The following is a 115,343-nucleotide window of genomic DNA, read 5'->3' as shown; positions in this document are numbered from 1 at the left end:
TATGTTGACAGAACATATTCGACATATACCCAACAAGAGCACACCTTCATTGCAGGATCATCAATGGGAGGATTGATTTCGATGTATGCCATATGTGAGTACCCTAACATCTTCGCTGGAGCTGCATGTCTTTCAACTCATTGGATTGGCAGCTATGAAGAGAATAAAACCATCTCCAACTCATTCATTGACTATGTTAATAAAAACATACCCTCCTACAAGAATCATAAATTCTATTTCGATCATGGAACAAAGACATTGGATCAATACTATGGAGATTCCCAACTAAAAATAAATGATATTTTTAAGAAACATGGGTATACAAAATCCAACTATATGAGTAAGATATTTGTTGGAGACAAACACGAAGAGAGGTTTTGGTCGGAAAGACTGCATATCCCTTTTACATTTATCTTGAACAATTAACTTTCGCCTAATTTACACTTAAAATTTAAACATAGAATTCAATACTTTAAAGATCTTTTTATATGAAAAACATTTTAATCATTGGCTGTGGACCAGGCCTCGGATTATCATTAGCTAAAACCTTTGGAATGAATGGTAATCACATATCATTAATCAGTAGAAATATTAATAAACTGAACGGTTACAAAGAGTATTTAAAGAAAAATAATATTCCAGTTATTGTTCAAAATGCTGATGTCGAAAACCTCGAAGATCTTAAAAATGCATTAAATAAGATTCGAGAAAAAATATCTCATTTTGATGTAGTGATTTATAATGCAGCCTCATTGAGATTAAAGGATGTATTGGAAGATACTCCGGAACAGATGCTGAAAGATTATAAGATAAATACGCTACATGCACTAGAGGTTGTAAAATATTTATACACAGAACTAAAAGCCAACAAAGGCACTGTTCTTTTAACGGGAGGAGGTTTTGCGTTACATCCGAATCCACGCTTCGGTTCCCTCTCCATGGGGAAAGCAGCATTACGAAATTTATCACACCAACTATACAAAAAGTTACGCCGCGACAAAATATTTGTAGGTACAGTAACCATTACAGACTTTATTAATAAAGAGAGTGATAAATACTCGCCAGATAAAATTGCGGAGCAATTCTACACTCTTTATCTCAATAAAGATCAGAATGAAATTATATACTAAATGATCAAAACCGACACCCAATATATATCTGTTTCATTAAGTATTTCTCTGACATTTCATTATGTGAATTACCGAACTCCAACTTGAGACCAATAGGAATAGTAATACAATCTGAGATCTTCCACCCCAGGCTAAGATCCTGCGAATACACCCAATCCGTAAGGCCATGAAAGACAAATTCATTTTTATCGTAATTATAATAGGCATTCCACTCAGGTTCACTTGAAAAATTCCACAAACTCAAATTACACTGAAAACGAAGATCTATCGTATTCCACTCTCTCCTCACTAGACATAAAATATTTTGTCCAAAAACCCAAAAATTCATTTTTTGAGAAAATGCATCATCCCCTCCGTTAAAAACAGAGGCTCTAACTTTTTGATAGAAACCTGATCCAACATATACTTGTAAACTTGCCTCTTTTTTAGTTAACCTAAATCCCCAGGCCTCATTAGCCTGAAAACGAAGATATTTAAGTTCACTATATGGATTAATTGTATTATTATGAAACGAATGAATCATCCTCCCACCGACATATTCAAGTTCATAGAGTTGATACCATTTATCTGAAAATATATGTCCCCCTATAGTGGTCGAAAATAATTCATCATGAAATGAATAAGACGATATTTTTTGGTCTTTAAGATTTATATGATTCACTCCAAGATTGACATAAAGCTCCACTTTCTTCTTCCCTGAAGAGACATAAGAAACTCCCAAAAATAGAAGTAGTAATATAATTCTAATTCTTATTCGCATGGTTTATGGCTTTAATCAATGCAGGGTCTTCAAAAGAAGACAAACTAACATTCTTCATCTTTATATCTGGTGAAATCCCGACCCCTTCATAACTTATGCCATTTGGTAAACGAACATCACTTACAGGGATTCGCACGTACCATCCATTGACTAATTCTCGATACATCGATGGTGAAAATATACCAAAAGTTCTTGTTCCTATCGTAGTTACCTGAGAAAGTCGCTTCATTGCCACAACAAATATTTCAGCCGCACTTGCGGTCAATCGATTCATGAGTACAGTACAATTGCCATCATAAACAAAATTTGATGAAGTCGATACAACAAAACTATTCTTAATCACCTTTAAATCCATTCTATTATCATTATATCGGACTTTTTCTATCATGTACTCACCAGACGTCAATGTAAAATAACCCGCAAGATATTCAGACCATGGAGAATAACCACCTCTATTATTTCTCACATCAATAATAATAGAAGAAGTACTCCGAAGAAGGTTCATGGCCTTATCCACTTCTGATTTGAATTGTCCAAACGATTGCAACTCATTGTCTGGCATAAAAGCCTTTACCCTTAAATACCCAATTAGACCAGAACCGACAGTGAGCTCAGGTTTAACAAATCCATATTCAATAAATTCCATTTTAGAATCTAAAATATCGACCTCATTTGTATAATATCTTTCTGAAACTAAATACGAATCATCAAAACCAACTCTTTTGGGTTGATACGAAATAAGGTACTCTTTGGTTTGTGCAATGTAAGAATGTCCATCTTTCAACTCTTTTTGCTCAATCTCGGTCAATATTTGATACAGAATCTCGTCATTAGTCTGCTTATCAATTCGACTTCTATACTTTTCGTAAACGGCGTCCCAGTCGAGAGATTTCACAAAGAAATTAGCATAATACAAGTCGTATGATCGCCAAAAATCGTTATAAACTTCAACCGCATTATACACCCGATCATGATCATCTGAGATGGAACTACATGAAGAGAGTAGGATTATATTTAAAACCAAGAAACAATAACCGATTCTATTCATACAGTTCAACATTTGACCATTAATATTTACACTAAAATAATAAAGTTAGGATAAAACATAACACTCAGTTTATCCTAGCTTTATTACAGTTGTTCTTTCAACAAATAAATTACTCCAACATCTTCGTGAAAGTAGGAGAAAGTTCTTTATACCATCCGACGGTTGCCTTATTTAGATCCCAATCGTTCTCCCCCATCTTTTTTACTAATAGATTGAACTGTTTCTCACTAAAAGTATACGATTTAAAAAACTTAAATAATTTAGGGTGCCCTTTTTCCCAAGATCTAGTACAGTATTTTACTAAATCATAATCCGTTTCAAAAGCATGATATGGATCGTCCAACATTTTTAGATATTCCTTATTTAGCATAGGGTGAGGAAACCAACCAGTCAAACAAAAAGGTACTCGATCCATATACCTTTTATCGAATAGTTGGAATAGTTCAGTCTCCGAAACATGTATTAACTCTGCAGTTAAATCATATCTTTTATGTGCCTCATTCAATCCAGAAAATGCTTCTGTTCCTTGCCCCACAGAATAGATCTTATTACCAATCTCTTTTTGCATATCTTTTAACTCCTCAATGGATTGAATATTCATATAATTAGGAACCACAAGACCTAACTTTCCTCCTTGATAGATATCCCCCAATACAGTTAGTTTTTCTGTACCATCAACGTGAATATCTTTCGCCATCCATTTTTCAAGAAAAACATCTGCCTTTCCTGCATTAAGAGCTGATAAACCATTCTTTACAAGGATTGTCTTTACACGATATCCTTTAGACTCTAGTAAATATTTAGCAAATAAAGTAAAAGCTTTATTCTCGCTCCAATCTTCATAAGCAATTACCACATCTGGTTCTCCTGTCGTTTTCGCTTTCTTGGCAGTTTTGTTGCAAGAAAAAAACAATATTGGAACAAACATTAAAAGTAAAAATTTAAACTTCATAGTAAAGATGATAATAAATTAATAATTCATTTAACAACCATTACTATCTAAGAGGTAATCAAATATAACCATTACAGAAAACATTTACTACATCAAAAATACTTTTTTATCCTGTGAGCTATAAAACAATAATATTGTTAACATCTAAATATCTACGACCATACTCACAATATCTAAATGTGTTAAAAACCCAATATATGGACCTAAAACATCCACACCAACGCTATAGCTTCAATTGTAAATAGTCTTTCACCTATCGAATTTATAATTTACCACGAATCTTATCCAACATGACACACAAACACAAACCTCCCAATATATGGAAACAAAACAGTAATACACGATTATTAATTCTTGAAGTATTACTACATCATTGTCAATTTGACAACCATATAATGGATAAAAAAATTGGACGATATCATTAATGATATATTGAGGAAATTAAAAATTATAAGCTTTTTAACACCTAACATAATATACAGCACACCACTTTCAAAATAGGAATACAGACTCTAATATCTAAGAGAATATTTAGTTCTATGACAACACTCATCTTTTAAATTATTAAAATTCTATTACTTGCGCGTCACTTTCTCTCAAAAACCATGAACGAAAGAACTATATAAACTAATAAAATTTAAGACCTATGGACACAATAAACCTAGTAGAATGGGCTGGATATTTAGCTTCAGTGATTGTCGCTATTTCACTTACCATGACATCTATGATTAAACTTAGATGGTTTAATATGGTTGGTTCCCTTATATTCACCATTTATGGATTTATGATTGAAGCATATCCAATCGCTCTAGTAAATGCATTCATTGTTGGAGTAAACATTGTATTCCTTTTTAAAATGTACACAAAAGATGACTATTTCACGACACTTGAAGTAGACAGAAATGATCCCTACTTTAAGGGATGTCTTAAGTTCTATAGAGAACAACTTCTAAAAGAATACCCCGAAATAGACACCCCCTTAAAAGATGAATCTATCGTACTTATTCTAAGAGATATGTCAGTTGCTGGATTCTGTATTGGAAATATTGAAGGAGACACATTAGACTTGAAATTAGATTATGCCACTCCCGCATATAGAGACTTTAAAACAGGTAAATATCTATTTGGAAATAAAGACTCTGTGTACAAAAACAAAGGTATTAAAACGGTAAAAGCAGTACCTCCAGCGGAACATTATCATAAGTATTATAAATCTGTAGGTTTTAAGGAAGAAGAGGTTAACGGCAAAGTGTGTTTTATCAAATCAATTTAGCCGAGTGAAACAAATGAGAGGTTCAAGAAAGAACCTCTCATTTGACTCTATTCAAAATCAAAAGTTACCTCTTTAAAGTTCATGTCCACACCTCCTACAACATACGAAGAGATCTCTGTCTCTTGAGGCAATACCTCAACATGATCATTGCGCAACCAATTTTTCATCCATTTTAACGGATTCTTTGTCTCACCATAGATAGGCTGTAGACCAATTGCATGCAACCTACGATCTGCCATATAATGCATATATTGAACTAAGAGCTCTTTGTTTAAACCAATCACAGTCTTTCCTTTAAAAAGATGTTCAGCCCACTCAATTTCTTGCGCTATTGCACTACGATACATTTCGTATACTTCATGATCAAGAGAATGAACGATATCACTAAAACCTTCCTCTTCTTTCTCCCTTAAGTCCATTATAATTCGTTGCGTTAATGCCAAATGTTCATTTTCATCACGAGCAATAAGCTTTAATATCTTAGCATTCCCTTCCATCTTCTGATGCTCAGCAAAAGAAAAAGAACAAGCAAAAGACACATAGAATCGAATGCCTTCCAATATATTAACCGAAACTAATGCAAGGTATAACTCACGCTTCAATCTCTCATCCGATACCTTCAATCCCCCCTCATCGACACTCTCTGCATGATAAAGAGCCAGTGATTCATAAAACTGGTTATAGTAGTTCGTAACATCCTCAGCTCTTACCTTGATCATCTCATTTATCATGATCTCATCAAACACCTCAGAAGGAGCATCATATAAGTTTTTAATTATATAAGAGTAACTCATCGAATGGATATTCTCGAAAAAGCCCCAAACATTTATCGCCTCCTCTAACTCAGGAATTGTAACGACTTGACCAAAAGTAAGTATAGGGGAACGACCTTGAACGCTATCTAATAATATTTGGTACTTTATATTCTCCGTAAATATAAATGATTCATGTTCTGTGAGTTTCTGAAAATCACTACTATCGCGTAGTAGAGAAACCTCTTCTGGTCGCCAAAAGTAACTCATCATTCGTTGTGTTATTTGGTCATAATAAGGATACTTCTGTACATCATAACGCTGCAGATTACGCCCCTCTCCAAAAAACATCTTCGTTGTAGTAAAATCAATCGATTCGCTATCATAAAGCGAACACTTTATTCTATTCTTCTCCATCTCTTTCATTATTACAATGCAACATTTGATGGAAGTTATACTTCACAAGCTCCACCAGAACAAGAACTCTCTACCTTCTCCATTTCATTACCAGAACCGTCATGAGTATTTAAATAATAGAGTGTTTTTAATCCATACTTATAGGCTGTCAACTCATCTTCTATTAACTCTCTAATCGGCACTCTTTCATTCTCATACAACGATAAATCATAATACATGTTGGTACTAATACTTTGATCAATAAACTTCTGAATTACTGCAATAAGTTTGATATACGAAGCATTCGAGATTCCCCAAGCAAGGGAATAACTAGAGTAATATTTCTCAATATCAGGCAATAGCTGTACCAAAGGACCATGCTTACTTAATTTAGTAGTCATATGCATCCTCGGAGGGTCTACACCTGCGGTGGAATTAGAGACTATCGAGCTAGATGCTGCTGGTGGAATAGCACTTAAAGTCGTATTACGCATCCCATATCTTTTAACCTCTTCCCTCAGTTTACTCCAATCACACTTCAAGCCCTCTTCATGCAGCTGATCCACGGTACGACAGTAACTATCTATTGGAAATACTCCCGAGAAATACATCGTTTCATGAAACCCTTCTGCCATCCCTTTCTCTTTGGCTAATAACATAGAAGATCTAATCAACCCATATTGAAACCTCTCCATATATTCGTGAACAAGATCTCTTGCTTTTTTCTTATCATATTCCACTCCTTGCTTTGCTAAGAAATGGAATAGATCAGAAATCCCAATTCCTAAGCTACGTCTTTTCTGAGTCACCCTAGCCGCTGACAACAATGGATACTCTTGATAATCTATAAGATTATCAAGAAATCTTACCAGTAGTCGTGTTAAGTCATCTAGTTCTTCTATAAAGTCAATCTTGCCCAAATTGATATTACTCAAGATACACATCGCAATCTCACCGTTCGTATCATCAACCGACTGAATGGGGGAGGTTGGAAGGGTTATTTCTTGACAAAGATTACTCATATATATTGGTTTCGAAAAAGAACTATGACTGTTTACATGATCTGCATTCAATATATATATCCGACCTGTCTCAAAACGCTCTTGTATTATCGCAACATACAACTCCCTCGCAGACACCTCTCTTTTACGAATGTCCAACCTAGCTTCAAAAGCTTCATATACATCTCTAAAATGATCCACATCTTTACCATACATCGACTGATAAAGAGGTGCACACTCTTCCATTGAAAATAGAGTTATCATTTGATCTTCTCTAACTCTCTCTCTAAACACTTTGTGTAATGCAATAGAGAAATCCATTCGCCTCACCCTATTCTCCTCATTCCCTTTATTATTCTTTAAGCGAATAAACTGTTCTATTTCCCAATGAAAGAATGGAACGGTGGCTGTAGATCCGCCTCCACGGATAGAGTTTTGAGTAAAGCTTTTGGTCGTAGATTCATATATCTTCATAAATGGAATCAACCCTGTATGAACCACTGATCCATCTCTTATTTTAGCATCTTTTCCTCGAATCCGTCCAAAGTTAAGGCCAATACCAGCACGCTGTGCAGTATAATATCCTACAGCACTATTAGAAGCCAAAATAGAGTCTGTTGTATCTCCAACATCGATCAAACAACATGAACTAAATTGACGTAATGGAGTTCTTACTCCTGAAATAATCGGTGTCGGTAATGAGACTTTAAACTGTGATAAGGCATCATAAAAAGAGAAAATTAGCCCTTTTCTTATTTCTCTCTTTTCTTTCATGAACATGAACATCCCAATAAGCATAAAAGCCTCTTGAGGTGTCTCATAAAGTGTTTTATGAATTCGATCTTGAACCAGATATTTATCTACCATTTGCCGTAGCCCAGCATAGGTAAACGACAGGTTGTTTTCATGATTAATATATGCATTAATCTCCTCCCACGAAGCCTCATCATACATTTCCATCAGTGCATTATCATATACCCCAATCGAAACATTACGTGAGTAGAGCGTTTTCAATGTACAAGGAGTTTCACCACCATGGACTTCTTGCATCACAATTCTCAATAGTAATCTTGAAGCATGATATTGCATCGCCGGTTTATCAATATCAATAGTATCCGCTATGATACGAATCAAAATATCTAGCACTTGATTCTCCGAAATACAATTAAAAAGTTGTTGTTCTAAACGAGATCTTATTTCATATAATGTCTCATCATCTATATAACCATTTGAAAGAATTATATCTTTCCAAACACACCACTCATAGTCAGTAATTTCTCCCGAAAAACGAACGATCTTCACATCCATCATAAACAATAATAATAAGTTCCTTATTCAATTGGCAGCGACAAATCAGTCGAGTAAAATATAGAAGTCATCAATATACATAAACAGAAAGTTCGATGTAATAGAACAACGACTCTGTATTATATTGACTATTACTGTTCACCCGAAAGTATAGCTTGTACTACGATATAAGAGGTCTTCCGGCTTATAACACGAATTGAATACCTTCCCATATTTTACTATAGTGGCCTACACAACAAATCGCTTAAGTTATCTACGGCTGCGGGGACAGCTACTGCATTGGACAGTATTCCGAGATCTTATATTTAGGATATAAAAATACCTCGAACTCTTTTTTATACAATATATCACACTCATTTTTTATCAACAATATAGGTAAAACCGTTCCTTACAAAACGATATCTTTCCCATACTATCGTAAGTAATTATATAAAATCTATGTGAATAACTTTATTCATAAAACAGAATATAAGATAAATAAAAGATCGAGTATCTTTAAATAATAAAAGGTAGTACTGAATAACAATACTACCTTCTATAGACTCTAGCCTTATGAGATCCACGACTGGCACAACGAATGTTTCGCTATCCGGTTTTACTTACTCTTTACGTGTAACCAAGAGAAAAAAGAGTCCACCTAACACTTGTAAAGAATCTGCAACAATAGCTCCATTATACCCAGCTCCTAAAATAGGATCTTGCATATACATCCAAATCCCACCGCCAACTAAATAAGTCTTTTCGATCAGAGAATACCAAATAATATGTTTACGCAACTCTTTGTTTTTCGCACTAAGAAATATCAACACTCCGATACCCACAACCATGATTCCCCAATGACCAACTAAAGGTAGTGCACTTATCTTATCACTAAAATCAATTCCCATCGTTAGAAATGTCCCTCTCAAAGGAGCCAACATGGATGGAAGTGTCCCCAGAATAGTGACTACACCCGAGATCCAGAAGTACCATTTATTAAAACTCTTTTTCCAGCCAATCATACAACCACTTTTTTATTTAACAAACCAAGATCCAAAAGTATTGACAAACCATGAAGTACACTTGCTGCGCCCCATACATGATGGCAATTTAATTCCCAACATTTTTTTCATCATTGATATCTTCTCCTCTGTAAATGGCGGGTAACGTTTCAGGGTATCGAATCCCGTCTGATGATCATATACCGCCTTGGCATTGGACAAATCTAAGAAACCATGCTTACCGTGGTATTTACCCATACCAGCAGGACCAACACCTCCAAAAGGAAGATCAGGGACAGCCAAATGAAATAGGCAGTCATTAACACAAACACCTCCAGCTGTAGTATGATCAAGGATATGCTTAACCACTTCTCTATCCTCTGCAAAAACATATAATGCAAGAGGTTTATCCTTACCATACATAATATCAATCCCTTCTTTCATCGAATCAATTTCTATCACAGGTAAAATCGGTCCAAAGATCTCATCTTGCATTATCAATGCTTCTGGAGAAACATTTTTTAGTACTGTAGGTGCAATATATTTATAAGCCTGATCATATTCACCTCCACACAGAATATCTTGACCTTCTATTAACCCAACCAAGCCACTAAAAGTCTTTTCATTAATAATTCGCCCATAGTCATTACTTTCTTTAGGATTAGCACCAAAAAAACTATGTATAACTTGAGGTACCATCTTATAGAAATCAGCAGCAATCGATTTATCTAACAATACATAATCAGGAGCAACACATGTTTGACCGGCATTCATAAATTTCCCCTGTAATAAACGTCGAACACTCACCTCTAAATCACATGATCTGTCAACAAATGCAGGACTTTTACCCCCCAACTCTAAAGTCACAGAAATCAGTCGTTTAGACGCTGCGTTCATCACCACTTTTCCAACTCTTCCACTACCAGTCACAAAGATCTTGTCCCAGTGTAGATCTAGCAATGCATCATTGGAAGTATCCTCTTCAGTGACCCAAAAGGCCTGTGAATCTAGGTATTGAGGTACAAGATCCCTAATGATTCGAGTAGTAGCAGATGCAGTACGAGGTGGCTTTATAATAGCTCCGTTACCTGCAGCAATAGCAGGTATTAAGGGCCCCAAAGTCAATTGAAGAGGATAGTTCCAGGCTCCCATAATCAAAATAACACCAAGTGGCTCATATCGAATATATGACCGAGCAGGTTGCAACGCAGCAGGAGTATCTACCACTTCATCTTTCATCCAAGACGATAGATGATCCAAAGTATGATCAATCTCCGTAATTAGTATGTTAATCTCGGTAAGGTACGACTCGAAGCTACTCTTTCCTAAATCCTCATAAAGCGCATTATCAATTAATGTCGAAGAGTCCTTAAGTAGACTCTTTAAAGCATTTAGTTGCGTTACACGCCATAAATAACTCTTAGTTCTGCCTTTACGACAGTAATCTCCTATCTCTTCAAACTTAATATTTAGAATGTCTTGCATCACTTCTCTATTTCTATAATTGAATAAACACGATCTAATTTAATACGCAGCTTTCACAATCTGTTCTACCATCTCGGGCGTCACATTCTGTTTTTCACCCAATCCCAACCATTGTCTCTCTTTAAAAGTCTTTGAGATGTTCTCTGCACACTGATCAAAACAATCCACATAATCAGAAAGTTTTGATGTAACTCCTAAACTTAAGAAATACGATTTGATAAACTCAATCGCTTTGACTGCTTTTTCTCGTGGTGTACCTTCTGTCACCCCAGCAATACGCTCAGCAAACTGAGCTAACTTAGCCTCTTTCTGTCCAATCAAATGTTGATAATAACTCGGTGCAACGATAGCCAGAGTAATAGCATGGTCTATATGATACATTGCAGTTATTTCGTGTCCAATCATATGAATCCCCCAATCTTGAGGAACACCATTATGCAACATCCCATTTAATGCATTCGTACAACACCACATATAATCTGATGCCGAACCATAATCAGAGGGTGAAAACTTTACTTTAGGTGCAATATCCACAAGTGTATTCAAGATACTCTCAGCAAACCTATCTTGTAATCTGGCCTCTACGGGGTAAGTGAGATACTGCTCTAATACATGAACAAAAGAGTCAATCAAACCATTAGATAACTGCCTCTCTGGTATTGTCGAAACCACAGTCGGATCTAATACTGAAAACTGAGGAAAGATTCCAACGCCTTGCATCAGTAACTTCTCAGATGTGGCTCTTTTTGTAATCACTGCCGCATAGTTCATCTCAGATCCTGTTGCTGGCATCGTCAATACTGTTCCGAATGGAACTGCTTCCATTATAGGCTCCTGCTTGGTAAGAAGATCCCAAGCATCATCTCCATCATATACTGAAGCAGCCGAAATAAACTTAGTTCCATCAATAACCGATCCCCCACCTACAGCCAATAGGAAATTAACTTCTTGTTCTCTAACAATACTTACGGCATCCATCAACACCTCATACTCAGGATTAGAGGGAATACCTGAAAACTCTACGACATCATACCCATCCAATGACGACATGACTTGATCATAAATCCCTGTCCTTTTAATACTACCACCACCATACAGAACCATTACTTTCGCTTCCTTAGGAATCACCTCATGTATCGTAGTAATCTGACCTCTACCAAACTTTATCATCGTTGGATTAATATAATCGAAATTTTGCATCTTATATATTTTTATAAGTGAACGTTCATTCATCTATTTTATAATAAAAAAGATAGAAGTTATTCCAATTGGATTAATAAATACGCTATTAATCCAATTGATATTATATCCTACCCTATTTTGTGATCATTTATGACTAATTCTAACAGCGAATACTATCCCATGCCATAGAAAAAAGCATATCAATATTTAAATCGTTATTGCTAACTTGTGACCTACCAATATTCTGACTAATAAATGTAAGTGGATAGAAGGCATAAGCATAAAGCTCATAATCTGCAGCATTCTTAATGATATTCTCATCAATACCTCTTCTTAAGAGTTGAGACATAGGAGACAAATAAGAGATCCCCTCCTTCAAAATTTCATCCCCCACAATAGGAGAAGTTTCACACTGCTCTAAAAGTGTCGCTTCACGCTTATGTGTCATCTTAAACTCCAGCACATTACGCCACATTAGCTCAAACCCTCTCTTTACAGACATGTCCGAACTATATCCATCAAAAGCTGCATCAGCCATAGCGCGCTTTGACTTAAGATAAATCGCATTCATCATATCTTGTTTGTTTTCAAAATAGATATAGATAGTTGCAGGAGAAACCCCTGCCAGTTTTGCTATCTTAGACATAGGAGCAGCATGGAACCCATGATTATTAACTAAGGTCAGTGTCGCATCTAGCAACGCCTCTTTCTTATCTCTTCTTTTTGTCATATTGATTACATCCTAAATGGAAAGCTCTAGATTAAACTAATACTGTAATGCTTTGCAAATATATAAACATTCAATTAAAAACTGAACGTTCATTCACTAATTAATATTATTTAATAATGATATGCGATCATAATAATGAACTATACATATCATATTAAGCCTTGAATCCGCACGTGTATTGTATTAATTTTAAGTAAACATCAGTAAGACAATGCATAGTAAGGCTTTTATATATTCAGAAAAATCACCTATTTAGGTGAATGATCAAAGATTTTAATTCAAAGGTGACACCATTTGGTGGGATATATTTAATTCATGATTTGCTAATTTCAAACGGCATTATTCAATTTATTAATGAGCAATTAGTAGACCGAGACCCAAAGTGTATCTATAAGTTCTCTGATTTGTTATTACCACGCGTATACACTACTTTTTGTGGAGGTAGTGCGACGGAAGATATTAACTATCTTCGGGATAATACATTGAATAACTTGAGATCAATTTCTATCCCTTCTGCTGATACCATTCTAAGAGGAGATGTGGAGCTTTCTACTCCATGTGAGATTATCGAAGGAAAGACTACAATTAAAGGCCAAAAGATAAATGTTAACACACTAATGAATAAATTCTTGTTGGCTAGTGCTATTAAGTTTAAACAGTTAGATCCTAATGCTTCTGATCTTATCTATGATTTTGATCACCAGTTTATTCCCACTCAAAAGAGTGATGCAGAATATAGCTATAAGAAGACAGAAGGATACTTCCCAGGAGTCGCAACCATAGGTAACATTCCTGTATATATTGAAGGACGAAATGGAAATTGTCATGTTAAAACGGCTCAATTAGAGACCCATAAACGAGCATTAGAGTTGTTGGCATCCAAAGGTGTAAAATTACGATATGCAAGAATGGACTGTGGTTCATATATCAAAGAGGTTACAGACTACTTTCATCAAGAGGGTATTCTATTTTCGATTAGAGCCTCTCACTCTAACGTATTACTATCAAAAGCATCAAAAACAGATAATTGGTCTTGTTGTGAGATAAATAATCAAGCATATGAAGTCAATAGCTTCAAATATGAATTTGGTCAATATACACATAGAATCATCGCATACCGAAAACCCAATAAGTCCAATCAAATGTCATTGATAACCAATGATGCGAAGAGTTATCAGTTTATAGTAACCAATGATTGGGATATTACAGAAGAACAAGCTATTATATTCTACAATCAACGTGGAGCTAGCGAGAAGGTTTTTGATATTCAGAACAATGATTTTAATTGGAAATCAATGCCTCACAGCAACTTAGAAGAGAACACTGTTTACTTGATAATAATGGCTGTAGCACACATTCTATATCGATACATAATATCAAAGTTTGCTGATTTAGTCGACGGGTTAAAGACAACAAGTAGACTCAAAGCATTTATATTTCGCTTTGTTACGGTGGCAGCTAAGATTACCAAAAGTGGGCGAAGAGTGATTGTTCATTTAGCAACAAACAATAAGAAACTGGCTCTTTCCGAAACTTAGTGGGTATGCTACATGTTTAATTTCTATATAATAACTTCTAAAATAAGACATCATGTACGATTTATTAGCCTCAGCCTTACATATTGAATCTCCCTATTTTATTGATGGTATTAACTTAGACAAGGAATCCCAACGTTTAGATGTTTATATCGATTTTAAGAGAGGTTCTCGTTTTAGTCACAATGGAGAGGATAACCTACAGGTGCATGATACACGAAAGAAAACATGGCAGCATTTAAGCTTCTTTGAGTATAAGTGTTATTTAACTGCACGTGTTCCCCGTGTTATAAAGGGAGATGGTAATGTTGCTATTCTTGATATGCCTTGGGAAGGTGAACTACCTGGTTTTACACTGTTGTTTGAAGCATTATTAATGTCCTTAATTTCTTATATGCCAGTTCATCAGGTTGCACAAATGACAGGTGTTTATGATGATAAGCTATGGAAGTTGGCAACTTTGTATGTCGATACAGCAAAGGCCGAAGAAGACCATTCTGATATTGAGATGATAGGGGTTGATGAGACTTCTTGTAAAAAAGGGCATAATTATGTTACTTTGTTTGTAGACCTAAAAGAACGCAAGACAGTACATGTTACTGAAGGAAAAGGGGCAGAAACTATTGCTTCTTTTTGTAAGGTTATTCCACATTATCACGACCAAAATAAAGTGATCAAATCAAGTAAAATAAGTCATGTCAGTTGTGATATGTCTCCTTCATTCATTAGTGGCATAGCAACACACCTTCCAGATGCTTCCATTACATTTGACAAGTTTCATATTATGAAGATAATCAATGAAGCAGTAGATAAGGTTAGACGATCTGAAGCAAAAGATGAAGAGTGTCTAAAGGGGAACAGGTATTTATTCTTAAAGAACAAGACAAACTTCACCTTAAAGCAACAGCAAGCCTTTAAGGATCTTTCTATATCAAACAGTAAATTAAAGAGTTTCAGAGCACTCCGAATACGTGAAAGCTTTCAGGATATTTACACATACGCTAACACGGCAGAAGAGTTTGTGTGCTTATTAAAACAATGGTATTATTGGGCAACTCACTCTAGGATGGAGCCTATCATCAAGGCTGCCAATACAATTAAAAGACATTGGGATGGCGTTGTGCAATGGATGGAAACAAAGATAAATAATGGAATATTAGAAGGTCTTAATTCTGTGGTTCAAACAGTAAAAAGAAGAGCTAAAGGATTTAGGGACACTAAAAATTTCATCACAATGATATATCTTGTTACGGGTAAATTAGATTTTAGAAAGGTGAATAAGCATTGTTCTTTTTAATATGATTACCCATCAAATCTTGGAAAGAGCCAAGAAACTAATTAAATCTACAAAGACTGGATAGAATGATAAACGGAACTGGTATTGGCTCTCCCTCATTAGCCTTAAGACATAAGTGGGTAAGGGAAGTTGTGTCTATCAAAGGTCTAAATTCATAGATGTAGCACGTAGTATCTCCAAATGCAGGCTTAAAATCAGGATATTACCCCATAATAAAGATTTGAGGTATGCAAGAAAAACATCTGCGTATTTTAGGTAATAAAAGATAATTTAGTGTTTTGTGAAATAATTATGTTATTTGGAACGTAATAGATGTATATGTTTCTCTATGATTTTTAAATAAATATGAAAGATAGTTTAATCGTTGTCAGAATGAGGTGTTTTTTTTGTTTGATGTTATTGATTGTTGTTTTTGTTCCTCGGCGTGCTCAGGCACAAGCACAGTATCAAACGATTTGTGGAATGGTATTAGACCGTGATACACATCAACCAGTTAAATCCGTTTCCGTTTTGGTGAAGAATACAAGTCGAAGATATGAGGTTTTATCTGATACCAAGGGTTTTTTTCAGTTGACAGAGATTCCGATTGGTAGTTATACGATCTTTGTGAGATATATTGGATACAAAACGGTGACCGTAACAGGTATTGATTTAAATGAGAATCATACTCCATTTGTACAAGTCTATATAGAGAAAGAGGTAGAAGAGGTTCGTAAGGTAATTCCGCGTTATGAACAGCTGAATGAGGTTCCTTATAGTGATGTCTTAACGGGAGCTGTTGCATCAAGAGAAGAGATGTATAGTTTGCCTAATAAGGGTCCATTGGATAAAAGTAGTGCTGTGGAGACTGTTGGAGGTGCTTATCGTGTAGATCAATATGGTGCCAATTATTCCATGGGGTCAGTATCTCCTCTGTACAATAGAACAAAGCTTGGTGGGGCACTTAATATATCCACAGCCTTTATGGATGGGTTACAGACGGAGAATCTACTTACGTATGGCGATGAATTTGTTTTTTTTGGACAAAATAACTTCACCTCATTACAGAGTTTACGTTCGGAGTCAACGATTGGTAATAGTGGTGAAATAGTGATGAGTTCAGGTTATTTCAAAGGCAATGAATTTGGAATTTCACTAAATAGTGATGGAGCTTCTGTGGAAGGTCAAGGTGGATTAAGAGCATATGAGCGTTTCGCAAGATCTAGCTATAAGTTTAGTTATAACTATTTTAAAAGTGATTTGATTCCCCAGCAGTTGTTTCGAACAACAAATTTACCTGTAACTCAGGATTTCAATCTCTCAGTATATGTGCCTACACTTAAATATGGGACGTTTGCTTTCTGGACAAAAGCAGTAAATAGTAAAAGAGATGTAAGTGCTAAAGACTCTTTGTATATCCCATGGAATATCACACCTTATAGTGAGATGAGCGATGATAAAACAGCTGTTGCAGCAGGGATGAGGCACCGTATTCACTTTAAAGATGGGAAATTTTCACTTGAGAATGATTTCGGTTGGATGAATCAAAAGGATAAAGGTTCAGAAAGAAATAGTAGACAATTACAATATGCGAGAGAATATGACTTAGCTCAACAACAGTTTGGTTGGAATAGTCGGTTTGTCTATAAACCAACTGGTCATCATCATTTTACTGTGGGTTTAACGTATAACCAATATAATCAGAGTTTATGTGATACTATTTGGAATAAAGGAGAGAAAAAAGCTCTCTATGGAGTCGGTTCACAGAAATTTAGAGAGTGGAGTACTTCAGTTGGATATATGATACGTTTTACGAATAAAATATCTTCATTTATTGGAGGTAAGTATATCTCTAATTCATTGCCAACAGACAATTATTGGTCTGCAAATGCTGCAATAAAATTGGAGATTACCCCATCTATTCATTGGAAAGTTGGAGCAAACTTAGGGAAGATGAACCAACCGTGGTCTCTATATGAAAGAGTTCAAGATGTTACAAAAATAGAAGAAAAAGAGGTTGTTCCTGTTAAATATAGTGCATTGCCATTAGAGTCGTATGTCGGTTTAAATAGTCGCTTTGATATTCACTTTGGATCACAGATTTATTGGATGATAGATGGAGATTACAAGATGTTGTCAAATTTGTGGGTCGACAAATCGCCATCTTCTTTTGCGATGGTAAACTGGGGAAGTAATCCTTTTAATAAGCTTCCAAATGAGATGACTGCAACTGGTGAAGGTTCTGTGTTAAGGTTGTCGACCTCAGTAGAAAAATGCTGGGAACAAAATACATATATTCGTATCACTGGAACTTATTTCAAAACATCATTGACTACATCGGATGGACAATCCAGAGTTATGGCTTGGGATCCAAAATATGTGATTACATCAGCCTTAGGAGGAAGAATTGATATCTCACGTAATTCTCATTTTACAGGAGGGGTTGATCTTCGCTTAATGGGAGCACGTTCTATGTTTGAAGTAGATGTTGAGGGATCAAAAAAAGAGCTAACAACCGTATACAAGAGTAGCGAAGATTATACCGTTGAGTTGAAGACGCCATTGGTTGTAGGTGCCAATGTTAGTTGGTTTTATAATTCACGCCGGTTTGGACATCAAATAAAAGTGCGATTTGAGAATATGACGGATGCCAGTTATGGCGGTTATCAGTATTGGAGTTTTCACAATAATGAAGTGGTTGAACCAAAGTCTATTGGCTTATATGGTCAGGTGTCATATATTATTAGACTTGGATTTGAACGTTCAAAAAAAATAAAGAAAAGTTGGTATTAGGATTTGGAGGTTAAATATAAATCCTTACTTTTGCACCGCACTTGAGAAAACAAGAGGTGCCATAGCTCAGTTGGTAGAGCAAAGGACTGAAAATCCTTGTGTCCCTGGTTCGATTCCAGGTGGCACCACTTCTTTTAAAATGGAATAGTTATTCTTTTAAAAGTGTGGTTTTATCTTAGATCTTAGGGTCAAATAGATATTTTAGAAAAGGTTTTATTTTAGCGAGTTTCTTTTAGTTTTTGGTGTATAAGGAATAGTAAATATTAGGTTGAGATAATGTTACTTTCCTTTGCCGAAATCGGTGCCATAGCTCAGTTGGTAGAGCAAAGGACTGAAAATCCTTGTGTCCCTGGTTCGATTCCAGGTGGCACCACCGTTAGAGTCATCTGACTCTAGTTTGATTGAAGTTACTTGTTTATGTTTTAAGTATGGTGCCATAGCTCAGTTGGTAGAGCAAAGGACTGAAAATCCTTGTGTCCCTGGTTCGATTCCAGGTGGCACCACCATAAGAGAGGTTGTCTTTTAGACGACCTCTTTTTTTATGCATTGATCTCAATGAAAAGTTTTTTTGTGGTGGATGAAACAATTTGTATGGTATAGCTGTTTCTCTATGAAAGAGTGTGTGTGCTTTTGAAGACATGAAAAAGCCCTCTTTGTTGGGGACAAAAAGGGCTAATAAAGTTAGTTGTCGTAAAAAAGTTTGTGTTAACAAAGAGGTGTGAGTTCTTTGTTATCAATAAAAAGTTTAATAAACTTTTTGTTAGTTCTCTTGTGTGTAGAGAAATTTGGTTTAGTTGTTTTACCTTATTAGGTCTAAAAGGATTACGTTTACGAATATGAGGATTTTGTTTGGAATACTGAAATATAACAGGTTTTTTGTTATATGTTTCATAACATTGGTTTAGGATTTTGATATAAACAAACTCATAAGATAACCTTATTTCATGAGGTTTGTTAAGTTATTGTTAATGTTTTTTCTTTTTTGTGGAAGGTGTTCGTTTATAGTGTTTTATGTGTATTTAAGAGTTGATGCTTGTTTTGTGTTAATTATGTTGAGTAAAGTGGCTATAATTTAGGGAATAAATAAGACGTAGATGTCTGTATATATATTTTTTTTGCTTTTGTAATATAAAATGGGTAAAAAAAAGAGGAATTTTGATGTAAAGCAGTTGAAAACCATTAATTTTGGCAAACGATTTTTCCTTAAACAGTTTTACCAAAATTATGGCAGAAAAAAATATAAAATTGTTCGAGGATTTTCCACCCATTAGTACTGAACAATGGACTGAGAAAATCACCGTAGATTTAAAGGGTAGAGATTTTGAAAGAGCCCTAGTATGGCGCACAAATGAAGGATTCAATGTGCAGCCATTTTATCGTGAAGAAAACTTGTCTTCACTAAATCACTTAGATCAACTTCCAGGGGAGTTCCCATTTGTTCGTGGAGCAAAGAAGAACAACAACGATTGGTATGTTCGTCAAAATATTCTTGTAAACAATGTTGAGGAAGCTAATGCAAAAGCATTAGATGTTCTTAATAAGGGAATCACTTCATTAGGTTTCGTTATCGGAAATGATGTAGAGGTTTCTGAGGCAATGATGGCTACTTTGTTGAAAGATATTGATGTAACAGCGATTGAGGTTAACTTTGAAATTTGTTGCAAGAACAAAGCAGTTGTTGATGCATTTGTTGCATATTTAAATGCTTCGGGTGTTGATAAAACTAAAGTAGTTGCATCAGTTGCAAACGATCCTATTGGACGTTATGTAGCAACAGGAAAATTTGCACATGGTGTGGATTCGGCAATGGATAGTTTGAAGAGCAATTTGGAGGCTGCTTCTTCTGTATCTAATTTCCGTACGATTGCTGTTAATGCAAAATTCTTTAATAATTGTGGATCGAGCATTGTTCAAGAACTAGGTTATGGTTTGGCTCAAGGAGCTGAGTATCTATCTGAGTTGGTGAAGCGCGGTTTAACAGTTGATGAAGCAGCAACAGCTATTAAATTCAACTTTGCAACTGGCGGTAACTATTTCATGGAGTTAGCTAAACTTCGTGCAGGAAGAATGTTGTGGTCTCAAATTGTTAAAGCATTTGGAGCGAGCAATGATGATTCTTGTAAGATGTTGATTCATTCAGAAACTTCTCAGTGGAATAAGTCAGCATACGATCCATATGTGAATATGCTTCGTACGCAAACAGAGGCTATGTCTTCTATTTTAGGTGGAACAGACTCTATGACAGTATCTACCTTTGATAAGGTATATGGAGAAAGTACTGTGTTTTCAGAAAGAATCGCTCGTAATCAACAGTTGTTGTTGAAAGAAGAGTCTCATTTTGATAAGATTGTTGACCCAGGTGCTGGATCATACTATATTGAGTCGCTAACGGAATCTATTTCGGAGCAAGCTTGGAAAATTTTCCTCTCAGTTCAAGAGCAAGGTGGTTTCTTGGCAAGCTTAAAAGCTGGTTCTATACAAGAAGCTGTTAAATCGACAGCATCTAAGAGAGATCTTCATATTGCAACTCGTAGAGAGGATATACTTGGTGTAAACCAGTTTCCTAACTTCACTGAGCATATGGATCGTGAGTTGTCTGATGCTATCTTGGCTCCAGTAAGTCAGAGAGCAGCAGATGCAGAGATTGATACATTGTCAACTTATCGTGGTGCTGAGGCTTTCGAGGCATTGAGATACAAGACAGATCTTTATGCAAAAGAGAACAAGCGCCCATTAGCTTATATGTTGACAATCGGTAACCTAACGTTCAGAAAAGCAAGAGCACAATTCTCATGTAATTTCTTTGCTGTATCTGGTATGGATGTACAAGATAACAACGGATTTACAACGATTGAAGAGGGTGTTAAGGCAGCAAAAGAAGCTGGCGCAGATGTTATTGTACTTTGTAGTTCAGACGAAGAGTATGAAACACTGGCTCCTGAGGCATTAGAGATGATCCAAGATGAAGCTATCTTTGTTGTAGCTGGAGCTCCTAAGTGTATGGAAGAACTTAAATCGAAAGGTGTTGAGAACTTCATTCATGTTAAGAGTAATGTGCTAGAAGACCTAAAAGGTTATTCAGCAAAGTTGGGAATTAACTAATTTGAAGTTTAGGTCTCTTCTCAAAAGTGATTTGCTTTTGGGAGTCTAAGAATCTTATTACTATTATGAAGCCAGATTTTAAGAGCATCAATATAAAAACAGCCAATAATAGCACAGATGGCTTTACTTGGCAAAAGAACAACGGGATAGAAAAGAGCTGGATGACTCCAGAGCAAATTCCCGTTAAGTCGGTATATACGAAAGAAGACCTTGAAGGTATGGAGCATTTGAACTATGCTTCGGGGCTTGCACCATTTACTCGTGGACCATACTCAGCAATGTATGCTATGCGTCCATGGACTGTACGTCAGTATGCAGGTTTCTCTACAGCAGAGGAGTCAAATGCATTCTATCGTAGAAACTTGGCAGCAGGGCAGAAAGGTTTATCTATTGCATTTGACTTGGCTACTCACCGTGGATATGATTCAGATCACCCTCGTGTGATTGGTGATGTAGGTAAAGCAGGTGTGGCAGTAGATTCGATCATGGATATGCGTATCTTATTTGATCAAATTCCACTGGACAAGATGTCTGTTTCGATGACCATGAATGGAGCAGTACTTCCAATTATGGCTTTCTATATCGTCGCTGCAAAAGAGCAAGGTGTATCTATGGATAAACTTGCAGGTACGATTCAAAATGATATCCTAAAGGAGTTTATGGTGCGTAATACGTACATTTTCCCTCCTAAGTTTTCGATGAAGTCGATTGCTGATATCTTTGAGTTTACATCTAACTATATGCCTAAGTTTAATTCTATCTCTATCTCAGGTTATCACATGCAAGAAGCAGGTGCAACAGCTGATATTGAGATGGCTTATACTTTAGCTGATGGTTTAGATTATTTGAGAACAGGTATAGATGCAGGATTGACTGTGGATCAGTTTGCACCTCGTTTATCTTTCTTCTGGGCGATTGGAATGAATCACTTTATGGAGGTTGCTAAGATGCGTGCTGCTCGTATGTTATGGGCTAAGATTGTGAAACAATTTAATCCAAAGAATCCTAAGTCTATGGCGTTGCGTACGCACTCTCAGACTTCTGGATGGTCATTGACAGAGCAGGATCCATTTAATAATGTGGGTCGTACGGCTATTGAGGCAATGGCTGCAGCATTAGGACATACTCAGTCACTTCACACCAATGCATTGGATGAAGCGATTGCACTTCCTACTGATTTCTCTGCACGTATTGCTCGTAATACGCAGCTTTATATCCAACAGGAGACAGAAATTTGTCGTTCATTGGATCCATGGGCTGGATCGTACTATGTTGAGTCATTGACTCAAGATTTAGCACATAAAGCTTGGGAACGTATTCAAGAAGTTGAAAAACTTGGAGGTATGTCTAAAGCGATTGAGACAGGAGTTCCTAAGATGCGTATTGAAGAGGCAGCTGCTCGTGCTCAAGGACGTATTGATTCAGGATCTCAAACTATTGTTGGAACGAACAAGTATCGTTTGGAACAAGAGGATCCAATTGATATTCTAGAAATCGACAATACTGCTGTTCGTCAAGCACAGATTGAGCGCTTGAACAAGTTGCGTTCAGAACGTAATGAGGAAGAGTGTCAACAAGCATTACATGCTATCACAAGGTGTGCAGAGACAGGAGAAGGAAACTTATTAGATCTTTCTGTTAAGGCAGCTGAAAAGCAAGCATCTCTTGGTGAGATTTCTGATGCATGTGAGAAAGTTTGTGGACGTTATAAAGCAGTGGTTAGAACTATTGAAGGCGTGTATAAATCAGAAGCATCAAACGATAAAGAATTTACAGAAGCTCAAGGGCTTGTTGCTAAATTTGCAGAAAAAGAAGGGCGTCAGCCTCGTATCATGATCGCTAAAATGGGTCAAGATGGTCATGACCGTGGAGCAAAAGTAGTTGCTACTGGTTATGCTGATTTAGGTTTTGATGTTGATATGGGACCATTGTTCCAAACTCCAGAGGAATCAGCGAAACAAGCTGTTGAGAACGATGTTAATGTACTTGGAGTCTCTTCATTGGCTGCAGGACATAAGACACTTGTTCCTGCTGTGATTGCAGAACTTAAGAAGCTTGGTCGTGAAGATATCATGGTTATTGCAGGTGGAGTTATTCCAGCTCAGGATTATGATTATCTATATGATTCTGGTGTGGTTGCAATTTTTGGACCTGGTACGAGTGTATCTACCGCAGGTAAGAAGATTATGGAAGTGCTACTTGCTTCAATCGAAGAGTAGTATTATCATAAACAATATATTAATGAGGCTATCTCCTTTGGGGATAGCCTTTTTTTATGTTGTTAGAATTGAATGCTTGATAACGGTCTGCTTTTTTATATGGTTGTAATATTTTGATATTTAGTGTGTTGATTGTTGCTGTTGGCGTTTGTTGTATTGAGATGCGTTGTTAGGTGATAAATAGCATATGTGGAAAGTTAAACTTTTATTCAAATGAATTGTATTATTTGTATATAATAATAGTGACAAAGCATATGAAATTAATTGAGCCCCTTAATGATATTTTAGAGTCATCTTTATCTTTTGCTGTAAAAATACAGCAGGAGATATTCTCATTTCATGAATTTTCTAAAGATGACTTTCATTTTTTAGTAAACTATCAACCTCATCTTCTTTTTATAGTTACCTACTCGGCTAATGCAAATGAGTCTATTGTAACATTTCAGTATAAAGATTTTCCTTCATTATTTCTTAAGAGTTTTGTTTATAGTAGGGATAATAGGTGGATGGAATATATTCATAAGAATCATGATAGAGCTGGGTGTCAGCTCACGGATATTGAGATGACTGATTTGATTCGTAATGTTTTTTTATATCTATATTCTATGGGAATTGTCGAAGAGAAGCCTAAATTTATGGAAAGTAAGCTGTTTTTTAGTTTACCTTATAAGGCTTTGGCTTCATATTCGGAGGATTCTAGCTTAATTGATAACTTGTCTCGTTTAGATGAATTATCAACAAATATACCATATTCAGAACATCGTAATATACGTTTTTGTAGCTACATCTTATATATGATTAAAGGAAGGAATAATGTTAAATATGAGGTGTTGTCATATCTTCTTTTTGATCAGAACTATCGTATCTTAAATGATCAATGTAGATTGTTGATTACAGAACAAGATAGTGGTGAGATATTATGTTTTCTGTCACTGAATGTTGTCAATGATAAATGTGTTGATACACTGCTTGTAAAGTCTTTATTTGATAATATACCATATAGAGTTTTAGATTTATCTATGATGTCTCTATTCTATCTTGTTAAAGATTGTGGAATGGAAGATATTGTTCTTATTGAAGAGCCAAAGATTTCAAATTATAACTCTTTTGTCTATACACGTGTTATGAGCAAACATGATGAGTATGGATATATTCTCTCTTTTATAGAGGAGGATGAGTCAAATTATTATTTCTTCAAGTTGTCGGAAGGTGACCAAAGAGATGATACAAGGTTTGATGTGTTGTTACAGGATATTGATCAGTTGGAAAAACACTCATTTATGAAATATGATCATGGTAGAGGTGAGATTTCATTGTCTCAATTTCATGATGATTGGATGGATGGATATCAGAAATTTATTGTTGATTATTTACTTGGTCGACTTCATTTGGAACGAAATATTAACCGATCATTTAAATTAATTGATCTAGAAGTTAAGGAATCAAATGCGCAGAGTAGTTTTGTGTGATTTTTTTCTGTATTACTATTGAATTGATTTTTTGCTAGTTGCATGAGCATCCCAATAAATGGGTGGTATTTATTTGAAGTAGTATTTTGTAATTAAATATTTTTGTTCTACATTCGCAGTGTCTTTAAGAAAAAGGTGCCATAGCTCAGTTGGTAGAGCAAAGGACTGAAAATCCTTGTGTCCCTGGTTCGATTCCAGGTGGCACCACTTTTTTTGAGAGTTTTTAGGAGTAAATCTCCTATATTATTGGTAGGGTGCCATAGCTCAGTTGGTAGAGCAAAGGACTGAAAATCCTTGTGTCCCTGGTTCGATTCCAGGTGGCACCACTATTAAATGAAAGCTTCACAATGTTTGTGAAGCTTTTTTCATTTTTCATCATTACCCACATATTTATATTTATTGTTGTGATTGAAGTTGATAATACTATAGTGAGCTTTGATGTGTTTCATAAAAGATTTTTATGTGACTTGCTAAAGTGTAAAGGAGAATGTTGTGTTTCTGGAGATTCAGGGGCACCGTTGACTGAAGAGGAAGCAGTGGTTATTGAGAAGATATACCCATTGATTGAGCCAGAATTGTGTAATACGAATAAGCGAGAAGTAGAGATTCAAGGTTATTCTATTGTCGATTCTGATGGGGACTTAGTTACACCAATTGTAGGTGATGGAGAGTGTGTATATACTTATCTTGATCAAGATGGTAGTACTAAATGTGCGATTGAGAAATTATGGCTTGAAAATAAGATTGATTTTAGAAAGCCAATAAGTTGCCACCTTTTCCCCATCCGAATAACAGAGTATAAAGAGTTTGATGCGATAAATTATCAAGAGCTTGATATTTGTAGTTGTGCGGTGAAACTCGGTAAAGAGAAAAATGTAGCCGTCTGGCAACTACTTAAAGAACCATTAGTTCGTAAATATGGTGAAGCTTGGTATGAAGAATTATCAGAAGCTGCAAGGTATATAGAAGAGAATAATATTAAATAAAATTAGGTGGATAAAGGTATAGATACAATGGCTTCTGTACCTTTTCCTTTTATAGAGTTGATCACAATTTTACCTCCTAAGATTCGTGCGATTCGATAAGAAATACTCAAACCAATTCCAGTGCCTTCAACACTTTTTGTATAGGTGTCTTCTTCTTGTAGGAACTCCTTTCCAATATGCTCTAATAGCTCCTTCTTGATCCCAATTCCCGTGTCTGTAACTCTAAATATAAATTGATTATATTCTGTTTTAATATCAATATGTACATGCCCTTTTTCTGTGAACTTGATTGCATTACTCGTTAAATTTGTAATACATCTACTTAGAAGTTTCTCATCAGTATAGATATTAGATGCCACCTGATAATTAGAGTGTTTGAATAGAAGCTCTAGTCCATCTTTCTGGTGTTTGCTTATTTGACTCAATACAACGACTTGTAGGTTCTGAATGAATTGAGTTATTGGAACATTTCTTTTATTTGGGATTAATGTGTTATTAATAAGCGTTGATAGTTCAATAATATTTTCAATGTAGTCTATTAGTTTAATGCCGTTGTCAAGTACAATTCTAGCATACTCTTTCTTTTCATTTTCATTACAGATATTTTCTGATATCAGTTCGCTAAATCCAATTATAGCATTTAAAGGAGTTCGTATATCATGAGACATGTTTGAAAAAAAAGAGACAATCTGCTTTTCGTTTAATTTACTTTGTATTAGTGCACGAGATAAGTTGTCATTATTTTGGTAGAAATGTAATTGCTGGGCATTGTATTCATTAAATAGTTGGTTTAGTTTATTGCTTAGAACAACTAGTTCATGTGGACCATCATGATGTGATATTGGGTCAAGTGTATCCATGTCTGTCATTTCATCAATTTGTTTTACTAAATTGCTTAGGGGTTTATTTATTTGATTTTCGAATGTTTTTATGATTATATGCGAAAAGAAAGTTAGTAGTATTATTAAAATCAATAGTTCAATAATAGTATGGGTTCGTGCTTTGTCTATAATTAATGGTTCATACTGTATTTTCCAATATATAGGCTTCTCTGAAAACTCTGATAAGATGGTTAGTTTGCTATGGCAGTATTTTGGTGGAGAAAAAAAATTCAGTACTTTATTTGTCGCAATAAAACCCGAAGATTTTCTCGATTTGTTTTGTCTCTTATAGATAAACTTAACTTTAAATGGTGTGTTTTTTTGCGGATCATGTAATATTCGATGAGATAATCTCCTTATGATAATTGAGAAATCAAAAGAGTCTTGATTTATCCTATACGCATTTACTATATAGACATGTCTTTCAATTTGAATTATTCCTGTAATTTCACTTCTTCCGTAAATGGAGAGATTTTTTGTGAGGATATCGTAAATATTGGAAATATCAGATTGATATAATTGTTTCGATTTATATACCTTCTTAAGAATATGTCCACTCTCTCTAAAAAGATATAGTCCATGGATATTTATATCTTTAAGAATATTAGATGAGGTTTTCTCGGAGAAGAAATTATTGTCGAGTTTGATAATTTGACGATGAAGATTTGTAAGTCCCTTTGATTGGTTTTGAATAATAGAGTGTACCTTAAATTTATACATGTCTAATTGGTCCTTCTGTAACCGCTTGAATGTAGGATTGAAGGTTGTTAGATGTGTTATAAATAGAGTGATAAAAAGAAAAACTGTAGTTGCCCACACTATTCTTTTGGTTTGCTTCTTGATACTCATTATTTGAAATTCTTCTTTTTTTATTGGTACAAAGATATAATTATGGAATATAAGATATTTAGGTTTATCTGATTTCATTATCTTAGAGCAACATTAATATTTGATATATTTAGAGATGCAAAAGAACTTCTTCGTGAAAAATAGGAATATATTTACATATGTCACTTCTATACTTGTGTGTTTTATTGTTGTTTACATCTTTCTTTTTGATAAGAAACTTTTCTTGGGTGGTGATAATGCTTTTTATTACATATTAGGGAAGTCGATTAATGAAGGATTTGGGTATCGAAATATTCATATGTATGGGAATCCTTTAGCAAATCATTTTCCTCCAGGATATCCTCTTCTGATATCATTTGCGATGTGGATTTCACAAAGTGTTTTGTGGATTAAAGCTTTTAATGGGTTTTTTATGTGTGGTTCATTATTGTTGATGTTTTTTATTGTTCGGAAGATCACTAGCAATAACTTATTCGCATGTTTATCATCATTGGTCGTGTTGTTTAATGGTCAAATTATTAGGTATAGTTACGTTATGATGAGTGAGATTCCATTTTTATTCTTCTCTTTATTGACATTGTACTTTGTTTTGAAGAGTGATTTGAGAATAAATAGATACTTTATTTTTTCGATACTATCATTGATTTTCACTTTTTATATAAGATCTCAAGGTGTAGCACTTCTTGGCGGTATTACCTTATTTTATCTATTTAGGAAGAAGTGGAAGATGATTGGGATTACAATAGGATCTTTTGTTTTAGGCATACTGCCTTGGTCTATAAGAGGAATGAATTTGGGTGGGAATGGTTATTTGAATCAAATTATACTAAAAAACCCATACAGGCCTGAGCTAGGAGTAATTGAGCTCTATGGATGGATTGAGAGGATTATTAAGAATGGGCTAAGATATATATCGAAAGAGATTCCAAGAAGTGTTTTGCCTTCGATGAATATTTCACAGACAGCTCCTTCTGTTTGGTATCATTATGTGATTGGTATGGTACTAATACTCGTATTTATTTATGGGATCTATACTATGAATAAGAAATATCAAGGATTAATTATTGGTTATTTAGGTGGTCAATTTGGAATACAACTTTTATGGCCTGACGTGTGGTTTGGGATTAGATTTATGCTGCCGATTGTACCAATTATTCAATTTTTAATTCTATTAGGTTTATTCAATCTTTTATTTAAGCATAGTAATATTTCGACTCATGATAGTGGGGTGAGAAGGCGGGTTTTGGCAATGGGAATCGTATTGTTATTTAGTTTGCCATCGTTGAAAGTATTACACCTAAGAAAAGAGATGAAATGGGGTCTTAAATATGACCATTACTTTGCCATGGCTAAATGGTGTTCAACTCATACTCCAAAGGATGCTGTTATAGCATGTAGAAAACCAGGATTATTCTATTTGTATGCAAATAGAAAAGTTTCTCGGTTTAAAAATACAAATAATGCTGAGGAATTATTGACAGATTTGAGGAAGCAACATGTTTCATATATCGTAATTGATCGTTTAGGTTATTCATCTACAGGAAGGTATCTAGTTCCAGCTGTGAGGAACAATATTGCTCAATTTAAGCAGGTTTGTCACATTGGTGATCCGCCTACTTTTTTAATGAAATGGGATTACATTATCAAATAATGAAATGTAAAAACGTGTATTCAATGAAGTCATTGAATACACGTTTTTTTGTTATCCTTTGAAATGCTTGTAGAATTTTGATATTGTTCGAATACCATTAAATAAGTTTTCAAGTGGGAAATTTTCGTTAGGAGAGTGTATTGCATCACTCTCTAAGCCGAATCCCATCAATACCGATTTGGTTCCAAGGATTTCTTCAAATGTTGAAATGATTGGAATACTTCCACCACTTCTAACGGGTACTGGAGTTTTGCCAAAGACATCTTCATAAGCTTTCTCTGCTGCTTTATAAGCGGGTAGATTAATTGGACAAACATAGCCTTGTCCTCCGTGATGAGGCGTAACCTTAACTTTGACTGACTTTGGTGCAATACTTTCAAAGTGTTCTTTGAAAAGTGTTGCAATCTTGTTGTGATCTTGATTTGGCACTAATCGACTAGAAATTTTAGCATATGCTTTTGAAGGAAGAACTGTTTTAGCTCCTTCTCCAGTATATCCGCCCCAAATTCCACAAATGTCAAAAGAAGGTCTTATTCCAGTTCTTTCAGGTGTTGAATACCCTTCTTCACCTTGTATATCATCAATGTCAAGTGCTTTTTTATATGCTTCTAAATCAAAAGGAGCTTGACCAAGCTTTTCTCTTTCTTCTTTTGAGACATCGATCACATCGTCATAGAATCCAGGGATTGTAATACGATTGTCTGCATCTGTCATGGATGCAATTAATTTACTTAATTCATTGATTGGGTTTGCAACAGCCCCACCAAAGATACCTGAGTGAAGATCTCGATTTGGTCCAGTTACCTCTACTTCCCAATATGAAAGCCCTCTTAGTCCTGTCGTAATACTTGGAATATCGCGTGCAATCATTCCTGTATCAGAAACCAATATAATATCAGCTTTCAACATCTCTTTGTGATCTAAGCAAAATTGGCCTAAATGTACAGAACCAATTTCTTCTTCACCTTCGATCATGAACTTAACGTTGCATGTAAGCTGATTTGTTTTTACTAAATATTCGAAAGCTTTAGCATGTATGAATGCTTGACCTTTATCATCATCAGCACCACGTGCCCATATTTTACCATCTCTAATTTCTGGTTCAAAAGGAGGTGATTTCCAAAGTTCAATTGGGTCTACAGGCATAACATCCATATGACCATATACAAGCACTGTTGGTAAGTTTGGATCTATAATTTTCTCACCATACGTAACAGGGTTACCTGGAGTGTCAAAAATTACTGCTTTATCTGCACCTGCATCTAACATTAATTGTTTCCAATATTCTGCACATCGGTACATGTCTGGCTTGTGTTCTTTAATAGAGCTAATTGATGGTATTCGAATTAGTCCAAAAAGTTCGTCTAGAAAGCGATCTTTGTTCTCTTCAATATACTTGTTTATTTGTTCCATAGTAAAGAATGTTTGATCAATATATTTTCTTCTAAAGGTATAATTTTTTGCTTAAAGATCTTTGTGTAATTATTCATGATAGATGTAAATATTGATGTGTTCTGATAGATTGTATTATTATAGGTTATATTTCTTTCGTTTTGTTTTAAATACTAGTGTAGTGTTTCAGTTAAATTAAATTAATGTGTTTTTTGTGTTAATATGTAAAAGAATAAGACAGATTCTTTTGTTTGTAATGTCAAATTTATATATTTGCATTGTACCCCTGTGAAAATAGGGGTGTTTTATTAAAAAACAACATTGTATCCGTTTTAGGTGTTTTGTTTATTGGGGTAGAGTGTTGTTTTGTGTTGTTTTGATAGGAAAATAATAATAAATATTTATGGCTACTGTTAGATTTAATGCATTGAATACCCTTCTTAATAGGGAACCGAAAATTGTGGTTAGAGAAGAAAAGTTGACTTCTGATTATTACGGAAAGTTGGTGTTTAATCGTCCCAAGATGAAGAAATATTTATCTGTTGATGCTTATAAAGCAGTGATAGATGCTATTGATAATGGAGTGACAATTGACCGAAAGATTGCAGATCAGGTAGCCATTGGAATGAAGGCTTGGGCCATGGAAAATGGTGTTACTCATTATACGCACTGGTTTCATCCCTTAACTGACGGTACTGCAGAAAAACATGATGCATTTATTGAACATGGTGAAAATGGAGGTGTTGTTGAGAACTTCGCTGGCTCTTTGCTTGCCCAGCAAGAACCTGATGCCTCTTCTTTCCCCAACGGAGGGATAAGAGATACTTTTGAAGCCCGAGGATATACTGCATGGGATGTTTCTTCACCTGCTTTTATTGTTGGTACAACATTGTGTATTCCAACTATTTTTATTTCCTATACAGGAGAAGCTTTGGATTACAAGGCTCCTTTGATGAAGGTTACTAACCTAATCGATAAAGCTGCGGTTGATGTTTGTCAGTACTTTGATAAGAATGTAACTAAAGTTACTGCAAATTTAGGTTGGGAGCAAGAGTATTTCTTGATAGATGAGGCTCTTTATCAAGCAAGACCAGATTTGTATCTTACTGGACGTACATTGATGGGGCATGCTTCTGCTAAGGACCAGCAACTTGATGATCATTATTTTGGTTCTATCCCAGAAAGGGTTGGTGCATTTATGGTTGATCTAGAGAATGAAGCTTATAAATTAGGTATTCCATGTAAAACACGCCATAACGAGGTTGCTCCGAATCAGTTTGAGTTAGCTCCTATTTATGAAGAAGTGAACTTGGCCAATGATCATAATCAATTGGTTATGGATGTGATGAAAAAAGTGGCACGTCATCACGGGTTTAGAGTTCTTCTTCACGAAAAACCTTTTAAAGGAATCAATGGTTCTGGAAAACACAATAATTGGTCTTTGTCTACTGATACGGGTGTTGTTCTATACAAACCAGGTAAGAACCCAAAGAGTAATCTACAGTTTTTGACTTTTGTTGTAAATACTCTTAAAGCTGTTTTTGATCATCAAGACCTGTTGAGAGCAACAATCGTTTCTGCAAGTAATGCACATAGACTTGGAGCAAATGAGGCACCCCCTGCAATTATATCAGTATTCTTAGGAACAGAAGTTTCTGCGATGTTGGATCACTTAGAAACAGCAGTTGTTGATAGAAAGATGACTCCAGATGAAAAGACTGCACTTAAGTTCGATATTGGCAGAATTCCAGAGATTATCCTAGATAACACGGATCGTAACCGTACTTCTCCATTTGCATTTACAGGTAACCGTTTTGAGTTTAGGGCTGTTGGGTCTATGGCGAATTGTGCAGCTCCAATGATTGCACTTAATACCGCTGTTGCAAAACAGTTAATTGAATTTAAGAAAGAAGTAGACGCACTGATCGAATCAGGAATTAAAAAGGATGAGGCTATCTTCCAAATTCTGAAGAAAATTATTGTGGAGTGTAAAAATGTTCGTTTTGACGGGAATGGATATAGTGATGATTGGGTTGTTGAAGCTGAGAAACGAGGTCTTACGAATATAAAGAGTGTTCCAGAGGCATTAGATGGCTACTTGTCAGAAAAATCAAAAACATTGTTTATTGAGAATGGAATCTTCTCAGAACGAGAGCTTGAAGGTCGTACGGAAGTGGAATATGAGAAGTTTACAAAAAAGATACAGATCGAAGCTCGCGTTTTAGGTGATCTTGCCATTAATCATATTGTTCCTACTGCAATACAGTACCAAACAACACTTATTGAGAATGTAAAAGGGTTGAAAGAGATATTCTCAGACGAGGAATTTGAAGCAATGGCAGGTGCACGAAAAGCATTGATTAAAGATATTTCAAATCATATTTCAACGATAAAGCTTAAAGTGTATGAGATGGTTGAAGCTAGAAAACTAGCTAATAAAATTGAAAATGAAAGAGCAAAAGCGGAGTCTTATGATATTACAGTAAGACCTTTCTTGGATGAAATTAGATACCATATTGATAAATTAGAGCTAGTTGTTGATAATGAATTGTGGCCACTACCTAAATATAGAGAGCTACTTTTTGCTAGATAAGTATAATATTGGAAGAACTATATTATAATCACGGTAAAGGCTGTTCATCATGATGAACAGCCTTTTTTTAAATATATTGAGTAGTATTATAAAGACTTCATCTAATCAAATATATTAACACCTGTATCCCACCAAAGTCTTGTTCCCGCAGTGTTTTTTCCTGAGGATAGAAGTTTTGTTGCTTTTTGCATTTCATTGTAGTTGTTATTAACTTCTGACCTAGGGAATGGAAGCCTTCTTATCATTATTTCAGTGTCAATTTGCCCTGTTTCAAATGATTGACTTTCATTGATTTTGATTGGTTGAAGTTTTGGGTATCCTGTTCGTCTAAATTCACTCCATGCTTCTTGTCCAATAGGGAAATTAGCAATCCACTTTTGAGTGATTATTTTCTCAAGCTTTTCTTCTTTTGATAAAGATGAATCCCATTGTATCGTAACTTTTGAGACAGCCTTAATATTATTATCTTGATTCGCTGGGTCTATATAGTCTGCTGGCTGAGATGTATTGTCTGTGATGTAGTTGTATGCATCTATCGTAGGGATATCCCATTGTTTCATAGATGCTTGTATTCCTTGTTTGTATAACTCTCCAGCTTCACCATTCATATTAAACCCTTTTAATGCACCTTCAGCTCTTAAAAAGTACATTTCAGCAGGAACCATAAAGTATATTGGAGTCGATTTTTGTTTGTCAGCTTGCCATAATGCTCCAAGTGTTGAGAAATCTTTTCTTTGATCTTTACTTACAAGTCGTATTCCATTTCTAATTCCTTGAAATCTTACTTTTTCTCCAGTACTTAAAGTGTAATTTGGCCCTAATTTTATAGCTTTTTTGTTTTGTGTAGGTAGGAAATATTTTTCAAGTCTTGGATCTTTAAGTCCAACAAGAATAGATTCCATATTTGCTCCAAGTTTAGTGTCTTGCCAGACATTAGAAATAATATACAAGGGATTATCAGCATTTATATCTAACATGCCAACTACACCATCTGATTCTGTTAGAATGCCATTGCTTAGAGCCTTCTCAGCTTCAATCTTTGCTTTTGCAATATCCTTATTTGAAATACGCATAGCTAATCTTAGCCTTAAACTATTACAATATTTCCTCCACTTTGTGTAATCTCCACCAAAAATATAGTCATATTTTTTGAATCCACTTTTTCCTGGATTTTTTTCAATATACTCTTTAAGATGTTGATCTGCTTCTTCTAAGTCTTTAAAGAATGATGTGTATACTTCTTCTTGTGACTCATATGGTGCATATGTGTCGTACATTCCATACGAACTATATGGAAGAGGCCCATAAGAGTCTGTAGCTTGATGCATGGCTGCCACTCTAAGAATTTTAGCAATGGCGATAAAGTCCGTACTTTTCTCATCAGAGAGTTTGAGTATTACATCAACGGGTTTCATCACTCCAGTTACCCTGTAGTTATATGGAGTTTCGTTCCAATTCTCCATAAGACTATAAGTGGAATTAAAGTGGTCGCTGTTAAAAGGTGTTGGAGGAGCCATGTAACCAGAGTATAGATCACCGATAAGATTTTCTTGGATTTGGTACATCCAATGTAAATCTTGAAAAATGTTTTTTTGAATGGTACCAAATAGAGGACCTGTGGAGACTTCTTTAACTTTAAATGGGTCCTTATTCATCTCTTCAAACTTACTCGTACACGAAGTGGAAATGAGAATGATGGCAATGTAGATTTTGTATAGATATTTTGTATTCATAAGTTGCATAGATTAGAATTTAATATTTAAAGAGAAACCTATATTCCTTGTTGCAGGTAATCCGAAATGATCAGTGTTTAATTGTTTGATACCCGTTGCTGAAGAGGCAATGCTCGGGTCAAATGGCGCATCTATATAGAAGAACAGTAGATTTCTGCCGATAAAAGAAATATCCAACCCTTTAATTGGAGCATTTTCACCAAATAGATGACTAAAACTATAGGTAAATGAAGCTTCTTGTAACCTTATATTTGTTGCATCATATAGAAATTCACCAATAGGAACAGATGAATAATAGTCTTTTGCAGAAATTGTCGTTTCCACGTTTCTGTATTTTCCTTCTCCTGTCGATATCATTCCATTTACCTTAAATCCGCCATTGTTTCTCATCTTTGCTGTCTCTTCTGTCAATCCATTTTTAGATAGCTGATGTTGTGTGGCAGAAAGTACTTTTCCTCCAATACTCGCGTTGATAAGGAACGATAAGCTAAAGTTTTTATATCTAATAGAGTTGTTCCATCCAAGAGTAAAATCGGGGTTGATATTACCAATATATTCATCTTTTCCACTAACCATTAGTGTATATCCTTCACTTGGATCATCGTTATTTTTCTGTGCTAGAATATATTTACCATTATTTTTCATATATACTTTTGCATATAGCTTTCCAATTGGTTCTCCTTCTTTAGCTTTTATTGTGCTACTATATCCACTAAACCTAAAACCTTCTTCTCTGTAATTTTCAGGAAGACTAATTACCTTATTGATATTTTTGGTAAAATTGATATTTGAATTCCATTGTAAATTATTGCTTTGTATTGGTGTTGTGTTGATCGTTAGCTCAATACCTTCATTTTGAATGTCACCAGCATTGATGTAATACGTTTTATAACCTGAGGCTAGTACTGCAGCTTGTTTAAAGAATTGATTTTCAGTGTTTGCAATGTAGTAGCAAGCATCCATAGATAATCTATTGTCAAACATACGAAGGTCTAGTCCAAATTCTTTAGAAGTTGTAATTTCTGGTTTTAAGTCAGTAAATGGTTTTGCATCATTAAGTGTAATATTACCATTACGATCAACAGAGTGTGATTCAAGAGATGTAACACCAAATGGCACAGAGTTACCTACTCTAGTCCAAGAAGCTCTGATCTTACCAAAATTGATAAACCCTAGAAGCTGATCATTTGTTAACTTTGTAAAAATAAAGCTTCCTCCTATCGAAGGATAAAAAAAATCATATTCATCTTTGGGAAGTGTTGAACTCCAGTCTTTTCTACATGTTACATCTAGAAAAAACATATCATCATATCCGATATTTGCTGCACCAAATATTGATTGAGTTTGTCTCTGTGTTTTTTTTTCAGAATGTCCGCCTCCATTTTCTAGTGCTCCTGGAGAAAAAACATTTGGAAGTGAAGGGTGTCCATTGATACTCATCGTTGTATGTTGAATATCTTCGATACTAGATCCTAATGTTCCATTGAATTGTATTTTTTCGAATTTATGATTTAACAATAGTAGTATATCGCCATAGCTCTCAATGTGATCAATTTTGTCTGATGAATATTTCCCGTTGTCTTTGGCGAGGGTCTTCATTGTTCCTGCATGTGCCTTGAATGACTTCTCTTCAATTGTGTTGTCAATATTTCCACGAGCTTTAATTGTTGCCCATTTAGTTAACTCAAGGGCTATATCTAAATTAACTATACCTCTTTTTTTATTCGATTCTTTTTCTATCTTATTTATGATCCAATAAGGGTTGTCAGACTTGTCTTTATATGGCCAATTTTGGTTGTATATTTTTCTTTCATCATCCCAGTATTGGTATTTGTGTTTATAAGAAGTAAAGTCAATACCTCTTGGAAATCTGTATAGTGAAAAAATAGGATTGTAATATTCACCAGGAGTAGAGGGGGCTTGTTCTATTTTTTGTTTCATCAGATTTACTCTTGCTCCGATTTTTAACTTGTCATTTAAGTATTTAGAGGAGGTTTTTATCGTTAGATTATGTTTATCCAAAGTGTTTTGAGGTACAATACCTTTCATGTTTGAGTTCGCATATGATACATATGATGTTCTTTTTTCGCTTCCTGAACTAAATGAAACCCTGTTTGTGAAAGATAGACCTGTATTAAAAAAGTCTTCTACATGAGTGTCTGTAAAATTAGATTGTTTTCCCCAATTAGCTCCGCCGAGCTCTTCTCCTTCAACAGGTAAGTATGAGTTCTGGAAATCTATTAAATGATTCACTTTGTCAAATTGGACACTTGAATTAAAGTTAATCGTCATTGCACCTTTTTTACCGGATTTGGTGGTAATTAAGATTACACCATTACCTGCTTTACTCCCATATAAAGCTGCAGCAGAAGCACCCTTTAGAATGTTAACACTTTCAATGTCATCAGGATTGATTGATGAAATACCATCACCTGTATCAACACCTCCACCAAAACCGTCACCACCCTCTACTTGGTTGAATATTGGATTAGCCATTGGTACTCCATCTATAACATATAAAGGTTGATTGTTTCCTGCAATCGAGGTGAGACCTCTAAGTATAACTTTTGAGGAGGAACCTAATCCTGACCCTGTAGTTGTTATATTTAGTCCTGAGGTTCTTCCTGCCAGTGATGTGACGAAATTCTTACTCGGTATTGCAGACAAACTCTTTCCATCAACCTTTTGTGTTGCATAAGTAAGTGATTTTTCATGTCTTTTGATACCTAAGGCTGTAACGACTACTTCGTCAACAAGCTTATGATCATTTTTCAGTGTTATATTATAATAATCACGATCGTCCACTTGAATTTCAGTTGCTTTCATCCCAATATATGAAATCATAAGAATGTCACCCTTCTTAGCTTTCACTTTAAAGACACCATCATAATTTGACACTGTTCCTTTCGATGTGCCTTTTAGACCTATCGAAGCTCCAATGATAGGTGTATTCTCTGTGTCACTGATTAAACCATTGATTATTTTTACCTGTTGATCTGATTGACCATTCGCAGGTATGGTACTCACAATACATATCAGTATCGTAATCCATTTTAAATAAGAAAGCTTGATCGAACTATGTGTGTTTCCGATCTTCATTTTTAACCTATTGTTCATAAGTCGTTGGATTTTAGTTAGTATATGAATAAATGTTTGGGGGAGAATTTTATTGAGTAGATTTTAAGGGTCTAAATACCTCATCTTTTATAGGTCTTTATTTCCCTTTGTAGATTGTATTCATAAGGTTGCATAAGATGTAAATTTTGGTTTAGCTTACTGATTTAAAAATAATGATTAGGAACAAGTAATTTGCTGTATTAATATATGTTTTAAATCATAATAAATGTGAAAAAGTATTGTTGTTTTTTGTTGTATATTGTCTTGATTTACAGCTAAGGTATATGCTTGTGCTTATAGGTCGTGTTGTTCGATTATTGATGTTTCTATTTGGAAGTGTGGGATAAAAAGCCCTTTCTTTGCAACGCTTTCGAGAAAAACGATAGCGAGTTCTTAGACGGTTTTGAAGAGTGTTTTTTAAGTCTCAATTAAGTTGAGAAATTATTTAAGAAAACATTTGGAGTTTAAAGATAAAATCGTTTATCTTTGCAACCGCAAAAACATCGGCGCAACGGCGACGATGGATGAATAAGATACAAAGTTCTTTGAAGATATTTTTTGATAATGACAAGTACAAAAAAGCAACCGTCAATCTAATAGATTTTTGAGTTTTTGTTGAGCTAAATTAATTAACTTTTTATACAACGAAGAGTTTGATCCTGGCTCAGGATGAACGCTAGCGGGAGGCCTAACACATGCAAGTCGAGGGGTAACGGAGGTAGCTTGCTACCAGACGACGACCGGCGCACGGGTGAGTAACGCGTATGTAATCTGCCTTGTACAGGGGAATAGCCCAGAGAAATTTGGATTAATGCCCCATAGTATTATTGAGTCGCATGACTTGGTGATTAAAGCTCCGGCGGTACAAGATGAACATGCGTGACATTAGCTAGTTGGTAAGGTAACGGCTTACCAAGGCTACGATGTCTAGGGGTTCTGAGAGGATGATCCCCCACACTGGTACTGAGACACGGACCAGACTCCTACGGGAGGCAGCAGTGAGGAATATTGGTCAATGGACGCAAGTCTGAACCAGCCATCCCGCGTGAAGGATGACTGCCCTATGGGTTGTAAACTTCTTTTATATGCAAATAAACCTACTTTCGTGAAAGTAGCTGAAGGTAGCATATGAATAAACACCGGCTAACTCCGTGCCAGCAGCCGCGGTAATACGGAGGGTGTAAGCGTTATCCGGATTTATTGGGTTTAAAGGGTACGTAGGCGGTAATATAAGTCAGTGGTGAAATCCTGCAGCTCAACTGTAGAACTGCCATTGAAACTGTATTACTTGAGTATACTTGAGGTAGGCGGAATGAGTAGTGTAGCGGTGAAATGCTTAGATATTACTCAGAACACCGATTGCGAAGGCAGCTTACTAAGGTATAACTGACGCTGATGTACGAAAGCGTGGGGAGCGAACAGGATTAGATACCCTGGTAGTCCACGCCGTAAACGATGATTACTCGCTGTTGGCGATACACAGTCAGTGGCTAAGCGAAAGTTTTAAGTAATCCACCTGGGGAGTACGATCGCAAGATTGAAACTCAAAGGAATTGACGGGGGCCCGCACAAGCGGAGGAACATGTGGTTTAATTCGATGATACGCGAGGAACCTTACCTGGGCTTAAATGTACGGCGATCGGTCTAGAGATAGACTTTTCTTCGGACGACGTACAAGGTGCTGCATGGTTGTCGTCAGCTCGTGCCGTGAGGTGTCGGGTTAAGTCCCATAACGAGCGCAACCCCTATCTTTAGTTGCTAACAGGTTAAGCTGAGGACTCTAGAGAGACTGCCACCGTAAGGTGAGAGGAAGGTGGGGATGACGTCAAATCAGCACGGCCCTTATGTCCAGGGCTACACACGTGTTACAATGGTCAGTACAAAGGGCAGCTACCTGGCGACAGGATGCTAATCTCTAAAACTGGTCTCAGTTCGGATCGGAGTCTGCAACTCGACTCCGTGAAGCTGGATTCGCTAGTAATCGCGCATCAGCCATGGCGCGGTGAATACGTTCCCGGGCCTTGTACACACCGCCCGTCAAACCATGGAAGCTGGGGGTGCCTGAAGTCTGTTACCGAAAGGAGCGGCCTAGGGTAAAACTAGTGACTGGGGTTAAGTCGTAACAAGGTAGCCGTACCGGAAGGTGTGGCTGGAACACCTCCTTTCTGGAGCCGACAAGAACGGTTAAAGAAAATCGACGAGATTAGGTTGTTTTTTCTTGTCATATCAAAAAACCTTATATACCCACATAACCAAAGTGGATAGCGTTAGGCTGAAAAACTAAGGTGGTTATGTTTTAGACATAGTCCCGTAGCTCAGCTGGTTAGAGCGCTACACTGATAATGTAGAGGTCCCCAGTTCAAGTCTGGGCGGGACTACAATCGTAATATTATTTATACGAGGTTATTTGGGGGATTAGCTCAGCTGGCTAGAGCGCCTGCCTTGCACGCAGGAGGTCATCGGTTCGACTCCGATATTCTCCACACATTTATATTGATTTAGTTAGATTTAATTTGATTAGATCGGTGTATATAAGTTCTTTGACATTCTGGAAAAAAGTAATCTGTAAAAGAATACAACAGATATCGAGATTAACATTAAAGGTTAATTATAATAGAAAGTAAGTAAGGGTGTATGGTGGATGCCTAGGCTCTTAGAGGCGATGAAAGACGTGATAAGCTGCGATAAGCTTCGGGGAGGTGCAAACAACCTTTGATCCGAAGATTTCTGAATGGGGCAACCCAGCCAATTTATTGGTTATCTGACTATGTCAGAGGCAAACCCGGAGAACTGAAACATCTAAGTACCCGGAGGAAGAGAAAACAAAAGTGATTCCGTTAGTAGTGGCGATCGAACGCGGATTAGCCCAAACCAATGACGTTTCGGCGTTGTTGGGGTTGTAGGACTGCGATATGAGATTATGCGTGAAGTAGAAGTAACTGGAAAGTTACACCAGAGAGGGTGATAGTCCTGTACACGTAAGCAAATATGATCTAGCAGTATCCTGAGTAGGGCGGGGCACGTGAAACCCTGTCTGAATCTGCCAGGACCATCTGGTAAGGCTAAATACTCCTAAGAGACCGATAGAGAACCAGTACCGTGAGGGAAAGGTGAAAAGTACCCCGAACAGGGGAGTGAAATAGTACCTGAAACCATACACTTACAAGCGGTCGGAGCATCATTAGATGTGACGGCGTGCCTTTTGCATAATGAGCCTACGAGTTACTCCTCACTAGCAAGGTTAAGAGCTTAAGGCTCGGAGCCGAAGCGAAAGCAAGTCTGAATAGGGCGTCGAAGTTAGTGGGGGTAGACGCGAAACCGTGTGATCTACCCATGGGCAGGTTGAAGTCTTGGTAACACAAGATGGAGGACCGAACCAGGGAGCGTTGAAAAGCTCTTGGATGACCTGTGGGTAGGGGTGAAAGGCCAATCAAACTCGGAAATAGCTCGTACTCCCCGAAATGCATTTAGGTGCAGCCTTGGATATAGTATTGCAGAGGTAGAGCTACTGATTGGATGCGAGGGCTTCACCGCCTATCAACTCCAGACAAACTCCGAATGCTGTAATATGATTACCAGGAGTGAGGGCATGGGTGCTAAGGTCCATGTCCGAAAGGGAAAGAACCCGGACCATCAGCTAAGGTCCCCAAGTATATGTTAAGTTGAACAAACGAGGTCTGATTGCATAGACAGCTAGTATGTTGGCTTGGAAGCAGCCATTCATTTAAAGAGTGCGTAACAGCTCACTAGTCGAGCGATCGGGCATGGATAATAATCGGGCATCAAACATATCACCGAAGCTATGGATTTAATGGACTACCATTAAGTGGTAGGGGAGCATTCTGACTGCGTTGAATGTGCACTGTGAGGTGCGCTGGAGCGGTTAGAAAAGCAAATGTAGGCATAAGTAACGATAAGGAGGGCGAGAAACCCTCCCACCGATAGACTAAGGTTTCCTGATCAACGCTAATCGGATCAGGGTTAGTCGGGACCTAAGGGGTAGCCGAACGGCGAACTCGATGGACAACGGGTTAATATTCCCGTACTTTATATAGTTGTGATGGGGCGACGGAGTGATGAAAGCACCGCGTACTGACGGAATAGTACGTTGAAGGGCGTAGGTTATGAGATGTGTAGGCAAATCCGCACGTTGAGCTGAAACCCGATAGTACCGAGAGTCTTCGGACGATTGGATAGTGTGCCTAAGGGCTTCCTAGAAAAACCTCTAAACGTAGATTATATAAACCCGTACCGCAAACCGACACAGGTAGTCAAGGAGAGAATCCTGAGGTGCTCGAGTGATTCATGGCTAAGGAACTAGGCAAAATCGATCCGTAACTTCGGGAGAAGGATCGCTCCTCGCAAGGGGAGCCGCAGTGAAAAGGCCCAGGCGACTGTTTATCAAAAACACAGGGCTTTGCTAAATCGAAAGATGATGTATAAGGCCTGACACCTGCCCGGTGCCGGAAGGTTAAGTGGGGGCGTTATCTTCGGAGAAGCGCTGAAATGAAGCCCCGGTAAACGGCGGCCGTAACTATAACGGTCCTAAGGTAGCGAAATTCCTTGTCGGGTAAGTTCCGACCTGCACGAATGGTGCAACGATCTGGGCACTGTCTCAGCCATGAGCTCGGTGAAATTGAAGTATCGGTGAAGATGCCGATTACCCGCAACGGGACGGAAAGACCCCGTGAACCTTTACTGCAACTTCACATTGATTTTGGGCAAGTAATGTGTAGGATAGGTCGGAGACAATGAAATGGCGTCGCTAGGCGTTGTGGAGTCGTCCTTGAAATACGACCCTTTGCTTGTTTGAAACCTAACTCAGCAATGAGGACATTGTGTGGTGGGTAGTTTGACTGGGGTGGTCGCCTCCAAAAGAGTAACGGAGGCTTCTAAAGGTACCCTCAAGACGATTGGTAACCGTCTGTAGAGTGTAATGGCACAAGGGTGCTTGACTGTGAGACCAACACGTCGATCAGGTACGAAAGTAGAGCATAGTGATCCGGTGGTTCCGTATGGAAGGGCCATCGCTCAAAGGATAAAAGGTACTCCGGGGATAACAGGCTGATCGCTCCCAAGAGCTCATATCGACGGAGCGGTTTGGCACCTCGATGTCGGCTCGTCACATCCTGGGGCTGGAGAAGGTCCCAAGGGTTGGGCTGTTCGCCCATTAAAGTGGCACGCGAGCTGGGTTCAGAACGTCGTGAGACAGTTCGGTCCCTATCTGTTGTGGGCGCAGGAAACTTGAGAGAAGCTGCTGCTAGTACGAGAGGACCGCGGTGGACAAACCTCTGGTGTATCAGTTGTGCCGCCAGGTGCATTGCTGAGTAGCTACGTTTGGAAGAGATAAGTGCTGAAAGCATCTAAGCACGAAGCTCCACTCAAGATGAGGTTTCCTTAGAGGGTCGTTGGAGACTACGACGTTGATAGGCTGCAGGTGTAAAGGTTGTGAGACCAAAGCCGAGCAGTACTAATTACCCGAAACTTTCATTAGAATAAAAGATTAGTTGTATTTAGATTACTTTTTCCAGGAGCATGTCAAAAAGATATATTGAACTATGTATGCTGATATATGTTAGATTGTAACATTAAGTCAGATATAAATAACCGTATTAACAATTTAAGGTGGTTATTGCATAGGGGTTCCACCTCTTCCCATTCCGAACAGAGAAGTTAAGCCCTACCGCGCCGATGGTACTGCAGAGATGTGGGAGAGTAGGTCGCCGCCGTTTTACAGAGAACCGATTCTTATTAAAGAGTCGGTTTTTTTGGTGTGCCATGCATGTAAATTAACTAATCGGTGCAAGTCCGTAGTGGAGGTTTGTAGAGCCAACCACCTAGCAGAAGGCAAGGGTGCTTATCGTGAGGTATAACCTGAAGGAAGCCGTATGCAAAACTCTGATCCGAGGTATACGAATCTCATTAGGCGGTATATAACTGGATAAGCTTGCCAAACAAAGTGAAGTCCGAATTCTACACGGAGTTTATACCGTAGATGTGGCGGATAGATGGAGTGAAAGTTAATTTCCTTACCATGGGAGGTCTCACAGATGGATACAGTGTATTTTTTTTCCTGTCCATTCACAAAAAGTTAACTGTGAGAAGTCAGCCGAGGTCATAGTACTGTATCCACTTTACAGGAAGGACTGAATCTTAAATTGTTCATAATACAGACTGTTACCTAATGAAGGGATCAATGCAGAAAATATCGGAAGATAGCTACTTGAGTGAAGGTAGAGCGGAACTCGATAATAACTCAAGAGCGCACACTTTCAATGGGATAACTGAAGCCATTATGAAAACGACCATTACAACAGATAATTTATTAGAACGAGTCCTAGAATCAGATAACCTAAATAAGGCTTATTTACAGGTTTATCGAAATAAAGGGAGTCATGGAGTTGATGAGATGCAGGTGGAATCCTTAAAAGATTATCTCAGATTTCATCGAAAAGTTTTAATAACAGAACTACGAAAAGGTAAGTGTTAACCCGATGGCGAATTATCATTATTTCATGCGGCATATTTGATCGGAGTTTTGAAGAGCAAAGCGTATGAATATGCTAATACGAGGAAAAAGTATTGGCGCATTTCATTTCAAAGAGTCCAATTCTACAAACGACTATAACGAATAAGAATTTGGAGAAGGCAGGCTATATTACGCTAAGTGATTATTATCAGAAAGTAAAGTCGTGATTTAGGGAGTCGCCGTATACGAGACCCGTACGTACGGTGGTGTGGGAGGTGTACTGGAAGATTAAATATCTTCCAGCCATCTACCCGATCGTCTATACTTTTTGTGAATAATGCTATAGATGAACTATGGAAATTATTGTGTATCCATTATGGGAAGAGGAACCTCTTTCCGACATCATTGCCCTTTGGGAACAGAGAAGTTAAGCCCTACCGCGCTGAGGCTACTGCAGAGATGTGGGAGAGTAGGTCGCCGTTGTTTTACAGAGAACCAATTTTTGTTAAAGAGTCGGTTTTTTTGCGTCTATACTTTTTGTGATAACAATGTATATGGACTATATCTTAATGTGTGTCTCCATTATGGCAAGAGGAACCTCTTCCCGACATCATTGCCCTTTGGGAACAGAGAAGTTAAGCCCTACTGCGCTGAGGCTACTGCAGATATGGGTGAGAGTAGGTCGCCGCCGTTTTACAGAGAACCGATTCTTATTAAAGAGTCGGTTTTTTTGTGTCTATACTCTTTGTAATAATAATGTATATGGACTATATCTTAATGTAGTGTCTCCATTATGGCAAGAGGGACCTCTTCCCGACATCATTGCCCTTTGGGAACAGAGAAGTTAAGCCCTACCGCGCTGAGGCTACTGCAGATATGGGCGAGAGTAGGTCGCCGCCATTTTACAGAGAACCGATTCTTGTTAAAAGAGTCGGTTTTATGTCAATATATTCTTATGATAAAAAAACTCTCTATTTCTTTTAATAGAAAAAGTTGTTGATTAATTTACGAAGCCATAACCAACACATAATATTTTGAACACAACAACTAACTATTCGGAATTATATGAGTCTTTTTCACGGCGACTATTTTATTATGCGCAGAAATTTGTTGATAAAGACAGTGCCTATGATATTATTCAAGATGTTTTTGTAACACTTATCGACCAAAATAAGCAATTAGACCCCTCTACTATAAAATCATATTTATTTCTTTCAGTAAAGAATAGGTGTTTGAATCATCTTGAACATAAGAGTGTTCAAGGAAGACATGCTGATCAATTACGCCATGAAATAGAGCTTGAAGAGGTTTCCTTTATGGATAGACAAGAGCAAAGTTTGATAGAACAAAACCTAATTAAAAGGCTAGAACAGAAGGTGCAAGATCTTCCTGGGAAGTGCAAGGAAGTATTACTACTGAAAGAAAAGGAGATGTTAAAGAATAAGGAAATTGCTATTATTTTAGGAATATCAATAAAGACAGTAGAAAAACATCTACATCGAGCAAGACAACTATTAAGAGATGATTTGATGAAGTACAGAGACTTAATTTGTTTATTGATAAAAAAAAATCAATGATAAGGTAGGGTTTTTAGATATATACCTGTATTTCTTATATACTCACCAACAAAATGATGGTATGTCAAGTATTGAAGATATTGTAAGATTATATAGAACTAATGAGATTAATGAAGAAGAACTACGTCAGATACGGAATCGCCTCAAGAGTGATGAGATCTTTCGTTGTGATTTTTTCAGAGAGAAGGATTTCCAGGATACTATGTCTTGTAGCTTTGATACCCAATCATATCATAAGGATGTAAAGGTATTACTTTCCATAAAAAGACATAGAAATAGGTTACGTGTAAGGAAATTCCTCAGATATAGTGCAGCAGCATCAGTTATTTTTATCTTGGGTTTAGTCGCATCAATAATATTGCAAAAGAGCCCTTACGATCAGTCAAAAATATATTATGCAGATAATAAAGATATATTAGAGTGTATTCTTCCTGATTCTACACATGTATGGCTTAATGCAGGAGGAACTTTAGCTTATAAATATAACGATGGAAAAAGGCTTGTTCAGATGAAAGGAGAGGCTTTTTTCAATGTACATAAAGATAAATCCCATCCTTTTTTAGTCTCGAGTGGAGATCAAACTGTTGAAGTTTTAGGAACACAATTCAACGTTAGAGCCTATCCAACGGATAATATCATAGAAACGGTATTAGAGGAAGGAAGTATAAAACTCCATATAAAAGGTCGCTCCATACGGATGAAGCCATCAGAGAAAATTATCTATGATATAGAAGCCAATACTATTAGTTTAGAACCAATCTCTAAAGGTGCCTATAATAAGTGGATGAACGGTATCTACCATTTTGATCGTAGCACTTTGGAAAATATTCTATGTGTAATGGAGTCTTGGTATGATATAGAAATTGATAGAGGAAGTACGAATCTTCCCAATGTGTCTTTTACGGGATCCCTTAATCATGAAAGAGGCCTACAGTCGTTTATAAATATTTTGGAGAATGTACTACCAGTTCATTTTATCCCAATAAAAACTTCTGGAAGAATCGGATATAGGATACAATTAAAAGAAAATCAGAATTGAGTGTTGCTGCAACAACACCCAATTAGATGATAATATATAATACTATCACACTTAATAAAACTCACACAAATTTATGAAAAAAATGTCGAGTCTACGTGAAACATCTGCAAATGTTTATGCGTGGAGTATTCAAAGGAGAAAGAGTAATATTCTTTTCTTCATTTTAATGATCCTATTTACATCCAATCTTCGAGCAAGTGACAATATCATTAAAGTTGCTTTTAGAGATATTCTTGTCGAGGATGCTTTAAAGACGATGGAAAAGACGAGCTCTTTAAACTTCTACTATAATGCCGAAGATGTTTCCAATTTTCATCGGGTGTCATACGAAGGAGAGAGTACAATAAATAATATTTTATCAGAAATTCTTGATGGTACATCACTCGTTTATAAGGTAACAGAGAATGATGTGATGATCATAAAGAGAGCTAGCGATACTTCAAAAGAGCATACGATTAGTGGAGTTGTATATGATGAGAATGGCGAAACGATGGTGGGTGTCACAGTGATGGTCAAAGGCACCAACAATGGGGTTATAACTGATGTAGAAGGTCAATTCAGATTACAAATACGTGATGCTACTGAGGTGATTGTCATTCGCTATATTGGAATGAAGCAACAAGAAATTGTTGTTGGATCAAAGTCCACCTTTAAAGTTGTAATGGAAAGTGATCAGAAACAGATTGAAGAGATTGTCGTTGTAGGATATGGTTCTGCTAAAAAAAGTGATTTAACAGGTTCTGTAAGCTCCTTAAGTCCAAAAGAGGGTGAAGGACTCTCTTTCTCATCTGTTGACGGTATGTTAAAAGGAAAACTATCTGGAGTACAAGTTCAAAGTAATGGTGGTACTCCTGGTGCAGCTGAAAGTGTTATTATCCGAGGAGCAGGATCCCTAAGGGGGGACAATCAACCACTTTATGTTGTTGATAATATACCTCTTGCTTCAGCAGCTCAGAATGAAGGAAATGCGATTGGGAGTTATGATTACCAAACTGTGCAAAATGCTTTAAGTAATATTGATCCAAACGACATCGAAGATATACAAGTACTGAAAGATGCATCCGCAACAGCTATTTATGGATCAAGAGGTGCAAATGGGGTGATTTTGATCACAACAAAAAAGGGAAAAAAAGGAAAAGCGAAAATAAATTTCCAAGCGAGTACAGGTATATCTAATGTCTCAAAAAAAATAGATGTACTTGATTTAAAGTCATACGCAGCATATCAGAATGAATTCTTAGGTACAGAAGATTTTATTGTTCAACCTGATGGAAATGTCCATCGTATTAATATGGCGGGATCATCAATGGGGGTTTATGATCCAAAGGATCCAACCACTTATGCTCTTTATCAGCCACGTAATTGGCAAGATGAACTCTATCAAACAGGAGTATCTCAAAACTATAGTATCAGTGCAAGTGGAGGAATCAAAGGACTTGACTACTTTGTCTCTTTTGGACATAAGGATATCGAAGGTATTGTAAAAGGTTCATCACTTCAGCAGAGTAACATGAGAGTCAACCTTAACTCCAATCTTTCGGAGAAATTATCTATGGCTTTAACAATGAGTGGTAATATCCGTAGAAACACAATGATGCAAAGTGGTGATTTAAACGGTGGGATCACAGGAAGCTCAACTCGTGCAGCAGTGAATCAAAGACCATATTTTACAGAATCTGATGAGTTTGAAAATATCACAGGAAGATCATCCGTAAAAGATTGGATAGACGATTACGATGACCTAAGTAATGAATATGCCATGCAATTAGGTCTGAATATTAAGTACAAATTAGCAAAAGGGTTAAGTTACTCCTTCAGAACTGGTGGGAATTATAGAAGTAAGGAGAGAAGTCGTTGGTTTGGTTTAGGGCTATTCCAGGGGTTCGCAAACAATGGATTGGCTGCAAACTCAAATCTACTATCTACCAATTATACTATTGAGAATTTGATTAATTTCAATAAAAGCTTTACTAACAATTTCCGTATCTCAGGGGTTATAGGAACGTCTCTAGATAAGTACACCTCATTGAACAAGTTAGAGAAAGGTTTGGGATTCGATTCACAGGTGCTTAGAGCGAAAGGAATTCATCTTGCCAATACGGTTGTCGCATTAACTCCATTACAGCGTGACTTCCAATTGCAGTCGTATTTGGGACGAATGAACTTCTATTTCTTTGATGGAAAGTACATCCTTACAACAAATTTCAGAGCTGATGGATCAAGTAAATTTCCAAATCATAGATGGGGATATTTTCCTTCGACCTCTTTTGCATGGAAGCTAAGTGAAGAACGTTTCTTAAAACAAGTAGATGCATTGTATTTATTAAAACTACGTGCAGGGTGGGGACGTACAGGTAACCAAAGTATCGCACCATATTCTACGATTCCAAACTATACAGGAACGAACTTTACCTATTCGGATATCAACGATGGTAAATTAGTTGGGGTAGGTGTTAACAATCTAGCAAATCCAGATATTACTTGGGAAACATCAGAATCAATTAATTTCGGTTTAGACTTCGGACTTTTTGAAAATCGTATATCAGGATCGATTGATGTATATAGTAAATTAACTAAAGAACTTTTAAATCAAAAGCAAGTTCCTACCTCTACAGGTTTTGGTATAATGTTAATAAACCAAGGATCACTGGAGAACCGAGGTCTAGAACTCAACATAAATACTGTGTTAATTGATAAGGCAGTGAAGCTAAGATTCGGAGGTAATTTAACTGTGAACCGAAGTGAGGTAATGGATTTAGGTTTCAATACAGCCCAATTTGGAGCACATCAACTCGAAGCATTTTTAGGAAGCTCTATCGGAAATGGAAACTACTTTGCCATGCCAGCAAATATCTTCGCTGTGGGAAGAGAGCAAGCACTATTTTGGGGGTATAAAACGGATGGTATTATTCAAGAGCAATCCGATATCACAATAGTAAAAGATGGAAAAGAGCAGACCATTGAATACAAGAATTCAGGTAGAGCAGAAGTGGGAGATATCAAGTTTGTTGATGTCAATGGTGATGGCGTCGTTGATGTCAATGACAAGACATTTATTGGCAACCCAAATCCCGATTTCTCTTTTGGTCTTAATGCATCTGTCTCTTTTAAAGGATTCGATCTATCCGTAGCATTAAATGGAACTATTGGTCAAGACATATTGAATTCAGGTCTTTATTTAGAAGAGAGTCCTTCTAGTTCAAGGAACATACGAACGGATGTTTACCAAAATGCATGGAGAGTAGATACTCCATCTTCACTTTATCCTAAAATAGGTTCGTCAGAGATTACTGATATAACAGATCGATATATAGAAGACGGAAGTTTTGTAAGGCTTTCAAATGTCACACTCTCGTATACACTTCCTAAAGGAATTTGTAACAAACTACACACCTCTTCGTTAAAATTTTATGTTACAGGAAATAACCTTGCCATATGGACAGACTATAAAGGATATGATCCTGAGGTAAATAGTTTCTCTTTTGATGGAACGAGACAAGGTGTGGATTGGAACTCATTTCCCAAAGCAACCACTGTAACTTTTGGTTGTAATATTCAATTTTAGATTAAAGATTTAATTCAAGACATATGAAAACAACAATATTATATACCTTAATGATTGGATCGTTTCTTTTTTCCAGTTGTAATAGTTGGTTAGATGAAGATCCCCAATACACTTTAAATGCAAAGACTGTTTTCGAAAGTGAGAAGAGTGCACAAATGGCGCTATATGGATGTTATAGTAGTATGACTACCCTAGGAACATTTGGTAACTATGCCGAAGAGTTATCTGCAGGAACTTCAGGTTTGTTCTATCTGCGAAAGCAAGGCAATTGGATGGAGGAGTTAGGCTCTTTAAACGTATCTCCTACAAATACACTATTAGTGATGCATTGGGATGAACTGTATAGAGCCATAAGTCAATTCAACAACTATTTGGCATTCATTGATAAAGCCAATTTGAGACCAGAGTTCATCTCAAGAACCAAAGGAGAGGTATACTTCTTAAGAGCATTGGCATACTATCAGCTGGTAACCAAATGGGGTGGTGTTCCTTTAAGATTATCTCCAACTAATAAGGAACATATTAATGAACCACGTGCAACAGAACAAGCATGTTATGATGCCATCCTTTCAGATCTTGATAAAGCAATTATAGAGCTAAAACCAGAGAACAGAGATGTAAGTCAAATTGCAGCTTATGCTTTGAAATCGAAGACGCTTTTTATTATGGCGAGTAGAGCACAAAATGACATGACTTTATGGGAAAAAGCGAAGCTAGCTGGTGAGAAAGTAATAACATCTGGTAGATATAAATTAGCAGAAAACTACCAAAAATTATTTGATGGAATGTCGAATAAGGAGACAATTTTCTCTCTTCATTTTATGACATACCAATATAGTAATTACAATAGAACAGGTGCAGTATTTTGTCCTCAAGGTTCAACGAAGAATGGAACTAATTGGTCAAGGATACAGGTGTCAAAAACTGTATTTGATGAGCATAATAAATTATATCCTGGAGATCCCCGTATCGATATTTCCTATTTCCATACGAGCTATGCATACTATAAAAAACAAGAACTATTTAATAGTGCATACGAAGTCTACCCAAGTGTTAATTGGGAAAATAATAAAGACTTTAGACAGTGGCCTAACCTTAAGAAATATTGGGATAAAGACCAAGTTGCAACCTATTCATCTCGAGATATAACCCCGATACGTTATGCTGATATCCTTTTATTGATGGCAGAAGTGGAGAATGAACTTGGGAACAAGACGACAGCTCTTGGCTATGTAAATCAAGTAATGACGAGAGCTCGAAATTCTTCAACATCAGCTTGGGGAGCAATAAATCCAACCAATTGGTCTGAGAGTATGACAAAAGAGGAAATTCGAGATCGACTATTTGTGGAGCGTGAATTTGAACTTCTTGGGGAAGGTGATGATTTTATTGATGCAAGAAGACGAGGAGTAGAGAAATTTAAGTGGATGCTTCTTCGTCATAACAAAAATAAAAACAATCGTCCAGATCAACACCCTGTATGGTCAGATCATGTATATGATCTGAGTAAGGCAGAAAGAAACATGTATTTGCCGATACCTTTAAAGGAGATCAATACCAATGATGCGATAACAGAATCCGACCAAAATAAAGGGTACTAACTAATTGAAGATAAGTCAATCTATGTCCCTATGTGCCAATTGTTGGTGCATAGGATAGGGATCATATTGTCTAAATTTTAAAAACTAAATAGATGAAAACGTTATATACATTACTATTTCTATGTCTCTTTACAACTTATGCTTTTGCACAACCAGGTCCATCAATCCGATTTAAGAAAGTATGGGGTGACAGAATCGATTTTAAGGCTTCTGAAATAAAACTACCTGTTGGACAACAACAGTTCTCTTTCGAATCATGGATATATAGAGATGGTACCTCTGCAAACTGTCGTGTGATTAATATGGGGTATAGTGGAAAAGTTGATGGAAATGGTTTTGCTATCCTTGCGAACCAAAATATGACAAACCTAACTGTAGTCTTAGGTAGCATGAAAGTAAACAGCAGTATTGATGCACTTCCTGCAGATACATGGTCTCATATTGCACTAACATTCGATGGAACTATTGCCGAACCTTCAGAGCGAATATGTCTCTATGTTAATGGAGTCAAAACAAGTTTTGGCTATATGATTATGTCCCAAAATCAACAAGCCAATGTTCCAACTGAATTTCCATCAGTGGGAAACATTTTCTCTTTTGCATTTGGAAGCTTCTGCGGAAATATTGCAGACACTAGAATGTGGAATATTGCACTTAATTCATCAGAGGTAAATGAGTGGTCTGGAAAATACATCGACAACAAACACCCTCAGTTTACCCATCTGATTCATAATTGGAAAACAGATGATAAGACTTCTGGTGTAGTGACAAACCTGTTGGATAGTAGTGGAGATGCCAATGGAACTCCTTCTAGTTCAAATATTTCATTTGTCGAAGGAAAGCGTGAAGCAGCGGCACTTGCTTTTCAAACCAATACACCTATTCATTTTCTAAAGGAGAATGCAATATGGGGTGGGCTAAAGATTTCGTTACCTTATGAGGCACGCGCTTCTGTCCAATCTTTATCATTATCTCTAGAAGGGACTACTGATCTTAGTAAAGTGAAAGACCTTACTGTATGGGCTTCCATTTCGGATAAATTAGATTATCAAACCCCACGAAAAACACTAACGCCTGAAGAGATAATAACTTTAGCCCGAACTCAGAACTTTGTGATGAATCTCCCTGTTTCAAAGAGTGATGTTTCGGCATTTAAACTTTTTCTCTCTTATTCGTTAAAAGCAGATGTCGGTCATTCATTTACTATCGATGCAACCATCAATAAAGTCGGTGTTGCGATAGACGGCTCGATAAAACAAATTACAGTATCCAACGCATCTCCAGAGGGAGCTATCAAGTTAGATTTTACACCGCTGGTCGATCTGAACCTTTCGAAATTCAATGAACACTCTTTTACCAACATCACCTACTATAGATATAATCATCATGCCAATGGTTATCAACAATACATGAACCATACACAACAGAGTCATGTTGCGTTCTTTGGTGTAATGTTTGATGATAATCTTAATATTGTAGATTTTCCTGATGCAAATTCAGCATGGCCTTTTGTTAAAGAGATGAATGAAAATCATAATGCTGGAACCAAAAATCTCCTTTGCCTTTCAGGTCGCATCAATAAAAGTAGTGCTTCAAGAAAGGATTTTTACAATCGCTTTCTTAAGAATCCTAATATGATGAACTATGCTGCAGAGAAGATTGCAGATTATGTCGATAGATTTCACTTAGATGGTGTAAATATCGACTTTGAACTGTTCTATGGAACTGACCTTGCAGAGGATTCAAATTATGGTGCTTTTGTCAGAGCAATTCGATCATCATTAGATAAAAGAGCAAAAGGTTATGAGCTGTCAATATGCTTGCCTGTCTCTGCTTCCGAATTTGATGTATTGAAACTCTCACAAGCTGTAGACTTCATCGTAGTGATGAGCTATGATATAACACAGAGGCACACCTCTCCCTTGAACACAATACAAACACGAGTAAATAATTTCTTTTTATCTCAAGGAGTACCTAAAGACAAATTGGTTATATGCTATCCTCTCTATGGTAATATCTGGAAAATATCTGGACAAGGAGGAGCTACAGAGGGGTCGTCTCCTGTTGGAACAGCACTTGTTAAGAATCTAGATCTTTATGCTGCCGACAACCATATTGTATGGCATGATCCTTACAAAATGAACTATTATGATTATCAAAATAAAGGAGAATGGTATAGAGCTTATATAGATGATGCCAAATCATTTGAATATAAACTGGGATATGTTCGTGATGCAGGATACCAAGGTTTTGGATTCTGGAGCTTTGGACTAGATGGCGAAAAATCGAAGGAAGTACAAGACGTAATTAATAAGGTATACGAACTCAAATCAACATCTAACATCGATATAAAATCGTCTCTTCCGATCACCATTCGTGAAAATACAATACTGTTGCATGAGCCATACAGTACCCTTAGCCTCTATGACATGATGGGACATAAGGTTTTTACATGTTCAATATTGTCTAACCAAGTTACTATTCCATCCAATCTTAATGGAATTTATGTGCTTGTTTGTAAACAAGATCTAAATGAAGTAGCGACCAAAGTATTTATTAAGTAACTTAGGAGGATTCAAGTTGTTATCAGCTTGTTCTTTGTCTATTCTCACACTACCTTTTTCTCTATTCTTTATATTAAAGAGTAAGGCATGAGGTAGTGTGATTTAAACGGAATAAAACTAAACACACATAAATAATGATCAAGAAAATAAGCTTTATGTTGGCAGCCTTAACTGTAGGTACTGTCAGTGCAAAGAAAAATCCGCAACCAAACGTCGTTATCATTTTCGCGGATGATATGGGATATGGAGACCTTAGCTGTTATGGTAATCCGACAATCCCTACTCCGAATCTTGATAAAATGGCCACCAATGGTGCAAAGTTTACTCAATTCTATGTAGGGGCATCTGTCTGTACACCATCAAGAGCAGCTTTGTTAACAGGGTGTTTTCCAAAAAGAGTGGGACTCGAAAAAAATGTCCTTATGCCATGGGATAAGATAGGTTTAAATCCTAAAGAGCAAACTTTACCTAGACAATTAAAAGATGCTGGTTATACCACTGCTTGTGTTGGTAAATGGCACTTAGGTTACCAAAAAGAGTTTATGCCTTGGAACCATGGGTTTGATATGTTTTACGGTTTTCCTTACAGCAATGATATGAGTAAGAGAGAGCAGAAAATACTTAATCCAAAATGGAACTATCCTTATACATTAGCATTTATATCACAAAAAGATACTTTAGAAGTCGATCCAGATCAGCATAATATTACGCGTAAGCTTACAAACAAATCTGTAGACTTCATTAAGAATAATCGTAAGAAACCATTCTTCTTATATTTAGCATACCCAATGCCTCATGTACCAGTTTATGCATCTAAAGAGTACGAAGGCTCGACCAAACGTGGTAAGTATGGTGATGCAGTTGCCGAAGTTGACTGGGGAGTAGGGCAGGTATTAGATGCTTTAAAAAAGTCCAAGCTAGACAAAAATACGATTGTTATCTTCTCTTCGGATAATGGACCGTGGAAAGTATATAAAACAGAAGGAGGGTCGGCAGGTCCATTGCATGGAGCAAAGGGTACCTTATGGGAAGGTGGTCTAAGAGTCCCTACTATTGCGTACTGGCCAAAACATATCAATCCTGGAATTCGTGTCTCCCCAGTGAGAGCGATGGATATACTTCCTTCTATCATGAAATTGTGTAATGCTCCCATGCCAACCAATAAGATTGATGGTGTAGATGTGAGTCACTACATTCTAGATGGCAACCAAAAAGTGGATCAACAACCAATGTTGTATTACGACAAGAAAGGTATTGCAAGAGGTATTCGTGTAGGAGCATATAAATTCTTAGAACTAAAGGGAAAGAAACATCTATTTAATGTAGAAGTAGATATCTCCGAAGATTATAACATTATTAAAAAGCATGCAAAATTGGCGGAAAGGTTAGAGAAGCAAATGCATGATATGGATAACGAGATTGTGAAAGGAAGACGCGCCCCAGCAGAAGTAGATTATGTAATGGCACCTAAACCAGATAATAGAAAGAAATGAGAAAGAGATACGTACCACATTTAGTGTTGATATGTTTGGGGATGATGATCTCTATTGGGGCTACAGCAGTGAACAAGGAGACATCAAGTCGCATTGTGCCACAACCTAATAGTATTACAAGAGGATCAGAAACTGTGATAAAATGGGGAGACCCAATTCGTGTCATTTATGACAAAGAGTTATCGAACGAGAAGAGTTTCTTACAACAAAATTTGTTTGAAGGTTACGAAGAGAACGTAGTATTCGATATTAGAAATACGCGAAAACTTAAGAAACAGCGAAAAGGAAATTACATTGAAATAACTATAGATAAAAGTAATAAATTCTTTAAAGAAGAGGGTGCATATATTCTGGAGGCAAAGGATGAACATGTGTTAATAACAGCAGCCGATGCGAGAGGAATATTTTACGGAATACAGTCATTAAAACAGTTGTCTGAGGACGGTATCATTGAGAGTTGTGTCATAACAGATAGCCCACGTTTCCAATGGAGAGGCATGATGTTAGATGAAGCAAGATTCTTTCAGGGAAAGCGAGAAGTCAAGAAGATATTAGATGAGATGGCATACCTAAAGATGAATCGTTTTCATTGGCACTTGACTGATGATGCAGGGTGGCGTATCGAAATCAAAAAATATCCCAAACTAACCTCTGTTGGTGCTTACCGTAAAGATAGTGAGGCTGTATGGTGGAAGAGTGGAAAGAAATTAGGCCGTGCCCATTCAGGATACTATACACAAGAAGACATAAAAGAAGTGATTGCATATGCCAAAGCACGTCATATCACAATTATTCCTGAGATAGAGATGCCTGGTCATGCTGCTGCAGCCATTGCTGCTTATCCATGGCTTACTGCCAGCAAAAAACAGATCCCTGTCCCTACACGCTTTGGAAAGTTCAAAGAGATATATAATGTCTCAGATCCAAGAGTGATCGAATTTATTCACGATGTATTAGAAGAAGTCTTTAACCTATTTCCATCTAAAGTAGTTCATGTTGGTGGGGATGAAGTGCTTTATGATTCGTGGAATGAGAGTAAAGAGGTCCAAAGATATATGGCAGATCAGAAATTAAAAACACCTTCAGATCTACAAATTTACTTTACCAACAACCTCTCTAAATTCTTTGAGCAGAACAATAGAAACATGATGGGATGGAATGATATCCTTGGAGATGATATTCATGGATGGCAATCTAAAGATAACCTTAACCCGAGTGAAACATTGAGTCAATCGACTATTGTGCATTTCTGGAAAGGCGATCCTAAGTTAATTAAGAAGACATTAGAAAGAGGATATAAGGTGGTGAATGCATATCATATTTTCACCTACTTAGACTATAAACCAACAAAGTTAACTCTACAAAAAATGTTCAACTACGATCCAGTACCCAAAGGGATAAGTGAAGATCTAGCGAAGAACATAATGGGGGTCAGTGGTCAAATGTGGACCGAATGGTGTCCAACAAATTGTGATATCGAGCGACAAATATTCCCACGTTTGGCTGCATTAGCTGAAATCGGATGGACTAACTTAGATCAGAAACACTATCAAAATTTCGTAACACAGATTCCTAGACTAGAGAAAAGGTGGTACAATAAAGAGATTCGTTATGATAGAGAGACAAAGTATTAATTAAAACAACAACAATTACATATTAGAGATTGAACAGTGAGATAGTTCATTGTGGTTAACAATGATCTTGTAAGAGTTTCGCAACTATTCGATTAATACTAAAGTATTAGATGATAGACTCTAGTTTAATGCAAATCCTTACACATAGATTATCTGTTAATTTTAGAAGGGGCTTTTTGGTGGGGCCCCTTCTTTTTTATTTATAATTATGCGTAATACTTCTTTCTTAGAACTTTGGCTACTTTCACCAATAATATGAGTGCCGGAACCTCAATAAGCGGTCCAACAACCCCTGCGAAAGCTTGTCCTGAATTCAATCCAAACACTGCGATAGCCACTGCAATCGCAAGCTCAAAGTTATTCCCTGTTGCAGTAAACGAGATCGAAGCATTCTCTTTATACCCTGCTCCCATCTTACGACTTGCAAAGAAACTAAGTAAGAACATCAGAATAAAGTATATCAACAATGGCACTGCAATACGTACCACATCAAAAGGAATTTGCACTATCAACTCCCCCTTTAGTGAGAACATCACAATGATAGTAAATAGCAGCGCGATCAATGTTAATGGAGAAATATTAGGAATAAAAGTCTCTTTATACCATGTTTCACCTTTCCATTTTACTAGGATAATTCGTGATAAAAGCCCCATTAAGAATGGAATCCCAAGATATATTGCCACACTCTCAGCAATGGTTGATATAGAAATATCCACAATAGCACCTTCGAATCCAAATAGCGGTGGAAGTTTGGTGATGAACAACCAAGCATAAAAACTATACCCAAACACTTGGAAGATACTATTGAGTGCAACCAGCCCCGCACCATATTCGCTACTACCGTCTGCAAGATCATTCCACACCAATACCATAGCAATACATCGTGCCAATCCAATCAGAATTAGCCCTACCATATAGTCAGGCTTATCATGAAGGAATATCATCGCCAAAGCAAACATTAATATAGGTCCAACGATCCAATTCAGCACTAATGATATGGATAGAATTTTGGTGTTCTTAAATACTTTAGGCAATAATTTGTAGTCTACCTTTGCCAAAGGAGGATACATCATCACAATCAAACCTATCGCAATAGGGATGTTTGTAGATCCACTACTCAAACTGTTTATCACTGCAGAAGAAGATGGAAAGATATATCCCAAAGCAACCCCTATAGCCATGGCAAGAAAGATCCATAGGGTAAGATATTGATCGACAAAATTTAGTTTTTTCATAACGTGTACTAATTATTTCTTTTGAATAGAAGAGAAGACATATTTCATCTCTTGTGCTATCTGCATCGAGCGAACATGATACATCTCGGCCTCTTTATCCGTGTCATCGAATGCTTTAGGATCTTCATATCGAACAGCCAAACGAGCTTCCGCATCAGGAATAAAAGGACAATTTTCATCTGCATGACCACAAGTCATAATAGCAGCAAATGGTCGAACACTATTGGCTTTATCATCAAATACCTTAGAGAACATCATCAAAGGAGCTACATGGTCATCGAATCTCACTTCATAAATAGGATTGTCACCATTTGGATCCTTAATAGAAACCTCAAAACCACAATCAACCACTTCTCGAACTGCTCTTTCATTAAATGCTGTCACTTCAACACCTCCTGAATAGCTAACTATTTCAATACCATAGAATGCTGCTGCTGCATATCCCCAAACTTGAGACAACTGGCTTCTTCTAGAGTTATGCGTACATATATAGTTTAATACAGGAACTTTACCATCGTCCACTTTGTTCTGTACATAGTCAATAACTGGTTGCAAAACATCTTTACGATCTTGAGCTATCGTATTGGTATCCATGTTGCTAATAATCTCTTTCCAATTCATAATCTATTGTGATTTACAAGTAATTTTTTGTGTTGATATATTCTTTAGTAAGTCTCCTAGTTCCTCTTCAAACAGTTTCCAATTATCTTTGTTCAGACAGTAGTGAACCGAATGTCCCTCCACTTCACCTTGGATCAGACCAATATGCTTCAACTCTTTAAGATGTTGACTAATAGTAGCCTGAGATAGTCCAAGCTCTTCCACAAGAGATTTGTTGATACACTTCCCCTCACATAGAAGATATTCGATAATAGCAACCCTCGCAGGATGTCCAATTGCCTTTGCATAATTGGCAATCCTATTTTGACGATCACTAAATAAATTCGTTTTGGTTATTCCCATAATCGTGATAATTTAATATTGCAATATTACGATATTAATAGATGCGATTCTTTTACTAGATGTTAACAAACCATGAACTTTGTGAATAACAGATATCATCAACACATAACATAGTGGTTTGAGTATATTCATTTTGCTAAATAATACCCACTGTGATTATACCAACACCGTACCAACACTATACCAACATCGTACTTAGTCCGTACCTAATATATCCCTAATCCGTCCTTAATCCGTCCTTTGTCCATGCTTTAGCCATGGTTCGTCCATGGTTTGTCCATCGATTTCGGGGTTTTTGATGGCTGAACCATGGATCAATGATGGACGAATCATGGACAAAGGACGGATTAAGGACGGATTAAGGACGGATTAAGGACGGATTAAGGACGGATAAGGGATATATTAGGTACGGACTTGGGGCGGATTAGGTGCGATGTTGGTAGCTTGGAGTTCGGGGGGATGTCACTTTGTAGTAGAGGGAAAGAGGTAGTGTAACTTAAACTCTGTCTGGGTTATTTTTCGTAGTGATTTTAAATATACTGTTTTTAAATCCCTGTAAGTGCCTTTTTGAAGGTTCTGGTTGAGGGAGTTGGGGATTTTTTGATGTCAGGAAATTGGTTGAGGATGTGAAAAGGGCTGCTGAGGTTGTGGTGAATTTAAAGTGAGGATGTGGTAGGTTAAGTGGTATGAGTTTTATCGATTAGATATTTTAGAGTGAGGTGAAGCTTTTGGGATATAAATTGTTTAGGCGGAGTGAAGTTTTGTGAATATGTGTTTTTTAAGGGGAGTGAGGGGTGAGAGGATCGTCTTTTCAGTATTGATATTTTAAAATTTTGTAGAAATAAAAAGAAGGGGAAATGGGCCGACTTTTTTTACTTGGTTTTTAGAACTACTGCTAACAGTATAGATCGTCGAATAATTGATGTCTAAGAGATGTTAGCAGTAGTTGGGTTGCAAGTTGTTTTTTGCGTTTTCAGATGGAAAATGTGCTTTGTGTGTCTGTTAGTAGTAGCAGATAAAAAGCGGTTTGTATCCCATCTTCTTTCCAAGATGATCGTATGCATTTTCGGCAAATACGATTGATTTTATTCTTTTTTGTATTGGGACTTGTTGGGTGTTCCAGACCTCTTCAAACTGTAGTTTTGTGATTTTGTTTGGATCGATCTCCCCATTGGAGATCTTCTTCTTGAACTCGGCTACAGGTATCTTTGTCTCTTCGTAGAAATCTTCGATACGTAGTTTGTTGTCGATGATTTGTTTAAAGAGTTGTTGGACAAGCTTGTCACGGTCTAGTTTTTCGATGGCAATTTGTTCCCAATCGTCTTTGGGTTTATTGCTTTGAATGATCACATCGTAATAAACGGAACCGACATCGCTATTTTTTCTTTTGTTTGGTCCTTGGGTAGCAGAAGGGGTGCTATTGCACCCCCACATTGATATTGTAATACAAAAGAATATGATTATTCTATTCACGATCGAAAGTTAAACGTTGTCCTCTGTTCTCTTCGTAGAAGTGCATACCTTCTTTATCTGCTTTGTAGACCAACTCTCCATTTACGAAGGTATGGGTCACTTTAAATGCAAAGCGAGTACCTTCAAACGGACTCCATCCACACTTGTATACCGTGTTTTCGGATGTTGCTTCCCATGGCACTTGATCCACCAATACGATATCGGCTTTGTATCCTTTACGGATATAACCACGTTTCTCTACTTCGAAAAGGTCGGCAGGAGCGTGACACATCTTCTCAACGACTTTCTCAATGGTGGTGTTACCTTTACGCGCCATATCTAGCATGGCTACCAGTGAGTGTTGAAGAAGTGGTCCTCCAGACGGTGCTTTAAAGTAGTTGTTATCTTTCTCTTCAGCAGTGTGAGGAGCATGATCGGTAGCTACGACATCGATTCTATCGTTGTTTAGTGCTTCCCATAATGCAGCTTTGTCAGACGCGGCTTTGATGGCTGGATTCCATTTTATTTTGGTGCCATACTTCTCATAGTCGCTGTCGTCAAACCAAAGGTGGTGAACGCAGACTTCCGATGTAATGTTTTTGTTTTTCAGGTCTCCCGATTGGAAAAGAGACATCTCTTTTTGTGTCGAAAGGTGCAACACATGGAGGCGAGCATTATGTTTTTTTGCAAGCTCAATGGTTTTTACCGTTGATTGGTAACAAGCTTCGGCACTACGAATTTTTGGATGTTCGCTAATCGGTACATTCTCGCCATATTGCTCCTTTGCTTTTGCAATATTTTCTCGAATAATCTGCTCATCTTCACAGTGAGATGTGATGATAACAGGAGACTTAGCAAAAAGAAGATTTAATGCTTCTTCGTTATCTACCAACATGTTTCCCGTAGAAGATCCCATAAATAGCTTAACACCGCAGATATTCTTCTTATCTACTTTCTCTACCTCTTCGATATTCGTATTGGTAGCACCAAGATAAAAAGAGTAGTTTGCTAGCGAGCTATTGGCAGCGATATCATATTTTTCTTCTAATGTTTTGAGATCCGTTGCTTGAGGAATGGTGTTTGGCATCTCCATGAACGAGGTAACTCCACCTGCAACCGCAGCCCTAGAACCGTGGTATATATCTTCTTTGTGGGTGAGTCCAGGTTCACGCAAATGTACCTGATCGTCAATAACACCAGGGATAAGATAGCGATTATCACCATCTAGAACCTCGCATTTATCGATTATGTTCTGTGGGACTTCATTTCTGAAGATTTTCTCTATGGTATCTCCTTTGATGAGTACCGAACATTTCTTATGAATTTTACCTTCGTTTACAATTTTAACGTTGGTAATTAAAGTTGTTTTCATTTTTAGTACGTGGTATTAAAAACAAATAAATTGGTAAATAATTTACTACTTAATGTAGATGTAAGAAATACATTTTTTCGAACATTTCCAATGTTTTCTCCTATATTTAAGTAAAACTTTTTGACTGAAATTGTTTCATTTGTATTGAATAAGAATGCTATGAAGGTAGCAAGAAGATAAGTTATTAACCACTGACGGTAATGTCAGTTTTATGATATTGTATATGGCAAAAGTGCGAGTGCAAGATATTGCCGAGGCGTTAGGAATAGCATCTTCTACCGTGTCGCGAGCATTAAATAATCATCCTAAGATTAGTGATAAAACAAAGAAGAAAATTGTAGATAAAGCCCATGAGTTAGGCTATTTTGATAGTGAAGTACAGTCTTTATCTGCATTTCCATATAAGACAACTGCAGTTCTTTATCCTGTTTCGGCTGGCGATGTGATTCAAGATGCTGTAGAGATGATCTCCATAGCAGAGCAAAAGGGCTATGCCGTTGCACTCTTTCCGATTTCTACTCCCTCTTATATCACGGTGTTGAGTAAATTATTGGTTGAGAAACAGTATCATAGTGTGATCTTTTTCTTTCCAACTACCGAGGCGGTAGTGTATCTCAAGCAATTGGAAGCAAAAGGAATACGTGTGGTAGTTGTGAATCCTGTAGGACAAAAAAGTGATCTTCCTACTTTGTATATTGACATCTATAAGGCAGCTTATGAAGCCTTTCAGCATCTTGTGTTGATGGCCGGTACAAATATTGCAATGGTTGGTACGCCAAAGCTACCTATGTTACATCGAGAGATAGAGAGGGCATATATAGATGTATTACACCGTAATGGTGTTGCTTATAATCCTGAGTGTATCTATGATGACTCGGGTGATCTAGAGGATCTGCATCGTTGGGTTTTTTCTCTATTAGACTTTCGTAGAGACATTTCGGGGCTTTTCACTGCTTCCCACCATCATATGCTTCAGGTTGTCTCCTCATTAAGAGAGTTGGGACGAAAGATACCGCGTGATGTGAAGGTCATATCGCTCTCTTATAGTGATTTCCCTAATTTTATTTCTCCAAAGGTAACTTCCCTTAATTTTAATATTATAGATATTATGACAAAGTGTTTCGAAATTTTGGATCATAAAAATGTAAGTGACTGTAGTATAGATGATAAGTGTGTGGAATCTTCGTTTATTTTGAGAAAGTCAACATTGTAAGTGCAATAAATTGCATTGATATACGTATTTGTTGTCGAAAAAAACATTTGATTAATTTTAATATTATACTCTTGGTTATTAGGTTTTTATCTCTTTTGTTTTTCTGTTTTAACGAAGTGTTTGTGTTTTTTTATGCTTCAGCCATTTTTTTTTATTTTGATCTGTCCTACTTTTGTAATGTAATCAATATGTAATTAGTGCAATTTATTGCATTGTGCATTTGAGTAGAGCAGAAATAATTAAAAAGATATATCTTCTAAAATAGAATTAGATATGAGAGAAATTAACCAACTCAAGCAAAAATATCAGAATGTTGTAACTTCTGTATTTGAGAATAAAAGTTTAGGATCGGTAGCAGTAGCTAAGCGTATTGCAAACTTAATTCGTAAGAAGGCTACCCAAGAGAAGCCATTCGTTTTGGGATTGGCAACAGGATCTACACCTCTAGGTGTATATGCTGAATTAGTTCGTATGCACAAGGAAGAGGGACTTAGCTTTGAGAATGTTGTTACATTCAATTTGGATGAGTACTTACCGATGGCGCCAGCTGATAAGAATAGCTATGTGCGTTTTATGCATGAGAATCTTTTCGATCATATCGATATTAAGTCGGAGAACGTACACATTCCTGATGGAAGTTTAGGAGAAGATGAAGTGGTAGATTTTTGTCGTGAATATGAAGCTAAAATTGCTTCTTTCGGAGGATTAGATCTACAAATTCTAGGAATTGGTCGTACTGGTCACATTGGATTCAATGAGCCAGGATCAGGTCTTTACTCATTGACTCGTAGAGTTAAATTGGACCCAATCACGATCAAAGATGCTGCTAAAGATTTTGGTGGTGAAGCCGGTGTTCCTAAAGAGGCTGTTACAATGGGAGTAAGTACTATTCTAAATGCTAAGCGTGTTGTATTGATGGCTTGGGGTGAGAATAAAGCTGCGATTGTAAAGAGATCAATTGAGGATGAGGTGACAGATTTAATTCCAGCAACTTATCTACAGTATCACTCAAATGTTCAATATGTTTTGGATAATGAGGCAGCAACAGATTTGGCTACTACAGAGATTCCATGGTTATTTGGAGATATCGAGTGGACAGACAGAATGATTCGTAAGGCAGTAACATGGTTGGCACTACAAGTGAAAAAGCCTGTGTTGAAACTTACAGATGAAGATTACATAAAATATGGAATGCGTGACCTATTAGAGGCATGTAGTAATTCATATAACATAAATATTAAGGTCTTTAACGACCTACAGCATACGATTACAGGATGGCCAGGTGGAAAGCCTAATGCTGATGATTCTCATCGCCCAGCACCATCTGAACCAGCACGTAAGAGAGTGGTTGTTTTCTCTCCTCACCCTGATGATGATGTGATTTCTATGGGAGGAACATTTATCCGTTTGGCTTCTCAAGGTCACGATGTAAATGTTGCATACCATGTATCAGGTAATATCGCGGTATCGGATGAGGATGTACTTCGTTATGCTAAGTTTATTAAGATGTTTAATGGTGCTTTTGGTGGTGGAGAATCTATCGCAGAAGATAAGTTAGCTAAGATTGTTGAGATCATCAAGAATCGTAAGCCAGAAGATCTTGATTCACCAGAAGCATTAGAGATTAAAGGATTGATTCGTCGCTTGGAAGCACTAAACGCAGATGAGTTTGTAGGTGTTCCAGAGAATAAGGTGACTTTCTTAGACATGCCTTTCTATAAGACAGGTACTGTGAAAAAGAAGCCATTGTCGCAAGCTGATATTGATGTGATTGTAAATTACCTACAAGAGGTGAAGCCTCATCAGATTTATGCTGCCGCTGACTTGGCTGATCCACACGGAACTCATGGGGTTTGTTTTGATGCTTTAATTGGTGCATTGAAGCAACTTGAAGGAGAAGCGTGGTTAGAAGATTGTGTTCTTTGGGGATATCGTGGAGCATGGGCAGAGTGGAATATTGCTGATGTAGATATGGCAGTTCCTTTGAGTCCTTGTGAAATGGATGGTAAGATCAAAGCGATCTACTGTCACGGATCTCAGAAAGATAACGTACTATTCCCAGGTGAAGATAAGCGTGAATTCTGGGAAAGAGCACGTGATCGTAATAATGCTACAGCTAAGTTGTATGACCAACTAGGTTTGGCAGAGTATGAGGCGATGGAAGTATTCGCTAAATATGATTTTAGAAAGTAATTTTAGGTTAAGTAAACATATTTCGTTTTTGTGATTTAAGGAGATCGTTCTCAGTTTTGAGAATGGTCTCCTTTCTCGTTTTAACTAAATTGGTATGCTCTTTGTTGGGGAGTGAAATGTCAATTATATATTTAGATAGACGATATCTTCATGTTAGATGTTGTTTATGTGTTGTGAATGCATTTCATCGTAGGTAAAAACGACACTACTATTTTTTGCCTTGTTTACACAAGATCTCTTCGTAAGTTTCTATTGTTCGTTTTAAAATATAGTTGATATAATAAATTGAATACGAACTCTGTATTTCCTTGTTTTTAGTCCTGTGGAGGGCTAAAATGGAGTGTATGGTACAATTGGCTTATTTTTCTGTTTTTGTTTCTCTAAGGGGGTTGTTTCGCCATGATGGAGGTTTCTCTTGTCGTGATATGTGTATATCTGCATAGAAATAGTAGTTCTATGAGAAATTATTGCTATCTTAAGAGATATCCTTATGAAACGTAAATTTACATGTGAACACACAGGGCGTTCTTGTTATTGACTGAAAATGAGTTGTATAATAAAATGTGGTTTTGCTGCGTTTTACTATCGTTAAAGAAACGTTCCTATTAAAAAAGATCCATAGAATGAAACGATGTATCACTTTATTTGTATTTCTTTTTACCATGTTTGGAGCCTTCTCGATCTACGCACAGTCTGGATTACGGATGGTGACTGTAGAGCAGAGAAAGCCATCGAAATTACCAACTGTGAGAGAGGCAGATGTGATTTGGAAAAAGACTTTATGGCGAATTATAGATTTAAGAGAAAGAATGAATCAGAATCTATATTTTCCAACCCAGCCTATCGATACAAGAAAAAATTTAGTCTCGTGTCTTATTGAGGGGATTCAGAATGGTGAATATCTTGGATTTAAGCCAGGGGAGTCTCCAGGTGACTTTAGTGAGCCTATGACGTGGGGTGAGTTGGTGAGTAGTATGCAGCCTGGTTTTGCGAATACGATGAGTCCAGATAGTATTCCAGATGATTATAATTATCAAGATAATCTAGACTTTACTTTGGTAAAACAGATCATGGTAAAGGAGGTTTGGTTTTTTAATAAACAGAGTTCGATAATGGAAGTTCGTATCGAGGCTTTGTGTCCTATTTTGATCTATCCAAAAGATCCTCTCTATCCAAATCAGAATTTATTAAAGAAGTTGACTTTTTGGGTTGAATACCCTGAGACGCGAAATCTTCTATGCCAAAGAATGGTTTTTAATCCCTATAATGAAGCTAGAAGTATGAGCTTTGATGATGTGTTCATTAATCGAAGGTTTGATGCCTATATTATTGGAGAGGCCAATCAGTATGATAATAGATTTATTATTCAGTATGCAAAAGGAGAGTATGCATTAAAAGAGGCTAAGCGAATCGAAAATGAGATATTTAATTGGGAGCAGGATGTTTGGGAGTATTAGTACTTCTGGGTATAATGCCAAAAAAGCCGAAAACAAAACAATGTTTTCGGCTTTTTAAGTGAGCGAAAAACGAGACTTGAACTCGCGACCCCAACCTTGGCAAGGTTGTGCTCTACCAACTGAGCTATTTTCGCATAAAATAAGGATAACTCTCTATTAACACGAAAGCTATCTTATACAGAAATTGTAATTAAAAAAGCAGTACTCGAAGCGGGACTTGAACCCGCACGATCGCGATGATCATTGGATTTTAAGTCCAACGTGTCTACCAATTCCACCATTCGAGCGTAATACTTTTAAAGAGCGAAAAACGAGACTTGAACTCGCGACCCCAACCTTGGCAAGGTTGTGCTCTACCAACTGAGCTATTTTCGCATTATTATTTCAGTGTTTTAAAGAACGTCTTTCTCTTGAAAGGCGTTGCAAATATATATCATATTTCCTTTCCGCCAAAGGTTGAGAGCAAAAAAAATAAGGACTATCTCGAATTTAATTTGAGTAGTCCTTATGATTCTATTCATTATCAAAAAAATAGGATGTACTATAAACCTGAAATTTTTTTTATTTCATCGAGCTTGTTTAGTGCCTCCATGGGAGTAAGATTGTTGATATCGGTGTTTTTTATTTGTTCTCGTATCTGTTCGAGGACAGGGTCGTCTAGTTGAAAAATGCTTAATTGGTAGTCTCCTTCCATATTTGAAGGCACAGAAGAGGTTGTTTTTTCATTTGAAACATCTTCCTTGGTTTTACTCTCAAGCTGAACTAATATTTTATTTGCTCTATCGACAACCGTTTTAGGCATTCCAGCTAATTTGGCTACATGGATACCAAAGCTGTGGTTTGAACCACCTCTTTCGAGTTTACGTAGAAAGATAATTTGGTTGCCTGATTCTTTGATAGAGACATTGTAGTTTTTGATTCTCTCAAAACTAGTTTCCATCTCGTTTAATTCGTGATAGTGTGTCGCAAAAAGTGTTTTGGCTCTAATATCTTTCATTTGGTGGATATACTCCACAATAGACCATGCAATGGAAATACCATCGTAGGTACTTGTACCACGCCCTAGTTCATCAAATAGGATGAGACTACGTTGTGATATATTGTTCAAAATGCTAGCTGCCTCATTCATCTCTACCATGAATGTTGATTCTCCCATAGAGATGTTGTCAGAAGCGCCCACTCGGGTAAATATTTTGTCTACGACCCCTATCTTAGCTTCCGATGCAGGGACAAAACACCCGACTTGTGCCATTAGTGTGATTAATGCTGTTTGACGCAATAGTGCTGACTTACCCGACATGTTAGGTCCTGTAATCATCATAATTTGTTGCGCGTTATTATCGAGACGTATATTGTTTGTTATATAGCTCTCTCCAATAGGTAACTGTTGTTCAATCACAGGGTGTCTTCCCTCTTTGATATCGATAATCAGAGTGTCGTTTACTTCTGGGCAGTTATATTCATTTTCGGTTGAAACCTTAGCAAATGAGCTTAAACAGTCGATACAGGATAGAATATTGGCATTAAGCTGAATGGCTTGAATATATTCAGAAAGGGCAAATATAAGTTTGTTGTAAAGTGTTAGTTCTAGATGAGCAATTTTCTCTTCTGCACCAAGAATTTTTGACTCATACTCTTTAAGCTCTTCTGTGATATATCTTTCAGCACTAACGAGTGTCTGTTTTCGTATCCATGTTTCTGGTACTTTATCTTTGTGGGTATTACGTACCTCAATATAGTACCCGAAGACGTTGTTGAATCCAATCTTTAATGATGGAATTCCAGTCTCTTCGCTTTCGCGTTGTTGTAGGCGTTGCAAGTAATCTTTACCAGAGAATGCAATGCTTCTTAGTTCATCTAACTCATCAGAGATGCCATCTGCAATAACACTTCCTTTGTTTAGAAGGACAGGTGGTTCCGCTACAATCTCTTTAGAGATACGTTCTTTAATCGCAGTACATGGATTAAGCTGATCGGCATAGGACTGAAGCGTTTCGTTTCCTGATGCCTTACAATAAGCAATAATTGGCTCTATGGCTTCAAGAGCATTTTTCAGTTGGACCACCTCACGAGGGTTGATTCTCCCAACAGCTACTTTCGATATAATACGCTCAAGATCGGCAATCTTTCTAAGCTCATAGTCGATCTCATCTTGTAGTCCATCATTGGAATACATCTCTTTCACCACTTCAAGACGATGGTTTATTGCTTCTACATTTTTAAGAGGTAGCGCTACCCATCGGCGCATCATCCTTGCCCCCATTGGAGTAATGGTTTTATCGAGGATGTGAATAAGTGTTTTTGCTCCTTCGTGAAGAGAGCCAAACAACTCTAGGTTGTGGATTGTGAATTTATCGAGCCATACATATTTATCTTCTTCAATTCGAGCGATAGAGGAGATGTGTTGTACTTGATGGTGTTGGGTCAAATCAAGATAACATAGGATGGCTCCAGCAGCAATAATACCTGTATGAAGTGTATCTATACCAAATCCTTTGAGGTTATTGGTTTGAAAATGCTTTGTGAGTTTCTCTAAAGAGTTATCATAGTTGTAGACCCAATCGTCAAGACCATAAGTGTAGAATGCGTCAGCTCCAACATCTTTAAGCATCTCTTTCGCCTCTTTGGGGAAAAGAATCTCTTTAGGTTTGAAAGAGCTGATAAGTTTGTCGATATAGCTTTTATCGCCTTCAGCGGCAAGGAACTCTCCTGTGGATATATCTAAGAAGGATACCCCAATACTTTGTCTGGTAAAATAGAGGGATGCTAGGAAGTTATTTTCCTTATGGTTCAGAACATTGTCGTCAATAGAAACTCCTGGAGTAACCAGTTCGGTAATTCCTCTCTTAACAATCTTCTTTGTTGTTTTAGGATCTTCAAGTTGTTCACAAATCGCAACACGTTGTCCTGCACGAACTAACTTTGGAAGATAGACATCTAGTGAGTGGTGTGGGAAGCCTGCAAGTTCCACGAAGCTTGCTGCTCCATTGGCTCTTTTGGTTAATGTGATCCCAAGTATAGATGCCCCTTTAATCGCATCTTCTCCAAAAGTTTCATAAAAGTCACCTACTCTGAAAAGGAGTATTGCATCAGGATGTTTGGCCTTGATGGAATAGTACTGTTTCATCAAAGGCGTTTCGACATATTTTTTTTGTTTTGCCAACGTCTCTTAATTTTAAAAATCTTACCTTAGAACAAAGATATAAATGTTATAGGAATATTACCGTTCGAGGTTTGTTCTCAGGCTAGTTTAGAGAGAAAAATGTTGATAAATAACTGTTAATAGAGGGGTATAAATATTAACATAACGAATAAAGTGCGATTTTTATTTATATTCGTGTAATAATATATGCTAAATTTATTAATTTCATTGCTTTAATAATAAAAAGTGCATCCAAACATGATCTTTGGGTGTTGATTATTGAATCATATTTTATGGTTTAAAGCTCTTATAATCATATCGTTTGCAAGAGATGAAGATGAATCAACAAGTATTATACCTAGCCTATCGTTCTATAGTTTGGACTAAATGGATTTAGTTAGATCAGTTAATCTCCAGTCCATAAATAGATGGATTATTTGGAGTAATAGTTAAGAAAACATGCAAAAGAAAAAAATTACCGTTACCGAAGAGACTCATTTTACCATATATCAACGAATGGTACGTGCACGTTTATTACCTACAAAGAAGCAAATGATGCAAGTAGGGTATGATGTAAAGAAATTGCATACAGAGAAGTTTCCGGATGTCTCATTCACATATCAAAAAGAGGAGCAGGAGTTACCTGATCAAAAGAATACACGATTCTTTGAGGTAAGGTGGTATTCAAAAGAGAATAGAGATTTTGTAAAAGAGATCGATGCTATTCTTAAAGCAGTAGACTGTCCTAAGAAGAAGAGAGAACGTAAGAAGACTTATGTCTCGACAAGAGATGCAAACGTAAAAGAGAGAAGGACCTTCTAATCTCAAGATTGTCCTTCTTTATGACGCCGTGGTTGAATAACTGAAGCTTTGGTTTAGCTCAACTCCTTTTTATAATCCACAGAATCAACTAAGTTGTAGATCACTTGTTGTATCTGTGGCCTCAGGTTGAGTTCGTAAAGAATCTTATCCTTGCGCGTTGGGTATACGCGATTGGAAAAGAATATAAAAAGTAATTTGCCTTTGGGATCAGCCCATGCAAATGTTCCAGTAAAGCCACCATGTCCATAGCTTTGGTTTGAACATCCATACGCAGGGTAACATTCGTCAATACTTTTGTCGGAATTATCTATCAGTGGTTTGTCGAATGATAATCCTCTACGGTTTTCATTTTCAGGAAATTGACATCTAGTAAACTCTTTTATTGTAGAAGGCTCGATAAATTTCTTGTCTCCATATGTCCCCTCGTTTAAGAACATTTGGAATATCTTGGCACAGTCTACGATATCTCCAAATAGACCTGCATTACCTGAGACTCCTCCCATTAATGCGGCTCCTTCATCGTGTACATATCCAACAATAAGACGTTTTCTAAAGAATTGATCGTTCTCTGTAGGAACATACCTATTATGGGCAAAATATTTATAAGGGTTATAGGTAACAGTGGTTGCACCTAGAGGCCTATAGATGGAGTCTCTTAGATATTTCTCATAGCTTTGATGTGTCACTAGCTCAATCATACGAGGGAATGTGAAAAATGCCAAACCTGAATAGGTGTATTTTTTATGACCTAGGAGTTTTGATTGAGTGATTTCTGAGAATATGGTGTCTTTGAAACTATTCTTAATGTATAGGTTGGGTGAGACTTTCAAGTTGAAGTGCTTTGACTTCTTATGATGAATTATAGATTTCTTATACCTCCCATTTCTGTCCAATGTATTACTCCAAAGTGGAAGATATGGTTTCAGTTGGGCTTGATGTGCTAAGATGTCTCGTAAAGAAATTTCTTCTTTATTTGAGTTCTGCCACATAGGCCAATATGTTGCATATGGAACATCTAGAGATATGACATTCTTCTCATACAGTTGCATAATTGGAATGGTAGGTCCTGCCACTTTCGTGATGGAAGCCCAGTCATAAATATCATCTTTTTTTACTGCAAATTGTTTCTTGTAAGTGTGATATCCATAGGTTTTGTGAAAAATGATCTTATTGTTCTTCGCAATAAGAATTTGACATCCAGGATATGCTTTCTCTGTCATACCTAAATGTGCGAGTGAATCAATTCTAGATTGTAGTTTGTCAGAATCGATCTGTTCATACTCTGGGGTGTTAAATCCCAATCTTCCCATATCATCTCTTACGAGTCCATAGCCTATGGGATACTCATTAGAGAGTGATTTTGCAAGTATTCCATCAATTCTGTTCGCTCCCATAATTGACTGGGCAGTAGTGTTTTGTGCCAAGGTGGTGGTTGAGGGTGCAATGATCACACCTTTTACTTTATTAATATTAAAGTCTGTAGAGAGAAGAGAGGCTCCACGAAACCATACTAGTTGTACTTGTTTGTGGTGTAGTATTTTGTTTAATAGGATGATGTTTTTTGAACTGAACACCATGTTCTTTCCAATGGATAAAAAGACTTGTGTATTGGTGGGAAGGTGTTTTAAAAACTCATCGACCTCCTTAGACTCTATTTTATCATCTATTTTAAATTCTTCAATATGAGTATATGATTTTAACCTCTCTGTAAAAGATTCTAATGAATCTATCTCAAACGAAATTGAGGTAAAGTGAGTTGATCCTAAATTATTTGTAGGGATGTTATTGCTTTCATCTTTTAAGAGCACAATGCTTTTTTGATAGAAGTGTTGGGCAAAAACATCTTGTATTTTGTCGAGTCTATTCTTCGGAATGGTATTGCCTGATTTACTCCATTTATATAGCTCGAACATATTTTTCTGAGTTGCAGATAAGCTCGATGTAGACTCCGCAACTTTAAATAGACGTTGGGTTACTTTGCCAACGATTTTCCATTGATTCGGTTTAATTAGAACCATTTCATTGCCATCCATGATAGACTCTAGTGCAAGATGTTTTTGTAGCGATCTTGAGTTGATACTCGCAATATCATTTAAATCCATAAAGCTATATGTGCTAAAGTGGATTGGATCGTGAAGAAGAGATTGGATTGTCTTTTGTTGTGTTTTACTATTTTTATAGTTATAGTATGTTCCCTTCCATCTATTTTGCTCCTTGGGATGGTGTATCTCTTTGTATCTTTTTTCAAGCAGGCTTAGGTTGCTCTCTTTGTTTATATGAAATGTTTCTGTCACCTCTTTAATACCTACGATGTGTGAATTGTGTAGTCCTTCCCAAAATAGGATCTCTTTATGAAGAGTTGCTAAGTGGGGCTTTGAGATATTCGGAGATGCCAATAGTTGTTGAGCGTTTTGATGATGAGAGAGGGCTCTAGATATATACATGTTTGCACCTATCTGCTGAAGGTATTGCCCTTGGAGTGAACCATAGTAGTAGGCAATAGAGTCTTCTACGATGTTATTGATGTTTTCAGAAGATAACTTGACAAGGGGTTGGTTTGGGTTCTCAAGCACCGCAATAAAAATGGGATGTGAGATTCGTTTATGTATCTGCTCTATCTTTTTTGATAGAGCATCGATATGATTCTCTCCTAATAGTACTCCTCCAATCTTGTATTTGCTGACAATAGATAACCCTTGTTGAAATAGTGTGTCTGTTGACATGTCTAGCATAAATACATTCTCAACAGGGTTGTTGTTTTGCTCTTTGGTAATTGACATAGATGCCTTCTCTTTCTCAGTGGATGCTGTTAATGGCTTCGAGAGCGAAAACGAGAGAAGGAGTAATGTGATGATATATGGAAAAATATGTGTGTTCATCGTTTATAGGATTTAATGTATTAACTTAACCATGACGAGATAAGAAATGTTTCTTCATGTGCGTTAATATATGTTGTTGTGTGTTTGCAATTGGTCTTCCAAATTTTGTTAATTAATAAGATAAAAACAAGTTAAAAATATGATTGTAGGAATAAAAAATAATAACCGATATGTGGTTCCGTTGGTAATTTGTTTTATGTTCTTCATTTCCTCCTGTCAAGGGCGTGATAAAGAAGGGATATACGTTGGAGCGGAACGTTTCGGGAGGTATGTTGATGCACTGCAGAATCAGCGTGTAGCTATGGTCGTTAATCATACTTCATATGTTAAAGAGAAACATCTCGTTGATCTTTTACAAGAGAAGGGGATAAAGATAAAGCGTATTTTTGCTCCAGAGCATGGGTTTAGAGGCGATCATAGTGATGGTGCTAAGATAAAGGATGGAGTGGACTTAAGAAGTGGAGTTGAGATTTTCTCTTTATATGGGAAATATAGAAAACCGACGAAATCATCAATGAAAGATATTGATGTTTGTATTTTTGATATTCAAGATGTTGGTTGTCGATTCTATACCTATATCTCCACCCTATTTTATGTGATGGAGGCTTGTGCTGAGAATAATGTGAAGTGTATCGTACTAGATAGACCCAACCCAAATGGAGATTATGTGGATGGGCCTGTTCTGGATATGAAATATCGTTCATTTGTAGGTATTGCGCCTATTCCAGTAGTTCATGGCTGTACTGTTGGTGAGCTGGCACGAATGTATAAAGGAGAAAAGTGGTTTAACTTATCAGAGAAGCTCGATTTAGAAGTCATCCCCTGTTTAAATTATACGCATAGTCTGAAATATATTCCACCTATTGCACCGTCACCTAACCTACCAAACTATAAAGCGATAAGGATGTACCCATCTCTATGTTTCTTTGAAGCTACAACAGTTAGTATTGGTCGTGGAACTGATTTTCCGTTTCAAGTGATTGGTTATCCAAACAAGAATTATGGCTCATATGCGTTTACTCCTGTTTCGACTCCTCATGTGTCAAAATATCCAAAACAAGAGGGGAAACGATGTTTTGGAGAGAAGATTCGTGATGAACAACCATATGATCATTTTACGTTCTCCTATTTTTATCAATGGTCACAAAAGTTTTCAACAGTAGATGATTTTGTGGATAGACCTAAATGGCTAGACTTACTTGTCGGGGATAACTGGGTGAGGGTGGCTCTACAAAATAAGTTGCCAATTGATGAATGGAAAAAGAAATATAGTTCGGGTTTATCTCGTTATAAGAAGGTAAGAGATAAATATTTGTTATATCCAGAAAAGTAGGAGTCTAATATTGTGTATTATTTAAAGCGTATTTTTATCGTATGTTTGGTGGTTGGCATTGCAGCTTTGTCTTCGTGTAAAATGAATGATGAAGTTGGGTTTAGTCAAGGTGAAATGAGGTTCTCTAATGATACTATTTCTGTGGACACGCTATTTGCTGAACGCGCCTCCAAAGTGTATACTCTAAAGGTTTATAACCCTTCGGAAAGAAATCTTCTTTTGCATCAAGTAAAGCTGATTGGAGGAGAAGCATCCCCATTTCATATTAATGTGGATGGGGGTAATGGGAATGAATTTCAGGATATATCTATTCTTCCTAAGGATAGCCTATTTATTTTTATTAGAGCCAACTTTGTTGCAAGTAAAGGATCAAAACCTATTCTCAAAGAAGATGGGATTCAATTTATGTCGGATGCCGGAAGTGCGAAGGTGGTTTTACAAGGGTGGAATCAAAATATTCAGTCGATGCCTACTTTTGAGAATCGTGTGACAAGGTTGAACTCAGATATGCCTTATTTAATAAGAAATCAAGTATCTGTTCCTTTAGGAAAAGAGTTGGTAATACCTGAGGATGTGAGATTATATTTCGATCTGAATACAGGTATTGATGTGGAAGGGTGTTTGAAGATCGAGGGGAGTTCTTCTCATCTTGTGAAGCTATATAGCTCTAATGTTGATACAAACTATATTTCGGTACCTAATCAATGGGAAGGTATTCATTTTAAATCGACAAGTGTAGATAATAAAATATCATGGTGTGAAGTGGGGAATGCAAAGAGTGGCTTTATTTTTGATGAGAATAGTTCAGCTATGATAGACCATGCAGTGTCAAAGAATATGACTTGGGCTGGGATTCATGCAAAGAATGCAACTTTAGATGTGAGAAACAGTTTGATTGCTGATGTACGTTATTATGCCGTTTTATTAGAGGGTGGAGGAAGCTATACGTTTGATTTTTGTACTGTAGCAAATTATAAGAGCTATGGTTTCAATGGGTTTAGAACAGACCCTTCGTTGGTGATTACCGATCAGCTTGATGCTGAGAGTGACCTTGGTGGTGTCGATTTTGAACATATTGTATGGACTAATTCAGTTATAGATGGTCCTTTTATGAATGAGGTGGAGATAAGAAGTAGCCCATCAGGAAAGGCCTCTGTTCGTTTTGAACATTGTTTATTACAGACTAATTTTAAATTATTAGGCTTAGAGAATGAACAAATTAGTGGCTCCGTTGTAAGTGATAGAAAAACATTTGAGGATACAAGTGAACCAAATTATCATCTATCGGAGGGCTCTCTTGCTAGAGGTCTGGGCAAATATCAAGTTCCAAACATCTTGGTGGATCTTGACGGTATTGTTCGAGGTCAGAATGGTATTTATGATGTGGGTTGTTATCGTTGGATGGCACCACCTAAAAAAGAAGATTAGCTGGTTTTGTTTTACTTTAATCTGTATGGTGGTTCCCTTTTGGGGTGTAGCTCAGGAGTCTGATCCTTTTTTACTACGAGTTGTTTCATATAATGTGGAGAACCTTTTTGATCCAGAGGATGATGCAAACACTTTGGATGATGAATTTACCATGTCTCATTACAGAAGGTGGTCTTATACTAAATATTACCATAAGATAGATCAGATCGCGAAGGTTTTAGTTGCTGTTTTCCCTCATGCTTACCCCGATATTATATGTCTTTCGGAGGTTGAAAATAAGAAGGTCTTAAAAGATCTCATTTACCATCCACTGTTAAAAGGAGCACGATATGAAATAGTACATCGTGATGGTCCTGATCCTAGAGGTATTGATGTAGCTATCCTATACCGAAAAACTGATATATGGCTTGATTCTCTTGCGTTTGTTACTATCGTATCTGAAAGGAGGGCATATCGAGAAGTGGTTCACCCTATTTTCACTTGGCATCACTTTACATTTCATCTATGGGCTACCCACCTGCCATCAAACTATTCAGGTGTTCGTAAGTCACAAAAAGAGAGGAAAGAGTGTGTAACATTTTTATCCTCATTGATGCTTCAGTATCAAGATTCGTTATGCCATATATGGCTAGGAGATTTTAATATGGAGCCCGAAAGTAGGAATGTTACCTATGTTAAAAATAGCCTGTCATCTAAAGGTGTTCTTGAATCTTTGGTGAAGAGAGATAAGACACACCCAGGCTCTCTTCGTTATCATGAGCGGTGGTATCTTTATGATTTAATCTTTTTGTGGAAGCGCCTGCCTGATAGAATTAGTGTGGAAGATAGTGGTATTTTTAATCCACCGTTTGTTCTTACATCAGAGACTAAATATGGAGGGGTAAAACCTTTTAGGACCTATATAGGGTATAGATATCAGAAAGGTGGTTTTAGTGACCACCTTCCTGTATATGTAACGTTTCGATATACTCCTTAATTTGTATGTTCTTTGGGCTCAGTAAAAGTGAGTCCCAATTCAATCCCCTTTTTCTTCATGAATTCAAAGGCCTCTTCAAAGTTGTTACGAATTTCACCATCTAAAATAGCATCCTTTATTGCTACTTTGATCATTCCAATCTCTTTGGATGGTTTTAATTGGAAACACTCCATGATAAGTTCTCCTGAAACAGGTGGTTGAAAGTTTCGAATGGCATCGCGCTCTTCAAGTTCCTTAAGTTTCTCACGAACGATGGTGAAGTTTTTAAGGTATTTTGTTACTTTCTCTGGGTTTTTAGAGGTAATATCAGCTTCGCATAATGTCATGAGTTCATCCACATCGTCTCCAGCATCAAACAGTAGTCTACGAACAGCAGAGTCCGTTACAATCTCTTCAGAAAGAATGATAGGACGCATATGAAGAAATACCATTTTCTGAACATACTTCATCTTGTCGTTCAGCGGAAGTTTTAAATGTTTAAAGATGGCTGGAACCATTTTACTTCCTACATGATTATGTGCATGAAATGTCCATCCAAACTTTGGATGAAAACGTTTGGTCTTAGGTTTGCCAATATCATGAAGTATTGCAGACCAACGTAACCATAGGTTATCAGTATGGGCACAAATGTTATCAAGCACCGCAAGAGTATGAAAGAAATTATCCTTATGTCCGATACCATTTCTCACTTCTCGTCCTTTCATCTCCTGAAGTTCGGGAAAAATAAGAGCTAATAGACCTGTCGATTCCAATAGCTTAAAGCCTACGGATGGTTTTGGTGACAGGATGATCTTATTCATTTCGTCCATGATACGTTCACCTGATACAATTTCGATACGTGAAGCATTGTCAGCAATGGCTTGGAGCGTATGCTCTTCAATATCGAAATTCAATTGGGTTGCGAATCGAATTGCTCGCATCATTCGTAATGGATCATCAGAAAATGTTATCCCAGGTTCTAAAGGGGTGATGATGCGTTGGTCTTCCATGTCCTCTAAGCCACCAAAAGGATCGACTAGCTCTCCAAAAGTCTCTTTGTTTAGAGAGAGAGCAAGTGCATTGATGGTAAAGTCTCTTCTCTTTTGATCGTCTTCTAAAGTCCCATCCTCTACTATCGGGTTACGTGAATGTCTTTGATATGACTCTTTTCTTGCTCCAACAAATTCCACTTCGTTTTCGCGAATGCGAATCATGGCAGTTCCATAACTTTTAAAGACATTAACTTTAACCTTAGGTCCAAATTTCTTTGCAACTTCTTGTGCCAATTCAATACCACTTCCTACGGTAACTACATCGATATCTTTAGATGGTCTATGTAAAATAAGGTCTCTTACGTACCCTCCAATAACATAAGTCTCTAATCCTCTTTTATCGGCGACTTCTGAAATAGCATGAAATATATGATGGTCTAAATATGATTTTAGATTCATTGTTTATTATTAATTGATGAGGAAGCAGATGCTTCTAATTCTTTGCAAAGTTATAAATAATCATTCAATCCTAAAGTATAACTTAAAACATACCCTGTTGGTTTATATTTTGAATTAATTATTTGATAGGTTTTACTTTGAAACTTCTTTCAAGAGGGCATGCTCTCTCCATACATCTTGAAGGTGTTCATTGTTGTAAGTAATGATGGTTGATACATGCAAGTTATGGGTTCTTGAAGACATTCAATAATGAATTGTCGTTAAAACAGATAACGGAAAGTGGATTGACATAGGTTTCCTTCGTAGTTTGTTGATACTTCAAGGATACTTCAAAGATACTTGCTTCATCAAAAATGTTAAATAGATGAATATTCTATGGTGATAATATCATAAGACTATTTTTTATTCTACTGTCAATCAATAGTTGGATATATTCATGAACCTATCTACACTCTCAAGCTATTTGGGAGAGCGATACCTCTTTATTACTTAATTCAATAGATGTTTAAAAAAACTCAAGCTCTTCTATCTTGAGTTAAAATATATGTGTCAATATTGTCATCAAATACTTAGTTGATATAATACCCCTCTTATATGAAAAAAGATGACCTTACTTCTAAAGTCATCTTTATCTCATACTCTGTTTCATCTCATTTTAGAACAGGTACAGTATTTTTTCAAGTCCAATGCCTCTTGATCCTTTAATTAGAACTAATGCCTCTTTGATTTCGTCTTTCTGAAGTTGTTGGATTAATTCGTCTGTGTTGAGGAATGTATTTGCATTAGGAGCAATTTTAGAGAATATTTCACCTACTAATATGCACTCCTTTAGAGAGCCTTCTTTAAGTAGTTCAATTAGTTTTAGATGCTCTTGTTCTGAAACATCACCTAACTCTAACATATCCCCTAAAATGACAATTTTATTGGGGTGTTTAAGCTTTAGGAAGTTCTTGATGGCTTCCTGCATACTTGACGGGTTTGCATTGTAGGTATCTACAATGAGATCATTATATTGTCGTCGCGTATATTGTGATCGTAAGTTCGTTGGTATATATCCCTCAATAGCTTCTTTTATTCTTAATGGTTCAACATTAAAATACTTTCCTATTGAGATTGCTGCCGCAAGATTAGAACAGTTATATGTTCCGACCAAATTGGTTAATATATATAAAAACCCTTTAGGGAATTTCGCTTTTAGACGAATCAGAATGCTATTATCACTCTCTTCCTTGATATAGGTGTCTGCATTAGAATTTCCTTCGGTACTGTAGCTGATCGTTGAGACATCCTTAGGAAGAAGATTTTTCAGAAGTGTATCTTCATAATGAATAAATAATTTCCCACCTCTGTTTGCTACACAATGGTATAATTCTGCTTTGGTTTTTTGAATCATCTCAAATGATCCAAAACCTTCTAGATGGGCTTTCCCGACATTGGTAATAATACCATAGTTAGGTTCTGCAATGGAGCACAAGAATCCAATCTCTTTGGGATGATTTGCTCCCATTTCAATAATGGCTATCTCATCTTCAGGCTTAATAGTAAGAAGAGAGAGAGGTACTCCAATATGGTTATTAAGATTTCCTTCCGTTGCGATTGTTTTAAAAGTCGTTTTTAAAACAGCAAAGATAAGTTCTTTGGTGGTTGTTTTTCCATTTGTCCCTGTGATACCTATAATCTTAGCTTGACTGGATCTCCTATGATAGTTTGCTAGCTTTTGGAGTGTCGTTAATACATCATCGACCAAAAGGTATTTATCATCTTCTTTTCCATATTCAGGGTTGTCATAAACCACAAATGAAGCACCTCTACGGATTGCTTCATCGATATATTTATTTCCATCAAAGTTACTCCCTTTCAATGCAAAGAAGATACTTTGAGAAATAATCTTTCTAGTATCTGTGGAAATTATTGGATGAGCTAGAAAGATTTCATGTAATGCTTTAACGGTAACCATAATCTTTATCATAAAAAAAGACTCCCGAAGAAGGAGCCTTTATATAATCATTGTATCTCTTAATTATCGATGTTATCGGGATCCCCTAAATGTGTCATAGCACATCTGAATCCGACATCATCTGCTTTTGAATTTTCATTCATATAACGTCGTGATCCTGGTGATAACCAATAAGGGCGATCTTTCCAGCTTCCACCTTTGTATACACGCACGTGATCGTCAATACGAGGTTTAACACTACCTGCATCATCACCAATGTACATTTTATCTGTACCTTGTTTCACATTTTCATCTAATGTCCAATCATCTCCAAGAATGATACGTGACTGGTAATCACCATCATTGAAGTTTACATAGTTTGCAACGGTGTCACGAACAAGTCTACCATGCTCATCACGTTGAAGATTGCCGTCTGCATCTTTACGATATTGAGTGTAAACATTTCCGCGGATAGGTTGGAATTCAGAAACATCCATAGATGATGAAGGGCGATATACATCGTAAACCCACTCATTAACATTTCCTGCCATTCCGTATAACCCTAAGTCGTTAGATCCAACTTGTGTAACTGGTCCCGTGATATCAAAACCATCATTAAGATGTCCTGCAAGTCCCATTAAGTCACCACGTGAACGTGTGAAGTTGGCACGCATCTTACCCCTTTGTTTTTTATCTGAATAACGTAAATGGTGTCCATTCCAAGGGTAAATTCGTCTTTCTGTAAGAAGTTCTCCTGTAGTGTTTCCTTGCAATCCTAGAGCTGCATATTCCCACTCCGCTTCAGTTGGAAGGCGGTATCGTGGTAGAAGTATACCATCTGAAGGTTTTACCCTACGATCTCCACCTTCTTGTGTGAGGTTTTCAATAGGATTCTCTCCTTTCACCCCATCGTAAAGACCTGCAAAATATGTCTCTGTGGTGAAAATATTCTCTCCTTGTTGGGCTGCATCATGTGCAAGAATTCCATTCTCAATAAGAATTTGCTCATTTACACGATCAGTACGCCATTTACAATATTCTGAAGCTTGTACCCAATCTACTCCAACTACCGGATAGTCACTAAAAGCTGGGTGACGAAGGTAATTTTCAAGGTAAGGTTCATTGTAACTTAGCTCTTCTCTCCAAACTAAAGTGTCTGGCAGCGCTTTGTTATATGCTTCTTGATCATCTGGATAGACACGACGTATCCAGTGTAGATATTCACGCCAGTCCACGTTTCGAACTTCAGATTCGTCCATGTAGAATGATGCGACGGTTACACGTTTAGGTGTATTGTTCCAATTGAACATTACATCCTGCTCAACGCGCCCCATAGTAAAAGTTCCTCCTTGAACATATACTAATCCTGGGCCTGTAGCTTGTTCGTAACCTGACTGGTATTCGAAGCCACCATTATCGGGATTGTTATATTCCCATCCCGTTGTTGTTGACATCTCACCAGTACCACCGCTTTTTTTCTTAAAGAGGCTACATGATGACATGATTGTCAACAACCCTACAAATATTAGGATTCTTTTGATACTCATAATTGATGTGGATTTATTCACTTTTCCTTTTCGACATTCACAAATATAACTAAAATTGAATACACTATATTGTTAATGAGCTACAAGAATTTGATTTTTGTAACTTTTATTAAATGTAAGGCGTTGAGTAATAATTTACAAAACATAAGTACAATGTACTAAAGTTTCCTTTTTTGTTCAATAATTATGTTATAAAAAAAGGACATAAAAAGGAGAAAAACAATATATATGTAGTAAAAACGTTTTCATACTAAGTATAAATATACAAAAATCTTAGGAAGAAAGAAATGACCGATTATATAACGATAATGAAACGTAGGGTGTATAACTTAATAGGCGTTTTGACAATCTTTTTGCTGTTTTCTATGTCGTTGAAGGGTGCAGATAAATGGTTGTTGTACTCGTCAACACAGGCTGGTGTATTACGTTTAAAAATAAGTGATTTAAAATCTCATAATCTTTCGATCTCCTCTTTGTCTTTATGGACAACAAAAAATACGCAGATCGATAATTGGGATAGTTTTGATCATCGAGAGTTAAAAGAGATCCCTTATTTAAGAACGACAGATTCAAATGGAGAGGAAGTTATAGTTTTTTATATTCATCCGACGGTTTCTTGGAGTTATGATATGGATATAAAAGAGTGGAGTCATAAAGATAACCTCTATTCACGAAGGTCATATGTTTATGTGTCTGAAATTCCAGCATCTGTCTTTATCGAGAATTCTATACGCCCACAAGATCCTAAGAAGAAAACGGTTGATACATATGAAGCGTTGAAATGTTCTGATTTTAGATCTGAGAATATATTACATTCGGGTCAGCAGTGGTTTAGTAAGTCATATTTGGGTTCTCATAAAAGTCAGATTAACTATCCGATATCAATCCCTTTTACTTCGATGAAAGTGAAAGCGAGTGGCGTTGGAAGTAGTTCAAACTTTTCAAAAGCTAAATTGGTCAAGAATGGGATTGATGTTGCTACGGTAAGTTTAAATAAGGTGGTTGATCCGCATGAAGGGAATGCTGCTTACCCATTTGTTTTTGAAACTATAATCGATTCTAAATCATCAAATCTTGAGATGTATGTTGAAGGAGGTAGTGATACCAAATACTATATTGATTATTTCCAATTTGTGATGAATGCTCCTTTGCAGTATCTTAATACACCACTCTATTTTCAAAATGGAAAGATGTTAGAGGAGGATAACAAGGGGGCTAACTTACTTGTGCGTTCAATGGGAGAAGATGAGATAATATGGGATATAACAGCTCCTTTGGAGTATGTTCAGGTGGAAGGGTCCAAAACTACTGAAGGGATATCATTAAAAGACCAGTATACGAACACCGTAGGACGTTATGTAGCGTTTAACCCTTCAAAAATAGGTGCTTCCCCAAGTTTTGTCAAAGAGCTAAGTAATGTTGGTGAGGAGATAAATGGATCTCCTGATTATATTATCATATATCATGGGAATTTCAAATCTCAAGCAACACAGTTAAAGAAGTTGCATGAAAATAACCTGGATGTAGAGTTGGTTAATTATGAAGATATTAAAGTTAACTTTAGTGGAGGTATTGCCGATCCAAATGGTATCAGGAACTATTTGAAGAGAAGATATGATAGACAGAAAGATACAGATCAACCACTGCAATATGTCCTAATATTTGGTCGTGGGACTTATGATCCGTATACTTCAACTTCATTTGAGAACCCTAATTACGTTCCATGTTTTCAGTCTAAGAATTCATTAGATGGATCAAATACATTTGTTTCAGACGATGTGTTTTGTTTGATGGATGAAGGCGAGAATGAGTTGTCGGGTACTGTGGATATCGCAATCGGTCGAATTCCATGTGTGAATCAAACTCAAGCTGATGCTGTTGTAGATAAAATAAAAGGGTATATGGATCCTTCAAATAGGGGGGACTGGTCTACTAAAGCATGTGTAATTGCTGATGATGGTGACTATGGACTTCACTTAAATGATGCCGAAAGGATTTCTGATTTTATTAAAAGCGGCTACCCATCAATTCATACTACTAAGGTATATTTTGATACATATGAAAAGTTTGGAGAACTCTATCGAAGTTATCCAGATGTGACCAAATCGATTAAACAGTTTATGAAAGATGGTGGTTTAATAATGAATTATACTGGACATGCAAATACCTATGCTCTTGCACATGAAAAAGTGTTGGAGAAAGAGGATATTTATATGTGGAATAATGGGTATCATTTGCCTCTTTTTGTGACTGCTACTTGTGATTTTAGTCATTGGGATTTAAAAGAAAATATCTCTGCAGGAGAAGAGGTGTTGTTTCATGCTAAAGGGGGGGGGATAGCACTTTTTACTACAACAAGACTCGTTTATTCCTCTTCAAACTACCAATTAAATAAGAATATATATGAAGAGCTTTTTCGAACTGATAATGATGGAGCTATTCAAAGTCTTGGAATGGTGATGATGAAAGCCAAAAGAAGAACTTCTGGGGTGATTAACAAAAGGAAGTTTTCTCTCTTGGGGGACCCTGCTCTAAAGTTGATTATTCCTAAATGGGAGGTTGAAACCACTCATATAAATGATGAGAAAGTGTCTAATAGTGATATATCAGTCAAATTGCTAGAGCCCATTAAGGTTCGTGGACAATTAAACGATGAATTAGGAAATGCACTTTCCCAGAATGGTGAAATGACTGTTCGCATACTTGACAAACCTATTGAAGTTCAGACACGTGGAAATGGTAGTAATGAGGTTGAAACTTATACTGAACAAGTAAATGTACTTTTCCAAGCCCAAGTGGAAGTTAAGGATGGAAAATTTGATTATGTTTTTGTTTTACCTAAAGATGTTTCTTACAAAGAAGGTAGAGGCCGTATTTCATACTACTTCAACAATGAAAAAAGTGATGGCGTTGGAGAGTTTTTTAACTTGAAAATGGATGGAACAACAGGCGATATAGAAGATGATGGTGTAGGTCCAAAGATATCCTTAGCTATAAATAATAATCAATGGAATAGTGGAATGACTATTGGAGATGAACCCACGTGGAAATTTACTATTAATGATCATACTGGAATAAATACCTCTTTGTCGAGTGTAGGGCACCAAATGGTTCTTATTTTAGATCATGATAATACGAAGCGTTACGTTTTAAATAATGGCTTTCAATTTAATTATGGTGACTATACTTCTGGTACTATAACATGGAAGCCTCTTGGTTTAACAGAAGGTCGCCATCACTTTAAACTTAAGGTTTGGGACTTGATGAATAACTCAAGCATCATTGAGGGCGATTTTGTTGTTTCTCCAATGTTAGATGTGAAAATGAGTTCTATATATCCGAATCCAACACACGGTAAGGTTCGTATTGTATTGGAAAATAATATGGCCTATACTACAGTGAATGGTGTATTAGAGATATTTGATTTTACAGGAGCATCTAAATGGAAACAACCTCTAGCGATAACCCAGAGCTCGTTAGTATATGAAGTTGATTTAAATCGTATTGGAATCACAACTCCTGGGATCTATTTTGTTCGCTTAATTGCACAAAATGTGAATGGAGAGGAATCTATTGTGACAAGCAAAATAATTCTTCAATAATAGAAGATGCTGAATACTAATATTTATGTTATGACGTTATGAAGTCATAGAAATTACGTAATACTATTAAAACTTGCATAACCATGAGTTTAAGATATAAGACGAATCGTTTTTGGCACATGATGTTAGGACTATTCATGTTGATTGGAATTTTGTCTGTAGAGAATGTAAAGGCACAAGATAGTGGCAATACTGTAACATCATCAAAAATTATCAGTAGTGCCGTACCTTTTTTGACTATTTCACCAGATACACGTGCTGGTGGTATGGGAGATTTGGGGGCCGCAACCTCTCCCGATGTTAACTCTCAGCATTGGAATCCATCAAAATATGCTTTTATTGATGGAACTTCAGCTGTGGGAGTATCCTATATTCCTTGGTTGAGAAACCTAGCTGATGATATGAGCATCATGTATCTGTCGGGATATTATCGTTTGGATGATAAACAGGTGTTGAGTTCTTCTTTGAGATATTTTAAATATGGTAATATTACACTAACCGATGAACAAGGTAATCCATTAGGGTCTCAGAATCCAAATGAATTTAGTTTTGATATTGGTTATAGTCGTAAACTTACAGAAAATTGGAGTGGAGGTGTGGTAGCACGATATATTGATTCGAGAGTTAATAATGGTGTTGAAGGAGCTGAACCTGGTACTGCTTTTGCTGCTGATATTGCTTTCTTCTATACTAATACATGGTCAAGACATCGTCTGGATCGTACTTTTACTGCTGGAGTTAACTTTTCCAATATTGGATCTAAAATCTCTTTTGATGGAGGTACTCATGAGAGTTTTCTTCCTGCGAATATGCGTTTAGGTTTAGGTTACTCTATGGAGCTTGATAAGTACAATAAGATTGTGATTAGTGCTGACATTAGTAAGCTAATGGTACCAACGCCAAATCAAACCTCTACAACAGGTGAAGATGGAACTGTTAATGTGTCTATCAACACAGGGGTAGATCAGAGTGTTATCGGTTCGATCTTTAGTTCCTTTGGTGATGCTCCTGGAGGATTCTCAGAAGAGTTACAAGAGTGTCAGCTTTCTTGTGGTGTGGAATATTGGTATGCCAATCAGTTTGCACTTCGTACGGGATATTTTTATGAAAACGAGAATAAAGGAAATCGTAAATATGTAACAGCAGGAGCGGGAGTGAAATTGACTAGCTTTATTCTGGATTTTGCATATATGATTCCCACACAGCAAAACCACCCTCTTGCAAACACTTTGAGATTTTCTATTACCTTTGATATTGGTAGTATGTTGAATTCTGGACGTTAACCAGTAATTTATAGGAACGATGAAAAAGATAAGGGTAGGATTAGGTTATGATGTACATGCTTTAGCTGAAGGAGAATCTTTGTGGCTTGGTGGTATTGAAATAGAACACGAACTAGGGACTGTAGCACATTCAGATGGAGATGTATTACTACATGCGATATCTGATGCTATTCTAGGTGCTGCAAAATTACGTGATATTGGATATCATTTTCCTGATACTTCTGCTGAGTTTAAAGGTGCAGATAGTAGCATATTGTTGAAAGAGTGCGTTCGCATGGTTGAGCAAAAAGGATACGTTATAGGTAATGTAGATGCTACCATCGCTGCACAGCAGCCGAAACTTATGCCTTATATACCTCAAATGGAAGTAGCAATAGCTAATACATTGGGTGTTGATGAGGAAGATGTCTCAGTTAAAGCGACAACTACTGAGAAGCTAGGATTTGAAGGGAGACAAGAAGGGATCTCTGTTCAAGCTGTTGTTTTACTTTATCAGAAAGAATAAGACTATTTAAATTATAAGATAATAAAAGAGCTGTTTCATTATTGTAATGAAACAGCTCTTTTTATTAGAATAGATTTCTATGCTCTTCGTTAACCTATATAGTGATAGTTTAGATGCGTTTTATGCTACTTTTCTTGTTTCATTGTATAATTGCAACAATAAAGAAATAATTGCTTGTAATCGCTTTATTTGCATGTTTAAATACTATATCCAACAAAGAGCTAGTCCCCTTAATATACTGCCTGATCCTAAAGTAGTAGGTAGACAAAAGTGTTTAAATGAAAAAAGGAGATCCTAAGATCTCCTTTTATAGAGCGGGAGACGGGATTCAAACCCGCGACCCTCAGCTTGGAAGGCTGATGCTCTATCAGCTGAGCTACTCCCGCAAATATTTTTTCTTTCAGTGGGGAGAGCAGGATTCGAACCTACGAAGTCGTAAGACAGCAGAGTTACAGTCTGCCCCAGTTGGCCGCTTTGGTATCTCCCCAATAAATAATGTTCATTCTTCAGAAATGAGCCGATATCGAGAATTGAACTCGAGACCTCTTCCTTACCAAGGAAGCGCTCTACCCCTGAGCTATATCGGCATATAATTAAATGAGCGGGAGACGGGATTCAAACCCGCGACCCTCAGCTTGGAAGGCTGATGCTCTATCAACTGAGCTACTCCCGCATAAATTATAAGTCGAATGTGGGGAGAGCAGGATTCGAACCTACGAAGTCGTAAGACAGCAGAGTTACAGTCTGCCCCAGTTGGCCGCTTTGGTATCTCCCCAACAATATTTCAATTTCTAAAAGAACTGAGCCGAATATCAGATTCGAACTGATGACCCCGAGATTACAAATCACGTGCTCTGGCCAACTGAGCTAATTCGGCAAAAAAACTAAATGAGCGGGAGACGGGATTCAAACCCGCGACCCTCAGCTTGGAAGGCTGATGCTCTATCAACTGAGCTACTCCCGCATAATATTTTTCAAAAGAACTGAGCCGAATATCAGATTCGAACTGATGACCCCGAGATTACAAATCACGTGCTCTGGCCAACTGAGCTAATTCGGCTTAAACTAAATGAGCGAGAGACGGGATTCAAACCCGCGACCCTCAGCTTGGAAGGCTGATGCTCTATCAACTGAGCTACTCTCGCAAATAATTCTTTCTTTCGGTGGGGAGAGCAGGATTCGAACCTACGAAGTCGTAAGACAGCAGAGTTACAGTCTGCCCCAGTTGGCCGCTTTGGTATCTCCCCAATAATCGTTAAAATTTATAAACCTCTGTTCATAAATCGGATGCAAATCTAATGAAATTTATTTTAAACATCAAAACAAAAAAACATTTTTTGCAATTAGTGGGGAGAGCAGGATTCGAACCTACGAAGTCGTAAGACAGCAGAGTTACAGTCTGCCCCAGTTGGCCGCTTTGGTATCTCCCCAACAATATTTTCAATTTCTAAAAGAACTGAGCCGAATATCAGATTCGAACTGATGACCCCGAGATTACAAATCACGTGCTCTGGCCAACTGAGCTAATTCGGCTTAAAATAAATGAGCGAGAGACGGGATTCAAACCCGCGACCCTCAGCTTGGAAGGCTGATGCTCTATCAACTGAGCTACTCTCGCAAATATTTTAAAAAAAACATAGAATCTTTGAGATTGTAAATCTCAAACTCAATCTGATTGAGTTGATTCGTTTTAAATGTCAATTGAGCGGGAGAAAGGATTCAAACCTATAACCTTCAGCCTGGTAGGCCGACGCTCTATCAATTGAGCTACTCCCGCAAATATTTTTTGCAATTAGTGGGGAGAGCAGGATTCGAACCTACGAAGTCGTAAGACAGCAGAGTTACAGTCTGCCCCAGTTGGCCGCTTTGGTATCTCCCCAACAATATTTCAATTTCTAAAAAGAACTGAGCCGAATATCAGATTCGAACTGATGACCCCGAGATTACAAATCACGTGCTCTGGCCAACTGAGCTAATTCGGCAGGTGGGTAAGCTAACTACATCGCACAGCTACGACCACCTATCCTTGCTGCCTTCCGACCCTGGGGAGTTTCAGTGGGAGCATGTCGTGTAGCACTTACCCGGCGACAAAAGTAGAAAAAATAGATATGCTACCAAATCTTTTATTCAAATTTACTAGAGATAGATAAGCCTTTTAGATGGGAACAATCTAAAGAACAATGTCTTAATGTGATGAAAAAAAATACTTTTTTTTTGAATGTATCATGTGGTACTGATGATGCTTGCTATTTTTGTATCTTTGTAGAAGTATCGAAACGTTATTACAGTTGAATATTTTAAAAATATAATAAATCAATGAAAGGTGGATTTCTTTATCATGCGATGATGTATGCAATGGTGCTCGGTGGAGCATTGGTTGCATTGGAGCTTGTGTCTTATTTATTAGGCGGATTTAATAATTGGATTACAACTGTCCTTTCTCTTTTTGTATATGTATATAGTATGTACCACTTCAGTGTGAAATATAGAGAGGAACAATTAAATGGAGTAATGTCCTACTGGAGAAGTGTGCAATTTATGATAACCTTATCATTTCTAGCCTCAATGATCTTAGGGCTGTTCGACTTTATTTTAATGAAATATATTGATCCAGACCTTCTCATTAAGATGATTAAAGAGGCCGAGAGTAACTATGTTACATTATTTGATAAATACAATGAACTTTTTGATGATAAAATGAAGGATGTCTTAATTGATAATATAAGAAAAATTTCACCAATGGATATCTGGAAGAGTAAAATGTCAAACTATATCTTCGGGGGGTTGTTTCTAGGGCTTTTGATGTCATTCTTTACTAGGAGAGTTAACAGCGATCCATTTCACGAAATAAAATAATAGATTATGACTTTAAATGTATCCGTAGTTGTTCCTCTCTATAACGAGGACGAGTCATTGAAGGAATTAGATCAATGGATAAAAAAGGTCATGACCGACCATCAGTTTACATATGAGGTGATCTATGTCAATGATGGAAGTAGTGATAAATCTTGGCAGGTGATTGAAACTCTAGCTAAAAATAATGATGCGGTAAGAGGTATCTGCTTTAGTCGTAATTACGGTAAGTCTGCAGCTCTTTTTGCAGGATTCGAAATGGCCGAAGGTCAGGTTGTAATTACGATGGACGCTGATTTGCAAGATAGTCCAGAGGAGATCCCCGAATTGCGTTCCATGATTGTAGATCAAGGATACGATCTTGTTTCAGGATGGAAACAGAAGAGGTATGATCCTATATCCAAAACTGTTCCAAGTAAGCTATTCAATGGTGTAGCTTCATGGTTGTCTGGTATAAAACTACATGACTTTAACTGTGGCTTAAAAGCATACAAGAAAGATGTGGTTAAAAGCATTGAAGTCTATGGAGAGATGCATCGTTATATTCCTATCCTAGCTAAGGAGGCTGGTTTTATGAATATTGGCGAAAAGGTAGTGCAGCATCAAGCTCGTAAATATGGGGTGACCAAATTTGGATTAAATAGATTCATTAATGGTTTTCTTGATCTATTGTCAATTCATTTTATGACAAAGTTCGGTAAAAAGCCGATGCACTTCTTCGGTGCCTTAGGCTCTTTCATGTTTTTTATCGGAGTATTGAGTGCATTATGGGTCGGTGGAAGTAAGTTGTGGTATGTGTTCCAAGGGATAGAGGCAGAGAGAGTGACTGAAAGCCCTTATTTCTATCTTTCGTTGGTTTCCATGGTATTGGGAACACAACTTTTCTTAACTGGGTTTATTGGAGAGCTAGTCTCTAGAAGTAGTACTGAGAGAAATGCATATAAAGTATCTAAAGTGATCTCTAAGAGTTAAAAAACTGTAATCTTTAAATAAAATAGAGAGGGATAGATTAACTTATCCCTCTCTCTTTTATTTAAAATTATTCTACCACTTCCATCTCATGCCATCCACCACCTAGGGCTTTATAAAGTTGTACAAAACTATTGATACGACTTGTATAGATTCGAGATAAGCTTAGTTGTGCTTGAAAATAGGTTTTTTCTGAGTCTAATACCTCTAGATAACTAACAACACCTTGATCATATCTCGCTTTAGATAGCTCATAGGCACTCTTTGCTGCAGTAAGAATATCCGTTGTTGCATCTAATTGTTTTCGATATGTGTCGATTTCAATCAAAATATCTTCTACTTCTTGAACAGATTGCATTACCGTTTTCTCATATTGTAGTACTGCTGCTTTAACCTTTATACGAGCGATTTCGACCTTTTTCTTATTACGGCCAAAATTAAATATAGGTCCAGCTAGCATTCCATAAACAGACCACTGAAGGCTATTACTTTCAAAAAAATTAGTCGCATCATCACTTGCAAGACCACCAGCTGCTGTTAGAGATAAGCTAGGGAACCTCTGTGCAACTGCTACTCCAACTTCGGCATTTAACCCCATAATATTATAATAGGATTGCATAATGTCTGGTCTTCTAAGAAGTAGGTCTGTTGGAATCCCAACAGGTACTTGATATGGAACATCTCTATCAAATAATTCACTATAGGTATTAATCTTTTTAGGCATCGTTCCCAAAAGTATTGACATGGCATTTTCAGCTTGGCCTATCATTCGTCTTAATTGATACATTTGATTTAGAGCGATGTTCATTTGAATCTCTGCCTGATTAACATCTAATAGAGCGACATAACCTGTTTCAAATCTATCCTTAATAATCTTGTAGTTCTCCATACGTGATAGGTATGTCTTTTTCGAGATCAAATATCTATTACGGTAATCCAATAATGTGAAATAGTTGTTTGCAACCTGTGAAATTATGGATAGTGTAACCGCACGATATCCATAATTTGTCTTCGTTAAATTAGCCAGTGCACTCTCTTTGTTCCTACGGTATTTTCCCCAAACGTCAATTTCCCAAGATAGCTGTGGAAAAAGTGAGTATTGATCATTTTTTGAGGTGAGTACATTACCACCAGAGGTCATGGTTCCAATACCAGCACTACTATCAAAACTAATAGATGGTAATTGCATGGTTTTACTGATACCTAACGAAATTCTTGAACGTTCGATCCGTGTCATGGCAATTTCAAGATCTTGATTTTGCTTTAACGCTTGATCGATATAGTTAAGAAGGACAGTATCTTTAAATACCTTCCAATAATCAAGGTCTGGAATAGAGTCATTATTTTCTGATTCAAATCGATAACTAGATGGCATCTCAATTTCAGGAGACTTCATGTCAGGTCCTACCTTACAACCACTTAAAAGAACAATGGAAAAGATTAGAGATCCTGTGATTATTTTGTATATAGTTCTCATATTCCAATGTATTTTAATTATCAGTTTTTTTATTGTCTCTATGTTTCTCATACTTTGCAAGTTTGCCAATCAGAACAAAGAACATTGGATAGATAACTACACCAATTATTGTTGCGACAAGCATTCCTCCTACTAGTGCAACTCCCATTACCTTTCTTGATTCAGCACCAGCACCTGATGCTAGTACTAGAGGAAGTACACCAAAAACGAATGAGAATGCAGTCATTAGAATTGGACGGAAACGTAATTTAGCGGCTTCCATTGCTGCATCATATAGATTGGCACCCTCATCAAACTTTAGTTTTGCAAACTCAATGATTAGAATAGCATTCTTTGCAGCAAGAGCTAGCAGTAGAATTAGAGAAATCTGTAAAAAGATATTATCTACAAAGCTTGGGCTTATTAGACGGGCAATATAGATGCTCAATAGTGCTCCGAATACCGCAAAAGGTGTTCCAAATAAAATGGTTAATGGTAGTGTCCAGCTCTCATAAAGTGCAGTTAAAATAAGATATACAAACAGCAAAGAGATCGCAAATATGATTCCGGATGTACCAGATGCCTTCTTTTGTTGATATGATATGTTGCTCCAAGAGTAGCCCATATCTTTGGGTAGAGTCTCATTGGCAACTTCCTCAAGTGCATTTAATACCTCATCCGAACTATATCCAAAGGCGGGTCCTCCATTAAGCTCAATAGATCGATACATATTGAATCGATTGGTAAATTCAGGCCCTGAGATGTTCTTTATCTTTACAAAATTTGCAAGAGGAACTGATTCATTGTCCTTATTTCTTATATAGTAAAGCTCTATTTGTTTCTCTGTTTGTCTATATTCAGGTGCTGCTTGAATGTATACTCGATATAATCTACCGAAGCGATTAAAGTCATTCACATAAGATCCCCCTAAGAATGCACTGACACTTTTGTATATATTCTGCAATGGTATCCCTGCTTTAAGTATTGCATCGTAGTTGAGTTCAATAGACCTTTGTGGTACGGTGGCTTGATATGCCGAGAAAATGCGTCCGATTTCTGGTCTTTTCTTCGCTGCATCTACAAATGTCTTGGTGTTTGCTGCCAAATAATTCGGTGAGTTTCCCCCCTTGTCTTGGATCATAATCGAAAAACCATCTCCTGTTCCCAACCCTGGGATCGCAGGAGGAGCAAAGGCAAAAGCAGTTCCTTCTTTTACTTTTTGTCTAAGTTCCATGTTGAGAGCTCGAATAAGCTCATTGGCTGTCCTCTTTCTCTCCTTCCAATCTTTTAAGCTAACAAAAAGGACCCCTGCACTAGTGGACATACTTTGAGAATATAGACTATATCCTGAAACTACGGTGATACCATCTACTTCTGGAAGACTTTTAACAATTTTTTCTACATCTAGTGCTACGGCATCTGTTCTCTGAAGGGCTGAGGCAAATGGAAGCTGAACATTTACATAGAAATATCCCTGGTCCTCGGTAGGCATAAAACCTCCAGGTATTTTTCTTCCAATAAAATACATCGATACTACAATGATAGCGACAAACACGAGACCGCGTTTTATTTTTTGGGTGGCTATAGACGTGAAGTTGAAATATTGATCCGTAGTCTTCCCAAACCATTTGTTAAAACCGTCAAAGAATTTTCCTAAAAAGCCTTTGTGTTTTTTAGGTTTTCGTAATAAAATAGAACAAAGTGCAGGGCTTAATGACAAGGCATTTACAGCAGAAAAGAAGACCGATACAGCGATTGTAATTGCAAATTGTTGATACAGTTGCCCTGTAATACCCGAGATCGATGCAACAGGAATAAAAACAGCAATGAGTACTAAACTCACTCCTATAATAGGAGATGTAACTTCTTTCATCGCTGCATTGGTGGCATCTTTAGAGTTCATTCCTTTTTCTATTTTTACCTGCACAGCTTCTACTACCACAATAGCATCATCCACGACAATACCAATGGCGAGTACTAATCCTAAGAGTGAAAGTACATTTATTGTAAACCCGAGCAGTGGGAATAGAATGAATGCCCCGATTAATGAAACAGGAATAGCAAAAATAGGTATTAATGTAGCTCTTGTGTCTTGAATAAATATGTATACAACAAAAATAACCAGTAATAGAGCAATGATAAGCGTTTCGATAATCTCGTCAATACCGGCTGTAATAGGAGCAGTGGCATCTAGTCCAATCTCATACATTACACCTTCAGGGAATGATTTTTTAAGCTCTTCCATATTGGCAATCACCTCTTTTCCTAGATCAACAGCATTGGATCCTGGCGATTGATAGATTACGATAACTGCAGACCCCTTGCCTTCGTAATGTCCAAATGTATTGTATGATTCCGAACCTAGTTCTACATCAGCAACATCTTTTACCTTTACTTGTGCTCCACTTGGAAGACTCTTGATAATAATCTCTTCAAACTCCTCTTCTGTCTTTAATCTTTCGGGCATCCTTACCGTATAGGTGAACTTTGTGTCAGAAGAGGTTGGTTCTCCTCCAAATTTACCTCCAGATTCAATAACATTCTGTTCGTTTATTGCATGCTCAATATCATTGATGTCGATATTCATCTCAGCCATTTTGTCAGGCTTAATCCATATTCTCATGGAGTAATCACCAGCCCCCATCGTTCGAACACTTCCTGCTCCTTTTATTCTTGCAAGTACATCTTGTATATTAATAATTGAGTAGTTGGCCAGAAAACTTTGATCGTATCTTCCATCAGAATAAAGGTTGATGGCTAATACGATATTACTCATTGTCTTTTTGGTTGTCACACCCAGTTTTTGAACTTCGCTTGGAAGCCGAGCCATCGCTGCTGATACATTAGTTTGAGTAAAAACAGTATTCATATCAGGATTAGTACCTACTTCAAAAGACGTTTGTAATCTTAGAGAACCATCATTCGCATTAATGGATTTCATGTAGATCATGTTGTCCACTCCATTGACTTCTTGTTCAATCGGAGTTGCGACAGACTCTTCTACATTAATTGCGTTGGCACCTGTATAGCTAGCCTTCACCTCTACCATTGGAGGTGTAATATTGGGATACTGCTCGACGGGAAGTTGTATTAGAGATATTATTCCGATAATCACAGTACTGATTGCGATAACCATTGCTACTATCGGATGCTTTACAAAAAAATTACCTTTGTTCATCGTTGAATACTTTAATGGTTATCGATTCATCTTTGGAGTAACCTCCATGCCATTTTTTACAGCCATCAATCCGTCTGTAATGACAATGTCACCTTTCTTTAAACCTTTATTGATATGCCACATATCCTTCATCTTTTCGCCTACTTCTACCTTTCGATAATCCACCTTGTTGCTGTTTACTACATAGACAGAGAATTCCCCTTGTAATTCAGTTACTGCTTTTTGTGGGATAAGGATAGCATCTTTTATTTGTCCTAAAGTGGCTTGGATTAATGCATACTGCCCAGGTCTAATAATATTATTCTTGTTTAAAAAGCTTACTTGGGCTTTAAGACTACCTGTGGAAGGGTCTATGCTCCTGTCTATGAAGTTAAGCTTCCCTTTTTCTGGAAATGTACTTCCATCAGCAAGAAACATAGTAAAGACCGTTGATCTACTGTAAATTTTATTCTCTTTCAGCTGATACTTTATTCTCATTAATTCCAAGTATGTTTTTTCAGGAAGATAAAACTCAACAAGAATAGAGTCAATCTGAGATACTTCATTTAGAACAACTGGATTAGGACTTTTACCAACGTAATCTCCAACCTTCGCTTTTGTTTGACCAATGACACCTGAGATGGGAGCATATATATGTGTGTAGCCAAGTTCAATCTTTGCATAATTAACCTGAGCTTGTGCTGCTTTAACCTGAGCTATTGCTGAACGCTTATTGGCGGTTGCTTGATCTAGATCCTTCTGGCTTAGCGCATTTATCTCAGCCAATGGAGCAACTCTTTCGTATAGATTGTTTGCATTGATTAACGTTGCTTTTGCATTTGCAAGTTGACTTATTGCTTCATTGACTTTTGCTTCAAGCTGCCTTGGCTCTATATGATATAAAAGTTGTCCTTTTTTTACAATGGAGCCTTCTTTAAAGTAGATCCCTTCAAGAAACCCGTCGACTCTTGCTCTTATAGATATGTCTTTGTATCCATAGGTTTGACCAACAAATTCAAGATTGTAAGGAATATCTTTTACCGTGACTTCTGAAACAAATACAGTAGGAGGTGGCGATTTCTTTCTATTTTGTTTGTTATTACACGAGGTAATTGCCAAGACAAGAAGGAACACTAGTAAGAATCGAACTTTTTTCATAACTCAACAGGTTTTGCATATATTGAGTTTAACCATTAGTAATATGATAAAGTTCAATTCGTTATTGCGAATGTCTATTTATATGACTGTTCTGATTTAAATAAAAATAGATGATGCAAAAAGGCGTGAAAATAAAAAAGGTTCTTTCCACATTTGTGAAAAGAACCTTTCGTAGCGAGAGGCGGGCTTGAACCGCCGACCTCAGGATTATGAATCCTGCGCTCTAACCAGCTGAGCTACCTCGCCGTAGTGAGATTGTTATTATTGTATTGTAGCGAGAGGCGGGCTTGAACCGCCGACCTCAGGATTATGAATCCTGCGCTCTAACCAGCTGAGCTACCTCGCCAAATAAACAATCTTGCACGGGAGGAGAGACTCGAACTCCCGACACCTGGTTTTGGAGACCAGTGCTCTGCCAACTGAGCTACACCCGTGTTTGCGGAGAGAGAGGGATTCGAACCCCCGGTACCTCGCGGTACAATGGTTTTCAAGACCACCGCATTCGACCACTCTGCCATCTCTCCGTGATTGCGATGCAAATGTAGAACAAAAAATTGTTTTTGCAAATGCTATTTCAATAAAAAAAGAGTCTATTGAATGGGGTTTGTCTGTATTTGCTTGAAAATCATTGAAGGACGAAAAGAGAAAAAAGTTGAATTTATTAGAGAAATGAATTGGGATTCGTTATTTGGTTTCAGATAGGAGTATTGTTAGAGGAGGAATATCACAGAAGAAACCCATGTTGGTGGATTTATATGGTTAAAACGGAGTATTCTTAATCTGTTAATTGAAGGACAATAAAAAAAGCATCAATCTAGACTAGGATCTAAATTGTGCTTTTTTGTAGGGAATTTTGGCAAATTAGCCAATAAAAATTAGGTTGTCGGAATGAGGATTTTTTAGATAGACTTCATTCTGATAGATAATAAATGTGATGATGTAAGAGTCATCTTAGGTTAATGTAAAGGGAAAACGTTAAGGTTAGCTTATCGTTAATGCTTTGGTAATTTTATTATCGTCTTCATTGTACTGAAGAATGTATGTTCCTTTCGCAAAATCTCGAAGCTTCTTCTCAATATGAGAGATGGGATTCTTTAAAGATTTACGCGCCTTTTCTTCTACAAAAATTGTCTCGCCATTTAAATTCAAAACTTTTAGCTTCATATTTTCTAGTTCTAGGGGGATCAGTACTTTTTATTTTAAATAGACTAAGAAAATCGTTTTATTAATTTTCGTTAACAAATGACGTAAAACGGTTCTGAAATAAGAAAAAAAATTGACTAAACGTCAGTTTCTTGTGATGAAAGAGGAGAAATACATTATAAAGAAAAAGAGACTTGCATAATATGCAAGTCTCTTTTCAAAAGTAGGGTGGATGATGGGATTTGAACCCACGACCCCTGGAACCACAATCCAGTGCTCTAACCAACTGAGCTACAACCACCGTATAGTACGGTATCTTAAATAAAAGTAGGGTGAATGATGGGATTTGAACCCACGACCCCTGGAACCACAATCCAGTGCTCTAACCAACTGAGCTACAATCACCATGTAAATCGTCAAAATAAAAAAGTAGGGTGGATGATGGGATTTGAACCCACGACCCCTGGAACCACAATCCAGTGCTCTAACCAACTGAGCTACAACCACCGTGTATTTCTTGTTTTGCGGTTGCAAATATAGCAAAATCGGATTCTACTATGCAACAGTTTTGCTGCTTTTTTTTCTATTATTTTTGCATGTTTGTGCTAACTCCTTGTTTATGAAGGAAACCCTAGTTGATCTTTTTTTCATCGATACCATCCATTCGGGGGAATTAAGGAATTAAGGGGGGCTTTTTTGATGTTGAAAAAATGCTCTTAATTCTGTGGTACGATAAAAATTGTGTATTATTAGGCTTTACAATTCATGTGGGAATTGTAATTTTGGAATGTTGCGACCTGATCCGAGGTGTAGTTTTATGCAGGTCGTTTAAAAAAAAATAAATAGAGAAGATGGACTTTTTGTTAGATAATCCAGAGATTGAAAAGATATATCAAGAGATTGTGAAAATGATTATCCCATTGAAAAATGGAATTGTTGCAGACTCAATGAGTGCAAGAGGTATTAATTATAAGGTAAATTTAGGTGCTTCTACTTTGAGCCTTCATGATTTATCTAAAAAATATCAAAAGAATCACCTGTTGGCTTTAAAGCTATGGAATAAGGGCTGGCGTGAAACGATGATTTTGGCAGCAATGTTAGAGGAGCCACATCTAGCTTCTCCTGATCAATTGGATTATTGGGTAAAAAGCTTTGAAAATATCGAAATTTCGGAACAGATGGCACTTCATCTTTTAGTGCACATTGATAATGTTTATGACAAAGCCAAAGATTGGGCATTAGGAAAGAAACAGATAGTAAAATATACTGGAATACTGTTAATGGGACGATTGGCTCTTGTGGATAAAGAGGCTTCTGATGAGGATTTTGAATCTTTTTTTGAAGTATTGCCCCCACTGTCTAAAGATGCTTCTTTGCAATTTGTTTTAAAGCGAACTTTGATACAGGTAGGAAAAAGAAATCGCAATCTGAATGAAATAACCTTGATGCATTTAAAGCATTTATTAACCATAGATAATCCGGTCACACAAGAGATGGTAAAAGAAGTTGTAGATGAGTTGACAAGTCCTTACATACAAGATTACTTGCCGGATTGAGTGTGAATTGAACACTTGAATAAATTAAATCAATAACCCCACTCCTTATGAAGATAATTAGCGTAGATTCTGACTCACTAGAGAAGGCGTTTTTAACCCTTCCAATTTTCATTTATAAGAATGATCACAATTGGGTTCGTCCACTGGATAAGATGATTACATCTGTTTTTAATCGTGAACAGAATGGATTTTTTAAACATGGTGATGCACACCGTTGGCTTGTTTTTGATGACAATGACCAATGTGTAGGACGTATTGCAGCATTTTATGATGAGAAAAAAGCATTCACTTTTTCTCAGCCTACAGGAGGTGTCGGTTTTTTTGAATCTGTAGATGATCAAAAAGTGGCAGATCTTTTGTTTGATACAGCCAAAGAGTGGTTAACAACTCAAGGGATGCAGGCGATGGATGGGCCAATTAATTTCGGTGAGAACATGGTCAATTGGGGACTCCTTGTCGATGGTTTCCATCCTCAAACTTTTGGTATTCCATATAACCCTAAATACTACGAACTTCTTTTTGAGAATTACGGATTTAAAACATACTACGAACAATACTGCTATCGTATGAATATTTCCGAAGGGTTGAATCCTCGATTAATGAAGATTGCCCAGTGGATTTCGCGCAGGCCAGGTTATCATTTTGGGCATATGAAATTTGATAACCTTGAGAAATATGTGAATGACTTCATGACAATATATAGTAAAGCATGGAGGAGTCATGATAACTTCAAAGGGGTCGATGTGAAGGAGATAAAAGAGATTGGAACTTTCTTAAAGCGATTGGCCGATGAGAAATATTTCTGGTTTGCATATAAGGATGACGAACCTATTGCTTTCTTTGCGATGATCCCAGATTGGAATCAGATATTGAAACATTTAAATGGAAAGATTAATATTTATTCCATCATAAAATTCTTATATTTGCGCAGGAAAAAAACAATAACACGTGCTCGTTGCTTTGTAATGGGTGTCGTTCCTGAGTTTCAAGGTTCTGGTGTAGAATCAGCCATCTTTGCACAGCTTGAAAAAGTGCTAGATAAGCAACCTTGGATGACGGAGCTTGAGTTTTCTTGGGTTGGTGATTTTAATCCCAAAATGGAGCTATTATACCAGTCGGTTGGTGGTAAAAAAGCATCAACTCTTTTGACGATGCGTTACTTGTTTGATCCCTCAAAATCCTTTGAAAGGGCACCTATTTTACATGAATCAATGAAGGATAAAGCAAAAGGTGCCAAGAATTAGTTAAATTTAAACTTTTGATGTTCATAAATTTGGAGTTGTGGATACAATAAGTATCTTTGCAAACCGTTCGTAAAAGTAAGAATATCAAAGCAAATAGATAGAGATGAAACAAGGAATACACCCAGAAAATTATAGACAAGTTTGTTTCAAGGACATGTCTAACGGTGAGACTTTTGTCACTAAATCGACTGTTGAGACTAAAGATACAGTCGAAATTGATGGAGTTGAATACCCTCTAGTGAAACTAGAAATTTCTAGTACTTCACACCCTTTCTATACTGGTAAAATGAAACTTGTAGATACTGCAGGACGTGTTGACAAGTTCATGAACAAGTACAAGAAACATCTTACGAAGAAATAATTGAAAAATTATTTCTCGAGAAAACATTAAAAAGCTTCATCTTACGATGAAGCTTTTTTTTTGACTGTAATTTAATAATTACAAATATGTATGTAGTTTATGTTATACAATGCGATATTGAGATGATCTCTATTGCTTTCGTGACATCTTGTTTATACTATGTGTAAAGAGATTTCTATAACTTAGGTATCAGTGTCTGTAGTTTAGTCTTGTCTAAACAACATATATTCGAAACAACTTATGTTCAATTTAATATAGAATCGTATTATTTCCATAATTTTACATACCTTCCCAAATTGCACCCACAAGTGGAAGTTTGGCACAACTATTGACCTGTTCATAATACCCAATTTTTAAGGGGGTTCATATAGACAATATGACATCTTTGTCATATTTGCAGATGGTTGAAAGACTGTTTGTCATGTAGTAATCTGAATAATAACAAAAATAATATATACCTAAGATGGGAGAAGACTATATACCTATCATCGCAGATGGAAACGAAGCTGATTTAGCTGCAGTTCCAATGCCTGATGCATTGCCTATATTGCCTTTACGCAACACTGTTCTATTTCCTGGTGTTGTGATGCCGATAACTGTAGGGCGTAAAAAGTCGCTAGAGTTAATTCGCGAGGCGTATGCTGATAATAGATTGATTGGTACTATCGCACAAAAGGAAGGGAAGATTGAGGATCCAACCAAGGAAGACATGTACCAAGTTGGTACCATGGCTGAGATTCTTAAGATCTTAGAGATGCCTGATGGTTCAACTTCAGTGGTAATCCAAGGTAAGAGACGATTCAAAGTATTGGATATTTTCCAAGAGGACCCTTATTTCCGTGCTTTAGTTGTACCTACGCCAGAAGATTTGCCTGACACTCACTCAAGAGAGTTTGATGCCGTTATCAGTACACTAAAAGAGCTTGCAGGTAAGATTGTTGCTGGAGGAGCTGATATTCCTGCAGAAGCACAATTTGCCTTAAAGAATATAGAGAACAGCACCTTCTTGATTAACTTCTTATGTAACAACTCCAACGTTACATGTGATGAACGTCAAGAGTTGTTAGAGTTAGATAGTATCCGTAGTCGTGGTGGTAAACTGATTACGCATCTAGTAAAAGAGGTACAGGTCATTGAGTTGAAGCAAGATATCCAAAACAAGGTGAAAACCGATATGGATCAGCAACAACGTGAATACCTTCTTCATCAACAGATGAAAACTATTCAAGATGAGCTCGGGGGCAATCCTTTAGAGCAAGAGATTGAAGAGTTTCGTGTGAGAGCCGATGAGAAGCAGTGGTCTAAGGAGATCGCTGAGATATTCTACAAGGAGCTGGATAAACTACAACGTTTGAATCCTGCTGCTGGAGAATACTCGGTCCAATCAGGCTATGTAGAGATGCTATTAGACCTTCCATGGGGTGAGTGTTCGGAAGACAACTTCAATATGGACCATGCTGAGGAAGTTTTGGATGCAGACCATTACGGATTAGAGAAGGTTAAAGATCGTATCCTTGAACACCTTGCTGTGTTAAAGTTAAAAGGGGACATGAAATCTCCTATTCTTTGTCTTTATGGCCCTCCTGGGGTCGGTAAAACCTCGCTTGGTAAGTCGATTGCAAAATCTCTTGATAGAGAATATGTAAGAATGAGCCTTGGTGGACTTCATGACGAGTCTGAAATTCGTGGACACCGTCGTACATATATAGGAGCCATGCCAGGTCGTATCATCCAAAATATAAAGAAAGCAGGTACTTCAAATCCTGTATTTATTCTGGATGAGATAGATAAAATATCTAATGATTTCCATGGTGACCCTGCTTCTGCACTACTTGAAGTGTTAGATCCAGAGCAAAATGCAACATTCCATGACAACTATTTAGATATCGATTATGATCTATCTAAGGTGATGTTTATTGCAACTGCAAACTCATTAAGCTCACTGCATCCAGCACTGAGAGATCGTATGGAGCTGATCGATGTGAGTGGTTATCTTGTGGAAGAGAAGATCGAGATAGCAAAACGTCATTTGCTTCCTCGTCAAATCGAAAATCACGGATTGAACACTGAAGATGTTCTGATAGATGACAAGGCTATTGAGGCAATTATTGATCGTTACACAAGAGAATCAGGTGTGCGTCTACTAGATAAGATGATGGCTAAACTATGTCGTCGTATTGCAAAGAAGGTCGCTTTTGGTAACGAGTATAATAAGGCGGTTAGTGTCGACGATCTAAAAGAGTATTTAGGTACATCTGTTTACACTAAAGAACTTTATGAAGGAAATGAGTATGCTGGTGTTGTAACAGGCTTAGCTTGGACTGCAGTTGGCGGTGAGATTCTTTATATCGAAACCAGTATCAACAAAGGAAATGGTAAGTTAACTCTTACAGGTAACCTTGGCGAAGTCATGAAAGAGTCTGCAATGATTGCAATGCAGTACTTGAGAGCACATGCTGAAGAGTTCGACATCGATCCTAAAATACTTGATAAGTGGAATGTCCATGTCCACGTACCTGAAGGAGCAATCCCTAAGGATGGACCATCAGCAGGTATCACTATGGCTACAGCTCTTGCTTCTAGCTTTACTCAACGTAAAGTGAAGAAGAACATTGCGATGACTGGTGAGATCACTTTGAGAGGTAAAGTACTCCCTGTTGGAGGTATCAAGGAGAAGATTCTTGCAGCAAAACGTTCTGGTGTTAAAGAGATTATCCTTTCTGAAGACAATAAAAAAGATATTGAAGATATCAAAGAGTTGTACATCCAGGGACTTAAATTCCACTATGTACGCAACATCTCTGATGTACTATCTGTCGCACTTTTAAAGTCTAAAGTCGATAATGCTATCTCATTCAAAGAGTAATTGATCGAATTGTTTTCTAATTATACCAATGCTATTTTGATATATCCTTAAAAGAGTATCTTAACTATTATATTGGTTTAATTATACACTATATTAAAGGTTGTAAGAAGCGTTGCTTTTTACAACCTTTTTTTGTCTTCTACAACACCTCATTTCCATGGGTGGATGCATGAGGGAGATCGAAAACTGAAATTGTTTTATAAATAAGCCTTAACGACAAACATTTCAGTCAAATTGGTGTTCCCTTGAATAGAATACTTAAAACTCTTTTATTTCACAATGAACGCATATATCAGAATCATCATAGGATCATTTTTAGTCATCGGTTTTCTTACCCAGTGTCGAACGAAAGAGGCTAAAAAAGCAGATGCACCGAAGGTAGCAAAAAAGGTAGAGTCTTGTTGTAGTGCCAAGAAGCCTGATCGATTTGGCTCAAATATGACGAATACCAATCAAAATGAGAAGATAGACAAATTCATTAATGCTGAAGGTGAAAAAGTAGACATAAGTCAGATGGTATATATACCTGAGGTTACCTATACAATGGGAGCCCGTGATATTAAATTTGCTCGTGCTGATGAATACCCTACACACCAAGTAAAACTGGATGCCTATTATATAGATAAGCATCTAGTAACCAACGCGGAATATGCAGCTTTTGTGGAGGCTACAGGGTATGTGACTACAGCCGAAAAGGCTCCAACATGGGAAGAGCTAAAACAATATGCTCCTCCTGGAACCCCCAAACCAGCTGATTCACTATTGATCGCAGCCTCATTGGTCTTTACCCCTCCTAACCACCCTGTTTCGTTTAATGATGCAACCATATGGTGGTCATGGCGAGGTGGTGCTAGCTGGAGACATCCACAAGGTCCCAATAGTGATATTAAAGGCAAAGAGAATCATCCTGTAGTACAGGTTTCATGGTTTGATGCCATGGCCTATGCAAAGTGGGCTGGTAAACGTCTTATTACCGAAGCCGAATGGGAATATGCCGCTCGTGGTGGTCATGAAGACTATATCTACTCGTGGGGAAACCAACGAATTAATGAAGGAATGCCTAAAGCCAACTCTTGGGATGGTGCATTCCCTTATCGTAACGACCTGAAAGATGGCTTCTACGATACTTCTCCCGTGGATCAATATCCTCCTAACGGTTTCGGCCTTCTCGATATGGCAGGTAATGTATGGGAGTGGACCAACGACTGGTATCGAAATGATTATTACCAAACCTGCAAAGGCCAAGGAGTCATGCACAACCCCAAAGGAGTATCACGAGAAGCATCTTTTGATCCCAACGAGCCTGGAGTGCCTAAAAAAGCACAGCGAGGTGGTTCTTACTTATGTAATGATAGTTATTGTTCTGGTTATCGTTCGGCATCACGAATGAAATCATCGCCTGATAGTGGAATGCCACATCTAGGGTTTCGATGTGCTGTTTCAGCTTCATCGATGAAACAGCTTGATTGATTATATATTTCTACGTATTATTTTCACCTCGCTTCATATTTTATTGGAGCGAGGTTTCTTTTTCCATATAGACAAGGAGATCTTTCTGAGATATAATAATGGCATCGAATCCTAATGAGATAACTACCATGCTCCCTACCATATACTAAGCTCCTTCGAGGCTCCTTCGACCTTCTCCCCTCTATTGTTCATATATTGCTCACATATTGGTCACATACTCCTCATCTTTCCTTCACATATTTTGTGGAGATAGCATAACCAATATATGATCAATGTATGTCTATTATGTGAGCAATAGTCGAAGGAGGGTATAAGGAGAGTGGGAACTGAGTGGTGTCAAGTAGCTGCTTGTCTATTTATTATCATGATCTTAAGTAGCTTCTTGTTTAATGTCAAAAGATTATTTACAAATGCTCTGCACCATCGGCTTGTGGTCTCTTCTAATGTCAAGTAACAATGTAAACATAAGGATATAGCCCATGCTATAATTTAATTGGTAATTCCCTATTGAAAGAACTACAGGTAGTACTTCCAATAGGGATTAAGAATCTTTGTTCTATGTAAGATATTCAATAATCTTGATAAGCCTAGAAGCTAAATCCTGATACAAATTCGATGAACATATCTCTATATCCATCTCTATACTCTTGCCCTCCATAACGAACACCGATAGGTATAAGCATCGAATTAAGCCATTGGGTATCTAAGTGTAGTTCGATTCCTCCAGAGTGATATCTCGAATAAGAGCTTTTAGAGGAGATATTACGAGTGAATTGGAGGTCATAGAATAAGTTTGCTCGGACTCTTTTGATGTAGAATATACCAGCAATACCAAAGTCAGGATAACAAATAGGGAGTTGATAGTTGGTCTGCAATGACATTCGTTGGTCGGTAAATATATTCTTTATTCCACGGGCTTCATAGAAGGTGGAAGTCTTCACTTGATAGAATCTTGACATGTCATTTTTTCCAAAAGCACCGTTTACAAAGAACCCATCGTTGGCCATAAGCCCTGGAAGATAAAGGGTGGTCTCCATATTCCACTGCGCATCGTCAACTAGATCTACCTCTTTTTGGTTTTGGTCCATCTCCAGAGTGTATCCCATATGAATTTTCGTACCGAACTTCGGTTGTAGGTTCATCCTTGCCATGTTTCTAGTCACATCAAAGTTGATGTCCGCTTTGTATTCTATCCCATGATCTTTGACCTCTGAAAGGACTTCTTTTAGTTCATTATTTTCATTTATTTTTCCTGTTGAGGGAGGAAAAATCATTGGAGGCGTGATCTTTTTGTATTTATATGTTCCGATGCCGAGTTGTAGGTTTGCCGAGATACCATAATTAGTTGTATTTGTTTGGAAGGGCTTAGACAACTGTAAACGAATACGATCGACAGTTGGGGCCAGGAGTGAATCTAGGTTTTTCCCATTAAAAACAGGGCCCCATTTCTTGTTGGATTCAGTGATACTTTCTCTTCCGGCTGTGACACCTATCTTTACAGGATATTTTCCATATTGGATCTTTGCTTGGTATTGGGTGACATCTGTAACGGTGTTATTAAGATAGTTTACTCCTATAGAAAGGTCCCCGAGAATATTATCTGCTTGTATCCCGAGTCCTGTTGTGTTGTTTACATTTACAGCTCCCCACGAGTGTAGCTTTATCCCGTTAAAGACTCTATTGTATGGTTCTGAACTGTATTTACGATTTGGGATATCATCCAGTATCACCTCCTCTTGTTCTCCTTTTACAATAGGAAATAGAGATACCTCTTTTAGGGTTGTGACTTCAACAGCAGATTTAGCAACATATGAGGCATCTATCTGCTTTAGTTTTGTTCCTTTAAAAGTGAAGTCTCCATAAATGACCAATTGGTTGGCTGGGATGTAAGTTGGGTCGTATGCACCCACTTCCACATTGGTAACTTGCGTGATGTTTCTATCGCCAGAGACTCCTACTTTGTAGATATTGTCTGTTCCAGAGTAGCTTGCTGAGAAGTATACGTCATTGGGTGTAATATTAAAATTGGAAATAGAATGGTTAGATGATGGCGTTAATTGGGTGTACGTATGGTCCTTCTTATCAGTGGAGATCGTTTGATGTATCAGTGCCATTTGGTTATTGAAACTACAAATATAAACCACTCCTTTCCCTCGGTTGTCCCATTTTGGGTAACTAGCTAAACCATCTTGGTATGTTTTCAGTGTGCTAAGTTTCTTTCCTGTTTTTGCATCTAGAACAACTAATTGACTCTTGCCTAGCGCGTCGTATTCACTTACGATAATTTGTGATCCATCAGGTGAAAAGGAAGGCGAGAAATACTTAGCCTTTTTTGTTAGCCTTTGGCTTCTTCTCTTTTGGGTGTCATAGATGTAAAGGTTACTATAACTTCGGTAGCGATAATTCGGATCGGTATCTACTTGCGACCATATAAAATTCCTTCCATCAAAATCAAACTGCTTGCTAGAGAGGTGGTTTATGTTTACACATCTTCTCTCTTTTCCTTTGGATATCTCAACAATCTGTGGCGTTTTGTTATAGGATGTTCTTAGTGCAAAAAGTTGGTTGTTCTTAAATATCATGTTATGGTAAGAGGTAACCGCTTTGGGCATTTTGCGAAGAACATTCTCTGATGGAGATATAGTTTTATGGGCTAACTCCTTCTTCCACTCTCTCTTCATATCACTATATGCTTTTCGATAGAGTTTAGAGGTAGAGAGACCCGTAACTTTCTTTGTGGAGCTAGAGAATGGATAGATGAGTCCATGAAGACTCGTTGTTTTACGTAAAATAGCAGCCCAACTATCTCCGACTTCTGTAATCTCCCTTCCTTCTCTTACCATGGCATAGCCTAATGGGTAGTGATTCGGAAGCATGTCTTTGTACGAACCATTGCGGGCTTTTTGATAGTTGTAATCAATGTCGTTCAATAGAAGCGCTTTCTGTTCGTTGTAGAAGGAAGGCAGATATCCACGACCTTGACCAGAAAGTATGGTTTCGCTCATTACCGCATCTCCTTCAAAGAACCAGTTTGGTACTAGTAAGTTCCCAAACACGGCTAAATTGGTATCACCACCCAATAAATAAGAGATAAACCCGATGTTTTCACTGATATTACTGTATTGTAGTGCGTGTCGGTATTCGTGAATGGACAAGGTGGTTGTCCAATCTAATGAACCTAGCATGTTTCGATCTTGAGGTGGTGTTAGATAGAATTCACTGCGAAAAGGGGCTAGCGCTACATATCCATTGGATTGAACCTGATTGGTTTGAAGTACAAGATCTATCTTTCTTCGATTATATCCAATGGATTGCGTCTGGTTTTGAAAGATATAGTTGATCGTGTTGGTCACATTTTGTGCTGTACTATCCATCCCTTCTGGATATATGACTTTAACTGCCCTCGTGTTTATAGACCTCCATTTAACGCTTGTTGGATGTCCTCCGTTACCATCAGGTAACTGAGCATATGTGGTGTGTAGTAGTCCTAAAAAGAGTAATAGTAAATTTATTTTCTGTCTCATGTTTGGTGTAACTGTTTAGTATTATATTCTATAGGTCTATATGTTGGTCTTAAAATTACACTTGTAGTAACAATAGTTAATATATGTGTGTATTGTTCTCTCTTCTAGATTTTGGTGTGACAGTATCGTATCTGTACTGAAAATATCACACCAAAGGCTAGAAATAAACAGAGGAGCCATTTAAGTGACTCCTCTACTGCTCTATTATATCGAGATAGTTAAAAACTGAATGAAGTAAAGAAACGATATCTCCAAGGAGATTTTTCTATTCGTAATATGTCGTCAGGTGCATAAGTGCATTGCCATCCTATCTCTACTGGCTTGGTATTGATCCATTGGGTGTCCAAAGATATTTCAATACCTGTGGAAGATCTATTTATCTTATTGATTGCTTTTGTCTCCGTATTGTATGTGTCAAATTTCTCCGCATCATAGAATATATTGGCTCTCACTCTTTTTAAATATGCAATACCTCCAAATCCCCAATCAGGATAACAGATTGGGAAACGATAGTTGCATTGAATACTTTGTCCTTCTGTTTGATAGATTTGATAAACCTGATTGTCTTTTGTGTATGACACATTATAGTAGTTATACCCTCTTGGTGTTTGATAGATTGGACTAAGGGTTCTAAGTTCGTTGCTGCTGTTTTCCATCGAAGTAAAGGTTACCTCTAAACCGTGGTTTGGAAAGAGTCCTGGAGCATATCCTCTAAGAAGTATATTCCATTGATTTCCTCCCACTTTATGTGGATCGTAGTCATTTTTTATACTGGTTGATAGGGTAATTTCAGCATTGGTCTGTGTATACCCTAGATATGCATGATAGCCCCATTTTGGAATGAGGTTCATCTGAGCCATATTGTGCATTCCACGCAACTGCAGTTCCAAACTATTTGTTGTCTCTTTTTGTATTGTTTTTTGAAATAAAGGTTCTCTAAATCTGACTGATGTAATATCTAGTTTTTCATTAAGTTTATTATAACCGAAGTTTGTTCCTATTTGAGCCAAGTGTTGAAAAGAGCTGCCATACCAGCGAACGGGTACAAAAAGATTCACCATATAGCTATCTTGATCTTTATTTAATGTTTGATCAAGAGTGATATTTTGTTTTTCAATTTCAATGTCTCCTTGCGATGTCTCTTTATCGTAGAGATATTTGTCGTATGTCAAACCTAATTTCACTGGCAGTGCTCCGTAAACGGAGTTAAGGTGTAGGTTGTTTCTATTCAATGAAAAATCTCTACCATAAGAGGTTTTGAAAGATAGATTGTTTAGGAAATCTGACACCTCAATGCCCAGGCTGTATGCGTCGTTTACATTGATATATCCCCATGTGTGTAGGGATAGATCGCGCCCTAACCCATTATACGATCGGTTGGGGTATCGTTCCTTATTTCCAATACTGTCAGGTAGAATATTATGCTCGTTTTTTCCTTTGGTGATAGGGAACATAGCTACATCCTTAAGACTCCCGACTTTGATATTGGATGCGACAACTTGGTTGTCATCACAATAGACTGCTTTGGTTCCCATATGCGTGAACTCGTTGTAATATATCCGATGTCTATTACGATCTATTGCAGGACTATACGCTCCCACTTTAGTTGTCGTTTTTTGAACAATGTTCTTACTTCCGTCTAAAGGAACACTATATAGATTATCTGTCCCATTGTAACTAGCTGAGAAGATAACCTCTTTATCGTCCACATCAAGCTGTGAGATGATATGGTTGGAAAGAGGAGTGAGTAGTGTCGTCTTTTCACTATTTACATCTTGCTTAATAATGGCTAATTGGTTGGCATAATTCGATATATATATAATACTATTTCCGTCTACACTCCATTTGGGATAACTTACGGGTGCTCCCATATATGGGTTGATCTCTTTTTGAACTAAGCCTGTGGAACTACTTAGTATCGCAATAGTTGACTCTTGTGTTGGAGAGAAAGAACTTACTGCGATATATTTCCCATTCGGAGAGAAGGAGGGGGAAAAGTATTTTGTCTTTTTTGTTAATGATTTGATGGATAGATCTTGGGTGTCAAATGTTTTGATGATACTGTAAGTGCGATTACTGTAGAATGGATCGATGGATGTTTCACTCCATACAATACGATTTTTGTGTACATCAAATTGGTTACTACTAATGTTTGCTACGCCTTTAATGTGTGTGCTTTCGTTATTCGAGATGGAAACAATAGATGGGGTCTCTGCATATGATGATCTTAAAGCATATACCTTATTGTTTCGAACTAGAATGTTTTCGTAGTTTGTAACGAATCTCTCTTTGGTATTCAAAACACTCGTCGAAGGAGTGAATGTATTTTCATTCCACCCTTTCATCCATTTGGAATACATCTCGTTTTGCACTGTTTTATATAGCGCAGGCGTCTTCAATGAAGTGTAGCGTTTGGTACTACTTGAGAAAGGGTAGATAAGACCATAAAGCCCCATGGTACTGCTCATTACATTCTTCCATACTTCACCATCTTGCGCCAATTCACGTCCCTTGCGAATCATGTTATATCCTAACTTGTAGTGGTTTGGCACCATGTCCTTATATGAACCATTTCGCGCTTTCTGGTAGTTGTAGTTTTTTCCTGCAAGTGCCAATGCTTTCTGTTCATTGAAGAAGCTTGGAATATAGCCACGTCCTTGATCGGTTAATACCGTTTCGCTCAATACAGCATCTCCTTCGAAATACCAATTGGGAACAAGATAGTATGCCATATTGCTTACCCCATTCTCTCCTGCGATGATGTAGGCTAATATACCCAACTTGTTTTCAATATTACTATATTGTAGTACGTGTCTATATTCGTGAATGGAAAGCAGAGTGGCCCAATCGATGTCTCCTAAGCTGTTTTTGTCTTGAGGCGGGGTTAAGTAAAACTCACTACGAAAAGGAGCAAGCCCTACATATCCATTGGATTGGGTTTGGTTGTTTTGGAGGATCAGATGAACTTTATTTCTTCTTGTCCCAACCGTAAAGTATTGCTGATCGTAAAGGTAGTTGATGTAGTTTGCTACTTTTTGTGCCTGTGCTTCGATCTCTTCAGGATAGATCACTTTGACCGCTTTGGTATCAATCTGTTTCCATGATGTGTTGAGAGGATGTCCTCCCGTCCCATCTTGTGCGGTACTATGGGTGGTAAAGGTGATACATATAATGAGTATCATCAAAAGATTTATGATGTAGCTACGTTTCATATTATTATGGTGCTTATGAATTGTTGATATTCGATATAAAAATATGAATAATTATGTGGATAACGTAAAACTTTAACTTACTAAGAACTTATATCAACTGAATGATGGGATGAGCTATAAAAACTTGCGGATACATTCTGTTTAGGCAAGGCCCAAAAATGGAAGCATCGCTTTCCCTACGGTGATATTCTTTAACGAAGAATAAACAATATAGAGCACAGGCATATCGCTCATTTTAGATTTAACTGTTATGATATGGTCCAAAATAGGTTGTCATCATTTAAACTAGGAGAGAATAGGAGAAGAATGGAGTAGCTTCATTGTCTCGTAAATAAAATATATTTGAGATTAATCTAATGGGTATTCTAGATCCACGATAGACTAGTTTGACTTCAAAGCCCCTTTCCCCTGCCTTTAGTATGCCTTTCCCCTGCATTCACATGGAAAATGTCCATATATTATTCGAGAATAGTCCATCATTTTAACCAAATCGATGGACCATTCTCGAAGCATTCCCGAAGCGTTCTCGAATCATTGCAGGGGAAAGGCAGGGGAAAGGGGCTTTGTATCCCCTGTCAGGTCAAGATCTGTTGTCGATTTGATAATATCAAATGTGATTTATGGAATCGTGTTTCACTGCTATTGGGTTAATTATAGCAGATATCTTCAAGGATTAACTCTATTGGTATCGAATGAAAAAGAACTTTTTGTGTCCGATAACTTTTATCATTCTCCAACATAGTTAGTGGTGAGAGTTCTTGATAGAGATGCGATATTTATATACAAAACAAGTATTTAATGATAAGGGATGTACATTATCTCATTGTCTTATGTTAATTCTATTTTGAAACAAAAGATTAATTGTTTCAAAATAGAATTGGTGTTTGCTTATAGGGTTTCGTTAATCTTGTTTTGTAGCTTTTCTATAAGCACATCGGTTTTGAATCCTCCTCTAGATGCAATCATCTCTAATGTGGCAATATTTCCCATGGTGTTGAACACTACAGGATTATTGAGTTTTTGGTATTTATTGCTTAGTGAAATGAGGTACTCCTTTAAAAATGGATGTTG

The 115,343-nt window shown here is 37.1% G+C and carries 68 protein-coding genes, 33 tRNA genes, 3 rRNA genes, 1 other RNA gene and 1 riboswitch (2 of these 106 cut by a window edge); of the genes, 48 read left to right on the top strand and 57 right to left on the bottom strand.

Going from position 1 to position 115,343, the window contains the following annotated elements; genetic code table 11:
* Positions 1–426: the final stretch of a hypothetical protein gene (locus K5X82_09715; GenBank protein QZT35600.1), read on the top strand. The gene continues 456 nt to the left of window position 1, outside the view; 426 of the gene's 882 nt are visible here — the last part of the coding sequence; its start codon lies beyond the left edge, outside the window; the stop codon is at positions 424–426.
* 62 nt (positions 427–488) lie between these two features.
* Positions 489–1,130 carry an SDR family NAD(P)-dependent oxidoreductase gene (locus K5X82_09710; GenBank protein QZT35599.1) on the top strand — a complete coding sequence of 214 codons (642 nt, stop codon included), beginning with the start codon at positions 489–491 and terminating at the stop codon, positions 1,128–1,130.
* A gap of 4 nt (positions 1,131–1,134) precedes the next feature.
* Here K5X82_09710 and K5X82_09705 read toward each other — a convergent pair whose 3' ends face one another.
* The 3 genes from K5X82_09705 to K5X82_09695 form a co-directional block, all read right to left on the bottom strand.
* Positions 1,135–1,890 carry a hypothetical protein gene (locus tag K5X82_09705; GenBank protein ID QZT35598.1) on the bottom strand — a complete coding sequence of 252 codons (756 nt, stop codon included), beginning with the start codon at positions 1,888–1,890 and terminating at the stop codon, positions 1,135–1,137.
* A complete protein-coding gene (locus tag K5X82_09700; GenBank protein QZT35597.1) occupies positions 1,874–2,938 on the bottom strand; it encodes a S41 family peptidase in 1,065 nt (354 codons plus the stop codon). Before K5X82_09700 ends, K5X82_09705 begins: the two co-directional genes overlap by 17 nt.
* A 109-nt stretch (positions 2,939–3,047) precedes the next feature.
* Positions 3,048–3,890 carry a hypothetical protein gene (locus K5X82_09695; GenBank protein ID QZT35596.1) on the bottom strand — a complete coding sequence of 281 codons (843 nt, stop codon included), beginning with the start codon at positions 3,888–3,890 and terminating at the stop codon, positions 3,048–3,050.
* A gap of 646 nt (positions 3,891–4,536) precedes the next feature.
* Between K5X82_09695 and K5X82_09690 the strand changes: the two genes are divergently transcribed.
* On the top strand, positions 4,537–5,163 hold the full coding sequence (locus tag K5X82_09690; protein ID QZT35595.1) for a hypothetical protein: 627 nt from the start codon (positions 4,537–4,539) through the stop codon (positions 5,161–5,163).
* A 47-nt stretch (positions 5,164–5,210) separates the two neighbouring features.
* Here the strand turns inward: K5X82_09690 and nrdB are convergent, their stop codons facing one another.
* From nrdB to K5X82_09660, 6 genes are all read right to left on the bottom strand, one after another.
* Positions 5,211–6,332 carry a ribonucleotide-diphosphate reductase subunit beta gene (gene nrdB, locus K5X82_09685; GenBank protein ID QZT35594.1) on the bottom strand — a complete coding sequence of 374 codons (1,122 nt, stop codon included), beginning with the start codon at positions 6,330–6,332 and terminating at the stop codon, positions 5,211–5,213.
* Positions 6,333–6,367: 35 nt separating this feature from the next.
* Positions 6,368–8,623 carry a ribonucleoside-diphosphate reductase subunit alpha gene (locus K5X82_09680; GenBank protein ID QZT35593.1) on the bottom strand — a complete coding sequence of 752 codons (2,256 nt, stop codon included), beginning with the start codon at positions 8,621–8,623 and terminating at the stop codon, positions 6,368–6,370.
* A gap of 150 nt (positions 8,624–8,773) precedes the next feature.
* Positions 8,774–8,963: riboswitch (cobalamin riboswitch) on the bottom strand.
* Positions 8,964–9,219: 256 nt separating this feature from the next.
* Entirely contained in the window at positions 9,220–9,621 is a 402-nt protein-coding gene (locus tag K5X82_09675) for a hypothetical protein (GenBank protein QZT35592.1), read from the bottom strand.
* A 12-nt stretch (positions 9,622–9,633) separates the two neighbouring features.
* Positions 9,634–11,085, bottom strand: a complete 1,452-nt coding sequence (locus K5X82_09670; protein QZT35591.1) for an aldehyde dehydrogenase family protein — start codon at positions 11,083–11,085, stop codon at positions 9,634–9,636.
* Between the two features lie 39 nt (positions 11,086–11,124).
* Positions 11,125–12,285: an iron-containing alcohol dehydrogenase gene (locus tag K5X82_09665; GenBank protein QZT35590.1), complete on the bottom strand. Its 1,161-nt coding sequence runs from the start codon at positions 12,283–12,285 to the stop codon at positions 11,125–11,127.
* Between the two features lie 142 nt (positions 12,286–12,427).
* Entirely contained in the window at positions 12,428–12,997 is a 570-nt protein-coding gene (locus tag K5X82_09660; protein QZT35589.1) for a TetR/AcrR family transcriptional regulator, read from the bottom strand.
* Between the two features lie 260 nt (positions 12,998–13,257).
* On the opposite strand from K5X82_09660, the gene K5X82_09655 reads away from it, so the two are divergent.
* The 12 genes from K5X82_09655 to K5X82_09600 all read left to right on the top strand — a co-directional run bounded on the left by K5X82_09655 (position 13,258) and on the right by K5X82_09600 (position 26,377).
* Complete coding sequence (locus K5X82_09655) at positions 13,258–14,535, top strand: IS1380 family transposase (GenBank protein QZT35588.1); 1,278 nt, start codon at positions 13,258–13,260, stop codon at positions 14,533–14,535.
* A 52-nt stretch (positions 14,536–14,587) separates the two neighbouring features.
* Complete coding sequence (locus K5X82_09650) at positions 14,588–15,829, top strand: ISL3 family transposase (GenBank protein QZT35587.1); 1,242 nt, start codon at positions 14,588–14,590, stop codon at positions 15,827–15,829.
* 372 nt (positions 15,830–16,201) lie between these two features.
* The gene (locus K5X82_09645) at positions 16,202–18,601 is read left to right on the top strand and encodes a carboxypeptidase-like regulatory domain-containing protein (GenBank protein ID QZT35586.1); all 2,400 of its coding nucleotides are present in this window, start codon (positions 16,202–16,204) and stop codon (positions 18,599–18,601) included.
* 55 nt (positions 18,602–18,656) lie between these two features.
* Positions 18,657–18,729, top strand: a tRNA-Phe gene (locus K5X82_09640).
* 172 nt (positions 18,730–18,901) lie between these two features.
* Positions 18,902–18,974 (top strand) — tRNA-Phe (locus K5X82_09635).
* 57 nt (positions 18,975–19,031) lie between these two features.
* Positions 19,032–19,107, top strand: a tRNA-Phe gene (locus tag K5X82_09630).
* A gap of 718 nt (positions 19,108–19,825) precedes the next feature.
* On the top strand, positions 19,826–21,703 hold the full coding sequence (locus K5X82_09625; GenBank protein QZT35585.1) for an acyl-CoA mutase large subunit family protein: 1,878 nt from the start codon (positions 19,826–19,828) through the stop codon (positions 21,701–21,703).
* A 65-nt stretch (positions 21,704–21,768) separates the two neighbouring features.
* On the top strand, positions 21,769–23,922 hold the full coding sequence (gene scpA / locus K5X82_09620) for a methylmalonyl-CoA mutase (protein QZT35584.1): 2,154 nt from the start codon (positions 21,769–21,771) through the stop codon (positions 23,920–23,922).
* Positions 23,923–24,176: 254 nt separating this feature from the next.
* Positions 24,177–25,391 carry a hypothetical protein gene (locus K5X82_09615; GenBank protein ID QZT35583.1) on the top strand — a complete coding sequence of 405 codons (1,215 nt, stop codon included), beginning with the start codon at positions 24,177–24,179 and terminating at the stop codon, positions 25,389–25,391.
* A 134-nt stretch (positions 25,392–25,525) separates the two neighbouring features.
* Positions 25,526–25,598, top strand: a tRNA-Phe gene (locus K5X82_09610).
* Positions 25,599–25,644: 46 nt separating this feature from the next.
* Positions 25,645–25,717 (top strand) — tRNA-Phe (locus tag K5X82_09605).
* Between the two features lie 78 nt (positions 25,718–25,795).
* Positions 25,796–26,377 (top strand): DUF3109 family protein, encoded by a 582-nt coding sequence (locus tag K5X82_09600; GenBank protein QZT35582.1) that lies wholly within the window; start codon positions 25,796–25,798, stop codon positions 26,375–26,377.
* A 2-nt stretch (positions 26,378–26,379) separates the two neighbouring features.
* Here the strand turns inward: K5X82_09600 and K5X82_09595 are convergent, their stop codons facing one another.
* Positions 26,380–28,107, bottom strand: a complete 1,728-nt coding sequence (locus tag K5X82_09595; protein ID QZT35581.1) for a HAMP domain-containing histidine kinase — start codon at positions 28,105–28,107, stop codon at positions 26,380–26,382.
* 133 nt (positions 28,108–28,240) lie between these two features.
* Between K5X82_09595 and K5X82_09590 the strand changes: the two genes are divergently transcribed.
* On the top strand, positions 28,241–29,758 hold the full coding sequence (locus K5X82_09590) for a phospholipid carrier-dependent glycosyltransferase (protein QZT35580.1): 1,518 nt from the start codon (positions 28,241–28,243) through the stop codon (positions 29,756–29,758).
* A gap of 51 nt (positions 29,759–29,809) precedes the next feature.
* Here K5X82_09590 and K5X82_09585 read toward each other — a convergent pair whose 3' ends face one another.
* The gene (locus tag K5X82_09585; GenBank protein QZT35579.1) at positions 29,810–31,171 is read right to left on the bottom strand and encodes a dipeptidase; all 1,362 of its coding nucleotides are present in this window, start codon (positions 31,169–31,171) and stop codon (positions 29,810–29,812) included.
* A 382-nt stretch (positions 31,172–31,553) separates the two neighbouring features.
* Between K5X82_09585 and K5X82_09580 the strand changes: the two genes are divergently transcribed.
* On the top strand, positions 31,554–33,743 hold the full coding sequence (locus K5X82_09580; GenBank protein ID QZT35578.1) for a glutamine synthetase III: 2,190 nt from the start codon (positions 31,554–31,556) through the stop codon (positions 33,741–33,743).
* Positions 33,744–33,844: 101 nt separating this feature from the next.
* Here the strand turns inward: K5X82_09580 and K5X82_09575 are convergent, their stop codons facing one another.
* Positions 33,845–35,476 carry a SusD/RagB family nutrient-binding outer membrane lipoprotein gene (locus K5X82_09575; GenBank protein ID QZT35577.1) on the bottom strand — a complete coding sequence of 544 codons (1,632 nt, stop codon included), beginning with the start codon at positions 35,474–35,476 and terminating at the stop codon, positions 33,845–33,847.
* A 12-nt stretch (positions 35,477–35,488) separates the two neighbouring features.
* On the bottom strand, positions 35,489–38,593 hold the full coding sequence (locus K5X82_09570) for a SusC/RagA family TonB-linked outer membrane protein (GenBank protein QZT35576.1): 3,105 nt from the start codon (positions 38,591–38,593) through the stop codon (positions 35,489–35,491).
* A gap of 641 nt (positions 38,594–39,234) precedes the next feature.
* Between K5X82_09570 and K5X82_09565 the strand changes: the two genes are divergently transcribed.
* The 14 genes from K5X82_09565 to K5X82_09500 all read left to right on the top strand — a co-directional run bounded on the left by K5X82_09565 (position 39,235) and on the right by K5X82_09500 (position 58,535).
* Positions 39,235–40,758, top strand: a 16S ribosomal RNA gene (locus K5X82_09565).
* A 139-nt stretch (positions 40,759–40,897) separates the two neighbouring features.
* A tRNA-Ile gene (locus K5X82_09560) sits at positions 40,898–40,971 on the top strand.
* A 31-nt stretch (positions 40,972–41,002) separates the two neighbouring features.
* Positions 41,003–41,076 (top strand) — tRNA-Ala (locus K5X82_09555).
* Positions 41,077–41,207: 131 nt separating this feature from the next.
* Positions 41,208–44,086, top strand: a 23S ribosomal RNA gene (locus K5X82_09550).
* A 128-nt stretch (positions 44,087–44,214) separates the two neighbouring features.
* Positions 44,215–44,325 (top strand): 5S ribosomal RNA (gene rrf / locus K5X82_09545).
* The 16S, 23S and 5S rRNA genes sit together here with 2 tRNA genes alongside, the layout of an rRNA operon.
* Positions 44,326–44,789: 464 nt before the next feature.
* On the top strand, positions 44,790–45,083 hold the full coding sequence (locus K5X82_09540; protein ID QZT35575.1) for a hypothetical protein: 294 nt from the start codon (positions 44,790–44,792) through the stop codon (positions 45,081–45,083).
* A 533-nt stretch (positions 45,084–45,616) separates the two neighbouring features.
* Positions 45,617–45,910 (top strand): hypothetical protein, encoded by a 294-nt coding sequence (locus tag K5X82_09535; protein ID QZT35574.1) that lies wholly within the window; start codon positions 45,617–45,619, stop codon positions 45,908–45,910.
* 186 nt (positions 45,911–46,096) lie between these two features.
* Positions 46,097–46,639 (top strand): RNA polymerase sigma-70 factor, encoded by a 543-nt coding sequence (locus K5X82_09530; GenBank protein ID QZT35573.1) that lies wholly within the window; start codon positions 46,097–46,099, stop codon positions 46,637–46,639.
* Between the two features lie 61 nt (positions 46,640–46,700).
* Positions 46,701–47,678 carry a FecR family protein gene (locus K5X82_09525; protein ID QZT35572.1) on the top strand — a complete coding sequence of 326 codons (978 nt, stop codon included), beginning with the start codon at positions 46,701–46,703 and terminating at the stop codon, positions 47,676–47,678.
* Between the two features lie 73 nt (positions 47,679–47,751).
* On the top strand, positions 47,752–51,243 hold the full coding sequence (locus K5X82_09520; GenBank protein ID QZT35571.1) for a TonB-dependent receptor: 3,492 nt from the start codon (positions 47,752–47,754) through the stop codon (positions 51,241–51,243).
* Between the two features lie 23 nt (positions 51,244–51,266).
* Entirely contained in the window at positions 51,267–52,844 is a 1,578-nt protein-coding gene (locus K5X82_09515) for a RagB/SusD family nutrient uptake outer membrane protein (protein QZT35570.1), read from the top strand.
* Between the two features lie 92 nt (positions 52,845–52,936).
* Positions 52,937–55,408, top strand: a complete 2,472-nt coding sequence (locus tag K5X82_09510; protein QZT35569.1) for a hypothetical protein — start codon at positions 52,937–52,939, stop codon at positions 55,406–55,408.
* 134 nt (positions 55,409–55,542) lie between these two features.
* Entirely contained in the window at positions 55,543–56,901 is a 1,359-nt protein-coding gene (locus K5X82_09505) for a sulfatase (protein QZT35568.1), read from the top strand.
* Positions 56,898–58,535: a beta-N-acetylhexosaminidase gene (locus K5X82_09500; protein QZT35567.1), complete on the top strand. Its 1,638-nt coding sequence runs from the start codon at positions 56,898–56,900 to the stop codon at positions 58,533–58,535. Before K5X82_09505 ends, K5X82_09500 begins: the two co-directional genes overlap by 4 nt.
* A gap of 206 nt (positions 58,536–58,741) precedes the next feature.
* On the opposite strand, the gene arsB is transcribed toward K5X82_09500, so the two are convergent.
* From arsB to K5X82_09475, 5 genes are all read right to left on the bottom strand, one after another.
* A complete protein-coding gene (arsB, locus tag K5X82_09495) occupies positions 58,742–59,770 on the bottom strand; it encodes an ACR3 family arsenite efflux transporter (protein ID QZT35566.1) in 1,029 nt (342 codons plus the stop codon).
* Between the two features lie 12 nt (positions 59,771–59,782).
* Positions 59,783–60,391: a protein-tyrosine-phosphatase gene (locus K5X82_09490; GenBank protein QZT35565.1), complete on the bottom strand. Its 609-nt coding sequence runs from the start codon at positions 60,389–60,391 to the stop codon at positions 59,783–59,785.
* A gap of 3 nt (positions 60,392–60,394) precedes the next feature.
* Complete coding sequence (locus K5X82_09485) at positions 60,395–60,733, bottom strand: metalloregulator ArsR/SmtB family transcription factor (GenBank protein ID QZT35564.1); 339 nt, start codon at positions 60,731–60,733, stop codon at positions 60,395–60,397.
* A gap of 1,002 nt (positions 60,734–61,735) precedes the next feature.
* Positions 61,736–62,206, bottom strand: a complete 471-nt coding sequence (locus K5X82_09480) for a hypothetical protein (protein QZT35563.1) — start codon at positions 62,204–62,206, stop codon at positions 61,736–61,738.
* The gene (locus K5X82_09475; GenBank protein QZT35562.1) at positions 62,199–63,557 is read right to left on the bottom strand and encodes a dihydroorotase; all 1,359 of its coding nucleotides are present in this window, start codon (positions 63,555–63,557) and stop codon (positions 62,199–62,201) included. The genes K5X82_09480 and K5X82_09475 overlap by 8 nt, the downstream gene beginning before the upstream one ends.
* Positions 63,558–63,780: 223 nt before the next feature.
* Between K5X82_09475 and K5X82_09470 the strand changes: the two genes are divergently transcribed.
* The 3 genes from K5X82_09470 (at position 63,781) to gldN (ending at position 68,420) form a co-directional block, all read left to right on the top strand.
* The gene (locus K5X82_09470) at positions 63,781–64,770 is read left to right on the top strand and encodes a LacI family transcriptional regulator (GenBank protein ID QZT35561.1); all 990 of its coding nucleotides are present in this window, start codon (positions 63,781–63,783) and stop codon (positions 64,768–64,770) included.
* 273 nt (positions 64,771–65,043) lie between these two features.
* Positions 65,044–66,963, top strand: coding sequence for a glucosamine-6-phosphate deaminase (nagB, locus tag K5X82_09465; protein QZT35560.1), 1,920 nt, complete (start codon positions 65,044–65,046; stop codon positions 66,961–66,963).
* A 623-nt stretch (positions 66,964–67,586) separates the two neighbouring features.
* Positions 67,587–68,420 (top strand): gliding motility protein GldN, encoded by an 834-nt coding sequence (gene gldN, locus K5X82_09460; protein ID QZT35559.1) that lies wholly within the window; start codon positions 67,587–67,589, stop codon positions 68,418–68,420.
* Positions 68,421–68,481: 61 nt separating this feature from the next.
* Here gldN and K5X82_09455 read toward each other — a convergent pair.
* The 4 genes from K5X82_09455 to mutS all read right to left on the bottom strand — a co-directional run bounded on the left by K5X82_09455 (position 68,482) and on the right by mutS (position 71,583).
* Positions 68,482–68,554 (bottom strand) — tRNA-Gly (locus K5X82_09455).
* A gap of 68 nt (positions 68,555–68,622) precedes the next feature.
* A tRNA-Leu gene (locus K5X82_09450) sits at positions 68,623–68,707 on the bottom strand.
* A 15-nt stretch (positions 68,708–68,722) separates the two neighbouring features.
* Positions 68,723–68,795: transfer RNA gene (locus K5X82_09445), tRNA-Gly, on the bottom strand.
* Between the two features lie 166 nt (positions 68,796–68,961).
* Positions 68,962–71,583 (bottom strand): DNA mismatch repair protein MutS, encoded by a 2,622-nt coding sequence (mutS, locus tag K5X82_09440; GenBank protein ID QZT35558.1) that lies wholly within the window; start codon positions 71,581–71,583, stop codon positions 68,962–68,964.
* A 438-nt stretch (positions 71,584–72,021) separates the two neighbouring features.
* Here mutS and K5X82_09435 point away from each other — a divergent pair, with 438 nt between their 5' ends.
* The gene (locus K5X82_09435; GenBank protein ID QZT35557.1) at positions 72,022–72,384 is read left to right on the top strand and encodes a hypothetical protein; all 363 of its coding nucleotides are present in this window, start codon (positions 72,022–72,024) and stop codon (positions 72,382–72,384) included.
* A gap of 53 nt (positions 72,385–72,437) precedes the next feature.
* Here K5X82_09435 and K5X82_09430 read toward each other — a convergent pair whose 3' ends face one another.
* Positions 72,438–75,263, bottom strand: coding sequence for a serine hydrolase (locus K5X82_09430; GenBank protein ID QZT35556.1), 2,826 nt, complete (start codon positions 75,261–75,263; stop codon positions 72,438–72,440).
* Positions 75,264–75,402: 139 nt separating this feature from the next.
* Between K5X82_09430 and K5X82_09425 the strand changes: the two genes are divergently transcribed.
* The 3 genes from K5X82_09425 to K5X82_09415 are packed head-to-tail and all read left to right on the top strand — an operon-like array spanning position 75,403 to position 79,000.
* Entirely contained in the window at positions 75,403–76,596 is a 1,194-nt protein-coding gene (locus K5X82_09425; GenBank protein QZT35555.1) for a DUF1343 domain-containing protein, read from the top strand.
* Between the two features lie 12 nt (positions 76,597–76,608).
* Positions 76,609–78,024, top strand: coding sequence for a hypothetical protein (locus tag K5X82_09420; GenBank protein ID QZT35554.1), 1,416 nt, complete (start codon positions 76,609–76,611; stop codon positions 78,022–78,024).
* Entirely contained in the window at positions 77,975–79,000 is a 1,026-nt protein-coding gene (locus tag K5X82_09415) for a hypothetical protein (protein ID QZT35553.1), read from the top strand. The genes K5X82_09420 and K5X82_09415 overlap by 50 nt, the downstream gene beginning before the upstream one ends.
* On the opposite strand, the gene K5X82_09410 is transcribed toward K5X82_09415, so the two are convergent.
* The 3 genes from K5X82_09410 to K5X82_09400 form a co-directional block, all read right to left on the bottom strand.
* Positions 78,997–80,430: a CCA tRNA nucleotidyltransferase gene (locus K5X82_09410; GenBank protein ID QZT35552.1), complete on the bottom strand. Its 1,434-nt coding sequence runs from the start codon at positions 80,428–80,430 to the stop codon at positions 78,997–78,999. The two genes, K5X82_09415 and K5X82_09410, sit on opposite strands and share 4 nt — an antisense overlap.
* A gap of 655 nt (positions 80,431–81,085) precedes the next feature.
* Positions 81,086–82,387 carry a UDP-N-acetylmuramoyl-tripeptide--D-alanyl-D-alanine ligase gene (locus K5X82_09405; GenBank protein QZT35551.1) on the bottom strand — a complete coding sequence of 434 codons (1,302 nt, stop codon included), beginning with the start codon at positions 82,385–82,387 and terminating at the stop codon, positions 81,086–81,088.
* A gap of 59 nt (positions 82,388–82,446) precedes the next feature.
* Complete coding sequence (locus K5X82_09400; GenBank protein ID QZT39109.1) at positions 82,447–83,868, bottom strand: SUMF1/EgtB/PvdO family nonheme iron enzyme; 1,422 nt, start codon at positions 83,866–83,868, stop codon at positions 82,447–82,449.
* Positions 83,869–84,221: 353 nt separating this feature from the next.
* Here K5X82_09400 and porU point away from each other — a divergent pair, with 353 nt between their 5' ends.
* From porU to ispF, 3 genes are all read left to right on the top strand, one after another.
* Positions 84,222–87,515: a type IX secretion system sortase PorU gene (gene porU / locus K5X82_09395; protein QZT35550.1), complete on the top strand. Its 3,294-nt coding sequence runs from the start codon at positions 84,222–84,224 to the stop codon at positions 87,513–87,515.
* Positions 87,516–87,634: 119 nt separating this feature from the next.
* Positions 87,635–88,798 carry a type IX secretion system outer membrane channel protein PorV gene (porV, locus tag K5X82_09390; protein QZT39108.1) on the top strand — a complete coding sequence of 388 codons (1,164 nt, stop codon included), beginning with the start codon at positions 87,635–87,637 and terminating at the stop codon, positions 88,796–88,798.
* A gap of 19 nt (positions 88,799–88,817) precedes the next feature.
* Positions 88,818–89,303 carry a 2-C-methyl-D-erythritol 2,4-cyclodiphosphate synthase gene (gene ispF, locus K5X82_09385; protein QZT35549.1) on the top strand — a complete coding sequence of 162 codons (486 nt, stop codon included), beginning with the start codon at positions 88,818–88,820 and terminating at the stop codon, positions 89,301–89,303.
* Between the two features lie 313 nt (positions 89,304–89,616).
* On the opposite strand, the gene K5X82_09380 is transcribed toward ispF, so the two are convergent.
* The 17 genes from K5X82_09380 to ffs form a co-directional block, all read right to left on the bottom strand.
* Positions 89,617–89,689 (bottom strand) — tRNA-Gly (locus K5X82_09380).
* 18 nt (positions 89,690–89,707) lie between these two features.
* Positions 89,708–89,790, bottom strand: a tRNA-Tyr gene (locus tag K5X82_09375).
* A 28-nt stretch (positions 89,791–89,818) separates the two neighbouring features.
* A tRNA-Thr gene (locus K5X82_09370) sits at positions 89,819–89,890 on the bottom strand.
* A gap of 13 nt (positions 89,891–89,903) precedes the next feature.
* A tRNA-Gly gene (locus K5X82_09365) sits at positions 89,904–89,976 on the bottom strand.
* Positions 89,977–89,995: 19 nt separating this feature from the next.
* A tRNA-Tyr gene (locus K5X82_09360) sits at positions 89,996–90,078 on the bottom strand.
* Positions 90,079–90,106: 28 nt separating this feature from the next.
* Positions 90,107–90,180: transfer RNA gene (locus K5X82_09355), tRNA-Thr, on the bottom strand.
* Between the two features lie 14 nt (positions 90,181–90,194).
* Positions 90,195–90,267: transfer RNA gene (locus tag K5X82_09350), tRNA-Gly, on the bottom strand.
* A 22-nt stretch (positions 90,268–90,289) separates the two neighbouring features.
* Positions 90,290–90,363, bottom strand: a tRNA-Thr gene (locus K5X82_09345).
* Between the two features lie 12 nt (positions 90,364–90,375).
* Positions 90,376–90,448, bottom strand: a tRNA-Gly gene (locus K5X82_09340).
* Between the two features lie 19 nt (positions 90,449–90,467).
* A tRNA-Tyr gene (locus K5X82_09335) sits at positions 90,468–90,550 on the bottom strand.
* Between the two features lie 100 nt (positions 90,551–90,650).
* Positions 90,651–90,733 (bottom strand) — tRNA-Tyr (locus K5X82_09330).
* A gap of 29 nt (positions 90,734–90,762) precedes the next feature.
* A tRNA-Thr gene (locus K5X82_09325) sits at positions 90,763–90,836 on the bottom strand.
* 12 nt (positions 90,837–90,848) lie between these two features.
* A tRNA-Gly gene (locus K5X82_09320) sits at positions 90,849–90,921 on the bottom strand.
* A gap of 86 nt (positions 90,922–91,007) precedes the next feature.
* Positions 91,008–91,080 (bottom strand) — tRNA-Gly (locus tag K5X82_09315).
* 19 nt (positions 91,081–91,099) lie between these two features.
* Positions 91,100–91,182, bottom strand: a tRNA-Tyr gene (locus K5X82_09310).
* Between the two features lie 29 nt (positions 91,183–91,211).
* A tRNA-Thr gene (locus K5X82_09305) sits at positions 91,212–91,285 on the bottom strand.
* A 1-nt stretch (position 91,286) separates the two neighbouring features.
* Positions 91,287–91,386, bottom strand: an RNA gene (gene ffs / locus K5X82_09300) — signal recognition particle sRNA small type.
* A 233-nt stretch (positions 91,387–91,619) separates the two neighbouring features.
* Here ffs and K5X82_09295 point away from each other — a divergent pair.
* The gene (locus tag K5X82_09295) at positions 91,620–92,159 is read left to right on the top strand and encodes a DUF4199 domain-containing protein (GenBank protein ID QZT35548.1); all 540 of its coding nucleotides are present in this window, start codon (positions 91,620–91,622) and stop codon (positions 92,157–92,159) included.
* 6 nt (positions 92,160–92,165) lie between these two features.
* Positions 92,166–93,128 (top strand): glycosyltransferase family 2 protein, encoded by a 963-nt coding sequence (locus K5X82_09290; protein ID QZT35547.1) that lies wholly within the window; start codon positions 92,166–92,168, stop codon positions 93,126–93,128.
* A gap of 67 nt (positions 93,129–93,195) precedes the next feature.
* Here the strand turns inward: K5X82_09290 and K5X82_09285 are convergent, their stop codons facing one another.
* The 11 genes from K5X82_09285 to K5X82_09235 all read right to left on the bottom strand — a co-directional run bounded on the left by K5X82_09285 (position 93,196) and on the right by K5X82_09235 (position 100,546).
* A complete protein-coding gene (locus tag K5X82_09285; GenBank protein QZT35546.1) occupies positions 93,196–94,602 on the bottom strand; it encodes an efflux transporter outer membrane subunit in 1,407 nt (468 codons plus the stop codon).
* Positions 94,603–94,615: 13 nt separating this feature from the next.
* Positions 94,616–97,759: an efflux RND transporter permease subunit gene (locus K5X82_09280; GenBank protein QZT35545.1), complete on the bottom strand. Its 3,144-nt coding sequence runs from the start codon at positions 97,757–97,759 to the stop codon at positions 94,616–94,618.
* 18 nt (positions 97,760–97,777) lie between these two features.
* On the bottom strand, positions 97,778–98,896 hold the full coding sequence (locus K5X82_09275; GenBank protein QZT35544.1) for an efflux RND transporter periplasmic adaptor subunit: 1,119 nt from the start codon (positions 98,894–98,896) through the stop codon (positions 97,778–97,780).
* Between the two features lie 172 nt (positions 98,897–99,068).
* A tRNA-Met gene (locus K5X82_09270) sits at positions 99,069–99,142 on the bottom strand.
* A gap of 26 nt (positions 99,143–99,168) precedes the next feature.
* A tRNA-Met gene (locus tag K5X82_09265) sits at positions 99,169–99,242 on the bottom strand.
* A gap of 15 nt (positions 99,243–99,257) precedes the next feature.
* Positions 99,258–99,330, bottom strand: a tRNA-Trp gene (locus tag K5X82_09260).
* Positions 99,331–99,335: 5 nt separating this feature from the next.
* Positions 99,336–99,420 (bottom strand) — tRNA-Ser (locus K5X82_09255).
* A 457-nt stretch (positions 99,421–99,877) separates the two neighbouring features.
* Complete coding sequence (locus tag K5X82_09250) at positions 99,878–100,060, bottom strand: hypothetical protein (protein ID QZT35543.1); 183 nt, start codon at positions 100,058–100,060, stop codon at positions 99,878–99,880.
* A 206-nt stretch (positions 100,061–100,266) separates the two neighbouring features.
* Positions 100,267–100,340 (bottom strand) — tRNA-His (locus tag K5X82_09245).
* A 29-nt stretch (positions 100,341–100,369) separates the two neighbouring features.
* Positions 100,370–100,445, bottom strand: a tRNA-His gene (locus K5X82_09240).
* Between the two features lie 27 nt (positions 100,446–100,472).
* A tRNA-His gene (locus tag K5X82_09235) sits at positions 100,473–100,546 on the bottom strand.
* Positions 100,547–100,890: 344 nt separating this feature from the next.
* Between K5X82_09235 and K5X82_09230 the strand changes: the two genes are divergently transcribed.
* The 5 genes from K5X82_09230 (at position 100,891) to K5X82_09210 (ending at position 107,536) form a co-directional block, all read left to right on the top strand.
* Positions 100,891–101,595 carry a DNA alkylation repair protein gene (locus tag K5X82_09230; GenBank protein ID QZT35542.1) on the top strand — a complete coding sequence of 235 codons (705 nt, stop codon included), beginning with the start codon at positions 100,891–100,893 and terminating at the stop codon, positions 101,593–101,595.
* Between the two features lie 47 nt (positions 101,596–101,642).
* Positions 101,643–102,839: a GNAT family N-acetyltransferase gene (locus K5X82_09225; protein ID QZT35541.1), complete on the top strand. Its 1,197-nt coding sequence runs from the start codon at positions 101,643–101,645 to the stop codon at positions 102,837–102,839.
* Positions 102,840–102,942: 103 nt separating this feature from the next.
* Positions 102,943–103,200: a type B 50S ribosomal protein L31 gene (locus tag K5X82_09220; protein QZT35540.1), complete on the top strand. Its 258-nt coding sequence runs from the start codon at positions 102,943–102,945 to the stop codon at positions 103,198–103,200.
* A 463-nt stretch (positions 103,201–103,663) separates the two neighbouring features.
* On the top strand, positions 103,664–106,066 hold the full coding sequence (gene lon, locus K5X82_09215; GenBank protein QZT35539.1) for an endopeptidase La: 2,403 nt from the start codon (positions 103,664–103,666) through the stop codon (positions 106,064–106,066).
* A gap of 438 nt (positions 106,067–106,504) precedes the next feature.
* Positions 106,505–107,536 carry a formylglycine-generating enzyme family protein gene (locus K5X82_09210; protein ID QZT39107.1) on the top strand — a complete coding sequence of 344 codons (1,032 nt, stop codon included), beginning with the start codon at positions 106,505–106,507 and terminating at the stop codon, positions 107,534–107,536.
* Positions 107,537–108,123: 587 nt separating this feature from the next.
* Here K5X82_09210 and K5X82_09205 read toward each other — a convergent pair.
* The 3 genes from K5X82_09205 to K5X82_09195 all read right to left on the bottom strand — a co-directional run.
* Entirely contained in the window at positions 108,124–111,060 is a 2,937-nt protein-coding gene (locus tag K5X82_09205; protein ID QZT35538.1) for a hypothetical protein, read from the bottom strand.
* Between the two features lie 218 nt (positions 111,061–111,278).
* Complete coding sequence (locus K5X82_09200; protein ID QZT35537.1) at positions 111,279–114,272, bottom strand: hypothetical protein; 2,994 nt, start codon at positions 114,270–114,272, stop codon at positions 111,279–111,281.
* An 888-nt stretch (positions 114,273–115,160) separates the two neighbouring features.
* On the bottom strand, positions 115,161–115,343 hold the end of the coding sequence (locus tag K5X82_09195; protein QZT35536.1) for a PAS domain-containing protein. 1,560 nt of this gene lie beyond the right edge of the window; only the last 183 of its 1,743 coding nucleotides appear in the window; the start codon falls outside the window, past its right edge; the stop codon is at positions 115,161–115,163.

This window comes from Prolixibacteraceae bacterium (genome assembly GCA_019856515.1).
In the GTDB taxonomy this organism is placed as follows: Bacteria; Bacteroidota; Bacteroidia; order Bacteroidales; family Prolixibacteraceae; genus Halosquirtibacter; species Halosquirtibacter xylanolyticus.
The sequence above is the reverse complement of the archived record's forward strand: the minus strand, read 5'-3'. Positions and strand labels throughout refer to the sequence as shown.

Excerpts from the sequence above, each read along its gene's own strand:
- K5X82_09710 (QZT35599.1), top strand. The coding sequence starts at position 489 with ATGAAAAACATTTTAATCATTGGCTGTGGACCAGGCCTCGGATTATCA.
- K5X82_09705 (QZT35598.1), bottom strand. The coding sequence starts at position 1,890 with ATGCGAATAAGAATTAGAATTATATTACTACTTCTATTTTTGGGAGTT.
- K5X82_09700 (QZT35597.1), bottom strand. The coding sequence starts at position 2,938 with ATGAATAGAATCGGTTATTGTTTCTTGGTTTTAAATATAATCCTACTC.
- K5X82_09695 (QZT35596.1), bottom strand. The coding sequence starts at position 3,890 with ATGAAGTTTAAATTTTTACTTTTAATGTTTGTTCCAATATTGTTTTTT.
- K5X82_09690 (QZT35595.1), top strand. The coding sequence starts at position 4,537 with ATGGACACAATAAACCTAGTAGAATGGGCTGGATATTTAGCTTCAGTG.
- nrdB (QZT35594.1), bottom strand. The coding sequence starts at position 6,332 with ATGGAGAAGAATAGAATAAAGTGTTCGCTTTATGATAGCGAATCGATT.
- K5X82_09680 (QZT35593.1), bottom strand. The coding sequence starts at position 8,623 with ATGATGGATGTGAAGATCGTTCGTTTTTCGGGAGAAATTACTGACTAT.
- K5X82_09675 (QZT35592.1), bottom strand. The coding sequence starts at position 9,621 with ATGATTGGCTGGAAAAAGAGTTTTAATAAATGGTACTTCTGGATCTCG.
- K5X82_09670 (QZT35591.1), bottom strand. The coding sequence starts at position 11,085 with ATGCAAGACATTCTAAATATTAAGTTTGAAGAGATAGGAGATTACTGT.
- K5X82_09665 (QZT35590.1), bottom strand. The coding sequence starts at position 12,285 with ATGCAAAATTTCGATTATATTAATCCAACGATGATAAAGTTTGGTAGA.
- K5X82_09660 (QZT35589.1), bottom strand. The coding sequence starts at position 12,997 with ATGACAAAAAGAAGAGATAAGAAAGAGGCGTTGCTAGATGCGACACTG.
- K5X82_09655 (QZT35588.1), top strand. The coding sequence starts at position 13,258 with ATGATCAAAGATTTTAATTCAAAGGTGACACCATTTGGTGGGATATAT.
- K5X82_09650 (QZT35587.1), top strand. The coding sequence starts at position 14,588 with ATGTACGATTTATTAGCCTCAGCCTTACATATTGAATCTCCCTATTTT.
- K5X82_09645 (QZT35586.1), top strand. The coding sequence starts at position 16,202 with ATGAGGTGTTTTTTTTGTTTGATGTTATTGATTGTTGTTTTTGTTCCT.
- K5X82_09625 (QZT35585.1), top strand. The coding sequence starts at position 19,826 with ATGGCAGAAAAAAATATAAAATTGTTCGAGGATTTTCCACCCATTAGT.
- scpA (QZT35584.1), top strand. The coding sequence starts at position 21,769 with ATGAAGCCAGATTTTAAGAGCATCAATATAAAAACAGCCAATAATAGC.
- K5X82_09615 (QZT35583.1), top strand. The coding sequence starts at position 24,177 with ATGAAATTAATTGAGCCCCTTAATGATATTTTAGAGTCATCTTTATCT.
- K5X82_09595 (QZT35581.1), bottom strand. The coding sequence starts at position 28,107 with ATGAGTATCAAGAAGCAAACCAAAAGAATAGTGTGGGCAACTACAGTT.
- K5X82_09585 (QZT35579.1), bottom strand. The coding sequence starts at position 31,171 with ATGGAACAAATAAACAAGTATATTGAAGAGAACAAAGATCGCTTTCTA.
- K5X82_09580 (QZT35578.1), top strand. The coding sequence starts at position 31,554 with ATGGCTACTGTTAGATTTAATGCATTGAATACCCTTCTTAATAGGGAA.
- K5X82_09575 (QZT35577.1), bottom strand. The coding sequence starts at position 35,476 with ATGAATACAAAATATCTATACAAAATCTACATTGCCATCATTCTCATT.
- K5X82_09570 (QZT35576.1), bottom strand. The coding sequence starts at position 38,593 with ATGAACAATAGGTTAAAAATGAAGATCGGAAACACACATAGTTCGATC.
- K5X82_09540 (QZT35575.1), top strand. The coding sequence starts at position 44,790 with ATGCAGAAAATATCGGAAGATAGCTACTTGAGTGAAGGTAGAGCGGAA.
- K5X82_09535 (QZT35574.1), top strand. The coding sequence starts at position 45,617 with ATGGACTATATCTTAATGTGTGTCTCCATTATGGCAAGAGGAACCTCT.
- K5X82_09525 (QZT35572.1), top strand. The coding sequence starts at position 46,701 with ATGTCAAGTATTGAAGATATTGTAAGATTATATAGAACTAATGAGATT.
- K5X82_09520 (QZT35571.1), top strand. The coding sequence starts at position 47,752 with ATGAAAAAAATGTCGAGTCTACGTGAAACATCTGCAAATGTTTATGCG.
- K5X82_09515 (QZT35570.1), top strand. The coding sequence starts at position 51,267 with ATGAAAACAACAATATTATATACCTTAATGATTGGATCGTTTCTTTTT.
- K5X82_09510 (QZT35569.1), top strand. The coding sequence starts at position 52,937 with ATGAAAACGTTATATACATTACTATTTCTATGTCTCTTTACAACTTAT.
- K5X82_09505 (QZT35568.1), top strand. The coding sequence starts at position 55,543 with ATGATCAAGAAAATAAGCTTTATGTTGGCAGCCTTAACTGTAGGTACT.
- K5X82_09500 (QZT35567.1), top strand. The coding sequence starts at position 56,898 with ATGAGAAAGAGATACGTACCACATTTAGTGTTGATATGTTTGGGGATG.
- arsB (QZT35566.1), bottom strand. The coding sequence starts at position 59,770 with ATGAAAAAACTAAATTTTGTCGATCAATATCTTACCCTATGGATCTTT.
- K5X82_09490 (QZT35565.1), bottom strand. The coding sequence starts at position 60,391 with ATGAATTGGAAAGAGATTATTAGCAACATGGATACCAATACGATAGCT.
- K5X82_09485 (QZT35564.1), bottom strand. The coding sequence starts at position 60,733 with ATGGGAATAACCAAAACGAATTTATTTAGTGATCGTCAAAATAGGATT.
- K5X82_09475 (QZT35562.1), bottom strand. The coding sequence starts at position 63,557 with ATGAAAACAACTTTAATTACCAACGTTAAAATTGTAAACGAAGGTAAA.
- K5X82_09470 (QZT35561.1), top strand. The coding sequence starts at position 63,781 with ATGGCAAAAGTGCGAGTGCAAGATATTGCCGAGGCGTTAGGAATAGCA.
- nagB (QZT35560.1), top strand. The coding sequence starts at position 65,044 with ATGAGAGAAATTAACCAACTCAAGCAAAAATATCAGAATGTTGTAACT.
- gldN (QZT35559.1), top strand. The coding sequence starts at position 67,587 with ATGAAACGATGTATCACTTTATTTGTATTTCTTTTTACCATGTTTGGA.
- K5X82_09435 (QZT35557.1), top strand. The coding sequence starts at position 72,022 with ATGCAAAAGAAAAAAATTACCGTTACCGAAGAGACTCATTTTACCATA.
- K5X82_09430 (QZT35556.1), bottom strand. The coding sequence starts at position 75,263 with ATGAACACACATATTTTTCCATATATCATCACATTACTCCTTCTCTCG.
- K5X82_09425 (QZT35555.1), top strand. The coding sequence starts at position 75,403 with ATGATTGTAGGAATAAAAAATAATAACCGATATGTGGTTCCGTTGGTA.
- K5X82_09415 (QZT35553.1), top strand. The coding sequence starts at position 77,975 with ATGATGTGGGTTGTTATCGTTGGATGGCACCACCTAAAAAAGAAGATT.
- K5X82_09410 (QZT35552.1), bottom strand. The coding sequence starts at position 80,430 with ATGAATCTAAAATCATATTTAGACCATCATATATTTCATGCTATTTCA.
- K5X82_09405 (QZT35551.1), bottom strand. The coding sequence starts at position 82,387 with ATGGTTACCGTTAAAGCATTACATGAAATCTTTCTAGCTCATCCAATA.
- K5X82_09400 (QZT39109.1), bottom strand. The coding sequence starts at position 83,868 with ATGTCATCATGTAGCCTCTTTAAGAAAAAAAGCGGTGGTACTGGTGAG.
- porU (QZT35550.1), top strand. The coding sequence starts at position 84,222 with ATGAAACGTAGGGTGTATAACTTAATAGGCGTTTTGACAATCTTTTTG.
- porV (QZT39108.1), top strand. The coding sequence starts at position 87,635 with ATGATGTTAGGACTATTCATGTTGATTGGAATTTTGTCTGTAGAGAAT.
- ispF (QZT35549.1), top strand. The coding sequence starts at position 88,818 with ATGAAAAAGATAAGGGTAGGATTAGGTTATGATGTACATGCTTTAGCT.
- K5X82_09295 (QZT35548.1), top strand. The coding sequence starts at position 91,620 with ATGAAAGGTGGATTTCTTTATCATGCGATGATGTATGCAATGGTGCTC.
- K5X82_09290 (QZT35547.1), top strand. The coding sequence starts at position 92,166 with ATGACTTTAAATGTATCCGTAGTTGTTCCTCTCTATAACGAGGACGAG.
- K5X82_09285 (QZT35546.1), bottom strand. The coding sequence starts at position 94,602 with ATGAGAACTATATACAAAATAATCACAGGATCTCTAATCTTTTCCATT.
- K5X82_09280 (QZT35545.1), bottom strand. The coding sequence starts at position 97,759 with ATGAACAAAGGTAATTTTTTTGTAAAGCATCCGATAGTAGCAATGGTT.
- K5X82_09275 (QZT35544.1), bottom strand. The coding sequence starts at position 98,896 with ATGAAAAAAGTTCGATTCTTACTAGTGTTCCTTCTTGTCTTGGCAATT.
- K5X82_09250 (QZT35543.1), bottom strand. The coding sequence starts at position 100,060 with ATGAAGCTAAAAGTTTTGAATTTAAATGGCGAGACAATTTTTGTAGAA.
- K5X82_09230 (QZT35542.1), top strand. The coding sequence starts at position 100,891 with ATGGACTTTTTGTTAGATAATCCAGAGATTGAAAAGATATATCAAGAG.
- K5X82_09225 (QZT35541.1), top strand. The coding sequence starts at position 101,643 with ATGAAGATAATTAGCGTAGATTCTGACTCACTAGAGAAGGCGTTTTTA.
- K5X82_09220 (QZT35540.1), top strand. The coding sequence starts at position 102,943 with ATGAAACAAGGAATACACCCAGAAAATTATAGACAAGTTTGTTTCAAG.
- lon (QZT35539.1), top strand. The coding sequence starts at position 103,664 with ATGGGAGAAGACTATATACCTATCATCGCAGATGGAAACGAAGCTGAT.
- K5X82_09210 (QZT39107.1), top strand. The coding sequence starts at position 106,505 with ATGACGAATACCAATCAAAATGAGAAGATAGACAAATTCATTAATGCT.
- K5X82_09205 (QZT35538.1), bottom strand. The coding sequence starts at position 111,060 with ATGAGACAGAAAATAAATTTACTATTACTCTTTTTAGGACTACTACAC.
- K5X82_09200 (QZT35537.1), bottom strand. The coding sequence starts at position 114,272 with ATGAAACGTAGCTACATCATAAATCTTTTGATGATACTCATTATATGT.